Origin of the sequence: Calidifontimicrobium sp. SYSU G02091, from assembly GCF_022631395.1 — a bacterium.
In the GTDB taxonomy this organism is placed as follows: domain Bacteria; phylum Pseudomonadota; class Gammaproteobacteria; order Burkholderiales; family Burkholderiaceae_C; genus Calidifontimicrobium; species Calidifontimicrobium sediminis.
Genome location: NZ_JALBGB010000006.1, coordinates 1 through 109109, shown reverse-complemented (window position 1 = coordinate 109109; position 109109 = coordinate 1). Strand labels below are relative to the sequence as shown.

The 109109-nt window shown below is 71.5% G+C and carries 108 protein-coding genes and 2 tRNA genes (1 of these 110 running past the window's edge); 59 read left to right on the top strand and 51 right to left on the bottom strand.

Annotated elements, in window-relative coordinates; genetic code table 11:
• The 4 genes from MOJ79_RS06100 to MOJ79_RS06085 form a co-directional block, all read left to right on the top strand.
• A protein-coding gene (locus MOJ79_RS06100; RefSeq protein WP_241923330.1) for a propionate--CoA ligase crosses the window boundary here: on the top strand, positions 1–1202 show its 3' portion. The gene continues 694 nt to the left of window position 1, outside the view; 1202 of the gene's 1896 nt are visible here — the last part of the coding sequence; the start codon falls outside the window, past its left edge; it ends in the stop codon at positions 1200–1202.
• 94 nt (positions 1203–1296) lie between these two features.
• Positions 1297–1779 (top strand): hypothetical protein, encoded by a 483-nt coding sequence (locus MOJ79_RS06095; RefSeq protein ID WP_241923329.1) that lies wholly within the window; start codon positions 1297–1299, stop codon positions 1777–1779.
• A 74-nt stretch (positions 1780–1853) separates the two neighbouring features.
• The gene (locus MOJ79_RS19085) at positions 1854–3065 is read left to right on the top strand and encodes a glycosyltransferase (protein ID WP_241923328.1); all 1212 of its coding nucleotides are present in this window, start codon (positions 1854–1856) and stop codon (positions 3063–3065) included.
• Positions 3065–4216, top strand: a complete 1152-nt coding sequence (locus tag MOJ79_RS06085; RefSeq protein WP_241923327.1) for a hypothetical protein — start codon at positions 3065–3067, stop codon at positions 4214–4216. Before MOJ79_RS19085 ends, MOJ79_RS06085 begins: the two co-directional genes overlap by 1 nt.
• Positions 4217–4241: 25 nt before the next feature.
• Here MOJ79_RS06085 and MOJ79_RS06080 read toward each other — a convergent pair whose 3' ends face one another.
• The 3 genes from MOJ79_RS06080 to MOJ79_RS06070 all read right to left on the bottom strand — a co-directional run bounded on the left by MOJ79_RS06080 (position 4242) and on the right by MOJ79_RS06070 (position 7062).
• On the bottom strand, positions 4242–5882 hold the full coding sequence (locus MOJ79_RS06080) for a PhoH family protein (RefSeq protein ID WP_241923326.1): 1641 nt from the start codon (positions 5880–5882) through the stop codon (positions 4242–4244).
• 185 nt (positions 5883–6067) lie between these two features.
• Positions 6068–6544, bottom strand: a complete 477-nt coding sequence (locus MOJ79_RS06075; protein ID WP_119292016.1) for a peroxiredoxin — start codon at positions 6542–6544, stop codon at positions 6068–6070.
• 137 nt (positions 6545–6681) lie between these two features.
• Positions 6682–7062 (bottom strand): Mth938-like domain-containing protein, encoded by a 381-nt coding sequence (locus MOJ79_RS06070; protein ID WP_241923325.1) that lies wholly within the window; start codon positions 7060–7062, stop codon positions 6682–6684.
• A 22-nt stretch (positions 7063–7084) separates the two neighbouring features.
• Here MOJ79_RS06070 and MOJ79_RS06065 point away from each other — a divergent pair, with 22 nt between their 5' ends.
• Genes MOJ79_RS06065 through MOJ79_RS06035 form a run of 7 tightly spaced genes read left to right on the top strand, consistent with a single transcriptional unit; the run spans position 7085 to position 13764 of the window.
• Positions 7085–8350, top strand: coding sequence for a pyridoxal phosphate-dependent aminotransferase (locus MOJ79_RS06065; protein ID WP_259374346.1), 1266 nt, complete (start codon positions 7085–7087; stop codon positions 8348–8350).
• Between the two features lie 8 nt (positions 8351–8358).
• Positions 8359–9738: a homoserine dehydrogenase gene (locus MOJ79_RS06060; RefSeq protein WP_241923323.1), complete on the top strand. Its 1380-nt coding sequence runs from the start codon at positions 8359–8361 to the stop codon at positions 9736–9738.
• The gene (locus tag MOJ79_RS06055; RefSeq protein ID WP_241923322.1) at positions 9735–11222 is read left to right on the top strand and encodes a threonine synthase; all 1488 of its coding nucleotides are present in this window, start codon (positions 9735–9737) and stop codon (positions 11220–11222) included. Before MOJ79_RS06060 ends, MOJ79_RS06055 begins: the two co-directional genes overlap by 4 nt.
• A 13-nt stretch (positions 11223–11235) precedes the next feature.
• A complete protein-coding gene (mobB, locus tag MOJ79_RS06050; protein WP_241923321.1) occupies positions 11236–11778 on the top strand; it encodes a molybdopterin-guanine dinucleotide biosynthesis protein B in 543 nt (180 codons plus the stop codon).
• Positions 11779–11782: 4 nt separating this feature from the next.
• Complete coding sequence (locus MOJ79_RS06045) at positions 11783–13039, top strand: molybdopterin molybdotransferase MoeA (RefSeq protein WP_241923320.1); 1257 nt, start codon at positions 11783–11785, stop codon at positions 13037–13039.
• The gene (moaD, locus tag MOJ79_RS06040; RefSeq protein WP_241923319.1) at positions 13036–13287 is read left to right on the top strand and encodes a molybdopterin converting factor subunit 1; all 252 of its coding nucleotides are present in this window, start codon (positions 13036–13038) and stop codon (positions 13285–13287) included. Before MOJ79_RS06045 ends, moaD begins: the two co-directional genes overlap by 4 nt.
• A 15-nt stretch (positions 13288–13302) precedes the next feature.
• Complete coding sequence (locus tag MOJ79_RS06035) at positions 13303–13764, top strand: molybdenum cofactor biosynthesis protein MoaE (RefSeq protein WP_241923318.1); 462 nt, start codon at positions 13303–13305, stop codon at positions 13762–13764.
• Between the two features lie 18 nt (positions 13765–13782).
• Here MOJ79_RS06035 and MOJ79_RS06030 read toward each other — a convergent pair whose 3' ends face one another.
• Positions 13783–14226: a MarR family winged helix-turn-helix transcriptional regulator gene (locus MOJ79_RS06030; protein WP_241923317.1), complete on the bottom strand. Its 444-nt coding sequence runs from the start codon at positions 14224–14226 to the stop codon at positions 13783–13785.
• Between the two features lie 101 nt (positions 14227–14327).
• On the opposite strand from MOJ79_RS06030, the gene MOJ79_RS06025 reads away from it, so the two are divergent.
• From MOJ79_RS06025 to clpB, 6 genes are all read left to right on the top strand, one after another.
• On the top strand, positions 14328–14810 hold the full coding sequence (locus MOJ79_RS06025) for a flavin reductase family protein (RefSeq protein WP_210760646.1): 483 nt from the start codon (positions 14328–14330) through the stop codon (positions 14808–14810).
• Positions 14807–15856, top strand: a complete 1050-nt coding sequence (locus MOJ79_RS06020) for a peptidase M29 (RefSeq protein WP_241923316.1) — start codon at positions 14807–14809, stop codon at positions 15854–15856. The genes MOJ79_RS06025 and MOJ79_RS06020 overlap by 4 nt, the downstream gene beginning before the upstream one ends.
• Positions 15853–16683, top strand: coding sequence for an alpha/beta fold hydrolase (locus MOJ79_RS06015; RefSeq protein WP_336606313.1), 831 nt, complete (start codon positions 15853–15855; stop codon positions 16681–16683). The genes MOJ79_RS06020 and MOJ79_RS06015 overlap by 4 nt, the downstream gene beginning before the upstream one ends.
• 16 nt (positions 16684–16699) lie before the next feature.
• The gene (locus MOJ79_RS06010; protein ID WP_241923315.1) at positions 16700–17983 is read left to right on the top strand and encodes an acyl-CoA dehydrogenase family protein; all 1284 of its coding nucleotides are present in this window, start codon (positions 16700–16702) and stop codon (positions 17981–17983) included.
• On the top strand, positions 17980–19422 hold the full coding sequence (locus MOJ79_RS06005; protein ID WP_241923314.1) for an AMP-binding protein: 1443 nt from the start codon (positions 17980–17982) through the stop codon (positions 19420–19422). Before MOJ79_RS06010 ends, MOJ79_RS06005 begins: the two co-directional genes overlap by 4 nt.
• Positions 19423–19504: 82 nt before the next feature.
• Positions 19505–22099 carry an ATP-dependent chaperone ClpB gene (clpB, locus tag MOJ79_RS06000; protein WP_241923313.1) on the top strand — a complete coding sequence of 865 codons (2595 nt, stop codon included), beginning with the start codon at positions 19505–19507 and terminating at the stop codon, positions 22097–22099.
• Between the two features lie 234 nt (positions 22100–22333).
• Here clpB and MOJ79_RS05995 read toward each other — a convergent pair whose 3' ends face one another.
• Positions 22334–23596, bottom strand: coding sequence for a hypothetical protein (locus MOJ79_RS05995; protein WP_241923312.1), 1263 nt, complete (start codon positions 23594–23596; stop codon positions 22334–22336).
• 215 nt (positions 23597–23811) lie between these two features.
• On the opposite strand from MOJ79_RS05995, the gene nadB reads away from it, so the two are divergent.
• The gene (nadB, locus tag MOJ79_RS05990; protein ID WP_241923311.1) at positions 23812–25452 is read left to right on the top strand and encodes an L-aspartate oxidase; all 1641 of its coding nucleotides are present in this window, start codon (positions 23812–23814) and stop codon (positions 25450–25452) included.
• 19 nt (positions 25453–25471) lie between these two features.
• Here nadB and MOJ79_RS05985 read toward each other — a convergent pair whose 3' ends face one another.
• Together MOJ79_RS05985 and nadA are read right to left on the bottom strand one after the other, a co-directional pair.
• Complete coding sequence (locus MOJ79_RS05985; RefSeq protein ID WP_241923310.1) at positions 25472–25762, bottom strand: late competence development ComFB family protein; 291 nt, start codon at positions 25760–25762, stop codon at positions 25472–25474.
• A gap of 124 nt (positions 25763–25886) precedes the next feature.
• Positions 25887–27002 carry a quinolinate synthase NadA gene (nadA, locus tag MOJ79_RS05980; RefSeq protein ID WP_241923309.1) on the bottom strand — a complete coding sequence of 372 codons (1116 nt, stop codon included), beginning with the start codon at positions 27000–27002 and terminating at the stop codon, positions 25887–25889.
• A gap of 119 nt (positions 27003–27121) precedes the next feature.
• Between nadA and MOJ79_RS05975 the strand changes: the two genes are divergently transcribed.
• Positions 27122–28384: an MFS transporter gene (locus MOJ79_RS05975; protein WP_241923308.1), complete on the top strand. Its 1263-nt coding sequence runs from the start codon at positions 27122–27124 to the stop codon at positions 28382–28384.
• Positions 28381–30081, top strand: coding sequence for a thiamine pyrophosphate-binding protein (locus MOJ79_RS05970; protein WP_241923307.1), 1701 nt, complete (start codon positions 28381–28383; stop codon positions 30079–30081). Before MOJ79_RS05975 ends, MOJ79_RS05970 begins: the two co-directional genes overlap by 4 nt.
• 95 nt (positions 30082–30176) lie before the next feature.
• Here MOJ79_RS05970 and MOJ79_RS05965 read toward each other — a convergent pair whose 3' ends face one another.
• Positions 30177–31124: an EamA family transporter gene (locus MOJ79_RS05965; protein WP_241923306.1), complete on the bottom strand. Its 948-nt coding sequence runs from the start codon at positions 31122–31124 to the stop codon at positions 30177–30179.
• Between the two features lie 62 nt (positions 31125–31186).
• Here MOJ79_RS05965 and rraA point away from each other — a divergent pair, with 62 nt between their 5' ends.
• The 13 genes from rraA to MOJ79_RS05900 all read left to right on the top strand — a co-directional run bounded on the left by rraA (position 31187) and on the right by MOJ79_RS05900 (position 40473).
• Positions 31187–31681 (top strand): ribonuclease E activity regulator RraA, encoded by a 495-nt coding sequence (gene rraA / locus MOJ79_RS05960; RefSeq protein WP_241923305.1) that lies wholly within the window; start codon positions 31187–31189, stop codon positions 31679–31681.
• Positions 31682–31691: 10 nt separating this feature from the next.
• The gene (locus MOJ79_RS05955) at positions 31692–32210 is read left to right on the top strand and encodes a hypothetical protein (RefSeq protein ID WP_241923304.1); all 519 of its coding nucleotides are present in this window, start codon (positions 31692–31694) and stop codon (positions 32208–32210) included.
• A 25-nt stretch (positions 32211–32235) separates the two neighbouring features.
• Positions 32236–32312: transfer RNA gene (locus tag MOJ79_RS05950), tRNA-Pro, on the top strand.
• 70 nt (positions 32313–32382) lie between these two features.
• A complete protein-coding gene (locus MOJ79_RS05945) occupies positions 32383–32727 on the top strand; it encodes an ArsR/SmtB family transcription factor (protein WP_241923303.1) in 345 nt (114 codons plus the stop codon).
• A gap of 99 nt (positions 32728–32826) precedes the next feature.
• On the top strand, positions 32827–34176 hold the full coding sequence (gene soxC / locus MOJ79_RS05940) for a sulfite dehydrogenase (RefSeq protein ID WP_241923302.1): 1350 nt from the start codon (positions 32827–32829) through the stop codon (positions 34174–34176).
• Positions 34160–35218, top strand: a complete 1059-nt coding sequence (locus MOJ79_RS05935; RefSeq protein ID WP_241923301.1) for a c-type cytochrome — start codon at positions 34160–34162, stop codon at positions 35216–35218. Before soxC ends, MOJ79_RS05935 begins: the two co-directional genes overlap by 17 nt.
• 68 nt (positions 35219–35286) lie before the next feature.
• On the top strand, positions 35287–35634 hold the full coding sequence (locus MOJ79_RS05930; RefSeq protein ID WP_241923300.1) for a c-type cytochrome: 348 nt from the start codon (positions 35287–35289) through the stop codon (positions 35632–35634).
• A 25-nt stretch (positions 35635–35659) separates the two neighbouring features.
• Complete coding sequence (gene soxY, locus MOJ79_RS05925) at positions 35660–36136, top strand: thiosulfate oxidation carrier protein SoxY (RefSeq protein ID WP_241923299.1); 477 nt, start codon at positions 35660–35662, stop codon at positions 36134–36136.
• A 27-nt stretch (positions 36137–36163) separates the two neighbouring features.
• On the top strand, positions 36164–36475 hold the full coding sequence (gene soxZ / locus MOJ79_RS05920; protein WP_241923298.1) for a thiosulfate oxidation carrier complex protein SoxZ: 312 nt from the start codon (positions 36164–36166) through the stop codon (positions 36473–36475).
• A gap of 167 nt (positions 36476–36642) precedes the next feature.
• On the top strand, positions 36643–37434 hold the full coding sequence (gene soxA, locus MOJ79_RS05915) for a sulfur oxidation c-type cytochrome SoxA (protein ID WP_241923297.1): 792 nt from the start codon (positions 36643–36645) through the stop codon (positions 37432–37434).
• Positions 37435–37453: 19 nt separating this feature from the next.
• Positions 37454–38101 carry a sulfur oxidation c-type cytochrome SoxX gene (gene soxX, locus MOJ79_RS05910; protein ID WP_241923296.1) on the top strand — a complete coding sequence of 216 codons (648 nt, stop codon included), beginning with the start codon at positions 37454–37456 and terminating at the stop codon, positions 38099–38101.
• A 112-nt stretch (positions 38102–38213) separates the two neighbouring features.
• Positions 38214–39950 (top strand): thiosulfohydrolase SoxB, encoded by a 1737-nt coding sequence (soxB, locus tag MOJ79_RS05905; protein ID WP_241923295.1) that lies wholly within the window; start codon positions 38214–38216, stop codon positions 39948–39950.
• A 49-nt stretch (positions 39951–39999) separates the two neighbouring features.
• Entirely contained in the window at positions 40000–40473 is a 474-nt protein-coding gene (locus MOJ79_RS05900) for a thioredoxin family protein (RefSeq protein ID WP_241923294.1), read from the top strand.
• Positions 40474–40491: 18 nt separating this feature from the next.
• On the opposite strand, the gene MOJ79_RS05895 is transcribed toward MOJ79_RS05900, so the two are convergent.
• Positions 40492–40923, bottom strand: coding sequence for a DsrE family protein (locus tag MOJ79_RS05895; RefSeq protein ID WP_241923293.1), 432 nt, complete (start codon positions 40921–40923; stop codon positions 40492–40494).
• A gap of 189 nt (positions 40924–41112) precedes the next feature.
• Between MOJ79_RS05895 and MOJ79_RS05890 the strand changes: the two genes are divergently transcribed.
• A complete protein-coding gene (locus MOJ79_RS05890; RefSeq protein ID WP_241923292.1) occupies positions 41113–42081 on the top strand; it encodes an MBL fold metallo-hydrolase in 969 nt (322 codons plus the stop codon).
• A 6-nt stretch (positions 42082–42087) separates the two neighbouring features.
• Here the strand turns inward: MOJ79_RS05890 and MOJ79_RS05885 are convergent, their stop codons facing one another.
• The 12 genes from MOJ79_RS05885 to MOJ79_RS05830 all read right to left on the bottom strand — a co-directional run bounded on the left by MOJ79_RS05885 (position 42088) and on the right by MOJ79_RS05830 (position 53552).
• Positions 42088–42411 (bottom strand): hypothetical protein, encoded by a 324-nt coding sequence (locus tag MOJ79_RS05885; protein ID WP_241923291.1) that lies wholly within the window; start codon positions 42409–42411, stop codon positions 42088–42090.
• A 54-nt stretch (positions 42412–42465) separates the two neighbouring features.
• Positions 42466–43251, bottom strand: coding sequence for an HAD-IA family hydrolase (locus tag MOJ79_RS05880; protein WP_241923290.1), 786 nt, complete (start codon positions 43249–43251; stop codon positions 42466–42468).
• The gene (locus MOJ79_RS05875; protein WP_241923289.1) at positions 43244–43795 is read right to left on the bottom strand and encodes a thioredoxin family protein; all 552 of its coding nucleotides are present in this window, start codon (positions 43793–43795) and stop codon (positions 43244–43246) included. The genes MOJ79_RS05880 and MOJ79_RS05875 overlap by 8 nt, the downstream gene beginning before the upstream one ends.
• A 13-nt stretch (positions 43796–43808) precedes the next feature.
• The gene (gene fba, locus MOJ79_RS05870; RefSeq protein ID WP_241923288.1) at positions 43809–44846 is read right to left on the bottom strand and encodes a class II fructose-bisphosphate aldolase; all 1038 of its coding nucleotides are present in this window, start codon (positions 44844–44846) and stop codon (positions 43809–43811) included.
• A gap of 34 nt (positions 44847–44880) precedes the next feature.
• Positions 44881–45627, bottom strand: coding sequence for a phosphoglycolate phosphatase (gph, locus tag MOJ79_RS05865; RefSeq protein WP_241923287.1), 747 nt, complete (start codon positions 45625–45627; stop codon positions 44881–44883).
• Entirely contained in the window at positions 45624–47642 is a 2019-nt protein-coding gene (gene tkt / locus MOJ79_RS05860) for a transketolase (protein WP_241923286.1), read from the bottom strand. The genes gph and tkt overlap by 4 nt, the downstream gene beginning before the upstream one ends.
• A gap of 162 nt (positions 47643–47804) precedes the next feature.
• Entirely contained in the window at positions 47805–48677 is an 873-nt protein-coding gene (locus tag MOJ79_RS05855) for a phosphoribulokinase (RefSeq protein WP_119292010.1), read from the bottom strand.
• A 23-nt stretch (positions 48678–48700) separates the two neighbouring features.
• Complete coding sequence (locus MOJ79_RS05850) at positions 48701–49792, bottom strand: class 1 fructose-bisphosphatase (protein ID WP_119292012.1); 1092 nt, start codon at positions 49790–49792, stop codon at positions 48701–48703.
• Positions 49793–49902: 110 nt separating this feature from the next.
• The gene (cbbX, locus tag MOJ79_RS05845; protein ID WP_241923285.1) at positions 49903–50871 is read right to left on the bottom strand and encodes a CbbX protein; all 969 of its coding nucleotides are present in this window, start codon (positions 50869–50871) and stop codon (positions 49903–49905) included.
• A gap of 35 nt (positions 50872–50906) precedes the next feature.
• Positions 50907–51599, bottom strand: coding sequence for a ribulose-phosphate 3-epimerase (rpe, locus tag MOJ79_RS05840; protein WP_241923284.1), 693 nt, complete (start codon positions 51597–51599; stop codon positions 50907–50909).
• A 22-nt stretch (positions 51600–51621) separates the two neighbouring features.
• Positions 51622–52065 (bottom strand): ribulose bisphosphate carboxylase small subunit, encoded by a 444-nt coding sequence (locus tag MOJ79_RS05835; protein ID WP_241923283.1) that lies wholly within the window; start codon positions 52063–52065, stop codon positions 51622–51624.
• A 20-nt stretch (positions 52066–52085) separates the two neighbouring features.
• Positions 52086–53552, bottom strand: coding sequence for a ribulose-bisphosphate carboxylase large subunit (locus MOJ79_RS05830; RefSeq protein WP_119353994.1), 1467 nt, complete (start codon positions 53550–53552; stop codon positions 52086–52088).
• Between the two features lie 131 nt (positions 53553–53683).
• Here MOJ79_RS05830 and MOJ79_RS05825 point away from each other — a divergent pair, with 131 nt between their 5' ends.
• A complete protein-coding gene (locus MOJ79_RS05825; protein ID WP_241923282.1) occupies positions 53684–54646 on the top strand; it encodes a LysR family transcriptional regulator in 963 nt (320 codons plus the stop codon).
• 46 nt (positions 54647–54692) lie between these two features.
• Here MOJ79_RS05825 and MOJ79_RS05820 read toward each other — a convergent pair whose 3' ends face one another.
• The 5 genes from MOJ79_RS05820 to MOJ79_RS05800 form a co-directional block, all read right to left on the bottom strand.
• Positions 54693–55976, bottom strand: coding sequence for an NAD(P)/FAD-dependent oxidoreductase (locus MOJ79_RS05820; RefSeq protein ID WP_241923281.1), 1284 nt, complete (start codon positions 55974–55976; stop codon positions 54693–54695).
• 11 nt (positions 55977–55987) lie between these two features.
• Positions 55988–56326 (bottom strand): c-type cytochrome, encoded by a 339-nt coding sequence (locus tag MOJ79_RS05815; RefSeq protein WP_241923280.1) that lies wholly within the window; start codon positions 56324–56326, stop codon positions 55988–55990.
• Positions 56327–56496: 170 nt separating this feature from the next.
• Positions 56497–57402: a DMT family transporter gene (locus tag MOJ79_RS05810; RefSeq protein WP_241923279.1), complete on the bottom strand. Its 906-nt coding sequence runs from the start codon at positions 57400–57402 to the stop codon at positions 56497–56499.
• Positions 57399–57908: a methylated-DNA--[protein]-cysteine S-methyltransferase gene (locus MOJ79_RS05805; RefSeq protein ID WP_241923278.1), complete on the bottom strand. Its 510-nt coding sequence runs from the start codon at positions 57906–57908 to the stop codon at positions 57399–57401. The genes MOJ79_RS05810 and MOJ79_RS05805 overlap by 4 nt, the downstream gene beginning before the upstream one ends.
• A complete protein-coding gene (locus MOJ79_RS05800; RefSeq protein ID WP_241923277.1) occupies positions 57905–59356 on the bottom strand; it encodes a DNA-3-methyladenine glycosylase 2 family protein in 1452 nt (483 codons plus the stop codon). Before MOJ79_RS05800 ends, MOJ79_RS05805 begins: the two co-directional genes overlap by 4 nt.
• Positions 59357–59490: 134 nt before the next feature.
• Here MOJ79_RS05800 and MOJ79_RS05795 point away from each other — a divergent pair, with 134 nt between their 5' ends.
• The 3 genes from MOJ79_RS05795 to MOJ79_RS05785 all read left to right on the top strand — a co-directional run bounded on the left by MOJ79_RS05795 (position 59491) and on the right by MOJ79_RS05785 (position 63229).
• A complete protein-coding gene (locus MOJ79_RS05795) occupies positions 59491–60879 on the top strand; it encodes a phosphomannomutase/phosphoglucomutase (protein ID WP_241923276.1) in 1389 nt (462 codons plus the stop codon).
• Positions 60880–60924: 45 nt separating this feature from the next.
• Positions 60925–62196 carry a 3-deoxy-D-manno-octulosonic acid transferase gene (locus MOJ79_RS05790; protein WP_241923275.1) on the top strand — a complete coding sequence of 424 codons (1272 nt, stop codon included), beginning with the start codon at positions 60925–60927 and terminating at the stop codon, positions 62194–62196.
• Positions 62197–62308: 112 nt separating this feature from the next.
• Complete coding sequence (locus MOJ79_RS05785; RefSeq protein ID WP_241923274.1) at positions 62309–63229, top strand: glycosyltransferase family 2 protein; 921 nt, start codon at positions 62309–62311, stop codon at positions 63227–63229.
• A gap of 12 nt (positions 63230–63241) precedes the next feature.
• On the opposite strand, the gene MOJ79_RS05780 is transcribed toward MOJ79_RS05785, so the two are convergent.
• Both MOJ79_RS05780 and MOJ79_RS05775 read right to left on the bottom strand, forming a co-directional pair.
• On the bottom strand, positions 63242–63931 hold the full coding sequence (locus MOJ79_RS05780) for a sulfotransferase (protein ID WP_241923273.1): 690 nt from the start codon (positions 63929–63931) through the stop codon (positions 63242–63244).
• A 7-nt stretch (positions 63932–63938) separates the two neighbouring features.
• Positions 63939–65027, bottom strand: coding sequence for a hypothetical protein (locus MOJ79_RS05775; RefSeq protein ID WP_241923272.1), 1089 nt, complete (start codon positions 65025–65027; stop codon positions 63939–63941).
• Positions 65028–65233: 206 nt separating this feature from the next.
• On the opposite strand from MOJ79_RS05775, the gene MOJ79_RS05770 reads away from it, so the two are divergent.
• Both MOJ79_RS05770 and MOJ79_RS05765 read left to right on the top strand, forming a co-directional pair.
• Positions 65234–65905, top strand: a complete 672-nt coding sequence (locus MOJ79_RS05770; RefSeq protein WP_241923271.1) for a glycosyltransferase — start codon at positions 65234–65236, stop codon at positions 65903–65905.
• Between the two features lie 73 nt (positions 65906–65978).
• Entirely contained in the window at positions 65979–66593 is a 615-nt protein-coding gene (locus MOJ79_RS05765; protein ID WP_241923270.1) for a hypothetical protein, read from the top strand.
• Positions 66594–66686: 93 nt separating this feature from the next.
• Here the strand turns inward: MOJ79_RS05765 and MOJ79_RS05760 are convergent, their stop codons facing one another.
• From MOJ79_RS05760 to MOJ79_RS05740, 5 genes are all read right to left on the bottom strand, one after another.
• Positions 66687–68054 (bottom strand): TolC family outer membrane protein, encoded by a 1368-nt coding sequence (locus tag MOJ79_RS05760; RefSeq protein WP_241923269.1) that lies wholly within the window; start codon positions 68052–68054, stop codon positions 66687–66689.
• An 82-nt stretch (positions 68055–68136) separates the two neighbouring features.
• Positions 68137–68802 carry a protein-L-isoaspartate O-methyltransferase family protein gene (locus MOJ79_RS05755; RefSeq protein WP_241923268.1) on the bottom strand — a complete coding sequence of 222 codons (666 nt, stop codon included), beginning with the start codon at positions 68800–68802 and terminating at the stop codon, positions 68137–68139.
• A gap of 42 nt (positions 68803–68844) precedes the next feature.
• On the bottom strand, positions 68845–71988 hold the full coding sequence (locus MOJ79_RS05750) for an efflux RND transporter permease subunit (RefSeq protein WP_241923267.1): 3144 nt from the start codon (positions 71986–71988) through the stop codon (positions 68845–68847).
• 15 nt (positions 71989–72003) lie between these two features.
• Positions 72004–73203, bottom strand: coding sequence for an efflux RND transporter periplasmic adaptor subunit (locus MOJ79_RS05745; RefSeq protein WP_241923266.1), 1200 nt, complete (start codon positions 73201–73203; stop codon positions 72004–72006).
• Complete coding sequence (locus tag MOJ79_RS05740; protein WP_241923265.1) at positions 73200–73883, bottom strand: TetR/AcrR family transcriptional regulator; 684 nt, start codon at positions 73881–73883, stop codon at positions 73200–73202. Before MOJ79_RS05740 ends, MOJ79_RS05745 begins: the two co-directional genes overlap by 4 nt.
• A gap of 126 nt (positions 73884–74009) precedes the next feature.
• Between MOJ79_RS05740 and MOJ79_RS05735 the strand changes: the two genes are divergently transcribed.
• A complete protein-coding gene (locus MOJ79_RS05735) occupies positions 74010–74867 on the top strand; it encodes an undecaprenyl-diphosphate phosphatase (RefSeq protein ID WP_241923264.1) in 858 nt (285 codons plus the stop codon).
• A gap of 97 nt (positions 74868–74964) precedes the next feature.
• Here the strand turns inward: MOJ79_RS05735 and trmB are convergent, their stop codons facing one another.
• Together trmB and MOJ79_RS05725 are read right to left on the bottom strand one after the other, a co-directional pair.
• Complete coding sequence (trmB, locus tag MOJ79_RS05730) at positions 74965–75675, bottom strand: tRNA (guanosine(46)-N7)-methyltransferase TrmB (protein WP_241923263.1); 711 nt, start codon at positions 75673–75675, stop codon at positions 74965–74967.
• A gap of 74 nt (positions 75676–75749) precedes the next feature.
• A complete protein-coding gene (locus MOJ79_RS05725) occupies positions 75750–76235 on the bottom strand; it encodes an LEA type 2 family protein (protein ID WP_241923262.1) in 486 nt (161 codons plus the stop codon).
• Positions 76236–76300: 65 nt separating this feature from the next.
• Here MOJ79_RS05725 and MOJ79_RS05720 point away from each other — a divergent pair.
• Together MOJ79_RS05720 and MOJ79_RS05715 are read left to right on the top strand one after the other, a co-directional pair.
• Positions 76301–76374 (top strand) — tRNA-Gly (locus MOJ79_RS05720).
• 71 nt (positions 76375–76445) lie between these two features.
• Positions 76446–77375: a GGDEF domain-containing protein gene (locus tag MOJ79_RS05715; protein ID WP_241923261.1), complete on the top strand. Its 930-nt coding sequence runs from the start codon at positions 76446–76448 to the stop codon at positions 77373–77375.
• Between the two features lie 19 nt (positions 77376–77394).
• Here the strand turns inward: MOJ79_RS05715 and MOJ79_RS05710 are convergent, their stop codons facing one another.
• From MOJ79_RS05710 to MOJ79_RS05700, 3 genes are read right to left on the bottom strand one after another with little or no spacing between them, the layout of a single operon-like run.
• Positions 77395–78468: an FkbM family methyltransferase gene (locus MOJ79_RS05710; RefSeq protein ID WP_241923260.1), complete on the bottom strand. Its 1074-nt coding sequence runs from the start codon at positions 78466–78468 to the stop codon at positions 77395–77397.
• The gene (locus MOJ79_RS05705) at positions 78465–79943 is read right to left on the bottom strand and encodes an NAD-dependent succinate-semialdehyde dehydrogenase (protein WP_241923259.1); all 1479 of its coding nucleotides are present in this window, start codon (positions 79941–79943) and stop codon (positions 78465–78467) included. The genes MOJ79_RS05710 and MOJ79_RS05705 overlap by 4 nt, the downstream gene beginning before the upstream one ends.
• A 34-nt stretch (positions 79944–79977) precedes the next feature.
• A complete protein-coding gene (locus MOJ79_RS05700; RefSeq protein WP_241923258.1) occupies positions 79978–80712 on the bottom strand; it encodes an SIMPL domain-containing protein in 735 nt (244 codons plus the stop codon).
• Positions 80713–80837: 125 nt separating this feature from the next.
• On the opposite strand from MOJ79_RS05700, the gene MOJ79_RS05695 reads away from it, so the two are divergent.
• The 4 genes from MOJ79_RS05695 to MOJ79_RS05680 all read left to right on the top strand — a co-directional run bounded on the left by MOJ79_RS05695 (position 80838) and on the right by MOJ79_RS05680 (position 85435).
• The gene (locus MOJ79_RS05695; RefSeq protein WP_119291016.1) at positions 80838–81080 is read left to right on the top strand and encodes a type II toxin-antitoxin system Phd/YefM family antitoxin; all 243 of its coding nucleotides are present in this window, start codon (positions 80838–80840) and stop codon (positions 81078–81080) included.
• A 2-nt stretch (positions 81081–81082) separates the two neighbouring features.
• A complete protein-coding gene (locus tag MOJ79_RS05690; RefSeq protein WP_241923383.1) occupies positions 81083–81526 on the top strand; it encodes a type II toxin-antitoxin system VapC family toxin in 444 nt (147 codons plus the stop codon).
• Between the two features lie 6 nt (positions 81527–81532).
• Positions 81533–84163 (top strand): alanine--tRNA ligase, encoded by a 2631-nt coding sequence (alaS, locus tag MOJ79_RS05685; RefSeq protein ID WP_241923257.1) that lies wholly within the window; start codon positions 81533–81535, stop codon positions 84161–84163.
• Between the two features lie 96 nt (positions 84164–84259).
• On the top strand, positions 84260–85435 hold the full coding sequence (locus tag MOJ79_RS05680) for a galactosyldiacylglycerol synthase (protein ID WP_241923256.1): 1176 nt from the start codon (positions 84260–84262) through the stop codon (positions 85433–85435).
• Positions 85436–85441: 6 nt separating this feature from the next.
• Here the strand turns inward: MOJ79_RS05680 and MOJ79_RS05675 are convergent, their stop codons facing one another.
• Positions 85442–86242, bottom strand: coding sequence for a ChaN family lipoprotein (locus MOJ79_RS05675; RefSeq protein ID WP_241923255.1), 801 nt, complete (start codon positions 86240–86242; stop codon positions 85442–85444).
• A gap of 30 nt (positions 86243–86272) precedes the next feature.
• Between MOJ79_RS05675 and MOJ79_RS05670 the strand changes: the two genes are divergently transcribed.
• Positions 86273–87055, top strand: a complete 783-nt coding sequence (locus MOJ79_RS05670; protein WP_241923254.1) for a UPF0149 family protein — start codon at positions 86273–86275, stop codon at positions 87053–87055.
• A 27-nt stretch (positions 87056–87082) separates the two neighbouring features.
• Here MOJ79_RS05670 and MOJ79_RS05665 read toward each other — a convergent pair whose 3' ends face one another.
• The 3 genes from MOJ79_RS05665 to MOJ79_RS05655 are packed head-to-tail and all read right to left on the bottom strand — an operon-like array spanning position 87083 to position 89953.
• Complete coding sequence (locus MOJ79_RS05665) at positions 87083–88078, bottom strand: cytochrome d ubiquinol oxidase subunit II (protein ID WP_241923253.1); 996 nt, start codon at positions 88076–88078, stop codon at positions 87083–87085.
• Entirely contained in the window at positions 88075–89430 is a 1356-nt protein-coding gene (locus MOJ79_RS05660; protein WP_241923252.1) for a cytochrome ubiquinol oxidase subunit I, read from the bottom strand. The genes MOJ79_RS05665 and MOJ79_RS05660 overlap by 4 nt, the downstream gene beginning before the upstream one ends.
• Positions 89431–89443: 13 nt before the next feature.
• Positions 89444–89953 carry a GbsR/MarR family transcriptional regulator gene (locus MOJ79_RS05655; RefSeq protein ID WP_210757029.1) on the bottom strand — a complete coding sequence of 170 codons (510 nt, stop codon included), beginning with the start codon at positions 89951–89953 and terminating at the stop codon, positions 89444–89446.
• Between the two features lie 214 nt (positions 89954–90167).
• Here MOJ79_RS05655 and coaBC point away from each other — a divergent pair, with 214 nt between their 5' ends.
• Both coaBC and dut read left to right on the top strand, forming a co-directional pair.
• Positions 90168–91418, top strand: a complete 1251-nt coding sequence (coaBC, locus tag MOJ79_RS05650) for a bifunctional phosphopantothenoylcysteine decarboxylase/phosphopantothenate--cysteine ligase CoaBC (RefSeq protein WP_241923251.1) — start codon at positions 90168–90170, stop codon at positions 91416–91418.
• Positions 91415–91864: a dUTP diphosphatase gene (dut, locus tag MOJ79_RS05645; protein ID WP_241923250.1), complete on the top strand. Its 450-nt coding sequence runs from the start codon at positions 91415–91417 to the stop codon at positions 91862–91864. The genes coaBC and dut overlap by 4 nt, the downstream gene beginning before the upstream one ends.
• A 6-nt stretch (positions 91865–91870) precedes the next feature.
• Here the strand turns inward: dut and MOJ79_RS05640 are convergent, their stop codons facing one another.
• Together MOJ79_RS05640 and MOJ79_RS05635 are read right to left on the bottom strand one after the other, a co-directional pair.
• Positions 91871–92497, bottom strand: a complete 627-nt coding sequence (locus MOJ79_RS05640; RefSeq protein ID WP_241923249.1) for a LysE family translocator — start codon at positions 92495–92497, stop codon at positions 91871–91873.
• 15 nt (positions 92498–92512) lie between these two features.
• Positions 92513–93034 carry an FKBP-type peptidyl-prolyl cis-trans isomerase gene (locus tag MOJ79_RS05635; RefSeq protein WP_241923248.1) on the bottom strand — a complete coding sequence of 174 codons (522 nt, stop codon included), beginning with the start codon at positions 93032–93034 and terminating at the stop codon, positions 92513–92515.
• A gap of 104 nt (positions 93035–93138) precedes the next feature.
• Between MOJ79_RS05635 and MOJ79_RS05630 the strand changes: the two genes are divergently transcribed.
• The 3 genes from MOJ79_RS05630 to MOJ79_RS05620 all read left to right on the top strand — a co-directional run bounded on the left by MOJ79_RS05630 (position 93139) and on the right by MOJ79_RS05620 (position 95086).
• Positions 93139–94224 (top strand): JmjC domain-containing protein, encoded by a 1086-nt coding sequence (locus tag MOJ79_RS05630; protein WP_241923382.1) that lies wholly within the window; start codon positions 93139–93141, stop codon positions 94222–94224.
• Positions 94221–94712, top strand: coding sequence for a hypothetical protein (locus MOJ79_RS05625; RefSeq protein ID WP_241923247.1), 492 nt, complete (start codon positions 94221–94223; stop codon positions 94710–94712). The genes MOJ79_RS05630 and MOJ79_RS05625 overlap by 4 nt, the downstream gene beginning before the upstream one ends.
• 116 nt (positions 94713–94828) lie before the next feature.
• A complete protein-coding gene (locus MOJ79_RS05620; protein ID WP_119291087.1) occupies positions 94829–95086 on the top strand; it encodes a hypothetical protein in 258 nt (85 codons plus the stop codon).
• 92 nt (positions 95087–95178) lie between these two features.
• On the opposite strand, the gene MOJ79_RS05615 is transcribed toward MOJ79_RS05620, so the two are convergent.
• The 6 genes from MOJ79_RS05615 to MOJ79_RS05595 all read right to left on the bottom strand — a co-directional run bounded on the left by MOJ79_RS05615 (position 95179) and on the right by MOJ79_RS05595 (position 100074).
• On the bottom strand, positions 95179–95958 hold the full coding sequence (locus MOJ79_RS05615) for an MBL fold metallo-hydrolase (RefSeq protein ID WP_241923246.1): 780 nt from the start codon (positions 95956–95958) through the stop codon (positions 95179–95181).
• A gap of 16 nt (positions 95959–95974) precedes the next feature.
• Positions 95975–97135, bottom strand: coding sequence for an outer membrane protein assembly factor BamC (gene bamC / locus MOJ79_RS05610; RefSeq protein WP_241923245.1), 1161 nt, complete (start codon positions 97133–97135; stop codon positions 95975–95977).
• Positions 97136–97224: 89 nt separating this feature from the next.
• Positions 97225–98106: a 4-hydroxy-tetrahydrodipicolinate synthase gene (gene dapA, locus MOJ79_RS05605; RefSeq protein ID WP_241923244.1), complete on the bottom strand. Its 882-nt coding sequence runs from the start codon at positions 98104–98106 to the stop codon at positions 97225–97227.
• A gap of 73 nt (positions 98107–98179) precedes the next feature.
• The gene (locus MOJ79_RS05600; RefSeq protein WP_241923243.1) at positions 98180–98731 is read right to left on the bottom strand and encodes a class I SAM-dependent methyltransferase; all 552 of its coding nucleotides are present in this window, start codon (positions 98729–98731) and stop codon (positions 98180–98182) included.
• Positions 98731–98853 (bottom strand): hypothetical protein, encoded by a 123-nt coding sequence (locus MOJ79_RS18950; RefSeq protein ID WP_259374343.1) that lies wholly within the window; start codon positions 98851–98853, stop codon positions 98731–98733. The genes MOJ79_RS05600 and MOJ79_RS18950 overlap by 1 nt, the downstream gene beginning before the upstream one ends.
• Positions 98854–98856: 3 nt before the next feature.
• Positions 98857–100074, bottom strand: coding sequence for an MFS transporter (locus MOJ79_RS05595; RefSeq protein ID WP_241923242.1), 1218 nt, complete (start codon positions 100072–100074; stop codon positions 98857–98859).
• 83 nt (positions 100075–100157) lie between these two features.
• Here MOJ79_RS05595 and MOJ79_RS05590 point away from each other — a divergent pair, with 83 nt between their 5' ends.
• The 4 genes from MOJ79_RS05590 (at position 100158) to MOJ79_RS05575 (ending at position 105486) form a co-directional block, all read left to right on the top strand.
• Complete coding sequence (locus MOJ79_RS05590; protein ID WP_241923241.1) at positions 100158–101132, top strand: YncE family protein; 975 nt, start codon at positions 100158–100160, stop codon at positions 101130–101132.
• Positions 101133–101163: 31 nt separating this feature from the next.
• Entirely contained in the window at positions 101164–101709 is a 546-nt protein-coding gene (locus tag MOJ79_RS05585) for an SRPBCC family protein (RefSeq protein WP_241923240.1), read from the top strand.
• A 161-nt stretch (positions 101710–101870) separates the two neighbouring features.
• Positions 101871–103739, top strand: coding sequence for a DNA topoisomerase IV subunit B (locus MOJ79_RS05580; protein WP_442863099.1), 1869 nt, complete (start codon positions 101871–101873; stop codon positions 103737–103739).
• Between the two features lie 103 nt (positions 103740–103842).
• On the top strand, positions 103843–105486 hold the full coding sequence (locus tag MOJ79_RS05575) for a long-chain fatty acid--CoA ligase (protein WP_241923238.1): 1644 nt from the start codon (positions 103843–103845) through the stop codon (positions 105484–105486).
• Here MOJ79_RS05575 and MOJ79_RS05570 read toward each other — a convergent pair.
• Positions 105469–106440, bottom strand: a complete 972-nt coding sequence (locus MOJ79_RS05570) for a sodium-dependent bicarbonate transport family permease (protein WP_241923237.1) — start codon at positions 106438–106440, stop codon at positions 105469–105471. The two genes, MOJ79_RS05575 and MOJ79_RS05570, sit on opposite strands and share 18 nt — an antisense overlap.
• A 103-nt stretch (positions 106441–106543) precedes the next feature.
• Between MOJ79_RS05570 and MOJ79_RS05565 the strand changes: the two genes are divergently transcribed.
• Both MOJ79_RS05565 and parC read left to right on the top strand, forming a co-directional pair.
• Positions 106544–107425 (top strand): LysR family transcriptional regulator, encoded by an 882-nt coding sequence (locus tag MOJ79_RS05565; protein WP_241923236.1) that lies wholly within the window; start codon positions 106544–106546, stop codon positions 107423–107425.
• 36 nt (positions 107426–107461) lie between these two features.
• Positions 107462–109109: DNA topoisomerase IV subunit A (parC, locus tag MOJ79_RS05560; RefSeq protein ID WP_241923235.1), on the top strand; the 1648-nt coding region annotated here is incomplete at its 3' end.

Below are 109109 nucleotides of genomic sequence, written 5' to 3'. Positions count from 1 at the left end.
CGCACCCGAGCTACACGCTGTACACGAGCGGCACCACCGGCAAGCCCAAGGGCGTGCAGCGCGACACCGGCGGCTACGCGGTGGCGCTGGCGGCGAGCATGAAGCACATCTTCCTCGGCGCGCCGGGCGAGACCTACTTCTCCACCAGCGACATCGGCTGGGTCGTCGGCCACAGCTACATCGTCTACGGGCCGCTGATCGCCGGCATGGCGACGATCCTCTACGAGGGCCTGCCGATCCGCCCCGACGCCGGCATCTGGTGGAGCCTGGTCGAGAAGTACAAGGTCACGTCGATGTTCAGCGCGCCCACCGCGGTGCGCGTGCTGAAGAAGCAGGATCCGGCGTACCTGAAGAAGTACGACCTGTCGAGCCTGAAGGCGCTGTTCCTCGCCGGCGAGCCGCTCGACGAGCCGACCGCGAAGTGGATCGCCGAGGCGATCGGACGGCCGATCGTCGACAACTACTGGCAGACCGAGACCGGCTGGCCGATCCTGACGATCTGCAACGGCGTCGAGCCCGCGCCGAGCAAGCCCGGCTCGCCGGGCAAGCCGGTGTACGGCTACGACGTCAAGCTGATCGACGAGAACACCGGGCAGGAGCTGACCGGCGCGAACCAGAAGGGCGTCGTCGCGATCGAGGGACCGCTGCCGCCGGGCTGCATGCAGACCGTCTGGCGCGACGACGCGCGCTTCGTCAACACGTACTGGAAGAGCATCCCGGGCCGGCTCGTCTACAGCACGTTCGACTGGGGCATCCGCGACGAGGACGGCTACTTCTTCATCCTCGGCCGCACCGACGACGTGATCAACGTCGCCGGCCACCGGCTCGGCACGCGCGAGATCGAGGAGAGCATCTCGAGCCACCCGGCGGTGGCCGAGGTGGCGGTGGTCGGCGTGGCCGACCCGCTCAAGGGCCAGGTCGCGATGGCGTTCGCGGTGCTGAAGGATCCATCGAAGGCCGCGACGCCGGCCGACGCGCTGAAGCTCGAGGGCGAGATCATGAAGACCGTCGACGAGCAGCTCGGCGCCGTCGCCCGCCCGGCGCGCGTGCGCTTCGTCACCGTGCTGCCGAAGACGCGCTCGGGCAAGCTGCTGCGCCGCGCGATCCAGGCGGTATGCGAGGGGCGCGACCCCGGCGACCTGACGACGATCGAGGATCCGAGCGCGCTGCAGCAGGTGAAGGACTTGGTCGCGCAGCGGTGAGCTTGGGGTTTTCGCCGAGGTCCCCGAGGCAGGCGTTGACAGGCCGTCGAGGCGTGGCTAGCCTGCCGCCGCCATCGACAAGGAGGAGGTGCCAATGCACAACACGAAACGTCTGCCACGTCCCCACCTGTTGGCCATCGCCGTCGCCACGGCTTTGGGCAGCGCAGGGCCTGTTGCCGCCAAGGACGACAGCCAGTGGTATGCCGGCGTCCTGCTGCAGTTCGACACCGTCATCAAGCCGGCCGCCGTGATCGGCTGGCGCAAGGCCAATGTCGACAGCGACGGCAAGCCGAGCGGGGTCGACATCGGTGTCCAGTTCTGGACCGACGGCCTGCACGCGACGCGGCTGCAGGGCTTCAGGGGAGACCGCTGCCTGCAGGGGCAGTTGGGCGTCGGCTACAACTTCAAGAAGACCACGCCGCTGCTGACCGGCGGTGTGCACGGCAACCACTGGTTCGCCGGCGTGGACTTCACGCTCAACGACCGCGCCCTGAGTCCCTACGTGGGACTCGACACGATTGGCTGCTACGACAGCGACAAGCCGGTCGCACCGCCGGACGGATACGGCGAGTTTTGACAGGGGGAAGGATGGAGGTCGTCTTGGGCGATCCGAGCCGACCGTCCTGACCGTTTCCCGCGGCTGGCGCTTCCGTGGCACGGGTGCTCTTCGCCTGGGAACTCGGCAGCGGGTTGGGTCACCTGCAGCGTATCACCGCCGTCGCACGGGCGCTGCAGGAGCGCGGCCACCCCGTGAGCATCGCGGCGCGTGACCTGTCCGCAGTCTCTCGTGTCAGTCGGCGTGGTGATCGATTCCTCTGGATTCAGGCGCCGATCTGGCTCGCGCCGCTGCGCGAGCGCTTCGTCCCGCGCGGCCACTGCGACCTGCTGGCGCACCACGGCTTTCTGGACGCCGCAGGGCTGATCGGGCTGGTCGGCGGCTGGCGTTCTATTTTCGCGGCGACACAGCCCGACCTGCTGGTTGCCGATCACGCCCCCGTGAGCTTGCTGGCCTGTCGTGGCGGTGACCTGCGGGTGGCCACGCTGGGCACCGGTCACGCGCATCCGCCTGCGATGTCACCAATGCCGTGGTTCGAGGAAGTGTCCGCGTCGGACCGGCAGGCGGCAGCCGCTCGTGAAGCCCAGGTGCTGGCGACGGCCAATCGCGTGCTGCAGGCCGTCGGCCAGCCGGCGATGGCTCAGATGCACGAGCTCTACGCCACCGACGCGTGCTGGCTTGCCTGCTGGCCATCGCTGGACCATTACCCCGAGCGACCCGCGTACGCCGGACGACCTGCGCCGGTGTACGTGGGCCCGATCGTCGAGGAGGAAGGGGGCGAGGTCGTGGCGTGGCCACCGGGCGACGGCCCGCGGGTGTTTGCCTATCTGCGCACGGACCATCCGACCGCAACGACGGTGCTGCACGCGCTGGCGGGTCTGCGTTGTCGCGCCGTCGTCGTGCTGAGCGGTGGGTCTCCTGATGCACAGCCGGTCACCACGGCCCGCCACGTCGCGGTGCGCACGGTGCCGCTGGCCACCGGGCCGATGCTGGACACCTGCGACGTCGTCGTCGGCCATGGCGGGATGGGACTGACATCGTCGGCGCTGCAGGCCGGCCGCCCGCTCCTGCTGTGTCCGACCCAGGGGGAGCAGCGTGCCACCGCGCGGCGCTTGGCCGCTCAAGGTGCCGCCATTGCGGTCGAGCCGAACGCCGACGCGGCGACCGTGGTCGCCGCCCTCGAGACGCTCTGCGGCGAGGCGGCGCGCTCGTCGGCACGCGCATTCGCAGCATCGGTCGGCGCGCTGCCGGCGGCGGGTTCAGTGGCACGTGCCGTCGACGCGATCGAGCGCCTGCTCGCGGCCTGATGGCGGTCGAGCTGCACTTCGTCGGCCATCTCGGGAACAACCTGTTCCAGTACGCGCTGGCGCGCGTGTTGGCCGAGGAACTCGGCCTCGCGCTGCAGTGTCGGCCAGCGCGCGAGCGGCCGGGATTCGACGCGGTAGAACGCGCATCGGGCATCGTCGATCGGCTCGACCAGTGGCATCACCGCTTCGCCGATGTGCCGCTGCAGCGACCGGGGCGTGAGATCGACCACCCGCAGTGGCGCCAGGTCATGGGCGAACAAGATGGCTGGCATGGCCATGGCGTCGACCTGCCGTTCCTGTTGCGCTCGGGGCGCGAGCGGCGCATCGTGCTGCGCGGCTACTTTCAGCGCACCGAGTATGTCCATCCATGGCGCGACCGGGTGCGACGCTGGTACCGACTGCCGCCACCCGCGCCTGCATTCGCCGCGGGGCCCCAAGACGTCGTGATCCACGTGCGGCAGTCGCTGGACATGAAGCTGCTCGGGCGGGCGCTCGAGCCGTCCTTCTATGTGCGCGCTCTGGAGTCGATGACGCCGGCGCCTCGCACCGTTCACGTCTGTGGCCTGGGCCTCGACGATCCTGCCTTGACAGCCGCACTGGCGCCGTGGCGCCCACGGCGCCTGGATCTCGATGCCGTCGGTACGCTCGCAGTGCTGGCGCACGCGCGCCGCATCGTGCTGGCCAACAGCACGTTCAGCTGGTGGGGGGCCTACCTGGCGACCGAGGCGCAGGTGGTCTACCCGCGTCCGGTGCGCGGGTACTGGAGCCCGGATCGCCCCGAGGTGGCGCTCGAAGTGCCCGAAGACCGGTACACCGTCGTCGAGGGCGTGCCGGTGCGTCGCTGGCAACCCCTGCGCTGGGCAAGCGCGGCAGCGTGGCGTCTGGATCGACCCGGGCACGACCTCGCTCTGCGCGGTCCAGGCGGCCGCGGGTGGCGGCTGCCGGCCACGCTCGAGTCGCCGCTGCGCTGGTTGCTCGCGAATCCCGGCGTGCCGTTCGGCCTCGACGATCTGTATGAGCACGGTCTGGATGTCGCCGCACGCAGGCCGCTGATCGAGGTGCTGCTCGCGCTGCAGAAAGCCGGAGAACTCACCGCCGACGACGACGCATTGACCTGGCTGGCCCGGCATTACGGCATCGACGCGAAGTGACACGCCGACCCGGCCTCGGCGCGCGCTACAGCACATCGCTCGCGTAGTCCGCCAGCCGCGAGCGCTCGCCGCGCGCGAGCATCAGGTGGCCGCTGTGCGGCCAGCCCTTGAAGCGGTCGACGACGTAGGTCAGGCCCGAGCTGCCTTCGGTCAGGTACGGCGTGTCGATCTGCGCCAGGTTGCCCAGGCAGACGATCTTCGTGCCCGGGCCGGCGCGCGTGACGAGCGTCTTCATCTGCTTGGGCGTCAGGTTCTGCGCCTCGTCGATGATGACAAACTTGCTCAGGAACGTGCGCCCGCGCATGAAGTTCAGGCTCTTGATCTTGATCTTCGCGCGCACCAGGTCGTTGGTCGCGGCGCGGCCCCACTCGCCGGCGCCGCTGTCGCTGCGCGCGAGCACCTCGAGGTTGTCGTCGAGCGCGCCCATCCACGGGCCCATCTTCTCTTCCTCGGTGCCGGGCAGGAAACCGATGTCCTCGCCGAGCGGCACCGTCACGCGCGTGACGATGATCTCGCTGTAGCGCCGCTCGTCGAGCACCTGGCTCAGCCCCGCGGCCAGCGTCATCAGCGTCTTGCCGGTGCCCGCCGTGCCGGTCAGCGTGATGAAGTCGACCTCGGGGTCCATCAGCAGGTTCAGCGCGAAGTTCTGCTCGCGGTTGCGCGCCGTGATGCCCCACACGGCGTTCTTCTGGTGCGTGTAGTCCTTCAGCGTCTTGAGCACCGCGGTCTTGCCGGTGATCTCGGTCACGCGCGCGTACAGCGGCGCCGCGCCGGGCGTCTCGAGGTAGACGAACTGGTTGACGAGCAGCGCGGGCACCAGCGGCCCGGCGATGCGGTAGAAGGTGTGGCCGCCCTGCTGCCAGCTCTCCATCGTCTTGCCGTGGCGTTCCCAGAAGTCGGAGGGCAGCGGCAGCACGCCGGTGTAGAGCAGGTCGCCGTCTTCGAGCGTCTTGTCGTTGAAGTAGTCCTCGGCGGCCAGGCCGAGCGCGCGCGCCTTGACGCGCATGTTGATGTCCTTCGACACCAGCACGACGTCGCGGCCCGGGTGCGCCTCGCGCAGCGCCGCGACGACGGCCAGGATCTGGTTGTCAGCCTTGCCCTGCGGCAGTGCCGCGGGCAGCTTGCTGTCGAGCAGCGTGGTCTGGAAGAACAGCCGGCCGCCGGCCTCGCGGTGCCCCGTCTTGGCCAGCGGGATGCCATCGGCCGGCGCCAGCGCGCCGTCGGCGGCGAGCGCGTCGAGCTCGCGGCTGACCTGGCGCACGTTGCGCGCGACCTCGCTCATGCCCTTCTTGTGGCCGTCGAGTTCCTCGAGCGTGATCAGCGGCAGGTAGATGTCGTGTTCCTCGAAGCGGAACAGGCTCATCGGGTCGTGCATCAGCACGTTGGTGTCGAGGACGAACAGCTTCGGCGGCCCTTCGGTGCGCGGCTTGCGTGCACGCGCTGCCGGCCGCGTCGGCGGCTGCGTGGCGGGGGCGGGGCGGGCCGCCTCGGGGCGGGCCGCGGGGGCCGTGGCGGCGGCGTCGAGCAGGTCGAGCACCGTGGTGTCGGCGTCGGTGCGCGGCGTGCCACCGAGGGTGCGCTTGGCCGTCTTCGGCGCGGCCTGGGATTCGAAGTCAGCGGGCGAGAGCAGGGCGGCTTTGCGGGCGGGTGGCTTCGGCAGAGGCATGGAGGGGCGTCGACTCGGTGCAGAAAACGAAAAAGCCGCCCAGTCGGCTGGGCGGCTTCGGCGGACGGCGCGCAAATTCGCGACTCACGCAGCCATTATGCACACCGCCTGCGGGCGTGCAGCACGGCCCGCACCAACGCGAAGGGGCCCCGCAGGGCCCGTCGTCATGGCCAGCGCGTGCGCCGTCAGGCCGGCTGCTTCAGGCTCTTGACGGCCTTGAGCACTTCGTCGACGTGGCCGGCGACCTTGATGCCGCGCCACTCGGCACGCAGCACGCCGTCGGGGCCGATCAGGAAGGTGCTGCGCTCGATGCCCTTGACCTTCTTGCCGTACATGATCTTGTTCTTGACGACGCCGAACATGTGGCACAGCTTCTCTTCGGTGTCGGCGATCAGCTCGAACGGCAGCTCGAGGTTGGCCTTGAAGCGCTCGTGCGAGGCCATGTTGTCGCGCGAGACGCCGAACACGACCGCGCCGGCCTTCACGAACTCCTTGTGACGGTCGCGGAACTGCATCGCCTCCGTCGTGCAGCCGGGTGTGTTGTCCTTCGGGTAGAAGTACAGCACGATGGCCTTGCCCGCGAACGCCTGTGGCGAGAACTTGACGCCGCCGGTGGCGGACGCTTCGAATTCGGGGAGGGGCTTGTTCAGGGCGGGCGTCATGGGCGGGCGGGTCTCGGCTTCGTGGCGGGCGCTGAGCAGTGCACGCGGCAGGCGCAACCGCGAACACGATCGCAAATTATAGGGGCTGGCCCTTCGCGCCCCGGCCGCAGCCCCTGCGGCACGGCACGGCACGGCGCTCAGCCGGCGGGTTCGATCAGCAGCGCCGCCGCGACCATGCGCCCCTCGCTGGCCAGCACGTTGTAGGTGCGGCAGGCGGCGCCGGTGTCCATCGTCTCGACGCCGATGCGCCGCTCGATCAACGCGCGCTGCAGTGCGGGCGCGACGAAGCGCAGGCGCGTTCCCGAGCCGAAGATGACGACCTCGGGCTGCAGCGCAATCAGCTGCTCGAAATGCGCGGCGGTCAGGTCGGCCAGTCGCTGCACCGGCCAGGCGATGGCGTCACCGCGCCAAGGCACCAGCACGCTCGAACGCCACTCGGTGGCGTTGACCCACACCCGCCCGGCGTCGTGGCGCGAAATGACGTTGACGCCGTCGAGCCGGTCGGGCTGGAACTTCATACGGGATAATTCTAGGTCTGCCATGCCGCGGCGTGCCCGCACCCGACCGGAGCCCCTTTCCGTGAAACCGATCGCCAAGTCCAGCAAGCTGGCCGACGTCTGCTACGACATCCGCGGACCCGTGCTCGACAAGGCGCGGCAGATGGAGGAAGAGGGGCACAAGATCATCAAGCTCAACATCGGCAACCTCGCCGTGTTCGGCTTCGACCCGCCCGACGAGATCGTGCAGGACATGATCCGCAACCTGCCGAGCGCCGCGGGCTACACCGACAGCAAGGGGCTGTTCGCGCCGCGCAAGGCGGTCGTGCACTACACGCAGGAAAAGGGCATCCACGGCGTCACCGTCGACGACGTCTACCTCGGCAACGGCGCGTCGGAGCTGATCGTGATGGCGCTCAACGCGCTGCTCGACAACGGTGACGAGATCCTCGTGCCGGCGCCCGACTACCCGCTGTGGACCGCGGCGGTGTCGCTGTCGGGCGGGCGTCCCGTGCACTACCTGTGCGACGAGGGCGCCGGCTGGCTGCCCGACCTCGACGACATCCGGCGCAAGATCACGCCGAACACGCGCGGCATCGTCGTCATCAACCCGAACAACCCCACCGGCGCGCTGTACCCACCCGAGCTGCTGAAGGAGATCGTCGAGATCGCGCGCCAGCACGAGCTGATCGTGTTCGCCGACGAGATCTACGACAAGACGCTGTACGACGGCAACACGCACACGAGCATCGCGTCGCTCGCCGACGACGTGCTGTTCGTGACGTTTAACGGCCTGAGCAAGAACTACCGCAGCTGCGGCTACCGCGCGGGCTGGATGGTCGTCAGCGGCGACAAGCGCGATGCGAAGGACTACATCGAGGGCCTGAACATGCTCGCGTCGATGCGGCTGTGCGCGAACACGCCGGGCCAGCTCGCGATCCAGACCGCGCTCGGCGGCTACCAGAGCATCAAGGACCTCGTCGCACCGGGCGGCCGGCTCACGCGCCAGCGCGACCTCGCGTGCGAGCTGCTCGGCCAGATCCCGGGCGTCAGCGTCGTCAAGCCGAAGGCGGCGCTGTACATGTTCCCGCGCCTGGATCCCAAGATCTACCCGATCACCGACGACCAGCAGTTCGCCTACGACCTGCTCGCCGACGAGAAGGTGCTGATCGTGCAGGGCACCGGCTTCAACTGGCCCCAGCCCGACCACTTCCGCCTCGTGTTCCTGCCCAACTCCGACGACCTGGCCGAGGCCATCGGACGCATCGCCCGCTTCCTCGACCACTACCGCAAGCGCCACACGGCCTGAGTCTGCCCATGACCCTCCGCCCCCCAGCGGCCACCAGCCCCGCCGCCGATCGACGCGACGCCGACGCCAAACCCATCCAAGTCGGCCTGCTCGGCATCGGCACCGTCGGCAGCGGCACGTTCAACGTGCTCGTGCGCAACCAGGCCGAGATCCGCCGCCGCGCCGGGCGCGGCATCGAGATCGCGATGGTCGCCGACCTCGACACCGCGCGCGCCGAAGCCATCGTCGGCGAGCGCGCGCACGTCGTCGGCGACGCGCGCAAGGTCATCGCGAACCCCGACATCGACATCGTCGTCGAGCTGATCGGCGGCTACGGCATCGCGCGCACGCTGGTGCTCGAAGCGATCGCCGCCGGCAAGCACGTCGTCACCGCCAACAAGGCGCTGCTCGCGGTGCACGGCAACGAGATCTTCGCCGCCGCGCGCGACAAGGGCGTGATGGTCGCGTTCGAGGCCGCGGTGGCCGGCGGCATCCCGATCATCAAGGCGCTGCGCGAGGGGCTGACGGCCAACCGCATCGAGTGGATCGCCGGCATCATCAACGGCACGACGAACTTCATCCTCAGCGAGATGCGCGACAAGGGGCTCGACTTCGACGTCGTGCTGAAGGAGGCGCAGCGGCTCGGCTACGCCGAGGCCGACCCGACGTTCGACATCGAGGGCATCGACGCCGCGCACAAGGCGACGATCATGAGTGCGATCGCGTTCGGCATTCCGGTGCAGTTCGACAAGGCACACGTCGAGGGCATCACGAAGCTGCAGGCCGCCGACATCCGCTACGCCGAGCAGCTGGGCTACCGCATCAAGCTGCTGGGCATCACCAAGCGCCGCGACAACGGCATCGAGCTGCGCGTGCACCCGACGCTGGTGCCGGCGCGGCGGCTGATCGCCAACGTCGAGGGCGCGATGAACGCCGTCGTCGTACAGGGCGACGCGGTGGGTACGACGCTGTACTACGGCAAGGGCGCGGGCAGCGAGCCGACCGCGTCGGCCGTGATCGCCGACCTCGTCGACGTCACGCGGCTGCACACCGCCGACCCCGACCACCGTGTGCCACATCTGGCGTTCCAGCCCGAGTCGCTGGCCGACACGCCGATCCTGCCGATCGACGACGTCGTGACCTCGTTCTACCTGCGGCTGCAGGTGGCCGACCAGGCCGGCGTGCTGGCCAAGATCACCGGCATCCTCGCCGAGCACGTGATCTCGATCGACGCGCTGCTGCAGCGGCCGAGCCAGGACGTCGGGGCCGAAGGCGGGAGCAAGACCGACGTCATCATCCTGACGCACGACACCGTCGAAGGCCAGATGCGCCGCGCGATCGCGCAGATGCAGGCGCTGCCGACCGTGCTGGCGCCGATCGTCAGCCTGCGCAAGGAAGAGCTGGCGTGAAGTACTTGAGCACCCGCGGCGACACGACGCCGCGCGGCTTCTGCGACATCCTGCTCGAGGGCCTGGCGCCCGACGGCGGCCTGTACCTGCCGGCGCACTATCCGCGCGTCGACGCTGCGACGCTGGCGCGCTGGCGTGGCCTGCCGTACGCCGAGCTGGCTTACGAGGTGCTGTCGCTGTACGTCGACGACATCCCGCCCGACGACTTGCGCGCACTCGTACGCAAGACCTACACGCGCGAGGTGTTCGGCACCGACGCGATCGTGCCGCTGAAGCCGCTGGGCGACGGGCTGTATCTGGAGGCGCTGTCCAACGGCCCGACGCTGGCGTTCAAGGACATGGCGATGCAGCTGCTCGGGAACCTCTTCGAGTACGAGCTCGCGCGCCGCGGCCAGCAGCTCAACATCCTCGGCGCGACGTCGGGCGACACCGGCAGCGCCGCCGAGTACGCGATGCGCGGCAAGAAGGGCATCCGCGTGTTCATGCTCAGCCCGCACGGGCGCATGAGCCCGTTCCAGCAGGCGCAGATGTTCAGCCTGCAGGACCCGAACATCCACAACCTCGCGATCGAGGGCGTGTTCGACGACTGCCAGGACATCGTCAAGGCCGTCAGCAGCGACCTCGAGTTCAAGCGCCGCTGGTCGATCGGCACCGTCAACTCGATCAACTGGGCGCGGCTGCTCGCGCAGGTCGTCTACTACTTCGCCGGCTACTTCCAGGCGACGTCACGGGCCCCCGACCTCGGCTTCGCCTCGGTACCCCCCGAGGGGGCCGCGCCGCCTTGGGGCGGCCCGACGGCGGCGGCCAACGACTTGCCGCGCGTCAGCTTCGCGGTGCCGTCGGGCAACTTCGGCAACATCTGCGCCGGCCACGTCGCGCGCATGATGGGGCTGCCGATCCACCGCCTCGTGTGCGCGACGAACGAGAACGACGTGCTCGACGAGTTCTTCCGCACCGGCACGTACCGGGTGCGCGCGAGCGCCGAGACGTTCGAGACCTCGAGCCCGTCGATGGACATCAGCAAGGCGAGCAACTTCGAGCGCTTCGTTTTCGACCTGCTCGGCCGCGATGCGGCGCGCACCGCCGAACTGTTCGGCGTGCAGGTGCCCCAGCGCGGCGGCTTCACGCTCGCGCCCGGCGAGTTCGCGCGCGTGCCGGCGTTCGGCTTCGTCTCGGGCCGCAGCACGCACGCCGACCGGCTCGCGACGATCCGCGACACCTGGCAGCGCCATGGCGTGATGATCGACACGCACACCGCCGACGGCCTGAAGGTCGCGCGCGAGCACCTCGACCCCGGCGTGCCGATGGTCGTGCTCGAGACGGCGCTGCCGGCCAAGTTCGCGGCGACGATCCGCGAGGCGCTCGGCCGCGAGCCCGAGCGGCCGCCCGGCTTCGAGGGCATCGAGGCGCGGCCCAAGCGCTTCACGGTGCTGCCGGCGCAGGTCGACGCGGTCAAGCGCTACATCGAGACGCACTGCGCGTGAGGCCGGTCGCCGCATGAAGGTGGTGGGCTTTTGCGGTCCGTCCAGCGTCGGCAAGACGACGCTGATCGAGGGCGTCGTCGCCGAGCTGAAGCGCGGCGGCCAGCGCGTGTCGGTGGTCAAGCACGCGCACGTCGGCTTCGACCTCGACCGGCCGGGCAAGGACAGCCACCGCTTCCGCGAGGCCGGCGCGTTCGAGGTGCTCGTCGCGTCGCCGCGGCGCATGGCGCTGCTGCGCGAGTACGGCACCGAGCTCGCACTGCCCGTGCACGACCTGCTCGCCGAGCTGACCGAGGTCGACTGGGTGCTCGTCGAGGGCTTCAAGCACGCCGGCATCCCGAAGGTCGAGGTCTGGCGCGCCGAGGTCGCGGCGCGGCGCGGCGACGCGCCGATCTACCCGGACGACCCGTTCGTCGTCGCCATCGCGACCGACCGTCCCGACGCGCTGCCGGTACCGACGCTGCGTCCCGTCGTGCCGCTGGGCGACGCGGCGGCGCTCGTCGCCGTCTTGCACGCCGCCGGCGACCGTCTCGACCACGACCGATCCCGCTTCGCCTGACGCCATGGCCGACACTGCCCGCCCCCCGCTGCTCAGCCTCGACGAGGCGCTCGCGCGCCTGGCCGCCGGCGCCGCTGCCGTGCGCATCGCCGAGACCGAGACCGTCTCGACCTTCGACGCCCTCGGGCGTGTGCTCGCCGCCGACGTCGTCTCGGCGATCGACGTGCCGCCGGCCGACAACACGTCGATGGACGGCTATGCGCTGCGCGCGGGCGACGCGCCGTCGGCCGACGCGGTGCTGCCGGTCGCGCAGCGCATCGCCGCCGGCCACGTCGGCCAGCCGCTCGAGCCGGGCACCGCAGCGCGCATCTTCACCGGCGCGCAGATTCCGCCGGGCGCCGACGCCGTCGTGATGCAGGAACTCGTCGACGTCGTCGACGGTGGCATCCGCGTGCGCGAGGCGCCCAAGCCCGGACAGTGGATCCGCCGCCGCGGCGAGGACGTGCAGGCAGGGCGCACCGTGCTCGCCGCCGGCACGCGCCTGACGCCGCAGGCGCTCGGGCTCGCGGCCACGGTCGGTGCGGCGACGCTCACCGTCGTGCGCCGGCCGCGCGTGGCGCTGTTTTCCACCGGCGACGAGCTGATCATGCCCGGCGCGGTGGCGCCGCAAGACCTGCCGCCCGGCGCGATCTACAACAGCAACCGCTTCACGCTGCGCGGCCTGCTGCAGGCCGCGGGCTGCGACGTGACCGACCTCGGCATCGTGCCCGACCGGCTCGACGCGACGCGCGCCGCGCTGCGCGAGGCCGCCGCCGGCCACGACCTGATCCTGACCTCGGGTGGCGTCTCGGTCGGCGAGGAAGACCACATCCGCCCGGCGCTGAACGCCGAAGGGCGGGTCGAGCTGTGGCAAGTCGCGATCAAGCCGGGCAAGCCGCTCGCCTTCGGCGCGGTCCGCCGTCCGGCCGGGGCGGGCGAGGCGCTGTTCGTCGGCCTGCCGGGCAACCCGGTGTCGAGCTTCGTCACGTTCGTGCTCGCGGTGCGCGCGGTGCTGAACGTGCTGCAGGGCGCCGAAGCGGCGCTGCCGCGCGCACTGCCGCTGACGGCCGGCTTCGACTGGCCGAAGCCCGACAAGCGGCGCGAGTTCCTGCGCGTGCGCGTCGGCGCCGACGGCGCGCTCGAGCTGTTTGCGAACCAGAGCTCGGGCGTGCTGACCTCGGTCGTGTGGGCCGACGGCCTCGTGGACAACCCGCCGGGGCAGGCGATCCGCGCCGGCGATCGGGTACGCTACCTGCCGTTGTCGACGCTGATCGCCGGATGAAGCTCACCGTGCGTTACTTCGCTTCGCTGCGCGAGGCACTCGGCCCCGCCGAGGCGGTCGAACTGGCCGCGCCGGCCACTGTCGGCACGCTGCGCGATGCGCTGATCGCGCGCGGTGGCCGCCACGCCGAGGCACTCGCGCGCACGCGCGCGGTGCGCTGTGCGCTGAACCACGCAATGGTCGACGAAGCCGCCGCGCTCGACGACGGCGCCGAAGTCGCGTTCTTCCCGCCGGTGACCGGGGGCTGAGCGGTGGCGGCGCGCGTGTCGATCCAGACCGAGGACTTCGACCTCTCGGCCGAAGTCGCCGCGCTGCGCGCGCACGACGCCGGCGTCGGCGCGGTCGCGGTGTTCGTCGGCACCGTGCGCGACCGCAACGACGGCGCGGGCGTCAGCCGCATGGAGCTCGAGCACTACCCGGGCATGACGGAGAAGGCGATCGAGGCGATGATCGACGAGGCGATGCGCCGCTTCGACATCCGCGCCGCGCGCGTCGTGCACCGCGTCGGGCCGCTCGCGCCGACCGACCAGATCGTGCTCGTGGCCGTCACGTCGGCGCACCGCGGCCAGGCGTTCCAGGCCTGCGAGTTCCTGATGGACTACCTGAAGACGCAGGCGCCGTTCTGGAAGAAGGAGCACACGCCCGACGGCGCGCGCTGGGTCGACGCGCGCATCGCCGACGACGCGGCGCTCGCGCGCTGGGGCATCGCGGCGAAGAACGCGTGAGCGCGGCGCGAGCCGCGCTCACGACGGCGGTTCGTCGGCGTCGAAGCGGTCGATGATCGCACGCAGCTGCCGCTGCAGCCGCTTGCGTTCGGCCGCCGGCACGCCGGCGAGCTGGCGCGCCTCGTGCGCCGCGGCGGCGGCCAGCAGCGGCGCCACGCGCTCGCGCCCGGCGCGCGTCAGCGCCACGCGGGCGCGGCGCGCGTCGTCGGGGTCGGTGCGCCGCTCGATCCAGCCCTGCTGCGCCATGCGGTCGAGCGCCTTGGTCAGCGTCGGCTGCTTGGCCAGCACCTCGCGCGCGAGCGTACCCACCGGCAGCGGCTCGCGGTCGGCGAGCACCGCCATCACGCGCCACTCGAGCGAGCTCAGCCCCGCGTCGCGCACGCGCGGCTCGAAGCCGCGCCACAGCGCGTGGCTGGCGCGCGCGAGCAGGTACACGAGGTGGTCGTCGAGGAACGGTCGCATCGCGGCGTGCGGGTTGGCGGCACTTGCGCGAGATCAATGAATTTTCATATATTAGCCGCACGATGGCCGCGCCGACCAGCTCCCCGATCCCTCCCGTGGCCATGCCGCCGGGCAAGAGCGAGCTGCGCGTCGCGCTCGGCCGCTTCGCCACCGGCGTGACGATCGTCACCTGCCGCGACGCCGCGGGCAGCGCGGTGGGGCTGACGTGCAACTCGTTCAACGCGCTGTCGCTCGAGCCGCCGCTGGTGCTGTGGTCGCTGCGCCGCGCGAGCCCGAGCCTGGCCGCGTTCACCGGCGCAGGCCACTTCGCGGTCAACGTGCTCGCCGAGGACCAGATCGAGCTGTCGCGCCGATTCGCGAGCCCTGCGGCCGACAAGTTCGCCGACGGCGTCTGGCACGACGGCGCTGGCGGCGCGCCGCTGCTCGTCGGCGCCGCTGCGGTGTTCGAGTGCGCGCGCGAGGCGCACCAGGACGCCGGTGACCACGTGCTGTTCATCGGCCGCGTGCTGCGCCTGGCCGACGCGGCGCTGCCGCCGCTGGTGTTCCACGGCGGGCGCTACCACCTGCTGGGAGAGATCCTGTGACTGCCGATCTGCGTCTCGAGCCCCGCTGGATCGACGGCTTCGCACACGTCTTCGGGCTGTGCGCGGTGCAGCGCGGCGACGTGTGCGCCGTGCTGTCGGAGTCGGCGAGCCGGCGCGACCTCGTGCAGCTCGCCGAACTCGGCCTCGCGCGGCTGGGCGCGCGCGTGTTCCACGTCGTGCTGCCGCAGCGGCCGGTGACGACGCCGGTGCCGGTGCGCTCGACCGGCGCGTCGGACGCGATCGGCGGCATCGACGCGGTGGTCGCCGCGCTGGCCAGGTGCAGCTTCGTCGCCGACTGCACCGTCGAGGGCCTGATGCATGCGCCCGAGCTGCCGGCGATCCTCGCCGGCGGTGCGCGCGTGCTCTACGTTAGCCACGAGCACCCCGAGATCCTCGAGCGCTGCCTGCCGCAGCCCGGCGACGACGCGCCGGTGCGCGACGCGATGCGCCGCCTGAAGAGCGCCCGGCGCATGACGGTGACCTCGGCCGCCGGCACCGAGCTCGAGATCGGGCTCGAAGGCGCACGCGTCGGCGGCGTGTGGGGCTTCACGAGCAAACCGGGCACGCTCGGCCACTGGCCCGGCGGGCTGGTGCTGGCGTTCCCGGCCGCGGGGCGCGTGCGCGGCACGCTGGTGCTCGACCGCGGCGACGTCAACCTGACGTTCAAGCGCTACCTCGCCGATCCGGTGCGCCTCGTGATCGACGACGACCACGTCGTCGACGTCGTCGGCGACTCGCCCGACGCGCAGATGATGCGCGGCCACTACGCCGCGTGGGCCGAGCACGAGGGCCACCGCGGCGCCTACGCGGTCAGCCACGTCGGCTGGGGGCTGAACCGCCGCGCACGCTGGGACGCGATGCTGTTCTACGACAAGGCCGACTTCAACGGCACCGAGCTGCGCGCGTTCGGCGGCAACTTCCTGTACTCGACCGGCGCCAACGAGGTCGCCGGCCGCCACACGCTCGGCCACTTCGACTTGCCGCTGCGCGGCTGCACCGTCGCGCTCGACGGCGAGGTCGTCGTCGACGCCGGGAGGCTGGTGTGACGCCTGCGCTCGTCACCGCGGCGCCGCTGGCGCACTGGCGCTGGGGCGCGGGCGACACCGCCGTCGTGATGCTGCACGGCGTGGGCGGCGGGCGCGACGCGTGGAGCGACGCCACCGGCGGCACCGGGGGCGTGCTCGCCGACGCCGGCTACCTCGCGGTCGCGCCCGATTTGCCGGGCTACGGCGACTCGCCGACGGTCACCCCGTACACGATGGCCGCACTCGCCGAGGCCGTCGTCGCGCTCGTCGAGTCGGTCGGCGCCACGCGCACGGTGCTGGTGGGCCACAGCATGGGGGGCATGGTCGCGCAGGAAGTGCTCGCGACGCGCCCCGGCCTCGTGCACGCGCTTGTGCTCAGCGGCACGTCGCCCGCGTTCGGCAAACCCGACGGCGACTGGCAGCGGCGCTTCCTCGCCGAGCGGCTCGCGCCGCTCGACGCCGGGCAGGGCATGGCCGCGCTCGCGCCCGGCCTGGCGCGCGGCATGGCCGCGCCCGACGCCGACCCGCAGCGCATCGCGCGCTGCGCCGCCGTGATGGCGCGCGTGCCCGAAGCCACCTACCGCGCCGCGCTGCACGCGATCGTCGGCTTCGACCGCCGCGCCGACCTGCCGCGCATCGCGGTGCCGACGCTGTGCCTGGCCGGCGAGTGCGACCGCAACGCGTCGCCCGCGGTGATGCAGCGCATGGCGCAGGCGATTCCCGGTGCCGAGTACCGCTGCCTGCCGGGCGTCGGCCACCTCGCGAACATGGAGGCGCCGGCGCCGTTCCACGCCGCGCTGCTCGACTTCCTGCGCCGCCACGTGCCGGTGGCGGCGGTGCACCCCTGACCGAAGGACCCTGACGATGGCTGCCGTGCTCTCCGAACCCGCCGTCTCGCGCTACGTGCCGTCGCACATCGCCGGCGACGCGAGCAAGCTCACCGCGCAGCAGCGCGAGCTGATCGAGCGCGCGTCGCGCCTCGGGCGCGAGAAGTTCGCGCCGCGCGCCGCGCGCCACGACCGCGAGGCGAGCTTCCCGATCGAGAACTTCCGCGACCTGGCCGACGCCGGGCTGCTCGCGATCTGCGTGCCGAAGGCGCACGGCGGTGAAGGCGCCGACTTCACGACCTACGTGATGGTCGCCGCCGAGATCGGGCGCTGGTGCGGCTCGACGGCGCTGTCGTACAACATGCACGTGTGCTCGTGCATGTGGAGCGGCTTCATCGCCGACGCGCTCGACATGACGCCCGAGCAGCGCGCCGACCACGAGCGCATCCGCGCGATCCACTACGCGCGCATCGTGCAGGGCGGCAAGATCTACGCGCAGCCGTTCTCCGAAGGCGGCGCGGCGGCGGCCGGCAAGGCGCCGTGGGGCACGCTGGCGGCCAAGGTCGACGGCGGCTACGTCGTCAATGGCCGCAAGATCTTCGCGTCGCTGTCGGGCGCGGCCGACTACTACGGCGTGCTGTGCACCCTCGACCGGCCCGGTGCGACGCTGAAGGACTCGATGTACCTCGCGGTGCCGGCCGACGCGCCCGGCGTCACGGTCTCGGGCGAGTGGGATCCGCTGGGCATGCGCGGTACCGTCAGCCGCACGCTGACGTTCAAGGACGTGTTCGTGCCCGACGAGGCGCGGCTGATGCCCGAGGGCCTGTACGCGCAGGCCGCGGCGCGCTTCCCGCACATGTTCGCGACGCTGTCGCCGACCTACATGGGCATCGCGCAGGCGGCCTACGACTTCACGGTGCAGTACCTGCGCGGCGAGGTGCCGGGCATGCCGCCGGTCAAGCGGCGCATGTACCCGACCAAGCAGGTCGCGGTCGCCGAGATGCGCATCAAGCTCGAGCAGACGCGGGCCCTGTTCCTGCAGAACGCGCGCGACGCGCGCGTCGACCCCGACAAGGACACGCGCATGCGGCTGCTCGCGGCGCACTACACGATCATGGAGAACGCCAACGACATCTGCCGGCTGGCGATCCGCACCTGCGGCGGGCAGAGCATGCTCAAGTCGCTGCCGCTCGAGCGCCTGTACCGCGACAGCCGCTGCGGCTCGCTGATGCTGCCGTGGACGGCCGAGCTGTGCATCGACCGGCTCGGGCGCGAGTGCCTCTACGAGGCCGGCGAGCGCGACGAGGCGATCGAAGCGTGACCGTCGCTGACGGGCCGTGGGCGCGCGTCGGCGCGCAGGCCGCGCGCCGCGGCGATGCACCGGCGCTGGTGTGCGGCCCGCGCACCTGGACCTACGCCGACCTCGCGCGTGAGGTGGCCGCCGCCGCCGACGCGCTGCGCGCGCAGGGGCTGGGTGCCGGTGCCTCGCTCGGCTGGCTCGGGCTGAACAGTGCGGCAATGCTCGCCGCGCTGTTCGCGTGCGAGGCGATCGGCGCGCGCTTCGTGCCGCTGAACTGGCGCCTCGCGCCGGCCGAACTGGCCGCGATCGTCGAGCACGCCGGCCTGCAGCAGCTGCACGTCGATGCGGCGCTCGAGGACCTGGGCCGCGCGGTGCGCGCGCTCGCGGCGCTGCCGCAGCCGCGTGCGCCGGGGCACCAGCCGGGCGACCTGATGCTCGTCTACACGTCGGGCACGACGGGGCGGCCGAAGGGCGCGATCCACACCGCCGCAGGCATGGCCGCCAACATCGACGCCGCGATCGACGCGCAGGGCTTCGACGCGTGCACGCGCGCACTGGCCGTGCTGCCGCTGTTCCACGTCGGCGGCCTGTGCATCCAGACCCTGCCGGTGCTCGCCGCCGGCGGCTGTGTCGTGCTGCACGAGCGCTTCGACCCCGGCGCGTGGCTCGTGGCCGTCGCGCACGAGCGGCCGACGACGAGCCTGCTCGTGCCGGCCGTGATGCGCGCGCTGCTCGAGCACCCGGCGTGGCCGACGACGGACCTCGGCAGCCTCGCGTTCGTCAACAGCGGCTCGCAGGTCGTGCCGGTGCCGCTGATCGAGGCCTTCCACGCGCGCGACGTGCCGGTGTGCCAGGTGTGGGGCAGCACCGAGACGGGGCCGGTGTCGATCGTGCTGCGCCCGCACGAGGCGCTCGCGCACGTCGGCAGCGCCGGGCGGCCGGCGCGCGGCGTGCAGATGCGCCTCGTCGGCGCCGACGGCCGCGACGTGGCGCCGGGTGAGGTCGGCGAGATCTGGGTGCGCGCGCCGAACCTGATGCGCGGCTACCACCGCGACGAGCACCCCGCGAGCTTCGCCGACGGGTGGTTCCGCAGCGGCGACCTCGCGCGCGCCGACGCGCAAGGCTTCGTCACCGTCGTCGGCCGCAGCAAGGACATGATCATCTCGGGCGGCGAGAACGTCTACCCGGCCGAGATCGAGAACCTGCTCGCGCACCACCCCGACATTGCCGAATGCGCCGTCGTCGGCGTGCCCGACGCGCGCTGGGGGGAAGTCCCGGTGCTCGCCGTCGTACCGCGCCCGGGCCGTGGCGTCGACGAGGCCGCGCTGCGCGCGCTGTTCGACGCGCGGCTGGCGCGCTACAAGCACCCGCGGCGCATCGTCGCCGTCGACACGCTGCCGAAGACGGCGCTCGGCAAGGTGCAGAAGGCCGCGCTCGCGCGCTCGCTCGCCGGTTCTTGACCGAAGTCAATACGATCCGGCGTCGGGGTTGAAAACTCCGGGCCGTCGCCTCACCTGCGCGGCAACCGGAGGACCCCATCCCATGCGTTTCGACAAACTCACGACTGCTTTCCAGCAGGCGCTGGGCGACGCCCAGAGCCTGGCGGTGGCGCGCGACAACCCCTACATCGAGCCGCAGCACGTGCTCGCGGCGATGCTGCAGCAGCCCGACGGGCCGAAATCGCTGCTCGAGCGCGCCGGCGCCAACACCGCGGCGCTCGCCACCGCGATGGACACCGCGATCCGCAACCTGCCGCAAGTCAGCGGCGGCGGCCAGCCGGTGCAGCCGGGGCGCGACCTGATCAGCCTGCTGCAGGCGGCCGACAAGGAGGCCACCCAGCGCGGCGACCAGTACATCGCCAGCGAGATGTTCCTGCTCGCGCTGGCGGATTCGAAGACCGACATCGGCGGCGTCGTGCGCGGCCACGGGCTGACGCGCAAGGCGCTCGAGGCCGCGATCGAGGCGGTGCGTGGAGGACAGAAAGTGGACAACCCCGAAGCCGAAGGCCAGCGCGAGGCGCTGAAGAAGTACACGCTCGACCTGACCGAGCGCGCCCGCCAGGGCAAGCTCGACCCGGTGATCGGCCGCGACGACGAGATCCGCCGCACGATCCAGGTGCTGCAGCGGCGCAGCAAGAACAACCCGGTGCTGATCGGCGAGCCCGGCGTGGGCAAGACGGCGATCGTCGAGGGCCTCGCGCAGCGCATCGTCAACGGCGAGGTGCCCGACACGCTGAAGGACAAGCGCGTGCTCGTGCTCGACATGGCGGGGTTGCTCGCCGGCGCCAAGTACCGCGGCGAGTTCGAGGAGCGGCTCAAGGCCGTGCTGAAGGAAGTCGCCGCCGAGGAAGGGCGCATCATCCTCTTCATCGACGAGATCCACACGATGGTCGGCGCCGGCAAGGCCGAAGGCGCGATCGACGCCGGCAACATGCTCAAGCCGGCGCTGGCGCGCGGCGAGCTGCACTGCATCGGCGCGACGACGCTCGACGAGTACCGCAAGTACATCGAGAAGGACGCCGCGCTCGAGCGCCGCTTCCAGAAGGTGATGGTCGACGAGCCGAGCGTCGAGCAGACGATCGCGATCCTGCGCGGGCTGCAGGAGAAGTACGAGGTGCACCACGGCGTCGAGATCACCGACCCGGCGATCGTCGCTGCGGCCGAACTCAGCCACCGCTACATCACCGACCGCTTCCTGCCCGACAAGGCGATCGACCTGATCGACGAGGCGGCGGCCAAGATTAAGATGGAGATCGACTCGAAGCCGGAGGCGATGGACAAGCTCGATCGGCGCCTGATCCAGCTGAAGATCGAGCGCGAGGCCGTGCGCAAGGAGAAGGACGAGGCGTCGATCAAGCGCCTGGGCCTGATCGAGGACGAGATCGCGCGCCTCGAGCGCGAGTACGCCGACCTCGAGGAGATCTGGAAGGCCGAGAAGGCGCAGGCGCAGGGCAGCGCGCAGGTCAAGGAAGAGATCGACCGCATCAAGTTCCAGATCGAGGAGCTCAAGCGCAAGGGCGACTTCAACAAGGTCGCCGAGCTGCAGTACGGCAAGCTGCCCGAGCTCGAGAAACGGCTGAAGGAAGCGCAGGCCAAGGAGGCCGGCAAGGCCAAGGGCGAGGGCCGCCCGCAGCTGCTGCGCACGATGGTCGGCGCCGAAGAGATCGCCGAGGTCGTGTCACGCGCGACCGGCATCCCGGTGTCCAAGCTGATGCAGGGCGAGCGCGACAAGCTGCTGAAGATGGAAGAGAAGCTGCACGAGCGCGTCGTCGGCCAGGACGAGGCGATCCGCGCCGTCTCCGACGCGATCCGCCGCAGCCGCGCGGGCCTGTCGGACCCGAACCGCCCGCTCGGCTCGTTCCTGTTCCTCGGCCCCACCGGCGTGGGCAAGACCGAGCTGTGCAAGGCGCTCGCCGGGTTCCTGTTCGACAGCGACGACCACATGGTGCGCATCGACATGAGCGAGTTCATGGAGAAGCACTCGGTCGCCCGGCTGATCGGCGCGCCGCCGGGCTACGTCGGCTACGAGGAAGGCGGCTACCTGACCGAAGCGGTGCGGCGCAAGCCGTACAGCGTGATCCTGCTCGACGAGGTCGAGAAGGCGCACCCCGACGTGTTCAACGTGCTGCTGCAGGTACTCGACGACGGGCGCCTGACCGACGGCCAGGGCCGCACGGTCGACTTCAAGAACACCGTGATCGTGATGACGAGCAACATCGGCTCGCACCTGATCATGCAGATGGCCGGGCAGGACCCGGAGCTGATCCGCGACGCGGTGTGGGCCGAGGTCAAGCAGCACTTCCGTCCCGAGTTCCTGAACCGCATCGACGAGACGGTGGTGTTCCACGCGCTCGACCAGAAGCACATCGAGAACATCGCGCGCATCCAGCTCAAGGCGCTCGAGCAGCGGCTGGCGAAGATGGAGATGAAGCTCGACGTGTCGCCGGCGGCGCTGGCCGAGATCGCCAAGGTCGGCTTCGACCCGGTGTTCGGTGCCCGCCCGCTCAAGCGCGCGATCCAGCACCGCATCGAGAACCCGGTCGCGAAGCTGATCCTCGAGGGCAAGTTCGGCCCGAAGGACACGATACCGGTCGACGTCGAGAACGGCGAGTTCGTCTTCGGCCGCGTCGTGCACTGAGGGCCGCGGCTCCAAGGCCGCCTGCGCGGCCTTGGACGGCCCGAAGGCCGCGAGCTCTGCGAGCGGCATGAGCGCCGCGGCTCCAAGGCCGCCTGCGCGGCCTTGGACGGCCCGAAGGCCGCGAGCTCTGCGAGCGGCATGAGCGCCGCGGCTCCAAGCCCCCGCCCGCCGCGGGGACGCGGTGGGCCCTCGGTCGGTCCAGGCCCGCGAAGGCGTGGCGTGCGGCGGCCGGCCTCAGCTTTCGGCGAGCACCTCGTCGAGCCGCTCGAGGTGGCGCAGCGCCAGCACGAGCGGCGTGCTGCTGCGGTCGATCACCGCGTGCAGGACCAGGCCCGGATGCTGCGGTACCGGGCGCAGCACGAGGAAGTGTCCGGCCAGCGTGACCGCCGCCTCGGGGGCGGCTGCACCCAGGCCGAGGCCGCGCGAGGCGGTGCCGAGGGTGGCGCACAGCGCCGAGCCGTGTGACGCCAGTGCGGCGGGGCCGGGTCGCGCGCCGGCGAAGGCGAGCGTGCGCTGTGTGTCGGGCTCGAAGACGCAGCAGCTGACCATGCCCTTGACTTCGAGGCAGCGCTGCACGTAGCGCTGCAGCGGCGACGCGGGCTCGCTGCCGGCGGTGCGGGCGGAAGCCTTGGGGTCGGGCATCGGCTGCATCGGCAGCACGCCCACGCGCGCGGCGGGCGGTGCCGGCGGCGTGCCGGCGCTGGGGGCAGTGTGCGTGCGGGTCACCGACAGCGTGATCGTCGGCCCGACGCCACCGTGGCTGCCCAGCGGCTGGTGCAGCTGGTTCCAGACCGCGACGACCTGGCCCAGCGCTTCCTCGCCACGGCTGACGGTCGGTGCGACGCGGGTGTGCACCATCGTGCCGGCACCGAGCCGGTCGGCCTGCTGCGCGAGCACGCCCGAGCCGCTCAGCGGAAGCAGCAGCAGTTCGCGGTTGCGCCACGGACCCGCGACGACGGCGTCGTGCAGCGGCCGCAGCGCGGCCGCGAGCGCGTGCGCCGGCAGGTCGCCGACGAGCACGGCACCGAGCCGGCTCGCCCCGAGCAGCACGCGCGCGATCTGCTGGCGCTGGCGCGAGTCGGCGTCGGCGTCGGTCGAGTACAGGCGCAGCGGCACCGCGCCGTCGACCGGCAGCTCGACGAATTCGATCGTCGCCAGCGCGACGCCGTAGCCCTGGCTGCGGATCACCAGCTTCTGCACCGGCAGCAGGTGCGCCGAGGCGATCTCGGCCAGCCAGCGCCGCGACACGGCCGTGCCGACGTCGTGCAGCGCGATGAAGGGCTCGGCACGCACGTCGAACTGCTGCTGCAGCGCCTGCGCCGGGTCGAAGACGACGAACATCTCCCACAGGTTCTCGCCGACGCGCCGTCCGATGCCGGCGTCGGCGCTCGCGCGCTCGCGGTCGGTGAGGATCTGCGTCGCCGGGCCGGCCTGCTGTGTCTGCTGCCAGGGTTCGATCGCGGAACCGGCGGTGGGCGACAGGTCGGGGTGGGTCATGGCGGGGGCGTCAGAGGCTTTTCGGGATGTCGGCGCCGCGGGGGCCGCGCTTGAGCCGGTCGCGGGGTCCGGCCGTGCGGGAGCGTGACGCAGCGCGCAAGTCCGTGCATTCGCACCGCGCGCGCCGCGCATCGGCATGCGCCCCGACGGTGCCGCAGCGGCTGCGCGCGGCCCATCCCCCCGACGGCGGATGGTGCCTCCGTAGAATCGCCCGCATGGACGCCCGTTCGAGCCCGCCTGAGGGCGCCCCGGTCGTGATCGTCGGCGCCGGCCTGGCCGGGCTGACGGTGGCGCTGCAGCTGGCCGAGCACCGCCGCGTCGTCGTGCTGGCCAAGCGCAGTGCCGCCGAGGGGGCGACGCCGTGGGCGCAAGGCGGCATCGTCGGCGTGCTCGGCGCCGACGACAGCGTCGACGCGCACGTGCGCGACACGCAGGACGCCGGTGCCGGCCTCGTCGACGAGCACACGGCGCGCTTCGTCGCGGCGCACAGCGCGCAGGCCATCGAGTGGCTGGTCGCGCAGGGCGTGCCGTTCACGCCCGACGCGCAGGGGCCGCTGGGGCTGCACCTGACGCGCGAGGGCGGCCACACGGTGCGGCGCATCGCCCACGCCGCCGATGCCACCGGGCGCGCGATCCACGAGACGCTGCTCGCGCGCGTGCGCGCGCACCCGCACATCGAGCTGCGCGAGCGCTGGATGGCCGTCGACCTGATCACGTCGCGGCTGCTGCGCCGGCGCGAGACGCCGCGCTGCTACGGCGTCTATGCGCTCGACATCGACCGCGGGCGCGTGCAGACGCTGGCGGCGGCGGCCGTCGTGCTCGCCACCGGCGGCGTCGGCAAGGTCTACCGCTACACGAGCAATCCCGACACCGCCACCGGCGACGGCATCGCGATGGCGTGGCGTGCCGGCTGCCGCGTCGCGAACATGGAGTTCGTGCAGTTCCACCCGACCTGCCTGTACCACCCGCAGGAGCGCAGCTTCCTGATCACCGAGGCGATGCGCGGCGAGGGCGCGAAGTTGCGCCTGCCGCTGGGCACGCCGGGCGACGACGGCTCGCCGTGGGGGCCGCGCTTCATGCCCGCGCACGACACGCGCGCCGAGCTCGCGCCGCGCGACATCGTCGCGCGCGCGATCGACTTCGAGATGAAGAGGCACGGCCTCGACCACGTGTGGCTCGACGCGACGCACCTCGGCGAGGCCTTCCTAAAGGCACACTTCCCGACGATCCACGCGCGCTGCGCGGCGCTGGGCATCGACATCGCGCGGCAGCCGATCCCGGTCGTGCCGGCGGCGCACTACACCTGCGGCGGCGTTGTCACCGACCTCGACGGACGCACCGACCTCGTCGGGCTGTACGCGGTCGGCGAGACGACGTACACCGGGCTGCACGGTGCCAACCGGCTGGCGAGCAACTCGCTGCTCGAGTGCGTCGTGCTCGGCCATACCTGTGCGCGCCACGTCGCCGCGCACGCGCCGGCGGCGGCCGAGGCGCTGCCGGCGTGGGACGAGAGCCGCGTCGAGGATGCCGACGAGCAGGTCGTCATCGCGCACAACTGGGACGAGCTGCGGCTGCTGATGTGGAACTACGTCGGCATCGTGCGCACGACGAAGCGCCTCGAGCGCGCGCTGCACCGCATCGAGCTGCTCGACGGCGAGATCGGCGAGTACTACGCGCACTTCCGCGTCACGCGCGACCTGCTCGAGCTGCGCAACCTCGTCGACTGCGCGCGGCTGATCGTGCGCTCGGCGCTGCAGCGCCACGAGAGCCGCGGCCTGCACTACAGCCGCGACCACCCGTACACGCTGCCGGCGAGCCTGCCGACGGTGCTGGTGCGCGAGTCGCGGCGCGACTGACGCGCACCGCCGCCGCGGCTCAACTGCGCGCGCCCATCAGCGCGCGCGCCTGCACGAACTCGAACGCGTGGCGCACCGCGGCGCGCACTTCGCGCGCCTGCTCGACGCGCTCGCGGTCCGACTGGTAGAAGCTGAAGTCCACCGTGTGGCGGATGTAGCGCGGCGGCAGCCGGTTCAGCGCGACGCAGGCCACGTCGGCGAGCAGGCCCGGGTCCTGGCCGATCGCCGGGTAGCGCGGCGCCAGCTCGCCGATCGCTTCGAAGACGGCGGTTTCGTTGCGGTTGTGCAGCGAGCTGAAGTCGGGCGTCATGGCGCGCAGCGGTAAGGGGTCGCGCCAGCATAGCGAGCGCCGGCCGCGGCTGCACGGGGACGGCCGGCGCGGCCGTGAAATCGTGCCGTGCGCCGTCGGGGCGCGGCCGCGGCGGGCCGCCGCGTCAGGCCGCGCCCAGGTGGCGCACGAAGCCGCCCTGCGGCGCTGCGAGCACCTGCGGGTGGCGGGCGACGAAGTCGAGCATGCGCTCGATGCAGCCCAGCGCCTGCGTGCGCGTCGGCTCGGGCACGACGATTTCGCCGCTGCCGCGCTCGAGGCAGTCGACGACGCCTTGCAAGGAGTTCATCGCCATCCACGGGCAGTGCGCGCAGCTCTTGCAGGTCGCGCTCTTGCCGGCGGTGGGCGCCTCGATCAGCGTCTTGCCCGGCGCGAGCTGGCGCATGCGGTGGAACAGGCCGTTGTCGGTGGCGACGATGTACTCCTTCGCCTGGCCCTCGACGACGGCTTTGAGCAGCTGCGACGTCGAGCCGACGACGTGCGCCTGCGCGACGACGCTGTCGGGCGCCTCGGGATGCACGAGGATCATCGCGTCGGGGTGCTGCTTCTTCAGCAGGTCGAGCTCGATGCCCTTGAACTCCTCGTGCACGATGCACGCGCCGTTCCACATCAGCATGTCGGCGCCGGTGCGGTGCTGCACGTAGCGGCCGAGGTGGCGGTCGGGCGCCCACAGGATCTTCTGGCCCTGGCTCTTCAGGTGCTCGACGATGCCCAGCGCGCACGAACTCGTGACCATCCAGTCCGCGCGCGCCTTCACCGCGGCGCTGGTGTTGGCATAGACGACGACGGTGCGGTCGGGGTGCGCGTCGCAGAAGGCGGCGAAGTCGTCGATCGGGCAGCCGAGGTCGAGCGAGCAGGTCGCGTCGAGGTCGGGCATCAGCACGCGCTTGCCCGGCGACAGGATCTTCGCGGTCTCGCCCATGAAGCGCACGCCGGCGACGACCAGCGTCTGGGCCGGGTGGTCGCGGCCGAAGCGCGCCATCTCGAGCGAGTCGGCCACGCAGCCGCCGGTTTCGAGCGCGAGGTCCTGCAGGTCGCCGTCGACGTAGAAGTGCGCCACGAGCACCGCGTCGTGCGCCTTCAGCAGCGCGGCGGCACGCGCCTTGACCTCGGCGCGCTCGGCCGGTGTCAGCGCCGGCGGCACCTTGGCCCAGGCATGGGCGGTGCAGCTGTGGCCTTGGGCGTCGGGCTTGGTGAAGTCGTAGAGGACGGTTTGGCTCATCGTCTCGGCCGGGACGACCGGCTGTGGCCGGTGTGTCGGTCTCGGGAACCCGGATGGTACGGCAGCGCGCGTGCGCGCACGGCCGCGCGCACGATGGCCACAGTGCGTAACATGCCGCCATGGTTGCCTCCACGCTGTCACCACCGCTGGCGTCGAACCCCGTGCCGTGGCGCGACGACGCGCGCACGATCGCGCTGGTCGGCGTCGCGCACGGCACCTCGCACTTCTTCCACCTGATGCTGCCGCCGCTTTTTCCGGCGCTGATCGCCGAGTTCGGCGTCTCGTACTCGCAGCTCGGCCTGCTGGTGACGCTGTTCTTCGTCATCTCGGGCGTCGGTCAGGCGCTGGCCGGTTTCGTCGTCGACCGCGTCGGCGCGCGGCCGGTGCTGTTCGCCGCACTGGGCTGCTTCGTGCTCGCGGCGCTGGCCGCTGCGTCGGCGCAGGGCTTCGGCGGGTTGATGCTCGCGGCGGCGCTGGCCGGCCTGGGCAACGCGCCGTTCCACCCGGTCGACTTCACGATCCTCAACAAGCGCGTGTCGATGCCGCGGCTGGGGCACGCGTTCTCGGTGCACGGCATCACCGGCAGCCTCGGCTGGGCCGCGGCGCCGGTGTTCCTGATCGGCGTCTCGACGCTGACCGGCTCGTGGCGCTGGGCGCTCGTCGCGGCGGCGGGGTGGGCGCTGGCGGTGCTGCTGCTGCTCGTGTGGCAGCGCGACGCGCTCGACGACCGCCTCGGTCAGGGCGGGCACGCGAAGCGGGGTGCCGATGCGACGGCCGCCGAGCACGTGCTGGCGTTCCTGCGGCTGCCGTCGGTGTGGCTGTGCTTTTCGTTCTTCTTCTGGTCGACCGTCGCGCTCGCGGCGATCCAGAGCTTTGCCGGGCCGGCGCTCGGGCGGCTGTACGGGCTGCCGCTGGAGGTCACCGCCTTCGTCGTCACCGGCTACATGCTCGCCAGTGCCGCGGGCATGCTGCTCGGCGGCTTCGTCGCCGTGCGCGCCCGCCGGCTCGAGTCGGCGATCGCCGCGGCGATGCTGGCCAGCGCGATGGCGCTTCTGCTGGCCGGCAGCGGCTGGCTGCCGGGGGCAGTGGCGGCCGCGCTGGCGGCGCTGTCGGGGCTGGGCACCGGGCTCGCCGGCCCGTCGCGCGACATGCTGATCAAGCGCGCGACGCCGCCCGGGGCCACCGGTCGGGTCTACGGGACGGTGTACTCGGGGCTGGACGCGGGTTTCGCGGTCGGTGCGCCGGTGTTCGGCGCGCTGCTCGACCGGGGGCTGGCCGGCGGCGTGTTCGCCGGTGCGGCGCTCGCGCTGGTGCTGGGCGTGGCGTCGGCTGCCGTCGTCGGCCTGCACCTGCGCCGCCGGGCTGTCCTGGGGGTGGCGTGAGCGTGCCGCGGCTGGCGGGGCACGCGCTCGTCGAGGCGCTCGTCGCGCAGGGCGTCGACACCGCGTTCGGCGTGCCCGGCGAGAGTTATCTCGCCGTGCTCGACGGGTTTCACGAACACCGCGAGCGCATCCGTTTCGTCGCCTGCCGCCACGAGGGCGGTGCGGCGTTCATGGCCGAGGCACAGGGCAAGCTCACCGGACGCCCGGGCGTGTGCTTCGTCACGCGCGGGCCCGGCGCGACGAACGCGGCGATCGGTGTGCACACCGCGTTCCAGGACTCGACGCCGATGGTGCTGTTCGTCGGCCAGGTCGCGTCGGACCAGCGCGACCGCGAGGCGTTCCAGGAGGTCGACTACCGCCAGATGTTCGGCCCCGGCACGCTCGGGCTGGCCAAGTGGGCGGCCGAAGTGCACAGCGCCGAGCGGCTGCCCGAGTACGTCGCGCGCGCGTTCCACACCGCGCTGCAGGGGCGCCCCGGGCCGGTGGTGCTCGCGCTGCCCGAGGACATGCTGACCGCCACCACCGCGGCCGCGGTGCTGCCGCGCGTCGAGCCGGCACAGGCGTGGCCGGCACCGGGCGCGCTGCGCGCGCTGCGCGAGCGGCTGCTCGCCGCGCAGCGGCCGTTCATGATCGTCGGCGGCAGCGGCTGGACCGCCGACAGCGCACAGGCGCTGCAGCGCTTCGCCGAGAACTGGCAGCTGCCGGTGGGCTGCGCGTTCCGCTTCCAGGACACGTTCGACAACCGCCACCCGCAGTACGCCGGCGACGTCGGCATCGGCATCGGCCCGGCGCTCGCGCAGCGCATCCGCGACGCCGATCTCGTGCTCGCCGTCGGCGCGCGGCTCGGCGAGATGACGACCGGCGGCTATGCGCTGCTCGAGGCGCCGCGCCCGGCGCAGACGCTGGTGCACCTGCACCCCGGCGCCGAGGAGCTCGGCCGCGTCTATGCCGCCGACTTGCTGCTGCAGTGCTCGCTGGCGCAGGCGGGCAAGGCGCTCGAAACGCTCGCCGCGCCGCCCGCGCTGCCGTGGCGCGCGTGGACCGAGGCCGCCGCGGCCGACGCGGCGCGCAACCGCGAGCACACGCCGGTCGAGCCGCTCGATCTGGCCGTCGTCGTCAAGACGATCGAGCGCCTCGCGCCGGACGACACCGTCTACACCAACGGCGCCGGCAACTACAGCGGCTGGCTGCACCGCTTCCTGCGCTACCGCGGGCTGCAGCACCACGGCCGCACGCAGCTGGCGCCGACTTCGGGCGCGATGGGCTACGGGCTGCCGGCCGCCGTCGCGGCGAGCCTGCTGCAGTCGCAGCGCACGGTCGTCAACCTCGCCGGCGACGGCGACTTCCTGATGACGGGGCAGGAGCTGGCCACGGCGGTGGCGCATGGCGCGACGAAACTCGTGAGCATCGTCGTCGACAACGGCTCGTACGGCACGATCCGCATGCACCAGGAGCGCGAGTACCCCGGCCGCGTCAGCGGCAGTGCGCTCGTCAACCCCGACTTCGTCGCGCTCGCGCGCGCCTACGGCTGGCACGCGGCGCGCGTCGAGCGCACCGCCGAGTTCGAGCCGGCGTTCGCGCAGGCGCTGGCCGCCGGGCGGCCGACACTGCTGCACCTGAAGCTCGATGCCGAGGTCATCACGTCGCGCACGACGCTCTCGGCGATCCGCGACGCGGCGCTGCGCCGGCAGGGCTGAGGCTGCGCGACCGCGCGACGCCGGCACACCTTCGTCGCGCCGACGCGGCTGTTCTCGTCCGCGCCGCTGCGGAGCCCCGGCGCGGTCGCACCCGTCTACGGGCGTGACCGCCGCCGCGCCGCCGGTGCGCCGGCCACCAGCAGCACGACGCCGGCCAGCACGACGGCGGCCGCGGCCCACTCGCCGGCGCTGACCACCTCGCCATCGACGGCCACGCCCAGCGCCAGTGCGATCACCGGGTTGACGTAGCTGTAGCTCGACGCGAGCGCGGCCGAGCTGCGCTCGAGCAGCACCATGTAGGCCGTGAACGCGAGCAGCGTCGACGCGACGACGAGGTAGGCCCAACTCGCCACCGAGCGCGCGTCGGGCGGCCACTGCACACGCTCGCCGACCGCCCACGACATCGCCAGCAGCAGCACGCCGCCGGCCAGCATCTGGCTCGCGTAGCCGGCTGCGCCCGGCGCGAGCGCGGCGGCGCGCAGCGCCCGCGGCGGTCCCTGGCGGGCCCACACCGAGCCGAGCGACCAGGCCGCGCAGGCGACGACGATCGCCGCGAGCCCCGACGGCGACGCGCCGAAGCCCTGGCCAGAGGCCAGCAGCAGCACGCCGCCCAGGCCGAGCGCGATGCCGAGCGTCTCGGCGCGGCCCGGACGCTCGCCGTAGGGCCACTGGCCGAGCGCGACCAGCGCCGGCACGACGGCGATGAACGCGACGACCAGCCCGGACGCGACCTCGGTCTGCGCGAGCGCCGTGAACCCGTAGCCGCCGCCGATCATCAGCGCACCGAGCACCGCGGCGGCGCGCCACTGCGCCGCGTCGGGCCAGCGCGCCCCGCGCCACGCGGCCCACGCGCCGAGCAGCAGCGCTGCCGCGACAAAGCGCGTGCCCATCTGGAAGAACGGTGGCAGGCTCACCAGCGCCCACTTGATCGCGAGGTATGACGTGCCCCAGATGACCCACGTGGCGGCCAGGCACGCCACGACGAGCGGGGACAACGAGGCAGTCACCGGCGGCGCCGCCGGGTTCGAACTCGATGCGGCCATTGCGGCATCGTAGCGTGCGGCATTGCATACTCGGCCCCGACCTGGCTGACCCTTTCGTTGCGATGACTGCCGACGTTCCACCCACCTGCGACCTGTGCGACGCCCACAAGGGCGACACCAGCGGCGCGTTGCGCGTGCTGCCGCCCGTCTTCCGCGACTTCGGCGGCGTCAGCGCGTTCGCCGGACCGGTGTCGACGGTGCGCTGCTTCGAGGACAACTCGCTCGTCAAGGCCGCGCTCGACGAGCCGGGCGAGGGGCGCGTGCTCGTCGTCGCCGGCGGCGGCTCGCTGCGCCGTGCGCTGGTGGGCGGCAACCTCGCGTCGGCGGCGGCGCGCAACGGCTGGGCCGGTGTCGTTGTCGACGGCTGCGTGCGTGACGTCGCGGAGCTCGCGCAGTGCACGGTGGGCATCCGCGCGCTGGCGCCGATGCCGCTGCCCACCGACAAGCGCGGCGAGGGTCAGCGCGACGTGCCGGTGCAGGTGCAGGGGGTGTGGATCCGCCCCGGCGAGCGTCTCGTGGCCGACGCCGACGGCATCGTCGTGCTGCCCGCGGGCTGAGGGACGGCGCATGGCGGGCGCGGACTGGACCGTGGTGCCGTCGACGCGAGAGGAGATCGAGGCCGTCGCGCGGCACTGCCGCAGGCTCGTCACGAAGCGCGCGCTGCTGGCGGCCGGCGTCGCGGCGGTGCCAATCCCCGGCCTCGACTGGGTGACCGACGTCGGCGTGCTCGTCAAGGTGATCCCGCAGATCAACGAGGCCTTCGGCCTGACGCCCGAGCAGATCGAGCGGCTGGCGCCCGACCGCCGCGTCGTCGTCTACAAAGCGATCTCGGCCGGCGGCGGCCTGCTCGTCGGGCGCCTGGTCACGCGCGAGCTGGTGATGCAGCTGCTGCGGCTGGTCGGGGTGCGACTGACGGCGCAGCAGGCGGCGAAGGTCGTGCCGCTGGCCGGGCAGGCGGTGTCGGCGGCGCTGACGTTCTCGGCGCTGAAGTTCGTCTGCGAACAGCACATCCGCCAGTGCATGGCGGTCGCACGGCAGTTGCAGCTGCCCGCGCCCGCCGGGCAGGCCGAGCGTGTCGATGCATGACCTCGTCGCTACAATGTTTTGATATCGGGGTGTAGCGCAGCCTGGTAGCGCAACTGCTTTGGGAGCAGTGGGTCGGATGTTCGAATCATCTCACCCCGACCATGAGCGAGCGACGAGGGACGGGCCGCAGGGCGCCGAGGGGCACGATGCGATGAACGACGCTGCTGCCGAGTTGAACGAGCTGGAGGGGCTGTTCGAGAAGGTCTCGGGCTACTTCTCGCTGCTGTCCGAGCCGATGCGGCTGAAGATCCTGCACGTGCTGTGCAATACGGAGCTCAGCGTCGGCGAGATCGTCGACGCGCTCGGTGCGACGCAGGCCAACGTCTCGCGCCACCTGAACCTGATGCACCGCGCCGGCGTGCTGTCGCGGCGCAAGGACGGCAATATGGTGTACTACACGGTGTGCGACGACGAGGCGGTGCAGCTGTGCCGCACCGTGTCGGTGAACATGGCCAGCGCGCCGGAGCCGCCGGTCAAGCGCGCCAGCGTGCGGCGTTTCATGCAGAAGGCGACGTGAGCGCGGGGCGCTGACGTCCGACACCCGGGTTTGTCCCGGGTGTTTTCTGGCAAACTGTATGCGTCAATACGCATATACGGAAAGAGCGGAAGGGCAACCATGACGGGCATTCCTTCGTTCCCCGGGCGCTTGCGCAAGGCGCCGGAGAACTTCGTCAGCCGCGAGCTCAAGCTGGCCGTCGACAAGCACGGCCTCGACAGCGAGCGCCGCGGCTTCCTGCGCAAGAGCTTTGCCGCTGCCGCGGCGTCGATGGCCGCTGGCGGCGCGCTGGCGCAACCCAAGGGCGAGGACGCGATCCTCAAGCTGCCCGAGCACACGACCGGGCTGGGTCAGCCGGTGGCCGCGCGCGGCTACGGCGTGCCGTCGAAGTACGAGGCGGGCCTGCAGCGCCGCGAGAGCCCGGGGCTGACGCGCGTGAGCCAGGCCAGCGTGTCGTTCTGCCCGCTGCAGGGCCTGTTCGGCATCATCACGCCCAGCGGGCTGCACTTCGAGCGTCACCACCAGGGCTGGTGGGACATCGACCCGACCAAGCACCGGCTGATGATCAACGGGCTCGTGAAGACGCCGCTCGTGTTCACGGTCGACGAGATCATGCGCCTGACCCCGGTCAGCCGCATCCACTTCATCGAGTGCGGCGCGAACACGGCGATGGAGTGGGGCAACGTCGCGGTGCCGACGGTGCAGTACACGCACGGCATGCTCAGCTGCAGCGAGTTCACCGGCGTGCCGCTGCGCGACCTGCTCGACATGGCCGGTGCCGACTACAAGAAGGGCCGCTACGTGCTCGCCGAGGGCGCCGACGGCTCGTCGATGACGCGCACGATCCCGATGGAACTCGTCGAGTCGGGCGAGGTGCTCGTGGCCTACGGCCAGAACGGCGAGATGCTGCGCCCCGAGAACGGCTATCCGCTGCGGCTGGTCGTGCCGGGCGTGCAGGGCGTGAGCTGGGTCAAGTACCTGCGCCGCATCGAGGTCGGCGACGAGAAGTACGCGACCAAGGACGAGGCGGTCCACTACATCGACCTGATGCCCGACGGCCTGCACCGCCAGTACAGCGGCATCCAGGAGTGCAAGTCGGTGATCACGACGCCCTCGGGCGGGCAGATCCTGCTCGACAAGGGCTTCCACAACATCACCGGCCTCGCGTGGTCGGGCCGCGGCAAGATCAAGCGCGTCGACGTCTCGGTCGACGGCGGGCGCAACTGGCGCACCGCGCGGCTCGAGGGGCCGGTGCACAGCAAGGCGCTGACGCGCTTCAACATCGACTGGGTGTGGGACGGCAAGCCGGCGATCCTGCAGTCGCGCGCGATCGACGAGACGAACTACGTGCAGCCGACCTACAAGCAGCTGCGCGCGGTGCGCGGCACGCGGTCGATCTACCACAACAACGCGATCCAGTCGTGGCTGGTGTCCGAGTCGGGCGAGGTGAGCAATGTCCAGGTTTCGTAAGGCCGTCCTGATCGGGGCGCTCGCCGCCGCGTGCGGCACGCTGTGGGCGCAGAAGCTGCCGCCCGGGATCGGGCGCGTCGCGACGCCCGACGAGGTGAAGGCGTGGGACATCGACGTGCGCCCCGACTTCAAGGGGCTGCCGCCGGGCTCGGGGTCGGTCGCCAAGGGCATGGAGGTATGGGAAGGCAAGTGCGCCTCGTGCCACGGCGTGTTCGGCGAGTCCAACGAGGTGTTCACGCCGATCGTCGGCGGGACCACTGCCGAGGACATCAAGACCGGGCGGGTGAAAGGCCTCGTCCACGGCGAAGGCCGCACAACGCTGATGAAGGTCGCCACGCTGTCGACGCTGTGGGACTACATCAACCGCGCGATGCCGTGGAACGCGCCGAAGAGCCTGACCACCGAAGAGGTCTACGCGGTGGTGGCGTACATCCTGCACCTCGGCGACATCGTGCCCGACAACTTCGTGCTGTCGGACCAGAACATCCGCGACGTGCAGAACCGCATGCCCAACCGCAACGGCATGACGACGAACCACGGCATGTGGCTGCCCAATGGCAAGCCCGACGTGCGCAACACGGCGTGCATGAAGAACTGCGAGGTCGATGCTGCGAAGGTGGCTTCGTACTTGCCCGACTTCGCGCGCGACGCGCACGGCAACCTGATCGAGCAGAACCGCCCGGTCGGCCCGGTGCGCGGCGTCGACGTGACGAAGCCACCCGGCACGCGGCCATCGTCGGCAGCGCCGGCACCGACCCTCGTCGCCGCCGCGCCGGCGGCCGCCACGGCCTCGGCGCTCGAGCTCGCCAAGGCGCAGGGCTGCACGGCGTGCCATGGCGTCAACAACAAGATCGTCGGACCGGGCTTCAGCGAGATCGCGGCCAAGTACCGCGGGCGCGCCGACGCCGAGGCCTACCTCGCCGGCAAGGTGCGTGCCGGTGGCAGCGGTGTGTGGGGTGCGGTGCCGATGCCCCCGCAGGCGCAGCTGAAGGACGACGAAGTGAGCGCACTGGCGAAGTGGATCGCCGGCGGCGCGAAGTGACATTGCCCCGCCGTCGGATACCACTTGCCGTACGATTCGGCCCCCTTCATACTTGCCCAGGAGATCCAATGTTCCCAACCCTGCGACTGTGCGCGCCGGCCTTCGTGGGCCTGGTGGCTCTGATGGCCCTGCCGACCGCACATGCCGTGGACGCCGCCAAGGCGACCGAGCTGGCCAAGGCGAAGGCCTGCATGAGCTGCCACGCCGTCGACCGCAAGCTGGTCGGGCCCGCCTACAAGGACGTGGCGGAGAAATACAAAGCCGACAAGGAAGCCCCCGCCAAGTTGGCGCAGAAGATCCTGAAGGGTGGCAGTGGCGTGTGGGGGCCGGTGCCGATGCCGGCCACTGCCGGACTGGCCGAGAGCGACGCTCTGCTGCTCGCGCAGTGGGTGCTGGCTGGCGCGCCGTCCAAGTGACGAACGGAAATTGAAGGAGATCGACATGAGCATGAATCGACGCAAGGCGCTCCAGGCCACCGGTGGTCTTGGCGTGCTCGGCATGTTCGTCGCGGCCGGCGTGCTGACGCCGGAAGAGGCGCGTGCACAGCAGGCCGAGTGGAACAAGGCGGCCTTCGAGACCAAGGACGTCAACTCGACCGCGAAGGCGCTCGGCGGCGATGCGCCGACGGCGTCGGACAAGATCACCGTCACCGGCCCGGACATCGCCGAGAACGGCGCCGTGGTGCCGGTCGGCGCGACGTCGACGCTGCCCAACGTGCAGATGATCGCGCTGCTCGTCGAGAAGAACCCCAACGCGCTGGCCGCGGCGTTCAACCTGACCCCCGAGTGCGAGCCGTTCGTCACGACCCGCGTCAAGATGGGCCAGAGCTCGGACGTCTACGCCCTCGTGAAGTCCGACGGCAAGTTCTACGTGGCCAAGAAAGAGATCAAGGTCACGCTCGGCGGCTGCGGCGGCTGATCCGCATCACGATTCAAGGAGATTGACATGGGTAGCCCGATGCGCATTCGTGCCACCGAGAGCGGTGGCGTGGTCGACGTCAAGGTGCTGATGAGCCACATCATGGAGACCGGTCAGCGCAAGGACGCGTCCGGCAACGTGATCCCGGCGCACTTCATCTCGAACGTGACCGCCAAGCACGGCGACAAGGTCGTGATGACGGCCCAGTGGGGGCCGGCGATCTCGAAGGATCCGTTCCTGAACTTCAAGTTCAAGGGTGGCAAGAAGGGTGACAAGGTCACCGTTACCTGGAACGACAACAAGGGCGATTCGCGCACCGACGAAGCCACGGTGTCGTGAGCGCGTACCCGCCGCGAGGCGGGCCGCTGTCGAGAGCCTCGGCCCCGTCCGAGGCTTTCTCGTTTCGGTGCCTGAATGGGTTGTTGCCCTATGCGGGCCGCCCCGGATTGGCGCCGTCCGAATGTGAGTGTTCAATTGAGCGCTTATCCATTTATCCGGAGCGAGGCATGAAGAAGCTGCTTGCGGCCGTCGCACTCGGGGTCGCCGGCGCCGCCTGGGCCCAGGGCTCGGCCGTCGACGAGATCGAGCGCTATCGGCAGATGATCGCCGACGGGAACCCTGCCGAGCTGTACGAGGCAGAAGGCGAGGAACTGTGGAAGAAGAAGGCGGGGCCGAAGAACGCCTCGCTCGAGAAGTGCGACCTCGGCCTCGGCCCGGGCGTCACGAAGGGCGCCTACGCCCAGCTGCCCCGCTACTTCGCCGACACCGACAGGGTGCAGGATGCCGAGTCGCGCATCCTGACCTGCATGCAACAGCTGCAGGGCATCGACCCGCAAGAGATCATCAAGGGGTCATTCGGCCGAGGCAAGCGCGCCGAAGTGGTGGCCATCGTCACCTGGCTGTCGGGACAGTCGAAGGGCATGAAGGTCAATGTCGTGCCGAAGCACCCGAAGGAGAAGGAAGCCTACGCGCTCGGGCGCAAGGCGTTCTATTACCAGGCTGGGCCGCACGACTTCTCGTGCGCGTCGTGCCACGGTGAGGATGGCAAGCGCATCCGGCTGCAGGACCTGCCCAACATCACGACGCCAGAAGGCGCCGCGAAGGGTTGGACGACGTGGCCCGCCTACCGCGTCAGCAACGGCCAGATGTGGTCGATGCAGCACCGCCTCGAGGACTGCTATCGGCAGCAGCGCTTCCCGCAGCCCGTCTACACGTCGGAGCTGACGATCGCGCTGTCGTACTTCATGGCCGCCAACTCGAACGGGGCGACGATGGCGACCCCGGGCATCAAGCGCTGACAGACGAGGGAGAGACCGCATGACCCGCATCACCCTTACCGCCGCGGCCGTGGCCGTCGTGCTGGCCGGCTGTGCTTCGGGCGGCCCCGACCCGAAGGCGCTCGACGAGAAGTTCGCCCGGCTGAAGCAGACGGACTTCCAGCCGCGTGGCATCGCGACGATGGACCGCCTGAACCAGGACGAGGCGCAGAAGCTCTGCTCGGACCCTGCGGCCTGGGGCGGCAAGGAGTTCGAGGCCGCGCGCAAGAAGGTCGAGGAGATCAACCTCGCGTCGATCAAGTGGCCCAGCGACGGCAAGTTCCTCGGCGACTGGAAGCAGGGCGAAGCGATCGCGCAGAGCGGCCGTGGCCTGACCTGGACCGACGACGCCAAGACCGTCAACGGTGGCAACTGCTACAACTGCCACCAGATCGACAAGAAGGAGATCTCGCACGGCACGATCGGCCCGAGCCTGTGGAACTACGGCAAGCTGCGTGGCGTGACCGACCCGAATTCGCCCGCCAGCCAGGAGATCGTCAAGTACACCTGGGGCAAGATCTGGAACGCGAAGGCCTACAACGCGTGCTCGAACATGCCGCGCGCGGGTCACATGGGCATCCTCAACGAGCAGCAGATCAAGCACGTGATGGCGCTGCTGCTCGATCCGAAGTCGCCTGTGAACCAGTGACGCCGCGGGCGGCGACGCCGTGTGGCGATCGCGCCGTCAGCAGGGGCCGCGGGACGCGGCCCCTTTTTGCGCGAGAATATCCATCCTTGATTGAATAGTGAAGGAAACCGACATGTCCCTGTCGCGCCGCGAGTTCCTCAACGTCCTGGCCGTCGCGTCGGCCGCCGGCATGGCGCTCGATGCGCCCGACGCGCTGGCCGCCAGTCCGCGCGCCACGAGCAGGATGTACGACGTGCCGCGCTACGGCAACGTGCACTTCCTGCACTTCACCGACTGCCACGCGCAGCTGCTGCCGGTGTACTTCCGCGAACCGAACGTCAACCTGGGCATCGGCGAGGCCAACGGCCGCCTGCCGCACCTGGTCGGCGACAGGCTGCTGAAGGCGGTGGGCATCAAGCCCGGCACGATCGAGGCGCACGCCTTCACGTACCTCGACTTCGAGAAGGCCGCGCGGACCTACGGCAAGGTCGGCGGCTTCGCGCACATGGCCACGCTCGTCAAGCGCCTGCGCGCGTCGCGCCCCGGTGCGATCCTGTGCGACGGCGGCGACACGTGGCAAGGGTCGGGCACGGCGCTGTGGACCAACGGCCAGGACATGGTCGACGCATGCCTGGCGCTGGGTGTCGACGTGATGACGCCGCACTGGGAGATGACGCTCGGCGCCGACCGCGTCAAGGAGATCGTCGAGAAGGACTTCAAGGGCAAGGTCGACTTCGTCGCGCAGAACATCAAGACGACCGACTTCGGCGACCAGGTGTTCGCGCCGTACACGCTGCGCGAGATGAACGGCGTCAAGGTCGCCGTGATCGGCCAGGCGTTCCCGTACACGCCGATCGCGAACCCGCGCTACATGGTGCCCGACTGGACCTTCGGCATCCAGGACGAGCACATGCAGCAGATGGTCGACGAGGTGCGCGGCAAGGGCGCGCAGGTCGTCGTCGTGCTCAGCCACAACGGCATGGACGTCGACATCAAGATGGCGTCGCGCGTGCGCGGCATCGACGCGATCCTCGGCGGCCACACGCACGACGGCATGCCGGTGCCGGTGATCGTCAGCAACGCCGGCGGCAAGACGCTCGTCACCAACGCGGGCTCGAACACCAAGTTCCTCGGCGTGCTCGACTTTGACGTGCGCGGCGGCAAAGTGCAGGGCTACCAGTACAAGCTGCTGCCGGTGTTCGCGAACCTGCTGCCGGCCGACGCCGAGATGGCCGCGCTGGTCCAGAAGATCCGTGCACCGTACGAGGCCAAGCTCGGCGAGAAGCTCGCGCGCACCGAGGGCCTGCTGTACCGCCGCGGCAACTTCAACGGCACCTTCGACCAGCTGATCGTCGACGCGCTGATGGAGGTGCGCGGCGCCGACCTCGCGTTCTCGCCCGGGTTCCGCTGGGGCACGTCGCTGCTGCCGAACAGCGACATCCTGATGGAGCACGTGCTCGACCAGACCGCCACCACGTACTCGTACTCGACGCTCACCGAGATGAGCGGCGAGATGATCAAGACGGTGATGGAAGACGTCGCCGACAACCTGTTCAACCCCGACCCGTACTACCAGCAGGGCGGCGACATGGTGCGCGTCGGCGGCATGACGTACGCGATCGACCCGATGAAGCCCGCAGGCCAGCGCATCACCGACATGCGCCTGAAGGGCCAGCCGATCGAGGCGGGCAAGACGTACAAGGTGGCCGGTTGGGCCCCCGTCTCCGAGGAGGCCAAGGCCGCTTCGGGTGGACGCATGGTGTGGGACGACGTTGCCGCGTGGCTGCGCGACAAGAAGGTCGTCACGCCGCGCAAGCTGAACACGCCGCGCATCATCGGGATGGACGGCAACCCCGGCATCGCGCTGTGACGCGGCCACGGGCGGAGCTGTGAGGGTCAGGCTGGACCGAAGGCGGCTGATGGTGGCGCTGGTCGCCGCCACCGCAGGGATGCGGGCCGTGCAGGCGCAGCCGCAAGGCCGTTCGCATGGCGATTCGCTGCCCGCGGCGAAGGACCTCGCTCGCGAGACCGCGGCCGCGGCGGCGCGCGGCGAGCCGCTGGTCGTGATGGTCACGCTCGCCGGTTGCGCCTACTGCGAACTCGTTCGCCGCCACTACCTGCTGCCACTGCTGGCCGAAGGGCGCGTGCCGGTGGTTCAAATCGACATGCGCTCGCAAGGCGAACTGCGTTCGGCGGCGGGGCAAGCCGTGCGCGAAGCTGCGCTCGCGCGCCAGTGGAAAGTGACGATGGTCCCGACGGTGCTGTTCCTCGGTCCCGGCGGCACCGAGCTGGCGCCGCGCCTGCGCGGCTACAGCGAGGACTTCTACGGCGGCTACCTCGACAGCGCGCTCGAGCAGGCGCGGGCGCGGCTCGCCGCGACGCGCCGCGGCTGAGGCGTTCGACGCCGGCGCTCAGGGGCGCAGGTAGACATATCCCTCTTTGGCTTGCAGCCTGGCGACTTCGGCCACGCCCGACGGGACGATCTTGGCCTCCATCACGACCTTGCCCGGATCGATGTTGCGGCTGACGAGCGTGTTGTTGCACACGCGGAACTGCACGCCGCGGCTCGCGAGCTCGCCGATCGCGCCGGCGAACGGCTGCTCCTGCATGTTCTTGGCCCCTTCGAGCAGGAAGTCGATGCCGGGCCCGTGCGTGACGACGACGATCTTCGCGCTCGGGTCGGCGTTCAGGTGGTTGCGGATGTTGCCGATCGCGCGGCTGGCCTGCTGGACGCCTTCGTTGAGGTGGTAGACGACCTTGATCGCATCCTGCGCCCACGCCGACGTGGCGGTGGCGGCAGCGAGCAGCAGGGGCAACAGCAGGCGGGCGTGACGGGTCTTCATGGCGACATCTCCAAGGGCGGGGTCGTGGCGGGCAGGTGACCGGGGCGTCGATACCCGGCACTGCATCGGGTCGGTGCATCGTGCATCATTTGCGTCGATGATCACACAGTGTTTTTACTGTTCTCTGCGGGGGTGACGATGGCGTGTTCTCGACGGCAGAGGGGTGCAGTGCCGCGGGTCGCCCCGGCCGTGCGCAAGCTGGGGTGGGCGTGGTGGGCGCTCGTCGCGTGGTGCTGGGCGATCGTGGCGTCGCCGGCGCACGCGCAAGAGTTCGTGCTGCAGCCGCGCCAGGTCGGTGCGCACAGCTGGGCCGTGTTCGGCGAGTCGGGGATGGCCACGGCGGCGAACCGCGGCTTCAACTCGAACGCCGGCTTCGTCGTGACGCCGGGTGGCGTCGTCGTCTTCGACACGCTCGGCACGCCGGCGCTCGCCGAGGCGATGATCGCAGCGATCCGCCGCGTGACGCCACAGCCGGTCCGCCGCGTGATCGTCAGCCACTACCACGCCGACCACTACTATGGGGCGCAGGCGTTCAAGGCGATCGGCGCCGAGATCTGGGCGCACGACGCCGGGCGCGGTGTCGTCGGCAGTGACGACGCGAAGGCGCGGCTCGAGCAGCGCCGCCAGGACCTGTTCCCGTGGGTCGACGAGAAGACGCAGCCCGTCGAGGCCGACCGCTGGCTCGCGTTCGGCGAGCGCGGTTCGATCGACTTCGAGTTCGGCGGCATGAAGTTCCGCCTGATCGACGTCAGCGGCGCGCACTCGCCGCAGGACGTGATGATGTATGTCGAAGGCGACGGCGTGCTGTTCGCCGGCGACCTGTACTTCACTGGGCGCATCCCGTTCGTCGTCGGCGCGAACACGAAGCGCTGGCTGCAGGCGATGGACCGCATCGCCGAGGTGAATCCGCGCGTCGCGGTGCCGGGTCACGGCGAGGCCTCGGACCGGGTGATGGCAGACCTGACCCTCACGCGCGACTACCTGCGCTACCTGCGCGAGACGATGGGCAAGGCGGCCGAGGCGATGGACGACTTCGAGACGGCCTACGACCGCGTCGACTGGTCGCGCTGGGAGAAACTGCCGGCGTTCCTGCCAGCCAACCGGCTCAACGCGCGCTCGGTGTACCTCGAGATGGAGCGCGAGAGCCTGCGCCGCTGAGCGCGGCTACTGCGTGAACTTGTACCACTGCTGGTTGACGAACGCGGCGACGTCGCGCTCGTCCTCCGGGAACAGGCCGAGCCGCAGTTCGCTGTTGCATAGGCTGACGTAGCGCCTGAGGTCGAAGATCGACTTGACCTTGCGTTCGTCGCGCAGGTAGATGAAGCCCGCGTCGCGGCCCGTCTTCTCCTCGTGGCACGCGGCGCACTTGCTCTCGAAGTGGATCTTGCGCCCGTTGGCGAGGTCGGCGTCGGGGAAGGGGTTGGCCGCGGCACTCGAGCCGACGCCGGCGGCGAGCAGGCCGGTGGCGAGATGGAGCAAAAGGCGCATGGGGCTCGGCAGGCGGGGACGACGCCGCAAGCGTGCGACGGCGCGCGCGCGCTGTCAAGCCGAGCCGGGGGGTGCGACTCGGGCAAGCGGGCAAGGCGCTGCGGCGTGCCAGCGGCGCAGGTCGTCGAGCGTGACCGTGCGTGCGGGGTCGTCGGGGTGGTGGTCGAGGTCGGCGAGCCGCACGGCGGCCGCGCCGAGGTCGTCGCCGGCGCTGTACGCGGTGGGGGTCACGACGCAGCGCACGCCGGCGCAAGTCGCCGCCGTGACGCCGTGGCCCGAGTCCTCGAATGCCAGCGCGGCGTCGGCGGGCAGCCGCAGCCGCTCGAGCACCCAGCGGTACACCGCCGGGTCGGGCTTCTTCACCGTCACTTCCTGTGCGGTGCCCATCACGTCGAACCAGCCGGGCGCGTCGGTGCCGAGCGTGGCCTGCAGCAGCGCGATCACGTTGTCGCGCGTCGTCGTCGTCGCGATCGCCAGGCGCAGGCCCTCGCGGCGCGCTTCGCGGATCAGCCGCTCGACGCCGGGGCGCAGGCGCACCGCGCCGGCGGCGACGCGCTGCACGTAGTGGCGCGTCTTGCTCGCGTGCAGGCGCTTGAGCAGTGCGGCAAGGTCGTCGTCGGCGAGCCCGAGGCCGCGATGGCGCTGCGCGTAGTGCGCCATCCGCTCGACGCCCCCGGCGACCTGCAGCAGTTCGCCGTACAGCGCCTCGTCCCAGTGCCAGTCCAGGCCGTGCTCGGCGAACGCGGCGTTGAACGCGACGCGATGGCCGTCGCGCTCGGTGTCGGCGAGCGTGCCGTCGACGTCGAAGATCAGCGCCTGCAGCGGCACCGGGTCAGCCATCGTCGCGCCACTTGATCGAGCAGCCGATGCAGGGGTGCTGCTCCTCGGGTGCGCGGCCGGTCAGCGCGACGAGCTTCATCGCCTCGAACAGCTCGCGCGGCGTGCCTTCAGGCGCGGCCTCCTTGCGCGACGCATCGAGCCGGCCGCGGTAGCGCAGCTTGAGCTGCGCGTCGAAGCCGAAGAAGTCGGGTGTGCACACGGCGCCGTAGGCGCGCGCGACCTGCTGCGTCTCGTCGTGCAGGTAGGGGAAGCCGAGCGTCGGTGCGATCTCGACCATGCGCTCGAAGCTGTCCTCGGGGTACGCGGCGGCGTCGTTCGCGTTGATGCCGATCACGTGCACGCCGAAGGCGCGCAGCTCGCGCGCGTCGCGCACGAGCCGCGGCAGGATCGCCTTGACGTACGGGCAGTGGTTGCAGATGAACGCGACGACGGTGCCGCGTGGCCCGGCGAGCTCGGCCAGCGTGTGCGTCGCGCCGTCGGTGCCGCGCAGCGCGAACGGTGGCGCGGCCCAGCCGATCTCGGCGTGCGGTGCTTCGGCGGCCATCGTCGACTCCCCGTCAGCGGTAGCGGCGCACCATGTCGTCGAGCGGGACCGGCTTGATCTTCGCCGCCATGCCGGCGCAGCCGAAGGCCTCGAAGCGCGCCTTGCAGATGCCGCGCGCGGCCTTGGTCGCGGCGGCGAGCGCCTTGCGCGGGTCGAACTCGCCCGGCTGCTCGGCGAACACCTGCCGCATCGCGCCGGTCATCGCGAGGCGGATGTCGGTGTCGATGTTGACCTTGCGCACGCCGGACTTGATGCCGCGCACGATCTCCTCGACCGGCACGCCGTAGGTCTCCTTGATGTCGCCGCCGTACTTGCGGATGATCTCGAGCCACTCCTGCGGCACGCTCGACGAGCCGTGCATCACGAGGTGCGTGTCGGGCACCGCGGCGTGGATCGCCTGGATGCGGTCGATCGCGAGGATGTCGCCGGTGGGCGGGCGGGTGAACTTGTAGGCGCCGTGGCTGGTGCCGATCGCGATCGCGAGCGCGTCGACGCCGGTGGCGGCGACGAAGTCCTTCGCCTGCGTCGGGTCGGTCAGCAGCATGTCGTGGCTGAGCTTGCCCTCGGCACCGACGCCGTCCTCCTCGCCGGCCTCGCCGGTCTCGAGCGAGCCGAGGCAGCCGAGCTCGCCCTCGACCGAGACGCCCACCGCGTGCGCGATCTCGCAGACCTTGCGCGTGACCTCGACGTTGTACTCGTAGCTCGCCGGCGTCTTCGCGTCTTCCTTCAGCGAGCCGTCCATCATCACGCTCGTGAAGCCCGAGCGGATCGACTGGATGCACACCGCCGGCGACGCGCCGTGGTCCTGGTGCAGCACGACGGGGATGTCGGGGTGCGCCTCGACGGCAGCGAGCACCATGTGGCGCAGGTAGGGTTCGCCGGCGTACTTGCGCGCGCCGGCCGAGGCCTGCAGGATCACCGGCGACATCGTCTCCTGCGCCGCCTGCATGATCGCGTGGATCTGTTCGAGGTTGTTGATGTTGAACGCCGGCACGCCGTAGCCGTGTTCGGCGGCGTGGTCGAGCAGCTGTCGCAGCGAGATCAGGGCCATGGGTCGTCCTCGAAAGGTGGGGTGTGGAAGCGGATCAGGCCGGCTGCGCCTCGCGCAGCAGCAGCGCGGGCAGGTCGGCCAGCGTGTCGACGAAGGCGTCGCACGGCAGCGAGCGCGGGTCGCGGCCCTCGTTGTAGCCGTAGGGCACGCACACCACCGGGATGCCGGCGGCGCGCGCCGCCTGCACGTCGTTGATCGAGTCGCCGACCATCAGCGCCTGCGTGGGCGGCACGTGCAGCGACTCGCACGCGTACAGCAGCGGCTGCGGGTCGGGCTTGCGGCGCTCGCAGCTGTCGCCGCCGACGACGAGGTCGACCCAGCCCGACAGCCCCAGCCGCTGCAGCAGGCCGGTCGCGAAGCGCTGCTGCTTGTTCGTGACGACGGCGATGTGCAGCCCGGCGTCGTGCAGCTGCTGCAGCGCCTCGGTGACGCCGCCGTACGGCTCGGCGGCGCACTCGTCGAAGTCCTGCAGCGCGCCGTAGTGGTGGAAGAAGCGCTCGAGCACGGCGGCGTGCGTCGCATCGTCGAGCGTGCGGCCCTGTGCCGCCGCGGCGCGGTGCACCAGCATTGGTGCGCCGCGGCCGATCATGCGCCGCACGTCGGCCTCGGCCACGGGCCCCCAGCCGTGCTCGGCCACCGCGCGGTTGAGCGCGAGCGCGATGTCGGCAGCGGTGTCGAGCAGCGTGCCGTCGAGGTCGAACAGCACCGCGCCCAGCGGCTGCCCGAGCCAGTACGCCTGCCGCTGCAGCAGACGCCCGCCGAGGTCGAGGCGGCGGCTCATCGCGCGCCCTTCGCGGCGAGCGCCTTCGCACGCTCGACGACGCGCGCCGTCGTGACGCCCAGCGCCTCGTAGACCTGCGGGCCCGGCGCCGACTCGCCGAAGCGGTCGATGCCGATCACGTCGCCGTCGAAGCCGGTGTAGGCGCGCCAGTAGTTCGTCACGCCGGCCTCGATCGCGAGCACCGGCACGTCGCGCGGCAGCACCTGCGCGCGGTACGCGGCGTCCTGCGCGTCGAAGACTTCGCAGCACGGCATCGAGACCACGCGCGCGGCGATGCCCTCCTGCGCGAGCCGTTCGCGCGCGGCCATTGCGAGCGCCACTTCGGAGCCGGTGGCCAGCAGCGTGACCTGCGCCGGCGTATCGTCGCCGGCGAGCACGTAGCCGCCGCGGCGGATCGCGTCGAGCTGCGCGTCGCTGCGCATCTGCGCCGGCAGGTTCTGCCGCGACAGGATCAGGCACGTCGGCCCATCGCGGCGCTCGACGGCGGCCTGCCACGCGACGAAGGTCTCGACGGCGTCGCACGGGCGCCAGACGCGGTTGTTCGGGATCAGCCGCAGGCTCGCAATGTGCTCGATCGGCTGGTGCGTCGGACCGTCCTCGCCGAGCCCGATGCTGTCGTGCGTGTAGACGTAGACGACGCCCTGGTGCATCAGCGCCGACATGCGCACCGCGTTGCGCGCGTAGTCGGAGAAGGTCAGGAACGTGCCGCCGTACGGGATGAAGCCGCCGTGCAGCGCGATGCCGTTCATCATCGCGCTCATGCCGAACTCGCGCACGCCGTAGTTGACGTGGTTGCCCGCCAGGCCCTCGGGGCCGCGGCGCACCGGCACGCTCGTCTTGCCGTCGGTGAGGTTCGAGCCGGTGAGGTCGGCGCTGCCGCCGAGCAGTTCGGGCAGCAGCGGCAGCAGCGCGGTGATCGCGTTCTGCGACGCCTTGCGGCTGGCGATCGTCGCGGCCTCGGCGACGACCTTGGCCAGCGCCTCGGCGCTGCGGCGCGGGTAGTCGGCAGGCAGCGCGCGCCGCATCACGCGGCGCTCGAACTCGGCGGCGAGTTCGGGGTGGGCGGCGCGGTAGGCGGCGAAGCGCTGCGTCCACACGGCGTGCCGCGCGGCGCCGGCCTCGCGCTGGTCCCACGCGGCTCGGATCTCGGGCGGGATCTCGAACGGCGGGTACGGCCAGCCGAGCGCGGCGCGCGTGGCCGCCACCTCGGCGGCGCCGAGCGCGGCGCCGTGCACCTCGTGCGTGCCGGCCTTGTTCGGGCTGCCGTGGCCGATGACGGTCTTGCAGCACACGAGCGTGGGCTTGCCGACGTCGTCCATCGCGGTGCGCAGCGCCGCGTCGACGGCGGCCGGGTCGTGGCCGTCGACGTCGCGGATCACGCGCCAGCCGTAGGCCTCGAAGCGCTTCGGCGTGTCGTCGCTGAACCACGGCTCGACGTGGCCGTCGATGCTGATGCCGTTGTCGTCCCACACCGCGATCAGCTTGCCCAGGCCCAGCGTGCCGGCCAGCGAGCAGGCCTCGTGGCTGATGCCCTCCATCAGGCAGCCGTCGCCGAGGAAGACCCAGGTGCGGTGGTCGACGATGGTGTGGCCGGGGCGGTTGAACGTGCTCGCGAGCAGCGCTTCGGCGAGCGCCATGCCCACCGCGTTGGTGATGCCCTGGCCGAGCGGGCCAGTGGTGGTCTCGACGCCCGGCGTGATACCGACCTCGGGGTGGCCCGGCGTCTTGCTGTGCAGCTGGCGGAAGCGCTTGAGTTCGTCGATTGGCAGGTCGTAGCCGGTCAGGTGCAGCAGCGCGTACAGCAGCATCGATCCGTGGCCGTTGCTGAGCACGAAGCGGTCGCGGTCGGGCCAGGCGGGGTCGGCCGGGTCGTGCTTCAGGTGCTGTCGCCACAGCACGGTGGCAATGTCGGCCATGCCCATCGGCGCGCCGGGGTGGCCCGAGTTGGCCTGCTGCACGGCGTCGACCGCGAGCATGCGGATCGCGTCGGCGAGGGTCTTGAGGCTGGGAGTCATGGCGTCGTCGTGTCGGGGTGTCGTTTCAGGCGCGGCGGGTGGGATCGATGGCGAACCGCGCAGCGGGAGCCCTTGCCGGCGCACGCCACCGATGCGGCTTCGCCGCTCCGTCGGCGTGGCCCCCGCGAGGGGAGGCGGCCGCAGGCCGCTTCGGCGGTGGGCCTAGCCTCGCTTCTTCATTTCCATCATGCGCAGGATCATCGGCGTGAAGATCAGCTGCATCGCCAGCCCCATCTTGCCGCCCGGGATCGCGATCGTGTTCGGCCGCGTCATCATCGAGTCGTGCAGCATCGACAGCAGATACGGGAAGTCGATGCCCTTCGGGTTCGCGAAGCGGATCACGACCATGCTCTCGTCGGCGGTCGGGATGTCGCGCGCGATGAACGGGTTGCTGGTGTCGACCAGCGGCACGCGCTGGAAGTTGACGTGCGTCTGCGTGAACTGCGGGCAGATGTAGTTCACGTAGTCGGGCATGCGGCGCAGGATCGTGTCGACGACCGCCTCGTGGCTGTAGCCGCGCTTGGTCTTGTCGCGGATCAGCTTCTGGATCCACTCGAGGTTGATCGACGGCACGACGCCGATCAGCAGGTCGGCGTGGCGCGCGACGTTGACCTTGTCGGTCACGACGGCACCGTGCAGGCCCTCGTAGAACAGCAAGTCGGTGTCGGGCGGGATGTCTTCCCACGGCGTGAAGGTGCCGGGCGACTGCTTGTACGGCTCGGCTTCCTCCTCGTTGTGCAGGTACTTGCGGATGCGTCCGGTGCCGTTCTCGCCGTACTGGCGGAACAGCTGCTCAAGCTCCTCGAACAGGTTCGCCTCGGGGCCGAAGTGGCTGAAGTGGCGGTTGCCGGCGGCCTCGGCCTCCTTCATCTTCGCGCGCATCTCGGCGCGGTCGTAGCGGTGGAACGAGTCGCCCTCGACGATGGCGGCGTTGATCTTCTCGCGCCGGAAGATGTGCTGGAAGGTCTGCGTGACCGTGGTCGTACCGGCGCCCGAGGAGCCGGTGATCGCGATGACGGGATGGCGGCGTGACATGGCGTGACTCTCGAGGATGGAATTCAGTTGGCGCCGCCGGGGGCGAACGACGAGAACAGCGAGCGCGTGTTGAACAGCGGCGAGCGGAATGGCTTGTCCTGCCCGGTGTCGTACTCGTGGTGGTAGCGGTCGAGGCGGTCGACCTCGTCGCGCGAGCCGAGGATCACCGGGATGCGCTGGTGGATCGCGGTGGGCTGCACGTCGAGCATGCGTTCGCGTCCGGTCGAGCAGCGCCCGCCGGCCTGCTCGATCAGCATCGCCATCGGGTTGGCCTCGTACATCAGGCGCAGCCGGCCGGGCTTGGACGGGTCCTTGGTGTCCTTCGGGTACATGAACAGACCCCCGCGCATCAGGATGCGATGCACCTCGGCGACCATCGAGGCGACCCAGCGCATGTTGAAGTCCTTCTCGCGCGGGCCGGTCTTGCCCTGGATGCACTCCTCGACGTAGCGCGCCACCGGCGGCTCCCAGAAGCGCTCGTTGCTGGTGTTGATCGCGAACTCCTGCGTCGCGGCCGGCACCTTCAGGTGCGGGTGCGTCAGGATGAAGGCGCCGATCTCGCGGTCGAGCGTGAAGCCGTGCGTGCCGTCGCCGAGCGTGAGCACCATCATCGTCGACGGCCCGTACAGCGCGTAGCCGGCGGCGACCTGCTTGGTGCCGGGCTGCAGGAAGTCGGCCTCCACCGGCGGGCGGCTGATGTCGGGGGCGCGCAGCACCGAGAAGATCGAGCCGACCGACATGTTGATGTCGAGGTTGCTCGAGCCGTCGAGCGGGTCGAACACGAGCAGGTACGGCCCGCGTGGGATGCCCTCGCTGATCGGCAGCGGCTCGTCCATCTCCTCGCTGGCCATGCCGGCGAGATGCCCGCCCGACTCGAGGTGGTAGATGAACAGCTCGTTGCTCAGCACGTCGAGCTTCTTCTGCTCCTCGCCCTGGATGTTCATGTTGCCGGCATCGCCGTGGTGGCCGGCGAGCACGCCGCGGCCCACCGCCGACGCGACGTACTTGCACGCGGTCTGCACGTCGTTGAGCAGCGCGGTCAGGTCGGTGTCCAGGCCCAGCCGGCGGGCCTCCTGCATCAGGAACTTGCTGAGGGTCGTGCGGCCGATTTCCATCGCGGTCTCGATACGGAATGTGGTGTCGACACCGACTGTACGGATCTGGCGCCGCAGCGCCACTCAGAACTGTTTAGGCGCAGCCTCAGCGATCGGTGAGTCGAGCGCCGTCAGGCGGCGCGTGCATCGTCGGCAGCGGTGCCGAACACGCGGCTGGCGCGGATGTCGCTCTCGGCGATCGTCGTCAGGTCGTCGCGCGTGAGCTCGCGGTCGCGCTCGGCGAACAGCCGCGAGGCCTGGCGCAGCCGCGCGCGGTCGAGCGCATTGCGCACGCTGCGCGCATTGGCGAAGTGCGGCTGGCGGATGCGGTGGTGGATGTACTCGTCGAACGCCTCGCGCGCACCGGGGCCGAAGTGGTAGTTCTGCGCCGCGAGCATCTTGTCGGCGATCTGCAGCAGTTCGCCCGGCGAGTAGTCCGGGAAGTCGAGGTGGTGCGCGATGCGCGAGCTCATGCCGGGGTTGGACTGGAAGAAGGTGTCCATGCGGTCCTTGTAGCCGGCGAGGATCACGACGAGGTCGTCGCGCTGGTTCTCCATCACCTGCAGCAGGATCTCGATCGCCTCCTGGCCGTAGTCGCGCTCGTTCTCGGGCCGGTACAGGTAGTACGCCTCGTCGATGAACAGCACGCCGCCCATCGCCTTCTTCAGCACCTCCTTCGTTTTCGGCGCCGTGTGGCCGATGTACTGGCCCACGAGGTCGTCGCGCGTGACGGCCACCAGGTGGCCTTTGCGCACGTAGCCCAGCCGGTGCAGGATCTCGGCCATGCGCATCGCCACCGTCGTCTTGCCGGTGCCGGGGTTGCCGGTGAAGCACATGTGCAGGCTCGGCGTCTGCGCGGTCAGCCCGAGGTTCATGCGCAGCTTGTCGATCACGAGCAGCGCGGCGATGTCGCGGATGCGCTGCTTGACCGGGGCGAGCCCGATCAGGTCGCGGTCGAGCTCGTCCATCACGGCTTCGACCTGACTTTGCGCAAGGACGTCGCCGACGGTGCGCGCGGCCGCGACGCCGTGGGCCGCTTCGGTCGCTGGCGCGGGCGCCGCGGGCGCGGTGCCGGGGATCGAGTACAGCGGTGCGTTCATCGTCGTCTTCCGGATGGGGCGGGCCGTGCGCCGACTCAGGCCGACAGCGCCCGCGGGGCCGCCAGCGCGGTGCGCATCGCGTCGATGACGGCGCGGTAGTCCTTCTGGCCGAAGATCGCGCTGCCGGCGACGAAGGTGTCGGCGCCGGCGTCGGCGACGCGGCGGACGTTGTCGGCCTTGATGCCGCCGTCGACCTCGAGCCGGATGTCGCGCCCGCTCGCGTCGATGAGCCGGCGCGCGCGCTCGGTCTTGCGCAGCGCGCTGTCGATGAACGACTGCCCGCCGAAGCCCGGGTTGACGCTCATGATCAGCACGAGGTCGACCTTGTCGATCACCCACTCGAGCACGTCCAGCGGCGTGGCCGGGTTGAACACGAGACCGGCCGCGCAGCCCTTGGCGCGGATCAGCTGCAGCGTGCGGTCGACGTGCGTGCTCGCGTCGGGGTGGAAGCTAATCAGGTCGGCGCCGGCGTCGGCGAACGCGGTGGCCAGCGCGTCGACGGGCTGCACCATCAGGTGCACGTCCAGCGGCACCTTGGTGCCGTCGGCCTTGACGCAGTGCGGCTTGAGCGCGGCGGCCACCATCGGGCCGATCGTCAGGTTCGGCACGTAATGGTTGTCCATCACGTCGAAGTGGATCCAGTCGGCACCGGCGGCGATCACCGCGCGCACCTCGTCGCCGAGGCGCGCGAAGTCGGCCGACAGGATCGACGGGGCGATGCGGTACATCGTCGTCGTCCTGCCGCGCCGCTCAGGCCGCGCCGTAGCGCTCGCCCTCGGGCTTCTCGGCGGCGTAGCCGCGGATCGTGTAGCGCATCTGGCGGCCGTCGACTTCCTGCCGCTCGAGCATGAAGCCGGGCTCGTTCTTCGGCCGGTTGACGATGAAGCTCATCGCGATCGACTCGACGCCGCGCGTGCTGTCGAACGCCATCAGGCGGATGTAGTGGTTCGGGAACGTCTTGCGGCAGTTGTTCAGTTCCATCATCACGCCGGCGGCGTCCTTCAGGTCGAACATCGGCATCCCGAACATCTCCCAGTAGGTGTTGCGCGGGTGCGGGTCGTCGGTGTACTCGACGCTCCAGGCGTAGCCCTTCTTCAGGCCGTACTCGATCTGCAGCGCGATCTCGGCGTCGGTGAGGTCGGGCAGGAAGCTGAACTGGCCCTGGGTCAGGCGGCCGGTGGGGTTGGTCATCATGGTGCGGTCTCCTTGGGGGCTCAGGCCACGGCCGGCGTGACGGCGTAGTCGCTGGTGTCGGTCGAGGCGTAGTTGAAGGTCACGTCCTTCCACGTGTCGAGCGCCTGCTTCAGCGGCGTGCAGAACTGCGCCGCCTTCTGCAGGATCTCGGGGCCTTCGTTGCGGATGTCGCGGCCTTCGTTGCGCGCCTTGACCATCGCCTCGAGCGCGACGCGGTTGGCGACCGCGCCGGCCTGGATGCCCGCCGGGTGGCCGATCGTGCCGCCGCCGAACTGCAGCACGACGTCGTCGCCGAAGAGATCCAGCAGCAGGTGCATCTGGCCGGCGTGGATGCCGCCGGAAGCCACCGGCATGACCTTCTTCAGGTCGCACCAGTCCTGGTCGAAGAACAGCCCGCGCGGCAGGTCCTGCTTCGTGTAGCTGTCGCGGCAGACGTTGTAGTAGCCCTGCACGGTCAGCGGGTCGCCCTCGAGCTTGCCGACCGCGGTGCCGGTGTGCATGTGGTCGACGCCGGCCAGCCGCAGCCACTTGGCGATCACGCGGAAGCTCACACCGTGGTTTTTCTGCCGCGTGTACGTGCCGTGGCCGGCGCGGTGCAGGTGCAGGATCATGTCGTTGCGGCGGCACCACTCGCTCAGGCTCTGGATGCACGGCCAGCCGACGATCAGGTCGATCATGATGATCACGCTGCCCAGGCTCTTCGCGAACTCGGCGCGCTCGTAGATCGCCTCCATCGTGCCGGCGGTGACGTTCAGGTACGAACCCTTGACCTCGCCGGTGGCGGCACTCGCCTTGTTGACGCCGTCCATCACGTAGAGGAAGCGGTCGCGCCAGTGCATGAAGGGCTGCGAGTTGATGTTCTCGTCGTCTTTCATGAAGTCGAGCCCGCCCTTGAGACCCTCGTAGATCACGCGGCCGTAGTTGCGGCCCGACAGACCCAGCTTGGGCTTTGTCGTCGCGCCGAGCAGCGGGCGGCCGAACTTGTCGAGGCGCTCGCGCTCGACGACGAGGCCGGTCGGCGGCCCCTTGAACGTCTTGACGTAGGCGACCGGGATGCGGATGTCTTCGAGCCGCGCGGCCTTCAGCGGCTTGAAGCTGAACACGTTGCCGATCAGGCTCGCCGTCATGTTGGCGATCGAACCCTCCTCGAACAGGATGATGTCGTACGCGACCCAGGCGAAGTACTCGCCCGGGCGGCCGGGCACCGGCTCGACCTTGTAGCACTTGGCGCGGTAGTTCTCGCACGCGGTCAGGCGGTCGGTCCACACCACCGTCCACGTCGCCGTGCTCGACTCGCCGGCCACGGCGGCACCGGCCTCGACGGGGTCGACGCCGTCCTGCGGCGTGATGCGGAACAGGCAGATGGTGTCGGTGTCCTTCGGCACGTAGTCGGGCTGCCAGTAGCCCATCTGGCGGTACTTGAGGACGCCCGCGCTGTAGCGCTTCTTGGCGTCGGTGATCTGGGTCGGTTCGTTCATCTGGCCCACGGCGGTCTCCTGGTGGCTCGCCATCGCCCGTCGATGGCATGCGACGCACTGTAGGCAGTGCGTGGCCTAAAGAGAACTCAGATTGAATAAGGCGAGGAATAAGCGGATACTGAGTGCATGAGTCGACGCTCATGAAGACCCCCGACAACCGCATCCGCAACGTCACGCTGCGCCAGCTGCAGATCTTCTCGGTCGCCGCACGGCACCTGAACTTCGCGCGCGCGTCGGAGGAGCTGCACCTGACGCAGCCGGCGGTGTGGATGCAGGTCAAGCAGCTCGAGGACCTCGTCGGATTGCCGCTGTTCGAGAAGATCGGCCGCAAGCTGTACCTGACCGCTGCCGGCGACGAGATGCGGCACACGGCTGCGACGGTGCTGGCCGAGATCCGCCGCACCGAGGAGCGCATCGCGCTGCTCGCCGGCGGGCGCGGCGGCACGATCGCGCTGGCGGTCGTGAGCACCGGCAAGTACTTCGTGCCGCGGCTGCTGGCGCTGTTTCGCGAGCAGCAACCCGAGGTGCAGGTCAACCTGACGGTGGCCAACCGCGACCAGCTCGTGCAGATGCTCGCGCGCAACGAGGTCGACCTGTGCGTGATGGGGCGCCCGCCGGCCGAGCTCGAGACGGTCGCGCAGCCAATCGCGCCGCACCCGCACGTCGTCATCGCGTCGCCCGCGCACCCGCTGGCGCGCGAGCGTGGCGTGACCGCGCAGCAGCTCGCGCGCGAGACGCTGCTGCTGCGCGAGCCGGGCTCGGGCTCGCGCGCCGTGATGGAGGGCTACTTCGCCGCCCACCGCATCGAGCCGCGGCACACCGTGATGCTCGGCAGCAGCGAGACGATCAAGCAGGCCGTGATGGCCAACATGGGCATCGCGTTCATCAGCCTGCACACGCTCGACCTCGAGCTGCGCACCGGCGAGCTCGTGCTGCTCGACGTGCCCGGCACGCCGCTGATGCGCGAGTGGCATGTCGTGCGACTGGCGAGCAAGCAGCTCGCACCGTCGGCGCAGGCGCTGTGGGACTTCGTCGCGACGCGCGCGGCGTCGTGGCTCGACGCCACGTTCCGCCGTCACACCGCGGCGCTGGCGCCGCCATGAACAACGGGGCCCGCAGGCCCCGTTGCGTTCGCCGTCGTCGGGCGCTTCAGGTCAGCACGTCGGCCCAGATGTTCTTGGCCCAGGCCTGCGCGTAGACGCCCTCGAGCTCGTTGCGCGCGTCGGAGACACCGCCCGAGCCGCCGATCGTGCGGAACGTCTTCTCGGTGGTCACGTACTCGTGCACGCTGGCGACGTGGATCACGTGCGTCTCATCGACGAAGCTCATGCACACGTTGGTGATCATCGGGTGCGGGTTGACCTCCCAGCCGTTGATCTGCGCGACGATCGCCGCGGCGCACACCTTGGCGTGCGAGTTGGCCATGTGCCCCGACTTCGGCATGCCCGGCGCGACCTGGATCGCGTCGCCGATGACGTGGATGTCCTTCGCCGCGGTCGACTCGAAGGTCAGGAAGTGCGTGTGGCACCAGCGGTTGTTGGCGTTGGCCAGCCCGGTGTCGACGGCGATCTTGCCGGCGCGCATCACCGGCAGCACGTTGAGCACGTCGGCCTTGACGTCTTCCTGCACCTCGAACTTGACGGTGCGCGTGCGGCCGTCGACGGCCACCGCCTTGTGCAGCGGGCGGTACTCGACCATGCTGCCGTAGATGTCCTTCCACGCCGCCTTGAACAGCGGGCCCTTCGACGTGACGTCGTTGTTCGCGTCGAGGATCAGCACCTTGGACTTCGGCTTGGCGCGCTTGAAGTACGCGGCGACGACGCTGGCGCGCTCGTAAGGGCCCGGCGGGCAGCGGTACGGTGCCTCGGGGATCACGATCGCGTAGACGCCGCCGTCGCGCATCGACTCGAGCTGCTGGCGCAGCGCGACCGTCTCCGGGCCCGCCTTCCACGAGTGCAGCACCTGACCCGCGGCGTTGGCCGCCTGCAGACCCTCGATGCGCTCCCACATGAAGTCGATGCCCGGCGCGATGACGAGCTTGTCGTACTTCAGCGTCTGCCCGCCCGCGAGCCGCACCTCCTTCTTCGCCGGATCGACCGCGGTGGCGGTGTCGCGCACGATCTTGACGCCGTGGTTCTTCACCAGCCCGTCGTACGGGTTCGTGATGTCGGCCATCGTGCGCGTGCCGCCGATCACGAGGTTGCTGATCGGGCACGAGACGAACATCGGGTTCGGCTCGACGAGCGTGACGTCGATCGTGTAGTCGGAGAACTTGCGGATGTACTTCGACGCCGTCGCGCCGCCGTAGCCGCCGCCGACGACGACGACGCGGCCCTTGGACGCGCTGCCCGTCGTCGCGCAGCCGCCGAGCGTGGCCACCGCGCCGAGCGCGGCCAGCGAGCCGAGGCCCTGGACGATCTGTCTGCGTTTCATCGTGGCCTCCGTCACTTGACCTTGGAGAAGTACTCGGCGATCGCCTCGAGCTGCTCGGGGGAGTAGCCCTTGGTGATCTGGTGCATGATCGTCGCCGGCCGCTGGCCGCTGCGGAACGCCATCAGCTGCGTCAGCAGGTAGTTCTGGTCGCGTCCGGCCAGGCGGATCATCGCCTCGCCTTCGACCGCGCGGCCGTCGGGGCCGTGGCATTGGGCGCAGGTGGCGGCGAGCGCGCGGGTGCGCAGCCGCTGCTCCTCGGGCGTCGCGGCCGTGGCCGCCTGTGCCAGCAGCCCCAGCGCGATGGCGACGGCCGCGCCAGCGGCGGGCAGCGTCGAGGGGGGTCGGGTCATTGCTTCTCCTCAGTGGCCGCCCGTGCCGTGCCGGGCGTACCGTTGACTTGCCATCGGGTCACCCGGTGCGCATGCGCCGGGCCATCTACAACACTACTTGAGCAAGCGCGCATATACAACCAGACTTACCCGTACGTCGCGCCGGGTTATCCGATCACGCCGCGCGGATGTCAGTCGCGAGTCAGCACGCGCGCGGCTTGTCGTGGGCCGACGACGCCCGTGGCCAGCGCGGTGCCGAGCAGGATCACGGCCCCGCCGACGGCCATCGCCGGCGTGACGGTCTCGTCGAGCACGAGCCAGCCCCAGAACACGGCGAACAGCGGGATCAGGTACGTCACCGTCATCGCCTGCGCGGCGCCGACCTGCGCGATCAGGCGGAAGTACAGGATGTAGGCCAGCCCGGTGCACAGCACGCCCAGTGCGACGGCGGCACCCCAGGCCACGAGCGACGGCGGCGCGGCGGGCCACGCCCACGGCAGCGGCAGTGCGAGCAGCGCCGCCGCAGTGATCTGGCTGCCGGCGGCCACCGTCAGCGGTGCGACGCCGGCCAGCCGCCGGCGCGTGTAGTTGGCGCCGAAGCCATACATCGCGGTGGCCGCGAGGCAGGCCAGGATCGCCGCGCCGCTGCTGACGCCGCCGCCCGCGGCGGTGAAGCTCGCCTTGCCCGCACCGAGCCCGAGCACGCCGGCGAAGCCGATCGCCAGCCCGAGGGCGCGAAGCGCGCTCGGCCGCTCGCCGAGCCAGGCCCAGGCCACCAGCGCACCCCACAGCGGCGTCGTCGCGTTGAAGATCGACGACAGGCCGGCCGTGATCGCCAGCGCCGCGTAGCCGAAGGCGATGAACGGCAGCGCCGAGCTGACCAGCCCGACCACCGTGAGCGCGATCCAGTGGCGGCGCAGCTCGCCGAGCAGGCCGTGCCACGCCAGCAGCGACGCAAGCACCAGCGCGCCGATGGCCACGCGCACGGCCGTCAGCGCGACGGGGCCGAATTCGCCGGCGGCCAGCCGCATGAACAGGAACGACGCGCCCCACAGCGCGCTGAGCAGCAGCAGTTCGGCACTGTGGCGCGGCGTCATGCGGCCTCGGCCGCCGCTTCGAGCGCGAGCAGCGCGCGCTTGCGCGCGAGTCCGCCGGCGTAGCCGGTCAGCGCGCCGTCGCGGCCGACGACGCGGTGGCAGGGCACGACGATGGCCAGCGGGTTGCGCCCGACCGCCGCCGCGACGGCGCGCACCGCGCTCGGGCGGCCGAGCGCCGCGGCCAGCGTGCCGTAGGTCGTCGTGCGACCCGGCGCGATGCCGCGCAGCGCGTGCCACACGCGCTGCTGGAACGGCGTGCCGTGCGCGTCGATCGGCGTGCGAAAGCGCGTGCTGCCGTCGCGCCAGTACGCGTCGAGTTCGGCCAGCGCCTGCGCGATGAACGGCTGCGTCGCGTCTTCGGGCGCGGGCAGCGGCCCGGGGTGGTGCGCCTGGCCGTCGAACCACAGCCCGGCCAGCCCCCGGGCCGTCGCGGCGAGCACGATCGGGCCCAGCGGCGTGTCGGCGTGGGCCTGGGCCACGAGGGTGGGCAGCCGAGGTGCGGTCATCGTGCGTTCTCCAGTGGCTGCCACAGGCGCACCGCGGCGTAGGCCCGCCACGGCTGCCACGGCCGGGCGAGCGCGTCGGCGTGCGCGGCGTCGCGCGTGCCCAGCGCCTTCATCAGCGCGGCGTCGCCGGCCGGCCAGGCATCGGGCCAGCCGAGCACGCGCATCGCGATCGTCTGCACGGTCCATTCGTCGATGCCGGGCAGGGCGCGCAGCGCGGCCAGCGTGGGCGCCAGCGGCGCCGCGCGATCGAGGCCGAGGCCGCCGTCGGCCACGGCCGCGGCCAACGCCTGCAGCGCGCGCACGCGCGTGTCGACGAGGCCGAGCCGCGCGAGCGCGCCGGCATCCGCGGCGGCCAACGTGTCGGCGGTCGGGAACAGGTGCGTCAGCCCGCTGAACGGCGTCTCCACCGGCACACCGAAGCGGGCGACGAGGCGCTGCACGAGTGTGCGCGCGGCCGCGACACTCACCTGCTGGCCGATCACGCAGCGCACCGCGCCCTCGAAGGCGTCGAACGCGCCGGGCACGCGCACGCCGTGGCCGCGCGGCAGTCCCGATGCGGACAGCGCCGCATCGATCGCGGCCGGGTCGGCGTCGAGGTCGAAGCCCTGCCGCACGCGTGCAATCACGTCGCCGAGCACGGGCGCGAGCGTCGGTGCGACGCGCAGCTGCAGCTCGCAGCGCTCGGGCACGAAGCGCGCCGCGAGCCAGCCGGCATGCCGCCGGTTGCCGCGGCTGACGGCGAGCGTGCGCCGCCACTCGAGCCCGTCGGCCTGCTCGAGCCCCGGCACCGCGCGGTGCGCGAGGAACGCGAGCATCCCATCGACGTCGTACGGCGGACGCCACGCCAGGCGCACGACGGGCCCGTGCGAGGCCGTCGCGGCCGTGCCGTCGCGCCGCAGCCGCGACGGCGGCATGCGGTAGCGCTGCGCGAACGCGGCGTTGAAGCGGCGCAGGCTCGCAAAGCCGCTGGCCAGCGCGACCTGCGCGACGGGCTCGGCGGTGTCGGTCAGCAGCCGCTTGGCCAGCAGCAGGCGCTGCGTCGTCAGGTAGTCGTGCGGCGCGACGCCGTGCGCGGCGTGAAAGATGCGGCGCAGGTGTCGGTCGCTCACGCCCAGCCGTGCGGCGAGCTGCGCGAGCGAGACCTCGGCGCCGGCGGCCACCGCGTGCTCGAGCGCACGGGCGGCTGCCATCGCGAGCGCGTGCGACGAGTCCATCGCCGACAGGCCGGGCGCGATCTCGGGCCGGCACTTCAGGCACGGGCGGAACGCCGCGGCCTCGGCCTGCGCGGCGCTGGCGAAGAAGCGGCAGTGGGGCCGCCGGGGCGTGCGCACGCGGCACACCGGCCGGCAGTAGATGCCGGTCGTCGTGACGCCGACGAACAGCCGCCCGTCGAAGCGCGCGTCGCGCGTCTTCAGCGCGAGGTAGGCGGCGTCGGCGTCGAGGACCATGCGGGCATCATAGGCGTGCGCCCGGTTGCGGCTCGCCGTTTTCGGACCTGTCGTCGCGACGGCCTTGCGGGCGGCGACGGTTCCTACAATGCCGCGCATCGGTCCCCGGTATCGCGGGGCAGGAGGGGGTTCGCGTGCAGGTCAGTGCATCGGCTTTCAAGGCCTACGACATCCGCGGCATCGTCGGCCAGACGATCGACGAGACGTTCGCCGAGCACCTCGGTCGCGCGTTCGGTACCGAGGCCGTCGCGGCGGGCGAGAAGGCCGTCGCGGTCGGGCGCGATGGGCGCCTGTCGGGGCCGGGGCTGGTGGGCGCGCTCGCGCGCGGGCTCGCGTCGACCGGCCTCGACGTCGTCGACCTCGGCGCCGTGACGACGCCGATGCTGTACTACGTCGCGGCCACGCGCGGCCGCTACGGCTGCCATTCGGGCATCCAGGTCACCGGCAGCCACAACCCGAAGGACTACAACGGCTTCAAGATGGTGCTCGCCGGCCGCGCGATCTACGGCGACGAGATCCAGGGGCTGCGCCGGCGCATCGAGGCCGAGGATTACGTGAGCGGGCGAGGGCGCATCGGCACGATGGACGTCGGCGCCGAGTACCGCCACCGCATCGCGAGCGACTGCCGGCTCGCGCGGCCGATGAAGATCGTCGTCGACTCGGGCAACGGCATCTGCGGCGCCTCGGCGCCGGCGATCCTGCGCGCGCTCGGCTGCGAGGTGATCGACCTGTACAGCAAGGTCGACGGCGACTTCCCGAACCACCACCCCGACCCGAGCAAGCCCGAGAACCTCGCCGACCTGATCAAGGTCGTGCACGCGACCGACGCCGAGCTCGGCCTGGCCTTCGACGGCGACGGCGACCGCCTCGGCGTCGTGACGCGCGACGGGCACAACATCTTCCCCGACCGCCAGCTGATGCTGTTCGCGCGCGACATCCTGCAGCGCCATCCCGGCGCGCCGATCATCTTCGACGTCAAGTGCAGCCAGCGGCTGCCGGTGGCGATCCGCGAGGCCGGCGGCGTGCCGCTGATGTGGAAGACGGGCCACTCGCTGATCAAGGCCAAGCTGAAGGAGACCGGCGCGCCGATCGCCGGCGAGATGAGCGGGCACATCTTCTTCCAGGAGCGCTGGTACGGCTTCGACGACGCGACCTACACCGCGGCGCGTCTGCTCGAGATCCTCAGCCGCCACGACGACCCGAGCGCCGTGCTCGACGCGCTGCCGACGAGCCACAGCACGCCGGAACTGAACGTCGCCTGCGCCGAGGGCGAGCCGCACGCGCTGGTGGCGCGGCTGCAGGCCGAGGCGAAGTTCCCCGGTGCCGAGATCACGACGATCGACGGCCTGCGCGCCGATTACCCCGACGGCTTCGGCCTGATCCGCGCGTCGAACACGACGCCGGTGCTCGTGATGCGCTTCGAGGGGCACACGCCCGAGGCGCTGCACCGCATCGAGGCCGACTTCATGGCCGCGCTGCGCGCCATCAAGCCCGACGCGAAGATCTCGGCGGCGGCGCACTGAGGGGCCACGGCAGTCGAGACGCGATGCCGATGGTCCGCCGCGACGATGCCTGAAGCGCTGGCGCGCGCGCTGTATTCGCTCGCGCTGAGGCTGCTGACACCCGTCTACCTGCTGCGGCTGGTTTGGCGCGGCCGGCGCGAGCCCCGCTACCGCGAGCGCATCGGCGAGCGACTCGGCGTCTACCGCGACGCGGTAACGCCGGCACCGACGCTGTGGCTGCACGCCGTGTCGCTGGGCGAGACGCGCGCGGCGGCGCCGCTGCTGGCGGCGTGGCGGCGGCAGTGGCCCGGCGTGCGGGTGCTGCTGACCTGCAGCACCGCGACGGGCTGGGACGCGGGTGTCGAACTGCTCGCGCCGGGCGACCTGCACGCCTGGCTACCGTACGACACGCCGGGGGCGGTACGGCGCTTTCTGCGGCATCACCGGCCGCGGCTTGGCGTGCTGATGGAAACCGAGGTCTGGCCCAACCTGCTGCACGCGGCCGAGGCGGCCGGCGTGCCGGTCGTGCTCGCCAATGCCCGGCTGTCGGCGCGCAGCCTCGCGCGCGGGCAGCGCTTCGCGTCGCTGCTGCGGCCTGCCGTCGCGCGGCTGGCTGCTGCCTTGGCGCAGACCGACGACGACGCGCAGCGCCTGCGCGCAGCCGGCGCGCGCACGGTGCGCGTGTGCGGCAACCTCAAGTTCGACGTCACGCCCGCGCAAGACCTGGTGGAGCGCGGCCGCGCGTGGCGCGCCGGCCTCGCGCGGCCGGTGGTGCTCGCGGCGAGCACGCGCGAGGGCGAGGAGGCCGCGCTGCTGGCCGCGTGGCAGCGCGTGCCGGCACCACGTCCGCTGCTGCTGATCGTGCCGCGGCATCCGCAGCGCTTCGACGAGGTCGCGCAACTCGTGCAGCGCCGCGGGCTGACGCTGCGGCGACGCTCGCCATGGGGCCGGCAGCCGCCGCCCGAGGCGGCCGCGGCCGACGTGTGGCTCGGCGACACGGTCGGCGAGATGGCGCTGTACTACGGCTGCGCCGACGTCGCGCTGCTCGGCGGCAGCTTCGCCCCCCTGGGCGGGCAGAACCTGATCGAGGCGGCCGCGTGCGGCTGTCCGGTCGTGATGGGGCCGCACACGTTCAACTTCGCCGAGGCGGCGCAACGCAGCGTCGACGCTGGCGCCGCGATGCGCGCCGACGACATCGACGACGGCGTCCGCCGCGCCGCCGCACTGGCCGTCGATGCCGCTCGCCCCGCGTGGGCCGGGCGGGCGCTGGCCTTCGCCGCGCAACGCCGGGGGGCGGCAGCGTGCACCGTGCGGCACCTGGGCGCGTGGTGGCGGTGAGCTACAGTGCCGCGCCGATGAGTGTGCCCATGAACGTGCCCGTGAACGCGCCGAGGGGGGAGGGTCGCGCGCGGACTGGCGCGCAGGCCGTCCGCGCCGCCGGAGTCCCCCGATGACTGCCGTACGGGCGCCCTGGCGCCGTGCGTGGGACGCGGTGCAACTCGCGTTCTGGCGCGCCGCCGCAAGCGGCTGGGTGCCGGCGCGCTGGTTCAACGCCGGCCTGCCGCCGCCCGAAGCCCGCCAGGCGCGCACCGGGGTGCTCGACATCGAGATCGTCAGCCACTGCTGGCGCTACGCGCACCTGCTCGCGTTCCAGCTCAACTCGCTGGTTCGTCACCCACCACGGCGAGCGCGCGTGACGATGACGGTGTTCTACGCGCCCGACGATGACGCCACGGTGAAGCTGCTGGCGCACTTCGGTGCGATCACGGTGCCCCACGTGCGCTGGAACTGGCAGCCGCGTCCGAAGGAGCGCCTGTTCCGGCGCGCCATCGGGCGCCACGAAGCCGCGGTGGCCACGCGTGCCGACTGGGTGTGGTTCACCGACTGCGACGTCGTCTTCGGCCCCGGCTGCCTCGACGCGCTGGCCGATGCGCTGCAGGGCCGCCGCGACGCGCTCGTCTACCCGCGCGTCGAGGCCTGCAGCGAACTGCTCGCCGACGACGACCCACGGCTGCACCCGGCCGACCCCGCGGCGGCCGACATCGGCGCAATGCAGTTCGTGCCGCTCGCCGTCACGCGGGCCACAGGTCCGCTGCAGATCACGCACGGCGACGTCGCGCGCGCGCTGGGCTACTGCGGTCCGATCGGCTTCTACCACCGCCCCGCCGAGCGTTGGCAGAAGGCGCACGAAGACCGCGCGCACCGCTGGCTGCTGCAGACCCAGGGGGTGCCGATCGACGTGCCGCAGGTCCACCGCATCCGTCACGCGAGCAAGGGCCGCTACGCCGACGGTGGCGTCATGGCCCGCCTGCGCCGCTGGTGGCGGCAGCGGCTGACCGCAGCCCGCGACGCGCGCGAACGCGCTCGCTGAGCGCGCGCCGTCTCAGGTGGTGCGCCGAGGGCGCAGGTGCGCCCAGGTGCGCTTGAGCCAGGCCACCAGCGGGTGTCGTTTGACACCGCGGGTGCGCCCGATGTCGCCCCAGTCCTCGGCCTTCAGGCCATAGGCGGCGAAGCGCGCGACGAGCTCCTGCGCCGAGCCGCGGTCGATGTCGAACTCGACCAGCTGGGCGGGCCGTTCCGCCATGAACGCGCGCACGTCGGCCAGGTGCCGGTCCCAGTCCTGGCGCCACTGCTCCGCCAGGGCGTCGAGGCTGGTCAGACCCTTCTGCCGCATCACGCGCTGCGCGAACTCGCCGTGGCCGTGCCGTAGCCGCGAGCGGATCCAGTCTTCGCGGTCGCGCACGTTGAGCAGCAGGATCGTGTCCGGGTAGTCGCGCAGCATCTCGCGGAAGTGAAAGATCGGCTCGAAGCTGTCGGTCTCGGTGTGGTAATTGATGTCGGCGTAGAAGGTGTAGTCCTCGATGCCGGCGAAGATCTTGCGCCCGGCGCGCAGGTTGTCGCGCATCAGCCGCGCGGCGTTGCGGCGCTGCCCGAACGGGCCGCGCACCTTGTGCTTGAGCACCCGGTGGCCGGCACGCTCGAACAGCTGCTCGAAGCTGCGCGAGCCGCACTTGTGGAAGCCGATCTGCACGACGCGCGGCAGCCGGGCGGGAGAGGCGGGAAGCGGGTTCATCGCGATGTCAGGGGGTCGGCGTCTGAAGGATCCGGCCGATCAGTGCGCCGATGCCTGCGACTTCCGTGACCGGGATGCGCAGCTTGTCGTACAGCGCCTTGCGGTTGGCGGCCATGCCGGCGCCGGGCTGCATCGCGATCACCGGCAGGTCGGGGCGGATCCAGCGGCTCGTGAGCACCGTCGACGAGATGTCGCCGATGACGATGCAGCCGTCGGGCAGCATCGTCAGCAGGAACTCCATTCCAATGCCGGCGTCGACCTTCGACGAGCCCGGGAACAGCTGCTCTAGCGCGTCGAGACGGGTCGATTTGGGGTGCGCCTTGATGCCGATCTGTGCCGCGTCGAAGTGCATGCGCAGCTGCTCCCACAGCCGCTGGTAGGTCAGCGGGTCGTCGTCGATGTAATTACGCTCCTTCGGCAGCGTGACGACCACGCGCAGGCTGGCCAGCACGCGGCGCAGCTGCGCGGCGTCGTGCGTCAGCCCCTCGACGACGGCCTGGAAGCGCTCGCTGCGCAGCGGGCTGACGTCGACTTCGATCAGCTCCTTGCCACGAAGCAGCGGGTGGACCTCCGAGGGGAACGCGACGTACGCGGCCGTGGTCCACGCCGAACTGCCCTGTGTGACGGCGTGCTTGTGCCAGAAGCCGTGCTCGAGCTTGCGCAGCAGTGGCTTGAGGTAGCGGTTGTGGAACCGGTGCATCGTGCGCTGCCCCATGTAGGTCGAGGCACCGTCGTCGATGTAGATGCCCTGTACGCGGGCGCCAGCCTTGGTCGCCACGTGCATCGCGTACTGGAAGTCGAACCGGCGGTCGTTGCCGGTGAACACGCGCATTTCGGTGGGTCGAGCGAACAGCGCCTCGAGCTGCCGGTAGACGACACGCTGGCGCGCCCAGCGGCCTCGCGCATTCTCGTCGCCGAGGATCACGATGCGCGAGAACACGTCGGGGCAGCGTTCGAGCGCGCGCGCATACAGCGCCGACGTCTTCGGGTCCTTGTACGTGAAGACGGCGGTGCGCTCGTGGTCGGGATGCTTCAGCGCGATGCTGGCTGCCAGGCACAAGTGCAGCGGCGACGAGATGAGAAAGTAGTCTTGCATTGACGCATGTCGGGTTCGAAGCGCATCTCCACGGTGCCCGCCAGATGACAGCCGCCGGCAGGTCACCCGCTGCGGCGCCGGCAGGGCGGTGGAGAGCTAAACTTCAGTCATCAAGTTCATAGGGTACGCCGAAGTTGGCATTGCCGTTTCGAGCGTGTCCGCGGCGTGATCTGGCCTGTGCCGCACGGCGTCGACGGGAGAGCGTGTTGATTCGGCTGTTCATCGGTTTCGACCAGCGGGAGGCCGTGGCCTTCCACACCTTCTGCCAGAGTGTGCTGGAGCAGACCAGCCAGCCAGTGAGCTTCACGCCGCTGGTGCTCAAGTCGCTGCCCGGCTACACCGAGACGCACACCGACGGCAGCAATGCATTCATCTACTCGCGGTTCCTGACGCCGTACCTGTGCGGCTTCGAGGGCTGGGCCATCTTCGCCGACGGCGACATGATCTGCCGCGCCGACATCGCCGAACTGTGGGCGTTGCGCGACGCGTCGAAGGCCGTGCAGGTCGTCAAGCACGACTACCAGACCAAGGCGACGATGAAGTACCTGGGCAACAAGAACCAAAACTACCCGCGCAAGAACTGGTCGAGCCTGGTGCTTTGGAACTGTGGCCACCCGAAGCACCGCATCCTGACGCCCGAGTTCCTGATGGGGCAGACCGGTGCTTTCCTGCACCGCTTCACGTGGCTCGACGACAGCGAGATCGGCAGCCTGCCCAAGGAATGGAACTGGCTGACGACGGAATACGAGGACAACTACGACGCCAAACTGCTGCACTACACGCTGGGTACGCCGTGCTTCAAGGACTACCACGATGCCGACATGGCCGACGTGTGGCATGCGTGTCACCAGCGGGCCGAGCAGGGCATGGGAGTGTGAGGCGGGCTCGCGGTTCGCCGGTGGGTCTCAGCGGCGCGTGCAACGATGCCACGCTCGCGCCTATGGAGCTTCGATGACGACGATTTCCGCAGCGTACCGCAAGCAGCAGGAGCTGCTGCACCGCAATCCGAAGTACGGCTCGGCGTCGCTCGAGTATGCACCTCTGGTGCGCGACATCCTGCGTGCCACGGGCTATCGCTCGCTGTGCGACTACGGGGCCGGCAAATGCCGTCTCGGCGGTGAACTGCGCGGCTGGATCAAGGACCTGGACTATCACCCCTACGATCCGGCGTTTCCGGATTACGGGCCTGCCGTTCCCGCACAGGTCGTCACGTGCATCGACGTTCTCGAGCACATCGAGCCCGAGCTGCTGGACAACGTCATCGCCGAGCTCGTCGCGTTGACCCAGTCCGTGGGCTTTTTCACCGTTCACTGCGGGCCGGCGAAGAAGGTCCTCGCCGACGGTCGCAATGCCCATCTGATCCAGCAGCCGGTGTCGTGGTGGCTCGACAGGCTGTTGCCCCACTTCGATCTCATCCAGCTGACGCCCGTCAAGAACGGCTTTTGGGTCTTGGTGCAGAAAAAGGGCGGGCCTGACCATTCGCATCACTTCGTGCGCAAGCGCTACCGCGACACGCTCATCGGGCGCGTGCGTCGTATCGTGCGTCGAATGACGGGCAGGTACTGAGCAAATACTGGCAGCGGGTCGGCTTGACCGACAGGCTGCTTGACCGTGCGCCAGCAGCGGTATGAATCAACGGGGCAGCGTTTTGCCCGCAGATCACGGCTGCAGCAACCGACTCACCGCCTCCAAGTCCGCCGCACTCAGCGTCCCGGCCGCCTGCCGCAGCCGCAGCGTGCCGAGCAGCACGTTGTAGCGCGCCGCCGCCAGGTCGCGCTGGGTCGCGAAGAGCTGGCTCTGCGCGTTGAGCACGTCGAGGTTGACGCGCACGCCGACGCGGTAGCCGGTCTGTGTCGCTTCGAGCGCGAGCTTGCTCGACGCCTCGGCGGCTTCGAGTGCGCCCACCGCGGCCTCGCCCGACTTCAGGCCGGTGAAGGCCTGGCGCGTGGCCTGTGCGACGCCGCGGCGTGCGGCCTCGAGGTCGTTGCGCGCCTTGTCCTGCAGCGACAGCGTCTCGCGGATGCGGTTGTCGACGGCACCGCCGGTGTACAGCGGCCAGTTCAGCTGCACGCCGATCTGGCCGTTGTTGAAGCTGCCGCTGTAGGGGCCGAGCGAGGTGCCCAGCCCCGAGGTGCCGCTGTTGTACGAGGTCTGCCATGAAGCCACGACGTCGACGGTGGGCAGCCGTCCGGCGCGGGCCTTGTCGATCTCGAGCGTCGCGACGTCGAGCGCGAGCTGGGCGCGCCTGACCTGTGGGTGAGCGCTCTCGGCCAGGCCCACCCAGTCGTCGATGCCGGCCGGCACGGTGGGCGGCAGCGCAACCGGCAGCGCCAGCGGCCGCGGCTGCACGCCGGTGCGGCCGACGAGCTGGTCGAGCGCGATGCGCTTGACGAGCAGGTCGTTCTCGGCCGAGATCTCCTGCGCGCGCGCGAGGTCGAAACGCGCCTGCGCCTCGCGCGTGTCAGTGATCGTCGCGGTGCCGACCTCGAAGTTGCGCCGCGCCGCGGCCAGCTGCTCGGCGATTGCCGCCTTCGACGCCTTCGCGGTGGCCACTGTCTCGATGGCCACCAGCACATCGAAGTAGGCCTGCGACAGGCGCACGATCAGGTCCTGCTCGGCCAGCGTCAGCTCGGCCTGCGCGACGGCGAGCGCGCGCTCGGCCTGCGCGATGCTCGCGTCGTTGGCACGGTTGAACAGCGGGTAGCGGCCGCTGAGCGCGGCCGAGGTCACGTTGCCGCTGCCGTCGTTGCCCGCCGCCGACGGGATCGACGACGGCTGGTCGCGATAGGTCTGCGCCGTCTGCGCCTGCAGGCCCAGCGTCGGGCGCGCCAGCGCGTCGGCCTGCGCCTTGCGGTACTGCGCGGCGTCGGCCTGCGCGCGCGCGGCGAGGTAGGTCGCGTCGTAGGTGCGCGCGGCCTCGAACAGCTCGGCCAGGGTCTGCGCGTGCAGCGGGGCCGTCAGGCCGAAGCCCAGGCCGGCGGCCAACAGCAGCGCGGTGAGTCGGCGGGGGGTGGGGCGGCGGGGCATGAGCGGTTCCTCGTGGGTCCGGTGCGGGCAGGGGACGGACGCGCGGCGGCGGGTCGGTAGGCGCAACGCCAGTGCGCAGGGGTCAGAAGCGGAAGCGCGGCGGCTCGTCGAAACCGAGCAGCCGCGGCGCGACGGTGTCGAACACCTCGACGTGGCCGAACTCGCGCTCGCCGGTGCGGGTATAGACGCTGGCGCGCATCACGGGCTCGTCGCCGACGATGGCAGCCAGGCGGCCGCCGACCTTGAGCTGGTCGAGCAGCGCCTGCGGCACCGCGGCGACCGAGCCCGACAGCACGATGACGTCGAACGGCGCCTGCCCCGGCAGGCCGCGCGCGCCGTCGCCGTCGTGCACGGTGACGTTGCGCACCGCGGCGCGCCTGAGGTTCTCGCGCGCCATCGCGGCCAGCTCGGGCACGATCTCGATGCTGTGCACCTGCTGCGCCTGGTGCGCCAGCAGCGCCGCCATGTAGCCCGAGCCGGTGCCCACCTCGAGCACCTTCTCGTGCTTGCGCACCTGCAGCTCCTGCAGCAGCCGCGCCTCGACCTTGGGCTCGAGCATGCACTGGCCGTTGCGTCCCTGCTCGCGCAGCGGCACCTGCATGTCGACGAAGGCCAGCGCGCGGTACGCCGGCGGCACGAAGTCCTCGCGGTGCACGACCGCGAGCAGGTCGAGCACGCCCTGATCCAGCACCTCCCATGGGCGGATCTGCTGCTCGATCATGTTGAAGCGGGCCTGTTCGACGTTCATCTGTATACCTAGCTGGGTATAAGTTTAGGGCAACTCCGGATTCTAGGCAGCGCGGGCTGACGCCGACCTGCCGGCAAGGCGGGTCTTGACCCAGGTCGCGAGGTCGTCGAGGTAGCCGTAGACCACGGGCACGACGACCAGCGTCAGCAGGCTCGACGTGATCACGCCGCCGATCACGGCCTGGCCCATCGGCGCGCGCTGCTCGCTGCCCTCGGTGAGCGCGAACGCCAGCGGCACCATGCCGAACACCATCGCCAGCGTCGTCATCAGGATCGGGCGCAGCCGCACGCGCGCGGCGTGCAGCAGCGCGTCGGCGCGCGCCATGCCGGCCTCGCGCGAGCGGATCGCGAAGTCCACCAGCAGGATCGCGTTCTTCGTCACCAGCCCCATCAGCATCACGATGCCGATGATCGAGAAGATGTTCAGCGTCGAGCCCCAGATCCACAGCGCGCCGACGACGCCGATCAGCGTCAGTGGCAGCGACGTCATCAGCGCCAGCGGCTGCACGAAGCTGCGGAACTGCGACGCGAGGATCATGTAGATGAAGACGATCGCCATCGCCAGCGCCTGCACCGCGTAGGCGAACGACTCCTTCATGTCGCGCGTCGAGCCGCCAAAGCGGTACGTGTAGCCCGGCGGCAGCGGCGTGGCGTCGAGTACGCGCTGGATGTCGGCCGAGACCTCGCCGAGCGTGCGACCGCTGGTGTTGGCCGTGAGCTCGACCTCGCGGTTCAGATCGCGGCGGTTGATCTGGTTCGCGCCGCTGGCCGGCTGCACGTCGGCCACCTGCGACAGCCGCACGATGCGCGCGCTGCCGTCGCTGTTCGTGCCCGCGACCAGCCCCAGCCGCGCGAGGTCGACCGCCGACTGGCGCTCGTGCGGGTGCAGCTGCAGCCGCACGTCGTAGCTGTGGTCGTCGGGCGCGCGCCAGGTCGTCACCGCGTCGCCGGCCACGAGCAGCCGCAGCGTCTGCGTGATCGCACCGACGCTCAAGCCGGCGTCGGAGGCCGCCTCGCGGCGCACCTGCACCGCCACCGTCGGGCGGTCGGCCTTCAGGCTGCTGTCGAGGTCCACCAGCCCCGGCACCGCGGCCAGCCGCTCGCGCAGCTGCGCGTTGATGCGGCGCAGCTCGGCCAGGTCCGGCCCCTGCACCGACAGCGAGATCGGCTTGCTGCCGGCCACCGGGTCGAGCAGGCCGACGTGCGTCACGGTGATGCCCGGCACGCGCGCCAGGCGCTCGCGCAGCGGCACCGACATCTGGTCGACGTTGCGGCTGCGCTCGTGGCGGTCGACCAGGCGCACGTACGTCGTCGCGTAGATGCGCCCCTGCGCCTGGCCGGTGTTGATCGTCGTCAGCGTGTACTTGACCTCGGGCATCTCGCGCACGATCGCGTCGACCTGACGTGCGCGTGCCTCCGTGAGCTCGATCGACGAGCCCACCGGCGTGTGGAAGGTGACGAAGGTCTCCGAGTAGTCGGCCTTGGGCACGAACTCGGTGCCCAGGTGCGGCAACGCGGCCACGGCGCCGACCATCGTCGCGAGCGCGACGGCCAGCGTCTTCACGCGGTGCTTCAGCGACCAGCCCAGCAGCGCGACGTAACCGTCGCCGAGCCTGTGCTGCGCGCGGTCGAACCAGTGCGTGAGGCGCCCGAGCGTATGGTCGTACAGGCCCTTGGGTACGAAGGGCTTGCCTTCGCGGTCGATGGCCGGGTCGTGCCACACCGACGACAGCATCGGGTCGAGCGTGAAGCTGACGAACATCGAGATCAGCACCGCGGCGACGATCGTGATGCCGAACTCGTGGAAGAACTTGCCGATGATGCCGCCCATGAAGCCGATCGGCAGGAACACGGCGACGATCGACAGCGTCGTGGCCAGCACCGCCAGCCCGATCTCGTTGGTGCCGTCCAGCGCCGCGTCGTGCGGCGTCTTGCCCATCTGCACGTGGCGCACGATGTTCTCGCGCACGACGATCGCGTCGTCGATCAGCAGGCCCACGCACAGCGACAGCGCCATCAGCGTGACCATGTTGATCGAGAAGCCGAACAGCTGCATGAAGGCGAACGTGCCGACGAGTGCGATCGGCAGCGTCAGCCCGGTGATGACGGTCGAGCGCCACGAGTTCAGGAACAGGAACACGATGCCCACCGTCAGCAGCGCGCCCTCGATCAGCGTGCGCTGCACGTTGGCCACCGAGACGCGGATCGGGCGCGAGTTGTCGCGCACGACGTCCAGCGCGATGCCCGGCGGCAGCTCGGCGCGCAGCGCCGCCACCGCGGCGTTCAGGCCGTCGACGACCTCGATCGTGTTCTCGCCCTGGCTCTTCTGCACGTCGAGCGCCAGCGTGCGCCGGCCGTCGAGCAGCGCCAGGCTCTCGACCTCCTGCGGCCCGTCGACGACGTCGGCCACCTGCGCCAGCCGCACCGGCTGGCCGCCGCGGCGCGCGACGATGATCTGCTCGAAGTCGGCCACGCGCTTGAGCCGCGCGTCGACCTGCACCGCGCGCTCGGCCTCGCGCGTGCGCAACGCGCCGGCGGGCAGCTCCTGCGTCTCGGTGCGCAGCGCGGCCACCACCTGGTCGACGCCGACGCCCAAGGCCTCCATCGCCGCCGGGCGCATGTAGACGTGCACCTCGCGCTTGAGGCCGCCGACCAGCGTCACGGCGCCGACGCCGCGCACGTTCTCGAGCCGCTTCTTCAGCACCTGGTCGGCCCAGGTCGTCAGCGACTGCACGTCGACGCTGCCGTCGGGCGAGGTCAGCGCCACGGTCCACACCGGCCGGCTCGCCGGGTCGAAGCGCGAGACCTTGGGCTCCTCGACCTCGGCGGGCAGCAGCGGGCGCACCTGCGACAGCTTCTCGCGCACGTCGTCGGCGGCGCGGCGGCCGTCGACGTCGAGGTTGAACTGCACGACGACGACCGACGCACTCTCGTAGCTGCGCGAGAACAGCTGGTTGATGCCGGCGATCGTGTTGACGGCCTCCTCGACGCGGCGCGTGACCTCGTTCTCGACGATCTCGGGCGCCGCGCCGGGGTAGGTGATCTGCACGACGACGGTCGGGAACTCGATGTTCGGGAACTGGTCGACCTTCAGCCGCTGGATGCTGACCAGCCCGAACACGACGAAGGCCAGCATGACCATCGTCGCCAGCACCGGGTTGGCGATCGAGACGCGCGTGAACCACATGGCGGGGCCGCCCGGTCAGCGCTGGCGCGTGGCCGCCACCGGCGCGGCGGCGGGGCGCGTGAGCTTCAGCGGCGTGCCGTCGCGCACGAGGCCGACGGTGCCGGCCAGCAGCAGCGTGCCTTCGGCCGGGCCGTCGACGAGTTCGACCCAGTCGTCGCCGCCCTGGGCCTCCTCCCCGCGCGTGGCCACGCGCCCGTGCGCGCCAGGCGTCACCGTGCGGTGCACCGCGCGTGCGGCGTCGGGTGGCCCCTCGACGACGACGACGTACGGGCGCGCCTGGTCGATGCGCAGCGCCGACGCGGGCACCGCGGGCACTTCGCGGCGGTCGAGCTCGACGCTGCCGCGCGCGAAGAGGCCCGGGCGCAGGCCGGGCTGTGCCGGCAGCGCGAGATAGGCCAGCACCGCGCGCGAGCCGGCCTGCGCGGCCGGATTGATGCGCGCGACGCGCGCGGCCACCGGCTCGGCGAGGCCGTCGACGCGCAGCCGCGCCGGCGCGCCGACGCGCAGCGCCGCCGCGTCGGCCGGCGGGATCGCCGCCTCGAGCTCGATGCGCGTCGGGTCGACGATCTCGAGCAGCCGCGCGTCGACCGGCACGCGCTCGCCCGGCTGCACGAGGCGCTGCGAGACGACGCCGTCGATCGGCGCGACCAGCGTCGCGTCGGCGCGCGCCTTGCGCGCGATCTCGACGGCCGCCAGCGCCGCGTTCAGGTTGGCCTGTGCGGCGGCGTGGTTGGCCAGCGACGTGTCGAGCGCGGTCGGCGAGATGAAGCCCTGCGTGACGAGCGCGCGGTTGTTGTCGAGCGTGCGGCGCGCGATGTCGAGCTGCGCGCGCGCGGCGTCGGCCGTCTGCTCGGCCTGCCGCACGCGCCAGTCGTACTCGGTGGGGTCGATGCGCACCAGCACCTGGCCCTTGCGCACCGGCTCGCCTTCGCGCACCGTGACGGCGACGACCTCGCCCGCGACGCGCGCCTTGACCAGCGCGGTGTCGACGGCGCGCAGCCCGCCGGCGACGTCGACGCTGCGCGCGAGCTCGACGCGCGCGACGCGCACGACGTCGGGCTCGCCGAGCTCGAGCGCGGGCACCACCGCCGGCGCAGCGACCACGGCCGCTGCCGCGCGCCGCGCGTCGATGCGCGTCTTGACCCACAGCGCGGCGCCGACGGCGACGGCGCCGACCACGGCGACCACCGCGCCGCGACGAAGCCACGCGTTCATCGCCGGCGCTCCGCGGCCGGCGGCGGCTGCACCAGCAGCCCCTGCAGCATCAGCTCGACGTGGTCGCGGATGAAGCGCGCCGGCTCGATGCCGCGCGGCGCGCAGCCGCAGGCGCTCAACGTGTGCTTGTGCAGGCACAGCATGATCATCGGCAGCACCAGCGAGTGCACCGCGGTGGGCACGTCGACGGCGCGGAACTCGCCGCGCGCGATGCCGCGCTCGAGGATGCGCGCGATCAGCCGCGTGCCCGGCTCGATGACCTCGCGCGCGTAGAACTCGGCGATGTCGGGGAAGTTGCGCACCTCGGTGATCACGAGCTTGAACACGCCCGACGTCGGGCTGTCGAGCAGCCGCTGCCACCACGGGATCAGGACCTGGCGCATCAGCTCGGCGGTGGGGCCGGCGTAGCGCTCGAGCTGCTCGGCGCCGGCCTCGATCTCGGCCGACAGCCGCTCGCGGATCACTGCCTTGAGCAGCTCTTCCTTGCTCGCGTAGTACAGGTACAGCGTGCCCTTGGAGACGCCGGCGCGCGCGGCGACCTCCTCGGCGCGCGTCAGCGCGAAGCCTTTCTCGACGAACAGCGCGAGCGCGGCGTCGAGCAGCTCGGCCGGGCGGGCGTCCTTGCGGCGCTGGCGCGCCGGCGCGTGGGCGGCGGGGACGAGGGTTTCGCTGGAAGGCATGGATTTACTGACCGACTGGTCAGTAATGTACCCGCGCGAGGCGGGCCGGGTCAATGCGCGTGCCGCGCGCCGGCGCGGGCGCGCCGCTGGCTATCATCGCCCGCTTTGCCGAACTCGGGAGCGCACGTGGACTGGATGCTGTTGGCCAAGGCCGCCGTGATGGGGCTGGTCGAGGGGCTGACCGAGTTCCTGCCGATCTCGTCGACCGGCCACCTGATCCTGACCGCGTCGCTGATCGGCTTCCACGGCGAGTCGGCCAAGACGTTCGACATCGCGATCCAGACCGGCGCGATGCTGTCGGTCGTGTGGGAGTACCGGCGCCGCCTGATGGCGACGGTCACCGGGCTGACCCACGACCCGGTCGCGCAGCGCTTCGCGCTGAACGTGCTGGTCGCTTTCCTGCCCGCGGTCGTGTTCGGGCTCGCGTTCGGCGGCTGGATCAAGCAGCACCTGTTCCACCCGGTGCCGGTGGCGGTGGCGCTGGTCGCCGGTGGCTTCGTGATCCTGTGGGTCGAGGCGCGCCACAAACGGCTGTACGGTGCGCGCGACCTCGAAGGCGGGCGCCGCGCGCGCGTCGAGACCGTCGACGACATGACGCCGCTGGACGCGCTGAAGGTGGGGCTGCTGCAGTGCCTGGCGCTGATCCCGGGCACCAGCCGCTCGGGGGCGACGATCATCGGCGCGCTGGTGCTCGGCTTCTCGCGCAAGGCGGCCACCGAGTTCAGCTTCTACCTCGGCATCCCGACGCTGATGGGCGCGGGCGCGTACTCGGTGTGGAAGCAGCGCGATCTGCTGCGCTGGGACGACCTGCCGATGTTCGCTGTCGGCACCGTGGTGTCGTTCGTCGCCGCGCTCGTGTGCATCCGCTGGCTGATCCGCTACGTGTCGACGCACGACTTCGTGCCGTTCGCGTGGTACCGCATCGTGTTCGGTGGCATCGTGCTGCTGACGGCGTGGACCGGCTGGGTCGAGTGGACGGGGTGATCGCGCGGGAGGGGATCGATGCGTCCCGCGCCGATCGTGGCGCGGCAGGATGTGCTGCGCCAGCCCGGTGGCGCGGCGATCGGGGTGGGTCGGCGCGTCAGTCCGCCCGCCGCCGGAACACCAGGTCCCACACGCCGTGGCCGAGCTTGAGGCCGCGCGCCTCGAACTTGGTCAGCGGGCGCCAGGCGGGGCGCGGCGCGTAGCCGTCGGCGGTGTTGACGAGCCGCGGCTCGGCCGCGAGGACCTCGAGCATCTGCTCGGCGTAGGGCTGCCAGTCGGTCGCGCAGTGCAGGTAGCCGCCGGGTGCGAGCCGCTCGGCGAGCAGCGCGACGAACGGTGGCTGGATCAGCCGCCGCTTGTGGTGGCGCTTCTTCGGCCACGGGTCGGGGAAGAACACGTGCACGCCGGCCAGCGTGCCCGGCGCGATCATCGTGCGCAGCACCTCGACGGCGTCGTGCTGCACGATGCGCACGTTGGTCAGGCCCCGTTCGCCGATGCGCTTGAGCAGCGCACCGACGCCGGCCACGTGCACCTCGATGCCGAGGAAGTCGTGGTCGGGCATCGCGGCGGCAATCTGCGCCGTCGCGTCGCCCATGCCGAAGCCGATCTCGACGACCAGCGGCGCGCGGCGGCCGAACACGGCGGCGGCATCGAGCGGCGCGGCCGTGTACGGCAGCACGAAGCGCGGCCCCAGCTCGGCCAGCGCGCGCTGCTGGCCGCTGCCGATGCGCCCGCCGCGCAGCACGAAGCTGCGCACCGCGCGCGGCGGGCCGTTGCGGGGCGGGGGGGCGTCGTCGGGCGTCGTCATCGGGGCGGGCTGCTGCGGTCGCGCGTGGGGAGCGCGCGGGGCGCGCATTGTCGCCGCGCCGGCGAAGCGGCGCGTCAGCGCCCGAGCAGCGAGGCCGGCAGTTCGATCTCGGCGGTCGACTCGAACGGCGCGCCGCCGATTCCCGGGCCGTGCATGCGCCCGCGCAGGCGCACGTCGAAGCGCCGCCGCTCGCCGCTGGCCAGGCCGATGACCTGGCGCACCACGGCCCAGGCCGACACCGAGGCCGGCACCGTCAGCACTGTCTCGCCGAAGGCGGGCACCTGACCGCGCTCGGGGCTCACGCCGAACGCGAACGACTGGCCGCCGACGTCGAGGTCGAGCGACACCCCCTGGAACTCGAGCGGCACCTCGTTCGGGTTCTGCACGCGCAGCTTGACCGCAAGGCGCATCTCCAGCCCCTCGCCGGGCAGCGGCTCGACGCCGACCAGGTTCACGCGCAGCGGCTCGCGGCCGAGCACACCGGCACAGCCGCCGAGGCCGGCCAGCGCGAACGCGGCCACGGCGGCCATGCTGCGGCGACACCAGCTGCGCCTGTCCATCGACGGTCTCCGGGGGTGATCCATGCGGCAGTCTAGCGCCCGGCCGCGCTACACTTGCATGGCTTGCGGGTGTAGTTCAATGGCAGAACGGAAGCTTCCCAAGCTTCATACGAGGGTTCGATTCCCTTCACCCGCTCCAGATGTCGAGGGCCGCCGCGTGCGGCCCTCATCGTTGCGGTGCCACCGTGGCGCCGGCCGCGGGGAGCGCGCATGAACACCACACCGTACCAACTGCTGCGCGTCGGCCACACGGCCGACCTGTCGTCGTCGCCGTGGGGGCCGTTCGAAGTGCACGCCTGCGCCGACCTCGACGCGGCCGCGGCCGCGCTGCGCGAGCGCCACGTCGACGCGCTGTGCCTGGCGCCGGCCACCGACGGCGACGCGCAGCGGCTGCTGCACTGGAGCGCGCTGTCGCACGCGACGCTCGACGCCGCCGTCGTCGTCGCGGTGCCCGTCGTGACGCCGTCGCTGGCGGTGCCGCTGCTCGAGCGCGGCGTGCAGGACGTGCTGGCCCACGCCGAGGCCAGCGCGCTGACGCTGGCGCGCTCGCTGCGGCTGGGCATCGAGCGCAAGGCGATCGAGCGTGCGGCGCGCAAGGCCTACGCGACCGACCTCGCCAGCGGCCTGCCGAACCACGCGCAGCTGCTCGAGCACATGACGCACCTGCTCGCGCTGCGCGAGCGCGAACCGGCGCCGATGGCGCTGCTGGTGCTGCGCATCGAGGGGCTGGCCACCGTGGCGGGCAACCTCGGCGTCGAGGCGGCCAACGTGCTGCGGCGCAAGGCCGCGGTGCGGCTGCGTGCGGGCCTGCGCGCGAGCGACGTCGTCGCGGCGCTGGGCAGCGACACGTTTGCGGTGCTGCTGGCGTGGATCGACGAGCACGCGTCGAGCCGGCTGGTGGCCGACAAGCTCGTCACCGCGCTGCAGCAGCCGTTCACGGTGGCCGGCACGACGGCGACGCTGGCCGTCAGCGTCGGCATCGGCGACTACCCCGAGCACGGGCGCGACGCCGACTCGCTGCTGCGCCGCGCGATCGGCCAGGCCACCGCGGCGGCGAGCGTCGGGCGCGCCGGTTTCGCGAACCGCGTCGAGCGCGGTGCCGCGACGGCGGCCAACGACGAGCTGCCGCCGGCCTTCTGAGTGGCGGGCGGCCGCGCGATCAGCGCAGGTCGAACGCGACGAAGCGCCCGTCGTCGTGCACCGCGCGCGGCCCGGCGGCGCGCAGCCGCTGCGCGAAGCGCGGGTACAGCTGCAGCCACCAGTCGCACGCGGCGGCGACGACGACGAACTGCAGCCCCTGCGCACGCTGGCGCTCGAGCTCGGCCAGCGCCGCGGCGTCGTCGGCCGGCGCGCCGCCGTATTCGCCGTCGTGTTCGACGAAGGGCACGCGCGTGCGCCGCGGCAGCACCTGCAGACTGCCCCACGCGTCGTCGTCGATCAGCGCGTAGCGGCTGCCGGGCGGCACGACGGCCATCAGCTCGTCGAAGCATTCGGCGGCCCAGTGGTCGCCGAGCCGCCACGCGCTGTCGAACACCTCGTCGAGCGCGACGTGGCGCGCGGGGTCCTCGTCGCCGGTGCGCTCGAGGCAGACGACCTCCCACGCCGACAGGTCGCGCCGGATGCGAAAGCCCGCGGCGTACAGCCGCTCGATCATCGCGCGCGTGCGCTCGCGGCCGAGCTGGCGCTCGTGCAGCTCGGTGACGATGCGCGTGAACGGCCGCAGGTCCATGATCGGCAGCAGCGCGTGCTCGCCGCCCTCGATGTCCATCACGAGCAGGGTCGGGCGCAGGCGCTCGATCACGGCGTTGAGCGGACGCACCGGCACCTCGACGACGCGCGTCGCGCCGGCACCGGGCTCGGCCGACGAGGCCCAGAACGCGTCGTGCAGGTAGAACGGACGCACGCCCTCGCGCTCACCGAGCATGCACATCTGCAGCTGCGGCGCGACGCCGTTGAGCCGGTACGTCGTGCGGATGCGCGGCTCGAGCTCGGGGTTGGCCTCGAACGTGTGCACGCGGTCGCTGCCGATGCGCTGCGCGCAGAACGTCGACAGCAGCCCGACGCCGGTGCCCAGCTCGAGCACGACGTCGTCGGGCTGCAAGGTGGCCGCCAGCGCGCGCAGCTCGGGCGCCTCGTAGGTGCCGGTGCGCATCGCCTCGCGCACCGCGGGGTCGAGGTCGTCGCCGACCTCGAGCTTGACACCGGCGATCTCGACGATGTCGGGCGCGTTCAACGGTTCAGGTCGCCGAGGCAGAGGTACTTGATCTCGACGTAGTCGTCGATGCCGTGGTGCGAGCCCTCGCGCCCGAGGCCCGACTGCTTGACGCCGCCGAACGGCACCTCGGCGGTCGAGATCAGCCCGGTGTTGATGCCGACCATGCCGTACTCGAGCGCCTCGGCGACGCGGAAGATGCGCCCGATGTCGCGGCTGTAGAAGTAGCTCGCCAGCCCGAACTCGGTCGCGTTCGCGAGCGCGATCGCCTCGGCCTCGGTCTCGAAGCGGAACACCGGCGCCACGGGGCCGAAGGTCTCCTCCTTCGCGCACAGCATCTCGCTGGTGACGTCGGCGAGCACGGTGGGGGTGTAGAAGCGCTCGCCGATGCGCGTGCCGCCGACGACGACCTTCGCGCCCTTCGCGACGGCGTCGGCCACGTGGGCTTCGACCTTCGCGATCGCGTGGTCGTCGATCAGCGGGCCCTGCGTGACGCCGGCCTCGAAGCCGCTGCCGACCTTGATCGACTTCGAGCGCTCGGCGAGCTTGGCGACGAAGGCGTCGTAGACGCCGGCTTGCACGTACAGCCGGTTCGCGCACACGCAGGTCTGGCCGGCGTTGCGGTACTTGCTGATCATCGCGCCTTCGACGGCGCTGTCGAGGTCGGCGTCGTCGAACACGATGAACGGCGCGTTGCCGCCGAGCTCGAGGCTGATCTTCTTGATCGTCGGCGCGCACTGTGCGGCGAGGATGCGGCCGACCTCGGTCGAGCCGGTGAAGCTCAGGTGCCGAACGACGTCGCTCGCGCACAGCACCTTGCCGATCGCGATCGAGTTCGCGCTGTCGGCGCTGAGCACGTTGAGCACGCCGGCGGGCATGCCGGCGCGCTGCGCGAGCTCGGCCGCCGCGAGCGCCGACAGCGGCGTCTGCTCGGCCGGCTTGATGACGACGGGGCAGCCGGCAGCCAGCGCCGGCGCGACCTTGCGCGTGATCATCGCGATCGGGAAGTTCCACGGCGTGATCGCGGCGCACACGCCGATCGGCTGCTTGATCACGAGGTAGCGCTTGGCGGGGTCGGTGGTCGGGATCGTCTCGCCGTAGATGCGCTTGGCTTCTTCGGCGAACCACTCGACGAAGCTCGCGCCGTAGACGACTTCGCCCCTGGCCTCGGCCAGCGGCTTGCCCTGCTCGGCGGTCATGATGCGTGCGAGGTCGTCGGCGTGCTGGTGCAGCAGGCGGAACCACTGCATCAGGATCGCCGCGCGCTCCTTGGCCGTCTTCGCGCGCCACGCCGGCCAGGCGCGGTTGGCGGCGGCGATCGCCGCCTCGGCGTCGGCCGGCCCGCAGTTGGCGACATCGGCGAGCTTCAGCCCGGTGGCCGGGTCGGTGACGGCAAAGCGCGCACCGCCGCCGACCCACGCGCCGTCGATCAGCGCGTCGGTCTTCAGCAGCGTCGCGTCGGCGAGCGTCGACAGCGGGGAAGTCTTCATGTCCATCGGAGTCTCCTGGATTCCGTTCAGCGCAGTTTGGTCAGCGCAGCTCGTACTCGAAGGTGCTGACCACGCGCAGCCGCTTCGTGCGCGAGCTGCCGTCGTCGAAGCCCTGGCCGTCGCTGCCGCTGATCGTGATCACGCCTTGGTTGGCGTTCTTCAGCTTGCCGAGCTGTGCACCGGCCTCGCCGGCGAACTTGAGCGCCTGCTCGCGCGCGTTGCGCGTGGCCTCGGCGAGCAGCGGCGCCTTGACGTCGTTGAAGCCGCGCAGCTGGTAGCGTGGGCCGGGGCCGCCGGGGCCGTCGTCGTTGCCGGTCAGCTGCACGCCGGCCTGGATCAGAGGGTCGACGGCGAGCGCCGCGGCCTCGACGGCGGCCACGCGCGCCGTCTTGACGACGACGCGGCCGACGCCGTTGAAGCGCAGCGGCTGGTTGCCCTGCGCGTACTCGCGCGCGAACAGGTCCTGCACCTGCAGCGGGCGCACCTCGATCTCGGTGTCGGCGAAGCCCTGCGCGCGCAGGAACTCGACGACGCGGTCGCGGTCGTCGGCGAGCGCCTTCTGCACCGCGCCGAACTCGTTGCCGCCGCGGCGGAACGCCAGCGTCCAGGTCGCGAAGTCGCTCTCGACGTCCTTCTCGGCCAGCCCCTTGACGGTGACGGAGCGGTCGGCCATGCGAAAACGCTCGAGCCCGGTGCCGACGAGGAAGCCGGCCAACATCAGCCCCGCCGCCAGCAGCAGCGCGGCGACCATGCGGGCGAGCGGCGCGTCGTTCATCGGGTGGGACACGGGTCGTCGAAACGGAACCCGATTACACCGCAGCCACCTGACTCGCCGATGGCGGGCTAGAATTTGGTTGATTCAACCAACAGCGTGACATGCAATCGGCTGGAAGGCGAGCGATGGAAACGGTGGGGCTGTTCGAGGCCAAGACGCACCTGTCGGAACTGATCGCGCGCGCCGAGCGCGGCGAGGAGGTCGTGATCACGCGTCACAACAAGCCTGTGGCCAAGCTGGTGCCGGTCGGCAGCACGGAGCCCGACGCGGCCGCGCGGCGCGCCGCGGTCGACGCGCTGCTGCGCTCGGCGCGCGGCCGTCGGCTCGGCCTCGACTGGAAGGCGCTGCGCGACGAGGGCCGCCGGTGAGCATGCCGGCGGGCGGGTTCGTGCTCGACAGTTCGGTCGCGCTCGGCGCCTTCTTCGAGGACGAGCAGGACGCGTACTCGATCGCCGTATGGCAGTCGCTCGACGAGGCACAGGCCTTCGTGCCGGCACTGTGGCACCTCGAGATGGGCAACATTCTGTCGCGCGCGCTGCGTGCAGGGCGGATCACGCCCGATGCGATCGACGACAGCTGGGACCGCATCCGCGTCGTCGGTCTGCGGGTGCTGCCGCTTGCCGCCGACGCGCGCCACTGGGCGCAGCGCGCGGCCGACTGGGGCCTTTGCGCCTACGATGCCTGCTACCTCGACGCGGCGCTGCAGCAGCGCCTGCCGCTGGCGACCAGGGACCGCCAGCTCGCCGACACCGCGCGCCGCATCGGCGTGCCGATCTACCTCGCCCACCTTCAATTCGAACCTTCGACCCGCTGACCGACGATGAAAGCCGCCGAGATCCGCTCCACGTTCCTCAAGTTCTTCGAGTCCAAGGGTCACACCATCGTGCCTTCGAGCCCGGTGGTGCCCGGCGACGACCCGACGCTGCTGTTCACCAACGCCGGGATGAACCAGTTCAAGGACGTGTTCCTCGGCTTCGACAAGCGGCCGTACACGCGCGCCGCGACCGCGCAGAAGTGCATCCGCGCCGGCGGCAAGCACAACGACCTCGAAAACGTCGGCTACACGGCGCGCCACCACACGTTCTTCGAGATGCTGGGCAACTTCAGCTTCGGCGACTACTTCAAGCGCGATGCGCTCGTCTACGCGTGGGAGCTGCTGACCGAGCACTTCAAGCTGCCGGCCGACCGCCTGTGGGCGACCGTCTACGCCGAGGACGACGAGGCGTACGACATCTGGGTCAAGGTCATCGGCCTGCCCGCCGAACGCGTCGTGCGCATCGGCGACAACAAGGGCGGCCGCTACCAGAGCGACAACTTCTGGATGATGGGCGACACCGGCCCGTGCGGGCCGTGCAGCGAGATCTTCTACGACCACGGTCCCGAGGTCGCCGGCGGCCCGCCGGGGTCGCCCGACGCCGACGGCGACCGCTACATCGAGATCTGGAACAACGTCTTCATGCAGTTCAACCGCACCGAAGACGGCCAGATGCACCGCCTGCCCAAGCCGAGCGTGGACACCGGCATGGGTCTCGAGCGGCTGGCCGCGGTGCTGCAGCACGTGCACAGCAACTACGAGATCGACCTGTTCGCGAACCTGCTCGCGGCCACGCGCGACGCCGTGCAGGCCGCCGGCGGCCCGAGGGTGGCCGACCTGCAGACGCCGAGCCTGAAGGTCATCGCCGACCACATCCGCGCGTGCAGCTTCACGGTCGCCGACGGCGTGATCCCCGGCAACGAGGGCCGCGGCTACGTGCTGCGCCGCATTGCGCGGCGCGCGATCCGCCACGGCTACAAGCTCGGCGCGCGCAGGCCCTTCTTCCACACGCTGGTGGCGCCGCTCGCCGCCGAGATGGGCGACGCCTACCCCGAGCTGCGGCGCGACCTTGTGCGCATCACCGACGTGCTCAAGCAGGAGGAGGAGCGCTTCTTCCAGACCATCGCCAACGGGATGGAGATCCTCGAGGGCGAGCTCTCGCGCGGCACGAAGCAGCTCGACGGCGAGCTCGCATTCAAGCTGCACGACACCTACGGCTTCCCGCTCGACCTGACGGCCGACGTGTGCCGCGAGCGCGGCGTGACGGTCGACGAGGCGGGCTTCCACGCCGCGATGAACCGCCAGCGCGAGCAGGCGAGGGCGGCGGCCAAGTTCAAGATGGCGCAGGGGCTCGAATACACCGGCGACGCGACCGCGTTCCACGGCTACGAGCACCTGGTGTGCGAACACAGCAAGGTCGTCGCGCTGTACGTCGATGGCACGCCGGTCGTGAAGGCGCGCGCGGGCGACGACGTCGTCGTCGTACTCGACCACACGCCGTTCTACGCCGAGAGCGGCGGCCAGGTCGGCGACCGCGGCGAGCTGCGCAACGCGCGCTCGCGCGTCGTCGTCGACGACACCGTCAAGGTGCAGGCCAGCGTGCACGGCCACCAGGGCCGCATCGTCGAGGGCGAGGTCGAGCTCGGCGACGTGTTCGTCGCGCGCGTGGACGCCGAGCGGCGCGCGCGCACCATGCGCCACCACAGCGTCACGCACCTGATGCACAAGGCGCTGCGCGAGGTGCTCGGCGGCCACGTGCAGCAGAAGGGCTCGCTCGTCAACGACGAGCACACGCGCTTCGACTTCAGCCACCCGGCGCCGATGACGCCGCAGCAGATCGCGCAGGTCGAGGCGCTGGTCAACGCCGAGATCCTCGCCAACGCGGCGACGCAGGCGCGCGTCGTGCCGCTGGACGAGGCGCAGAAGATGGGCGCGGTGATGCTGTTCGGCGAGAAGTACGGCGAGACGGTGCGCGTGCTCGACATCGGCTCGAGCCGCGAGCTGTGCGGCGGCACGCACGTCGCGCGCACCGGCGACATCGGCCTGTTCAAGATCGTGATGGAAACCGGCGTCGCCGCCGGCGTGCGCCGCGTCGAGGCCGTCGCGGGCGACCGCGCGCTCGCGTACCTGCAGCGGCTCGAGGCGACGCTCGACGGCGTGGCCGCCGCGCTGAAGGTCGCGCCGGCCGAGGCGCCGCAGCGCGTCGCGGCCGTGCTCGAGCACGTGCGTGCGCTCGAGAAGGAGGTCGCGGCGCTCAAGGGCCGGCTTGCCAGCGCGCAGGGCGACGAACTCGTCGCGCAGGCCGTCGACGTCAAGGGCGTCAAGGTGCTCGCCGCGACGCTCGACGGCGCCGATGCGAAGACGCTGCGCGAGACGCTCGACAAGCTCAAGGACAAGCTCAAGACCGCCGCGATCGTGCTGGCCACGGTCGACGGCGGCAAGGTGCAGCTCGCCGCCGGCGTGACGGCCGACCGCACGGGCAAGGTCAAGGCCGGCGAGCTCGTCAATTTCGTCGCGCAGCAAGTCGGCGGCAAGGGCGGCGGCAAGCCCGACCTGGCGATGGCCGGCGGAACGGATGCCGCCGCGCTGCCGCGCGCGCTGGCGTCCGTCGCCGGCTGGGTCGGCGAGCGCGTGTAGGGCGACCGGCCACGCCGTCACGCGGCCGACGCGGCGCGGTCATCGCGCCGTCATCGGCCGTGCCGAGCATCGCCGCCATCTCGACGGACGGCGGCGATGGCGAAGAAGGCGACGGTCGATCTGGTGTACTTCAACGCCGGCGGCGGCCACCGCGCCGCCGCGCAGGCGCTCGAGGCCGTGATCCGCGCGCAGCGCCGGCCGTGGACGGTGCGGCTGGTCAACCTGACGCAGGTGCTCGACCCGCAGGGGCTGTTTCGCAAGCTCACCGGCTTCGACCCCGAGGACCTGTACAACAAGCGCCTGCAGCGCGGCTGGACGCTCGGGCTCGCACACGAGCTCAAGCTGCTGCAGGCCGGAATCCGCCTCGCGCACCCGACGCTGGTGCGCACGCTGCAGCAGCACTGGCTGCGCACCGAGCCCGACCTCGTCGTCTCGCTGGTGCCTAACTTCAATCGGGCACTGTACGACAGCGTCGCCGGCGCCTTGCCCGGCGTGCCGTTCGTGACCGTGATGACCGACCTCGCCGACCACCCGCCGCGGTTCTGGATCGAGGCCGGGCAGCGCCAGCACCTGGTGTGCGGCACGCCGCAGGCGCTGGCGCAGGCGCGCGCTGCCGGCTACGCGCCGCCGCAGCTGCACCTGACGTCGGGGATGATTCTGCGCCCCGACTTCTACGCGCCACCCGCGGTCGACCGCGACGCCGAGCGCCGCCGCCTGGGCCTGGCCGGCCACGGGCCGGTGGGCGTCGTGCTGTTCGGCGGCCACGGCTCGCGCGCGATGCTCGGCATCGCGCGGCGGCTCGCCGACCGGCCGCTGATCCTGATGTGCGGCCACAACCGCGAGCTCGCACAGCGGCTGCGCGAGCTGCCGGCCACCTCACCGCGCGTCGTCGTCGAGTTCACGCCCGACGTCGCGTACTGGATGCGGCTGGGCGACTACTTCGTCGGCAAGCCGGGGCCGGGCAGCCTCAGCGAGGCGGTGCACTGCGGGCTGCCCGTCGTCGTCACGCTCAACCGCTGGACTATGCCGCAGGAGCGCTACAACGCGCAGTGGGTGCGCGAGCAGGGTGTCGGCGTCGTGCACCGCAGCTTCGCGACGGTGCGCGAGGCGGTCGACGACGTCGTCGCGCGCCTGCCCGAACTTCAGGCAGCGGTGCGCCGCATCGACAACCGCGCCGTGTTCGAGGTGCCCGAGATCCTGCACGACGTGATGGTCATGGCCGAGCGCCCTGCCGCGGCGCTGCCCGCGCCGGCGCTGGCCGGCGGCGCGTGAGGCGCGTCAGCGGCCGCCTTCGCGCCGCCGCAGCTGCTCGCGCATCTGCTCGCACGCGTCGGGCCGCGGCGTGACGGCGGCCGCGCGCCATTCGTCGGCGACGAGGCCCGCGACCGGCTCGCCGAACATCACGACGCGCAGCGGCAGCGCCGGCGGCAGGTGCAGCGGTACGCCGCGGTCGCGCGACGCGTGCTGCGCGCCGGTGAGCAGCAGCACGTCGCGGCCGCCGGCGTCGGCGGCCAGCGCGGCGACGGTGTCTGCCATCGCGCGGTCGCGCGCGATCTGGATGCGCACCATGCCCGGTTCCTGGCTCGCCGGCAGCATCCCGCAGTGGCCGTCGCGCACCTCGCGCGCGAGCAGCGCGCGCACGCCGTCGGCGACCTGCGCGTCGAGCGTCTCGTCGCGCATCGCGTCGCGCATCGCGCCGCGCGGCAGGTTGCCGCCGTGCACCGGCACGCGCGCGCGCACGGCGTTCATCACGACCGCGGAATAGGCCTCCCACGGCCAGCCGTTCCACGCGAGCGCCTCGCGCACCTGCGCCTCGCCCGCGTCGGGCGGCAGGCCGCGCGTGTCGCGGCCGCGGTCAGCCATTTCGAGCACGACGGCGGCCAGCGTGCCGGCCGCGGCGCGGTCGCGCACCTCGTCGGCGACCTGGCGCTGCTGGTCGGGCTGGTCGTGCTGTTCGCCGAAGATCAGCACGGCGGCCGGGGCCACAGGCGAGGCCGCGGCGAGGATCCCCGCGAGCGCGGTGGCGATCGCAAGATGCGTCGGACGCAGCGGTGGACGGCGTGGGGTCGGGCGGTGCATGCAGCCAGCATACCTGCGACACTGTCGACCATGACGACGCCCCCGCCACCGACCAGTTCCGAAGCCGAGATCGACGCGCTCGAGACCGTGTGCGAGCGGCTCGCGGGCTTCAACCTCGACGTCTCGCTCGAGTGGGTCGACGGCTTCATGACGGCGCTGCTCGCCGGCCCGCGCACCGTGATGCCCAGCGAGTGGCTGCCGGCGATGTTCGGCGACGCGTTCGAGCGCACCTTCGCCGATCCCGACGACGTGCGCCAGGCGATGGCTGCGCTGATGGGCCGCTGGAACGTGGTCGCGCGCCAGCTCGACCCCGAGGCGCTGCTCGACGAGCCCGACCGCTTGCGGCTCGCGCCGCTGATGTCCGACCTCGGCGACGAGTCGCGCGCGCGCCTGCTCGCCGAATGCGCGTTGAGGGAGGCCGACATCGCGCGGCTGCCGCCCACTGGCGCCATCTGGGCCGAGGGCTTCCTCGATGCGACACAGGCTTTCGCGCAGGACTGGCCCGAGCCCGACGTATCGACCGACGACGGCCGCTTCTACGGCGACGCGCTGATGGGCGTCGTCGCGCTGACGCTCGGCGAGGCCGAACTCGCGCAGTATCTCGCCGAGCACTACCCCGGCCAGACGCTCGACCGCGACGACCTGATCGACGAGGCCTGCTACGCGGTGCAGGACCTGCGCGTGTACTGGCTGGACCACGCACCGCGGCCCGAGACGGTGCGCGTTGCGCCGAAGCCGGGCCGCAACGACCCGTGCCCCTGCGGCAGCGGCAAGAAGTACAAGAAGTGCTGCGGCGCCGCGACGCTGCACTGAGCGCCCGGCCACGGTATCGCGCCGGCGTCAGCCGTACGACAGCGGCTGCGCCTTGCCCCAGAACACGCGGTACGAGAACACGGTGTAGCCGACGATCGCCGGCACCGTGACGGCGCAGCCGATCAGGATCACGGCGAGCGACTCGGGCGCGCTGGCGGCCTGCCAGATCGTCAGCCGGTCCATCACGACGTACGGGAACAGGCTGTAGGCGAGCCCGACGGCGCCGAGTACGAACACCGCGACGGTGCCGGCGAACGGTGCCCAGCACCAGCGGCCGAGCACGCGCGGCGAGTCGAGCACCCAGCGCACGCCGGCCAGCGCGACGAGCGTGGCCAGCGGGATCGGCATCAGTGCGATGAAGGCCGGCAGCGCGAACCACTTCGCGCGCACCGTCTCGCTGACCCACGGCGTCGCGACCGAGATCAGGCCCATGCCCAGCACCAGCGGCGGCCACGCCAGCTTGGCCCAGCGCACCGCGCGCTTCTGCAGCGCGCCGTCGGTCTTCATGATCAGCCAGCCGGCACCGAGCAGCACGTAGGCCGCCGGCAGCAGCAGCGCGATGACGGCGGCGAACAGCGTGTATTCCCAGCCCGGTGCGAAGCCGGTGATGTAGCGCCCGAGCATCCAGCCCTGCGACGCTGCGGCGAGTCCCGAGCCGGCGAAGAACGCGAAGTTCCACAGCGGCTTGTGCTCGTCGTGCGCCTTGGCGCGGAAGTCGAACGCGACGCCGCGCAGGATCAGGCCGACGAGCATCAGCGCCACCGGCAGGTACAGCGCGGTCAGCACCATGCCGTGTGCCTTCGGGAACGCGATCAGCAGGATGCCGACGCCGAGCACGAGCCAGGTCTCGTTGGCGTCCCAGAACGGGCCGATGCTGGCGATCATCGTGTCCTTCTCGGCGTCGGTCGCGCGGTGCAGCAGCAGGCCCACGCCGAGGTCGTAGCCGTCGAGCACGACGTAGGCCAGCATCGCGACCCCCATCAGGCCGAGGAAGACGATCGGCAGCGACTCGGCCCAGCTCATGCGGCGCTCCCGGCGGGCACGGCCTTCGGCGCCGGCGGCGCCGGCAGGTCCAGCGGCTTGGCCGCCATGTGCCGGATCACGGCGACGTAGGCGACGACGAGCGCCAGGTAGACCGTGACGTACAGCGCCAGCGTCAGCGCGATCATCGGCGCCGGCACGCGCGAGGCGACCTCGTCGATGCGCAGCAGCCCGTAGACCATGTACGGCTGGCGGCCGATCTCGGTGACGTACCAGCCGGCGACGGTGGCCACCCAGCCCGAGAAGCTCATCAACGCCAGCGCGCCCAGCAGCGGCCGCGGCAGCCGCTCGGCGACCCAGCCGCGGCGGCGGTACCACCACAGCCCGGCCCAGCTCGCCGCGAGCATCAAGAGCCCGGTGCCGACCATGATGCGAAAGCCGAAGAACACCGGCGCCACCGGCGGGTGCGAGCCGACGAACTCGTCGAGCCCGCGGATCTCGCCGTCGGGCTCGTGCGTGAGGATCAGGCTCGCGCCCTTCGGGATGCCGATCTCGAAGCGGTTTTCGCGCGCGGCCTCGTCGGGCCACGCGAACAGCAGCAGCGGCGCGCCGCGCTCGGTCTGCCAGACGCCTTCCATCGCCGCGACCTTCTGCGGCTGATGCTCGAACGTGTTCAGGCCGTGCAGGTCGCCGACGAGGATCTGCACCGGGATCAGCACCGCGCCGAGCGTCAGGCCGGCGCGCAGCACCTTCGGCGTCGCGACGTTGGCCTTGCCCTTGAGCACCTGCCACGCGCTGACGCCGGCGAGCAGGAACGCCACCGTCAGCCCCGAGGCGAGCAGCATGTGCGCGAGCCGGTACGGGAACGACGGGTTGAACACGACCTCGAGCCATGAAAGCACGAAGAACTCGCCGTCGCGGATCTCGAAGCCGGCCGGGGTGTGCATCCACGAGTTGAGGCTCAGGATCCAGAACGCGCTCAGCGTGGTGCCGAGGGCGACGAGGAACGTGGCCAGCAGGTGCACGCGTTCGCTGACGCGGCCGTGGCCGAACAGCATCACGCCGAGGAACGTCGCCTCGAGGAAGAACGCGGTCAGCACCTCGTAGCCGAGCAGCGGGCCGGCGATGTTGCCCACGCGCTCCATGAAGCCCGGCCAGTTGGTGCCGAACTGGAAGCTCATCACGATGCCGCTGACGACGCCGAGCGCGAAGCTGAGCGCAAACACCTTGGTCCAGAAGCGGTAGGCGCCGAGCCACGCGTCGTCGCGCGTCGCGATCCAGCGCCAGCGGAAGAACAGCAGCGTCCAGCCCAGCGCGATCGTGATCGTCGGGAACAGGATGTGGAACGTGATGTTGGCGGCGAACTGCATGCGCGCCAGGATCAGGGCGTCCATCGTCGTCGTCCTCTCAGGGTTTGAGCGCGACCGCGCCCTTGACCTTGCCGCTGAACTCGAGCAGGCGCTGCACCTTGGCGCCCATCGCCATCAGCTGCTCGAGCGTGCGGCGGTCGAGTCGCTGCACGTCGTCGAACCAAGTCATCATCAGCTCGATCAGCTCGTGCATACCGCGCATGCGCTCCTGCGCGATGCGGTCGGCCTCGTCGGTGGGCTCCTCGAGCAGCGCGTTGCGCAGCATCGACAGCGTCGGCTCGATCTCGCGCCGGCGGCGCTCCTCGGCGAGCGTGCGGAAGACCTCCCACGCGTCGTGCGGGGCCTCGAAGTATTCGCGGCGGTCGCCGGGCAGGTGGCGCAGCGTCACGAGCCGCCACGCCTGCAGTTCCTTGAGCCCCATGCTGACGTTGCTGCGGCTGAACTCCAGCTTCGTCGCGATGTCGTCGGCGTTCAGCGGCGTCGGCGACACGAAGATCAGCGCGTAGATCTGGCCCACGGTGCGGTTGATGCCCCAGCGACTGCCCATCTCGCCGAAGTGGGCGACGAAGCTGCGCACGAGTGGGGTCAGGTGGGTCACGGCGGGTTCCGGGGCAGGTGTCGAGCGACGACTCGGCGATTGTTGCGAGTTTCAGAAATTGCTGAAAATTGTGGTCTTTGTAGCGTCGTTGGCGGCGGGCCGCCGGCGGCATGGCGGCGCCGGGCCGGCCGCCGTGGCGGCCTGGGGTACATTGCGCGCCACCATGAGCGACTCGCCGGGCGCCACCCCTGCCGACGCCGCCGGCGACCTCGCCGGCCGCCACCTCGTCCTCGGCCTGACCGGCGGTGTGGCCTGCTACAAGGCCGCCGAGCTCACGCGCGAGCTCGTGAAGGCCGGCGCGACGGTGCAGGTCGTGATGACCGAGGCCGCCGAGCAGTTCATCACCGCGGTGACGATGCAGGCGCTGAGCAACCGCGCCGTCTACACGAGCCCCTGGGACGCGCGCGCGCCGAACAACATGGCGCACATCAACCTGACGCGCGAGGCCGACGCGGTGCTCGTCGCGCCGGCCAGCGCCGACTTCATCGCGAAGCTCGCGCAGGGCCGCGCCGACGACCTGCTCAGCCTCGCCTGCCTCGCGCGGCCGATCGGGCGTTGCGCGCTGCTGGTGGCGCCGGCGATGAACCGCGAGATGTGGGCGCACCCGGCGACGCAGCGCAACGTCGCGCAGATCGCCGCCGACGGCGCCGTCGTGCTCGGCCCCGCGAGCGGCGACCAGGCCTGCGGCGAAGTCGGCGACGGGCGCATGCTCGAGCCCGACGAGATCCGCGACGACGTGATCGCGTTCTTTCAGCCGAAGGTGCTCGCCGGGCGCAAGGTGCTCGTGACCGCCGGGCCCACCTACGAACCGATCGACCCGGTGCGCGGCATCACCAACCTGTCGAGCGGCAAGATGGGCTTCGCCATCGCGCGCGCGGCGGCCGAGGCGGGCGCCGAGGTGACGCTGGTGGTCGGGCCGGTCGCGTTGCCCACGCCACGCGGCGTGCGGCGCCTCGACGTGCGTACTGCGCAGCAGATGCACGACGCGGTGCTGCCGCTCGCGCCGGGCCACGACGTATTCGTCGCCACCGCGGCGGTGGCCGACTGGCGCCCGGCGCAGGCCGCCGAGCGCAAGCTGAAGAAGTCCGACGGCCACGACGCGCCGACGGTCGCGATGGCCGCCAACCCCGACATCCTCGCCGCCGTCGCGCGGCTGCCGAACGCGCCGTACTGCGTCGGCTTCGCCGCCGAGAGCCACGACCTCGCGCAGCACGCGCGCGACAAGCGCGTGCGCAAGGGCGTGCCGCTCGTCGTCGGCAACCTGGGCCCGGCAACGTTCGGCCGCGACGACAACGCGCTGCTGCTCGTCGACGCGCACGGCGAGCGCGAGATGGGCCCCGGCACCAAGCTCGCGCTGGCGCGCGCACTCGTGCGCGAGATCGCGCAACGCCTGCCAGCGAAGGACGCCGCATGACGACGATCGACCTGAAAGTGCTCGACGAGCGCGTCGCCGACGCGCTGCCCGCCTACGCGACGCCCGGCAGCGCCGGGCTGGACCTGCGCGCGTGCCTCGACGCGCCGCTGAAGCTCGACCCCGGGCAGACGGCGCTGATCCCCACCGGCATCGCGATCCACATCGGCGACGCGGGACTGGCCGCACTGATCCTGCCGCGCTCGGGGCTGGGCCACAAGCACGGCATCGTGCTCGGCAACCTCGTCGGCCTGATCGACAGCGACTACCAGGGCCCGCTGATGGTCAGCTGCTGGAACCGCGGCCACGCGCCGTTCGTCGTCGAGCCGCTCGAGCGCATCGCGCAGCTCGTGATCGTGCCGGTGGTGCAGGCGCGGTTCCGCCGCGTCGAGTCGTTCGAGGCGTCGCACCGCGGCGAGGGCGGGTTCGGCTCGACCGGCAAGGCCTGAGCGCCGCTACTTCGGCGCGAGCAGCAGCCGCGCGCCGAGCACGACCATCAGCGTGCCGCTGGTGCGAAACAGCGCGCGCACCGCGCGGTCGCTGCGGCGCAGCGCGTCGCTGAGGTGGCCGGCGGCGAGGCCCGCGAGCGCCTGCACGCCGATGCCGAGCACCGAGAACGCGAGGCCGAGCGCGACCGCGTCGGCCACCGGCGTCGTGCTGGCGGCCGGCACGAACTGCGGCAGGAACGCGAGGAAGAACAGCGCGAGCTTCGGGTTCAGCAGCGCCGACAGCGAGCCCTGCCAGAACAGCCGCCCCGCGTCGAGCCGGTCGCGCGCGGCGTGCACGTCCAGGTGCGGCGCGGCGCGCCACATCTGCACGCCGATCCACAGCAGGTACAGCGCGCCGGCCACCTTCAGCGCGACGAACGCCGTCTCGGACGCGCGCAGCAGCACCGACACGCCGAACGCGGCCAGCAGCGTGTGCGCCGCCAGCCCGACCGACAGTCCCGCGGCCGACACCAGGCCGGCACGCGGCCCCTGCGCGAGCGCGCGCGAGACGACGTAGACCATGTCGGGGCCGGGCGTCATCGCCAGCGCGAGCGACGCAGCGAGGAACAGCCCCCAGGCGATGTCGGGCGACATTGGCGGCCGCGCGCGTCAGTGCCGCGTCGCGCTCGACGGCGCCACCGGCAGCACGCTGACGTCGGGCGTGCCGACGCTGCGCGCCTCGATCTCGGCGGCGGTGGCCTCGCGCACGTCGCGCACCTTGATGTGCAGCCGCAGCGCCATGCCGGCCAGCGGGTGGTTGCCGTCGAGCACGACGTGCTCGGGGTAGACCTCGGTGACGGTGTAGACGCGGTCGCGCGGCATGCCCGGCGTCGTCGCGCCCTCGGGAAGGCCCTCGAAGGACATGCCGGGCGCGACGTTGTCCGGGAACAGCGCGCGGGCCTCGAAGCACACCAGCGCGGGGTCGTAGTCGCCGAACGCGTGCTGGGGTTCGAGCTGCAGGCGGACCTCGTCGCCGACGGCGTGGCCGGCCAGCGCTTCTTCGACTTGGGGCAGCAGGTCGTCGCCGCCGAAGAAGAACTCGACCGGGGCGGTCAGTTCGTCGATGGGCTGGTTCTGTGCGTTCGACAGCGTCCACGTGAGGCTGACGACGCAAGGAGCGGTGATGCGCATGAAGGCATGATGGCACAAGCCGCGCGAGCGCCGACAATGCTCGCGTGAGCCTACCGATCGACGCCCCGACCCCGCTGCTCGGCGGGCTGAGCCCGGCCGCCTTCATGCGCCGCCACTGGCAGAAGAAACCGCTGCTGGTGCGCCAGGCGCTGCCCGGCGTTGCGCCGCCGTTGCCGCGCGCGGCGCTGTTCGCGCTGGCCGCGCGCGACGACGTCGAGTCGCGCCTCGTCGTGCGCGACGGCGCGCGCTGGGCGCTGCGCCACGGGCCGCTGCCGCGGCGCGCGCTGCCGCCGCTCGCGCAGCCGCGCTGGACGCTGCTCGTGCAGGGGCTGGACACGCACGTCGACGCCGCGCACGCGCTGCTCGCGCGCTTTCGCTTCGTCCCGCAGGCGCGGCTCGACGACGTGATGATCTCGTACGCGACCGACGGCGGCGGCGTCGGGCCGCACGTCGACTCGTACGACGTGTTCCTCGTGCAGGTGCACGGGCGGCGGCGCTGGCGCTGGGGGCCGGTGGCCGACGCGTCGCTCGTGCCCGGCGTGCCGCTGAAGATCCTGCGCCGCTTCACGCCCGAACACGACGAGGTTCTCGAGCCCGGCGACCTGCTGTACCTGCCGCCGGGCTGGGGCCACGACGGCGTCGCGGTGGGCGAGTGCATGACGTGCTCGGTCGGCTTTCGTGCGCCGCGGCACGACGAGCTGCTGCGCGAGCTGCTGCAGCGGCTGGCCGACGGCGTCGACGACGACGCGCGCCTGTATCGCGACCCCGGGCAGCGCGCGACGCCGACGCCCGGCGAGGTGCCCGCCGCGCTGTCGGCGCACGCGCGCGCGCAGCTGCAGGCGCTGCTGCGCGAGACGCAGCGGCTCGACGCCGCGCTGGGCGAGTGGCTCAGCGAGCCGAAGCCGCAGGTGTGGTTCGCACCGGGCGGCGCCTGGCGGCCGGGGCAAGCCCTGCGGCTGGACCGCCGCACGCGCATGCTGTACGACGCGCGGCACCTGTTCGTCAACGGCGAGTCGTTCCGCGCCGGCGGCCGCGACGCAAGGCTGCTGCGCCGGCTCGCCGACGCCGGGCGTCTCGACGCCGCGCAGACGGCACGCCTGTCGCCCGAGGCTGCCGCGCTCGTCGCCGACTGGGTCGCGGCCGGCTGGCTGCATCCCGACGACGCACAAGCTGCAGGAGGGGCACGATGACCGAGACCCCGCGCGCACCGATCGACAGCCGGCAGGCGTTTCGCGCCGCCGTGATCGCGCTCGCGTCGGCCGCCGACGGCGAGCGCGCGCCGGTCGAGTGGTGGTGGTGCGACGCCGACTTCGCCGACTGGCCGCTCGACGCCCCGGCGCTGATCGCCGCGCTCGGCGCATGGCTCGCGCGCCCGGGTCGGCAGCTCACGCTGCTGGCCTGCGGCTTCGACGAACTCGTGCGCCGGCACCCGCGTTTCGTCGCATGGCGGCGCCACCAGGCGCATCGCGTGCTCGGGCGCGAGGTCGCTGTCGACGCGTCGCAGATGCCGACGCTGTTCGTCGCGCGCGCGCCGCAGGGCTTCGAAGTGCTCGAACGCGTGCGCTGGCGCGGCGTGTGGTTCGATGGGGCCGAAGACTGGCGGCAGCGGCGCGAAATCGTCGATGCGCTGCAGCAGCAGTCGGTGCCTTCGTTCGCGGCGACGACGCTGGGGCTGTAGGAAGTTTCTAAGGAATTTCCCGAATCTGGATAGAATCGCAGGTTGACCACGTTGGTGCACGTCTGCCGTGCCCCGCCGCGGCTATCCCCAACCTGCCACAACACTCGAGGATGAAGATGAACAAGTCGCTCCTGCTGGCCTCGCTGTTCGCGGCCGTCGCGCTGACCGCGTGCGGCAAGAAGGAAGAAGCCCCCGCGCCGGCTCCGGCGCCGGTGGCCGCTCCGGCTCCGGCCCCGGCGCCGGTGGCTGAAGCGGCGTCGGAAGCCGCTTCGGCGGTGGGTGCCGCCGCCGACGCCGCCGCGTCGGCCGTCGGCGCGGCTGCCGACGCCGCGGCCTCGGCCGTCGGCGCGGCGGCTTCGGCCGTCGGCAAGTAAGCGGCGCGCGGTGCCGGCGCCCGCGCCGGCACGGTGCACGACGGGCCGCCCTGCGGGGCGGCTTTTTCATGCCCGGGTGTCGCGCGGCGCGGTCACGCCAAGCCCAGCCAGTCGCAACCGTCGTCGGCATCGGCGACGGTGACGTCCGCCGCATCGGCACCGAGCGCGTCGGCCAAGGCCTGGGCGGCCAGTTCCGGGCGGTTGTTGTGCACGCTCAGGTGCGCGGCGACGACGTGCCGCAGCGCGCCGTGCGCGCAGCGCCGCAGCAGCGCCGCGGCCTGGTCGTTGGCGAGGTGACCGCGGTCGCCGCCGATGCGCCGCTTCAGGAACGCCGGGTACGGGCCGTCGGCGAGCAGGCCGCGGTCGTGGTTGCATTCGAGCAGGAGGGCGTCGCAGCCTGCGACCTGCGCCTCGATCCCGTCGTCGAACGAACCGAGGTCGGTCAGCAGTGCGAGGCGGCGTGCGCCGTCGCCGACCGTCAGCTGCAGCGGCTCGCGCGCGTCGTGGGGCACCGCGAACGGGCGCAGTTCCAGCGCGCCGACGGCGATCGCGTCGCCGTGACGCGCCACGCGCAGAGACGGCGGCACGTCGGCGTCGCCGAGAGCAGCGGCGATCGCGTCGCGCGTGCCCGCACTCATCCACAGCGGCGTGCCGTGGCGGCGCGCCAGCGCGAGCGCGCAGCCCACGTGGTCGCCATGCTCGTGCGTGACGAACACCGCGTCGATCGTCGCCACTTCGACGCCGCGGCGCGCCGCGCGGCGGCCGAGCTCGCGCAGCGACAGGCCGCAGTCGACGAGCACGCGCGTGCCGTCGCGGGCCTCGATCAGCGTCGCGTTGCCGCGGCTGCCGCTGCCGAGGCTGCAGAAGCGCATCGCGGCGCAGCGCCGCTTACTTGAGGTCCTGCACGAGCGCGGCGACGATGCGCCGACCGACGTCGTCGGCCACCGGCGCACCTTGCGCATCGAGCACCGCGACCGTCGTGCGCGTGTCACCGTCGGCGCGCACCGCGATGCGGTAGCGCACCGGCGCGGCCGCCGCTTCGCGGCGGCCGGTCAGCGGCGACAGCAGACGGCCGAAGAAGCCCGGCTGCGACGACTCGCGCGCCTCGACGCCAGGGTCGACGTAGCGCACGAAGTACAGCCCGCCGGCGCGGTCGCGGTCCTCGACGGTGAACCCGGCACGGTCGAGCGCGAGGCCCACGCGCCGCCACGCGCGGTCGAACGGCTCGTCGACCTGCAGCGCCGCGCCGGGCCCGCCGGTGAGTGCGCGTGCGCGCTCGGGGCGCTGCGGCGCCTCGGCCACCGCGGCGCGCGCCTGCGCCTCGGGGGCGCCGAGCGAAGTCATCAGCCGCGTCAGGAACTCGGCCTCGAGCTGCGGATCGCTCGGGCGCGTCGTCCACTTCGTCTCGGCCTGCTGCGGCGCGACGTAGACCTCGACCAGGCCGCGGTGGCTGATGTAGATCTCGCTGCCGCCGTCGGCGGTGCGCTCGATGCGCGTGCGGAACTTGTCGCGCTCGCCCGTCGACCACAGGCCGTCGAGTACACGCCCGATCGTGTTGCGGATGAAGTCCTGCGGGATCTTGGCGCGGTTCTCGGCCCAGTCGGTCTCCATCACGCCGGCGTCGGCGTTCTCGTAGACGATCGTGAAGCCGCGCTCCTGCCAGAAGCCCTTGATCCGTGCCCACAGCGCCTCGGGCGGCAGCGACGTGACGAGCCAGCGTTCGTTGCCGCTGCGCTCGACGCGGAACTCGCCGCGTGCGTCGACGGCCACCGTCGGCGCGCCGGCGGCGGCCGGGGCGGTTGGTGCGGCAGCCGCCTGATAGGTCGTCGCCGAGACGCTGCCGGCCTGCGGCACGTAGCGGGCTTCGCGCGACAGCTGCGACAGGTCGGGCGGCACTTCGAGCGGCGAGGTCTTCGCGGCCCTGCTGCGGTAGTCGATCTTGTCGCCGCTGAAGAAGTCCGTCGACGAACAGGCCGTCAGCGCCGCAGCGGCGGCGACGAGGCCGGTGAGCTGCAAGGCGCGGGCGAGGCGGGAAGGGGTGGCGGGCATCGGGTCGGGGCGGCCGTGCGTGCGGCCTGCAGGGCAGGGGGCGGAAAGCGCCGTCGTGGCGCGCGAGGCCAGCGGGCGGCGGTGGCGGCTCACAGCACGCCGCTGTCGCGCAGCGCGCGCTCGACCACCGGCTGCGCGGCGTCGCTGAGCGGCACCAGCGGCAGGCGCAGCGCGCCGCCGCAGCGGCCCAGCCGTGCCAGCGCCCACTTGACGGGTACCGGGTTCGGCTCGACGAACAGCTGCTTGTGCAGCGGCAGCAGGCACAGGTGGATCTCGGTGGCGCGCTTCGCGTCGCCGGCCATCGCCGCGACGCACAGCTCGTGCATCGCGCGCGGCGCGACGTTGGCGGTGACGCTGACGTTGCCGTGGCCGCCGAGCAGCATCAGCGCGACCGCGGTCGGGTCGTCGCCGGAGTAGACGGCGAAGCCGGCGGGCGCCTCGCGGATCAGCCACGCCGCGCGCGCGATGTCGCCGGTGGCTTCCTTGATGCCGACGATGCCCGGCACCTGCGCGAGGCGCAGCACCGTGTCGTGCTGCAGGTCGGCCACCGTGCGGCCGGGCACGTTGTAGAGCACCAGCGGCAGGTCGACCGCCTCGGCCACCGCGCGGAAGTGGCGGTAGATGCCTTCCTGCGTCGGCTTGTTGTAGTACGGCACGACCTGCAGCGTGCAGTCGGCGCCGACCTTCTTCGCGAAGCGCGTCAGCTCGATCGCCTCGGCGGTCGAATTGGCGCCAGCGCCAGCCATCACCGGCACCCGCTTGGCGGCATGCTCGACGGCGACGCGGATCACCTCGCAGTGCTCCTCGACGCTGAGCGTCGGCGACTCGCCCGTGGTGCCGACGACGCCGATGCAGTCGGTGCCTTCGGCGACGTGCCAGTCGATCAGGCGACGCAGCGCGTCGTAGTCGACGCGGCCGTCGTCGTGCATCGGCGTGACGAGCGCGACGATGCTTCCGGTGATCGGTCTCATGGTGGATCCTCGCAGTGCGACGATTCTACCGGGCGGGGTCGAGGCCGACCGGCGTGCCGCGGCGCGCCGGTCGCTACAGCGGATAGCGCACCGGCACGGCCGCCGCCGCAACGGCACGCACCGCGCACAGGCGCTGCACGAAGCGCGGCGGCGGCTCGACGAAGCCGTCCTCGTAGGCCACGACGCGCAGACCCTGTGCCGCGGTGAGCAGCTCGCCCGGGCGCAGCAGGAAGTCGGGGTTCGACGGCCGGCCGACCGTTTCGTTGCCGACCGCGAAGGTCTCGTAGAGCAGCACGCCGCCCGCCGCGACGCTGGCCACGATCGTCGGCAGCAGCGGGCGCCACAGGTAGTTCGTGACGACGACGGCGTCGAAGGTCTCGCCGGGCAGCGGCCACGCGCCGGCCTCGAGGTCGGCGACGACGACGCGGGCGATCGCGCGCAGCGGCTCGACCGCCGCCGCGTCGCGGTCGACGGCGGTCACGGCGCAGCCGCGCTCGGCGAACCAGCGCACGTGGCGCCCGCCGCCGCAGGCCACGTCGAGCACGCGCGCGCCTGCGGGCACGAGGGGGCTCCAGCGCCGCACCCACGGCGACACGGCGTCATGCGGGCCCGAACCGGCGTGCATCAGAAGCACGACCAGAGGAAGTCGGCCATGTCGCGCATCAGCTGCGGGCGCAGGTACGCGGCGAACACCGTCGCGAGCACCGCGAGCGCCGTGGCCCACAGCAGCACGCGTCGCAGCGACATCGCTCAGGCCCCCGCCGGCGCCGGCCGCGCAATCGGGTGCTCGCGGATCGGCAGGTTGACCGCCGCGGCCGCGACGCCGAGCGCGATCGCGATCCACCACACGACGTCGTAGCTGCCGGTGCGGTCGTACAGCAGCCCGCCGAGCCACACGCCGAGGAACGAGCCGACCTGGTGGCTGAGGAACACGAAGCCGCCGAGCATCGACAGGTACTGCACGCCGAAGATCTGCGCAACCACCGCATTCGTCGGCGGTACCGTCGACAGCCACAGCAGCCCCATCACGGCCGAGAAGACGTAGACGCTCCACGGCGAGACCGGCACCGCGAGGAAGGCGACGATCGCCACCGAACGCAGGAAGTAGATCGCCGCCAGGATGTGCCGCTTGGCCAGGCGCTGGCCCAGCGCGCCGGCGGCGTAGGTGCCGAACACGTTGAACAGCCCGATCAGCGCGAGCGCGACGGTGGCCACTTGCGGCGTCATGCCCTGGTCCTTCAGGTAGCTCGGCAGGTGCACGCCGATGAACACGACCTGGAAACCGCAGACGAAGTAGCCCGCCATCAGCAGCCGGAAGCTCGGGTACGCGAAGGCCTCGCGCACCGCGGCGCCGACCGTCTGCGTCGGCCCGGTGTGCGCGGCGGCCTTCGGCTCGCGCAGGCCCAGTGCCAGTGGCGCGATCGCCAGTGCCGTGCAGCCGAGGATGAACAGCGCCGACTGCCAGCCGAAGCTGGCGATCAGCCAGTTCTCGACCGGCACCATCAGGAACTGGCCGAACGAGCCGGCCGCAGCGGCCACGCCCATCGCCCACGAGCGCCTGACCGGGTCGACCTGGCGTCCGATCACGCCGTAGATCACCGCGTACGTCGTGCCGGCCTGCGCCATGCCGAGCAGCACGCCGGCGCTGCCGGTGAACGCGAGCCCCGACGTGGCCAGCGCCATCAGCACGAGGCCGACCGCGTACAGCACGCCGCCGGCGATCAGCACGCGGAAGGCGCCGAAGCGGTCGGCGAGCATGCCGGCGAACGGTCCGGCCAGCCCCCACGCAAGGTTCTGCACCGCGAGCGCGAACGCAAACGTCTCGCGCGTCCAGCCACGCTCCATCGTGATCGGCTGCAGCCACAGCCCGAAGCCGTGGCGGATGCCCATGCTCAGCGTGACGATGGCGGCGCCGCACAGCAGCACCTGCGTCATCGACAGCCTCGGTGACGAGGTCGAAGGGGTCATCGGCGCGATTCTGGCCGAGACCGCGGCGGGCCGTGTGGCGCGGGCGGCGGCGGCCCCGCGGCGCAGGCTGCTATCGTCGTGCGATGAACCTGCGTCACCGCCTGTCGACCGCGATGAGGGTCGCTCTGCTCGCGGCCCTGCCGGCCGGATTCGCGTCCGGCGCGCCGTTCGCGTACGTCACGAACCAGGGCAGCCACGACGTCACCGTCGTCGACCTCGCGACGCGCGAGGCGGTGGCCACCGTACCGGTGCGGCGCGCGCCGGCGGGCGTCGTCGCCGTCGGCGCGACGGGCCGGGTCTACGTCGGCCACCCCGACGCGCAGGCGATCAGCGTCATCGACATGCGCAGCCAGCGCGTCGTCGAGACGATCGAGCCCGGTTTCGGCCCGATGGGGCTCGACGCGACGCGCGACGGGCGCCTCGTCGTCGGCACCGACTGGGCCGGCCACCGCGTCGTCGTGATCGACGTCGCCGATCCGGCGCGGCCCGTCTCGGCGATCGCGGTGGGGCGCTACCCGGCCGGTGTCGCCGTCCATCCGGACGGCCGCACCGCGTTCGTCGCCGAGCGCGACGACGACCACGTCGCCGTCGTCGACCTCGACGCGCGCCGCGTGCGTGCGCGCGTGCGCGTCGGTGCGCACCCGTTCGCCGTCACGTTCGACGCCGCGCGTGAGCGCCTGTACGTGCTCAACGTCTACAGCGACGACGTCAGCGTCATCGACACGCGCACGCTGCAGCCGGTGGCGCGCGTGGCGGTCGGCAAGGCGCCGTATGGCGCGGCGCTCACCGCCGACGGCGCGCTGCTGTACGTGACGAACCAGCGCGACGACACCGTCAGCGTGATAGCCGCGGACACGCTGCAGGTCGTGCGCACGCTCGACGGCTTCGGCTACCCCGAGGGCGTGGCCGCGCACGGCCGCGAGGTGTTCGTCGTCAACTGGATGGACGACAGCCTCAGCGTGCTCGACGCCGCCAGCGGCCGGCTGCTGAAGACGGTGCGCACCGGGCAGAATAGCCGCGGCTTCGGTGCGTTCATCGGCGCACCCGCCGGCCGCTGACCCCCGACGGACTCATCAGGAGACGATGCGAATGCAGATGCACCCCCGCCCACGCCGTGCGGTGCTGGTCGTGGCGCTGGCCGCCGCGGTCGGCGCCATCGTGCCCGCAGCCGCGCACGGACCGACTCGGCAGAAGGTGACCGAGAAGGTCGTGATCGACGCCCCGGCCGCGGCCGTGTGGGCGCGGATCAAGAACTTCGACGCGCTGAAGGACTGGCACCCCGACGTCGCCGAGAGTCCCGCCGACAAGGGCAACGAGGTCGGCTCGGTGCGCACGCTGAAGCTGAAGAACGGCGGCACGCTGATCGAGACGCTCGAGCGCTACGACGACGCGCAGATGCGCTACGCGTACCGCGCGAAGGACGGCGGTGCGCTGCCGGTGACCAACTACACCTCGACGCTGCAGGTCGGCGACGAGGGCGGCAAGGCCGTGGTCGAGTGGCGCGGTGCGTTCTACCGCGGCCATCCGAACAACGACCCGCCGCCCGACAAGAACGACGAGGCGGCGGTGCGGGCCGTGACGCAGGTCTACCAGACGGGCCTGGCGAACCTGAAGCGGCTCGTCGAAGCGAAGTAGGCGCCGCGTCGGGCGGGCAGGTGGCGTCCCTAGAATCCGCCGCCATGCCCAGCAGCAAGACCAGCCGTTACGAAGAAGCCTCGATCCGGGTGCTCAAGGGCCTCGAGCCCGTCAAGCAGCGCCCGGGCATGTACACGCGCACCGACAACCCGCTGCACATCGTGCAGGAGGTCGTCGACAACGCCGCCGACGAGGCGCTCGCCGGCTTCGGCAAGCGCATCGGCGTGACGCTGCACGCCGACGGCTCGGTCAGCGTCGACGACGACGGGCGCGGCATCCCGTTCGGGCTGCACCCCGACGAAGGCGTGCCGGTCGTCGAGATCGTGTTCACGCGGCTGCACGCCGGCGGCAAGTTCGACAAGGGCGCGGGCGGCGCCTACAGCTTCTCGGGCGGCCTGCACGGCGTCGGCGTCAGCGTGACCAATGGGCTGGCGAAGAAGCTGCAGGTCACCGTGTGGCGCGACGGCGAAGTGGCGACGATCGGCTTCGCCGGCGGCGACGTCGCGCAGCCGCTGGCGGTGCGCAAGGCGCAGCCGGGCGAGCGCCGCCACGGCACGCAGGTGCGCGTGTGGCCGGATGCGAAGTACTTCGACAGCGTCGAGCTGCCGCGCCACGAACTCGTGCACCTGCTGCGCAGCAAGGCCGTGCTGATGCCTGGCGTGACCGTCACGCTGACGGTCGAGAAGCCGGGCCAGAAGGAGCCCGAGACGCAGACCTGGCTCTACAAGGGCGGCCTGCGCGACTACCTGCTGCAGTCGCTGCCCGCCGAGCCGCTGATCCCGCTGTTCGAGGGCGAGCACTACGCCGAGGAGGGCGAGACCGAGAACTTCGCCGAAGGCGAGGGCGCCGCGTGGTGCGTCGCGTTCACCGACGAGGGCGCGGTGCTGCGCGAGAGCTACGTCAACCTGATCCCGACGGTCGCCGGCGGCACGCACGAGGCCGGGTTGAAGGACGGTCTGTTCGCCGCCGTCAAGGGTTTCATCGAGATGCACGCGCTGCTGCCGAAGGGCGTCAAGCTGATGAGCGACGACGTGTTCTCGCGCGCGAGCTTCGTGCTCTCGGCCAAGGTGCTCGACCCGCAGTTCCAGGGCCAGATCAAGGAGCGGCTCAACAGCCGCGATGCGCTGCGGCTGGTGTCGGGCTACGTGCGCCCTGCGCTGGAACTGTGGCTGAACCAGCACGTCGACGTCGGCAAGAAGCTCGCCGAGCTCGTGATCCGCCAGGCGCAGGTGCGCCAGCGCGCGGCGCAGAAGGTCGAGAAGAAGAAGGGCTCGGGCGTCGCGGTGCTGCCGGGCAAGCTCACCGACTGCGAGAGCCGCGACCTGAGCGTCAACGAGGTGTTCCTCGTCGAGGGCGACAGCGCCGGCGGCAGCGCCAAGATGGGCCGCGACAAGGAGACGCAGGCGGTGCTTCCGCTGCGCGGCAAGGGGCTCAACGCGTGGGAGGTCGAGCGCGACCTGCTGTTCAGGAACAACGAGATCCACGACATTGCGGTCGCGATCGGTGTCGACCCGCACGGCCCGCACGACGACCCCGACCTGTCGGGCCTGCGCTACGGCAAGATCTGCATCCTGTCCGATGCCGACGTCGACGGCGCGCACATCCAGGTGCTGCTGCTGACGCTGTTCTTCCGCCACTTCCCGAAGCTGATCGAGCGCGGTCACGTCTACGTCGCGCGCCCGCCGCTGTACCGCATCGACGCGCCGGCGCGCGGCAAGAAGCCGGCGGCCAAGCTCTACGCGCTCGACGATGGCGAACTCGAAGCCACGCTCGACAAGCTGCGCAAGGAAGGCGCGCGCGAAGGCAGCTGGACGATCAGCCGCTTCAAGGGGCTGGGCGAGATGAACGCCGAGCAGCTGTGGGAGACGACGCTGAACCCCGACACGCGCCGGCTGCTGCCGGTCAGCGTCGGGGCGTTCGGCTTCGACGCGACGGTGGCGACGCTGAACAAGCTGATGGGCAAGGGCGAGGCCGCGGCACGGCGCGAGCTGATGGAGCTGCGCGCCGACGCGGTCGAGGTCGACGTGTAGCCGGCCTGCGCAGCGCGGCGCAGCGGCGCTGGGTTGTCCCGGTGGCGCATCCGGCACCGCGGGCGAAGAATCGGGTGCGGGACACCACCCGAGGAGACGCCCGATGCAAGCGACGATGATGCAGGTGCCGCTGTCGCTGAACCACCTGCTCGAGCGCGCCGGCACGCTGTTTCGCGACAACACGCTCGTCAGCCGCCGGCCCGACAAGAGCCTCGTCACGCACACCTACGGCCAGTGGTACCGTCGCACGCGCGCGCTGGCCAGCGCGCTGCAGCGGCTGGGGCTGAAGAAGGGCGACCGCGTCGCCACGCTGTGCTGGAACCACCACGCGCACCTGGAGTGCTACTTCGGCATCCCGGCCGCCGGCGGCGTGATGCACACGCTGAATCTGCGCCTGTCGCCCGACGAGATCGGCTTCATCGCCAGCGACGCGGCCGACCGTTTCCTGATCGTCGACGACGTGCTGCTGCCGCTGTACCGGCAGTTCGCCGACGCGCACCGCTTCGAGCGCGTGATCGTGTTCCCGTTCTCGGGGGCGCCGGTGCCCGAAGGCTTCGACGACTACGAGGCGCTGCTCGCCGCCGCCGACCCCGACGGCTTCGTCTACGCGCCGCACGCCGAGGACGACCCGGTGGCGATGTGCTACACGTCGGGCACGACGGGACGCAGCAAGGGCGTCGTCTACTCGCATCGCTCGACGGTGCTGCACACACTCGTCGCGAGCCTCGCGGACTACTGGGGCCTCAAGGGTACCGACGTCGTGCTGCCGGTGACGCCGATGTTCCACGCCAACAGCTGGGGCATCCCGTACGGCTGCGTGATGATGGGCGTGAAGATGGTGTTCCCGGGGCCGCACCTGCACCCCGACGACCTGCTCGACCTGATGCAGCTCGAGCCGCCGACGCTGGCGCTCGGCGTGCCGACGATCTGGCTGACGCTGATCCAGACCTACGAGCGCGCGCTCACCGAACAGCCCGGGCGCTGGAAACTGCCGGCCGGCATGCGCTCGCTGGTGGGCGGCGCCGCGGTGCCCGAGAGCCTGATCCGCGCGTTCGCGCGCCACGGCATCTGGATCCTGCAGGGCTGGGGCATGACCGAGACGTCGCCGGTGTGCACGATCTCGTACCCGACGGCGTCGCTGAAAGACGCGAGCGAAGACGAGCGCTTTCGCCGCGCCGCGATGGCGGGCGTGCCGGTGCCGCTGGTCGAACTGCGCCTGCGCACCGACGACGGCACCGACGCGCCGCACGACGGCCAGACGATGGGCGAGATCCAGGTGCGCGGGCCGTTCATCACCGGCAGCTACCACGGCGCGGGCTCGCCGCCGGACAAGTTCACCGCCGACGGCTGGCTGCGCACCGGCGACGTCGCGACGATGGACGTACTGGGCTTCGTGCGCATCACCGACCGCACGAAGGACCTGATCAAGAGCGGCGGCGAGTGGATCAGCAGCGTCGACCTCGAGAACGCGCTGATGGCGCACCCGGCGGTGGCCGAAGCGGCCGTGATCGCCGTGCCCGACGAGAAATGGGGTGAGCGGCCGCTGGCGTGCGTCGTCTTCAAGCCGGGGCAGTCGGCCGACGCGCGGGCGCTCGGCGAGCACCTGCTCGCGCACGGCTTCGCGAAGTGGCAGCTGCCCGACCGCATCGAGGTCATCGATGCGATCCCGCGCACGTCGACCGGCAAGTTCTACAAGCTCGAGCTGCGCCGACGGTACGCGGCCACGCCGTCAGCGCGCCAGCCATGACGCGTACTGGTAGTACAGCGGCAGGCCGACGAGCAGGTTGAACGGCAAGGTCACGCCGAGCGATGCCGTCAGGTAGATGCCGGGGTTGGCCTCGGGCAGCGACGCACGGCACGCGGCCGGCGCGTCGATGAACGAGGCGCTGGCGCAGATCGCGCCGAACACGAACGCTGCGCCGGTGCCCAGCCCCACCGCGTGCGCGAGCGTGACCCCGGCCAGCCCGTGGACGACGGGCATCACGACGCCGAACGCGGCCATGAACGCGCCGACCTCGCGAAACGCCCGGATCTGCCGCGCCGCGGTGATGCCCATCTCGAGCAGGAACAGCATCAGCATCCCGCGGAAGAGGTCGCCGTAGAACGGCTCGATCTGCTGCCACTGGCGGTCACTGGCGAGCGCGCCGATCGCCATGCCGCCGGCCAGCAGCAGGATGCCGCGCCCGCGCACCACGCTGAGCACGAGCGCGCCGGGCTGCACGCCACCGCTGGCGCGGCCCATCGCGAAGCGCGCCAGCGCCAGCGAATAGACGACGCCGAACTCCATCAGCGCGACCATCGCCGCCATGTAGCCTTCGGCCGGCGTGCCCATCGCCGCGGCGAACGCAATGGCGGAGAAGAACGTCGCCGTCGACACCGACCCGTAGTGCGCCGCGATCGCCGCCGCGTTCGACACGTCGAAGCGGCCGAGCCGGCGCGCGACGACGTAGGCCGCGGTCGGGATCGCGAACGTCATCAGCAGCGTGATCGCCAGCAGCGGCAGCACGGCGCCGATCTCGGCCTGCGCGAGCTCGCGCCCGCCGGTCAGGCCGAGCGAGAACAGCAGGTAGATCGACAGCAGCTTGATCACCGCGTCGGGCAGCTCGAGCTCGCTCTTGACGAAGCCGGCCACGGCGCCGAGCACGAAGGCGAGCACGATCGGTTGCAGCAGGTTTGCGAGCAGCAGGTCCAGGCCGGGCATGCGGGGCTCCAGGTCGACACTGGGTCGCGATGCTAGGAACCGGCCCACGGCTCGTCCAGTTCAACGTTTGGCACAAGTCGTTCGACTGCATCAAACTGAGCGGATGGCCGAACTGAACTTCCACCACCTGCGCTACTTCTGGGTCATCGCGCACCGGCGCAGCCTGACGCGCGCGGCCGAGGAGCTGCACGTCTCGCCGTCGGCGCTGTCGATCCAGCTGCGCCAGCTCGAGGAGCGGCTCGGGCAGCCGCTGTTCGAGCGGCGGCAGCGCCGCCTCGTGCTGACGGAGGCCGGGCGCATCGCACTCGACCACGCCGACACGATCTTCAAGGCCGGCGACGAGCTGGTCGGCACGCTCAAGGGCCGCCCGCGCGCGGCCGTGCCGGTGCTGCACGTGGGGGCGGTGGCGACGCTGTCGCGCAACTTCCAGCTCGCGTGGCTGCGCCCGCTGCTCGGGCGCGACGACGTGCGCGTGCACCTGCACGCCGGGCGGCTGCGCGAGCTGCTGGTGCAGCTGGGTGCGCACGCGCTCGACGTCGTGCTGACCAACGAGCCGGTTCCCGGCGACCGCGCGAGCGGCTGGCGCAGCCGGCTGATCGCGCGCCAGCCGGTGAGCCTCGTGTCGCGCAAGCCGCGCGGGCGCACCGAGGTCGCGCTGCGCTTCCCGCACGACCTGCACGACCAGCCGCTCGTCCTGCCCGGCGAGTCGAGCGGCTACCGCTCGGCGTTCGATCTGGCGCTCGAGGCAGCGGGCGTGCGCCCGCGCGTGCTGGCCGAGGTCGACGACATGGCGATGCTGCGCCTGCTCGCACGCGAGACCGGCGTGCTCGCGCTCGTGCCGCCGGTCGTCGTGCACGACGAGCTGGCGCAAGGCGTTCTCGTCGAGCGCTGTTCGATTCCGTCGATCGAGGAAACGTTCTACGCCATCACCGTGCAGCGCCGTTATCCGCACCCGCTGCTGCGCGAGCTGCTCGCCGCGGGCTGAGTCAGAATCGCGCGCTTCGCGAATCGCCCCGCTGCCATGCCCGACCTGTTGTCCCCGCCGCCGGCCGAGCCGGCGGAATCGCTCGCGCTGGCCGAGTACGCCGAGCGCGCCTACCTCGAATACGCGCTGTCGGTCGTCAAGGGCCGCGCGCTGCCCGACGTGTGCGACGGCCAGAAGCCGGTGCAGCGCCGCATCCTGTACGCAATGCAGCGCATGGGCCTGGCCGCGGGCGCCAAGCCGGTCAAGAGCGCGCGCGTCGTCGGCGACGTGCTCGGCAAGTTCCACCCGCACGGTGACACCGCCGCGTACGACGCGCTCGTGCGCATGGCGCAGGGCTTCAGCCAGCGCTACCCGCTGATCGACGGCCAGGGCAATTTCGGCAGCCGCGACGGCGACGGCGCGGCGGCGATGCGCTACACCGAGGCGCGGCTGGCGCCCATCGCGCGGCTGCTGCTCGACGAACTCGACGAAGGCACCGTCGACTTCGTGCCGAACTACGACGGCTCGACCGACGAGCCGCGCCTGCTGCCGGCGAGGCTGCCTTTCGTGCTGCTCAATGGCGCGAGCGGCATCGCCGTGGGGCTGGCCACCGAGGTGCCGAGCCACAACCTGCGCGAAGTGGCCGCCGCCGCGGTGGCGCTGATCCGCGACGAGAAGCTGCCCGACGACGAGCTGTTCGCGCTGCTGCCCGGCCCCGACTTCCCCGGTGGCGGGCAGGTCATCAGCACGCCGGCCGAGATCCGCGACGCGTACGCGAGCGGGCGCGGCAGCCTGAAGGTGCGCGCGCGCTGGACGACGGAGGACCTCGCGCGCGGCCAGTGGCAGCTCGTCGTCACCGAACTGCCGCCGGGCACGAGCGCGGCGAAGGTGCTCGAGGAAATCGAGGAGCTGACCAACCCCAAGGTCAAGGCGGGCAAGAAGGCGCTGACGCAGGAGCAGGTGCAGCTCAAGCAGACCGTGCTCGCGGTGCTCGACGCGGTGCGCGACGAGAGCAGCAAGGACGCGCCGGTGCGCCTCGTGTTCGAGCCGAAGAGCCGCAGCGTCGACCCGCACGAGCTCGTCAACACGCTGCTCGCGCACACCAGCCTCGAGACCAGCGTGCCGGTGAACCTGACGATGGTCGGCGCCGACGGGCGGCCGACGCAGAAGGGCCTGCGCCAGGTGTTCACGGAGTGGATCGGCTTTCGCCGCGCCACCGTCGAGCGGCGCACCCGCCACCGCCTGGCCAAGGTGCTCGACCGCATCCACGTCCTCGAAGGCCGGCAGCTCGTGCTGCTGAACATCGACGAGGTGATCCGCATCATCCGCAACGCCGACGAGCCGAAGCCGGCGCTGATCGAGCGCTTCAAGCTGACCGACCGCCAGGCCGAGGACATCCTCGAGATCCGGCTGCGCCAGCTCGCGCGGCTCGAGGCGATCCGCATCGAGCAGGAGCTCAAGGACCTGCGCGACGAGCAGAAGAAGCTCGACGAGATCCTCGGCAGCCCGGCGGCGCTCAAGCGCACGCTGATCAAGGAGATCGAGGCCGACGCGAAGCAGTACGGCGACGCGCGTCGCACGCTGATCCAGGCCGACCGGCGCGCAGTGGCCGAAGTGAAGGTGATCGACGAGCCGGTGACGGTCGTCGCGAGCCGCAAAGGCTGGGTGAGGGCGCTCAAGGGCCACGAGGTCGACACCGCGACGC

What these genes read in the sequence shown, in the direction of transcription:
- MOJ79_RS06095 (WP_241923329.1), top strand. Translation starts at nt 1,297, where the DNA reads ATGCACAACACGAAACGTCTGCCACGTCCCCACCTGTTGGCCATCGCC.
- MOJ79_RS06085 (WP_241923327.1), top strand. Translation starts at nt 3,065, where the DNA reads ATGGCGGTCGAGCTGCACTTCGTCGGCCATCTCGGGAACAACCTGTTC.
- MOJ79_RS06080 (WP_241923326.1), bottom strand. Translation starts at nt 5,882, where the DNA reads ATGCCTCTGCCGAAGCCACCCGCCCGCAAAGCCGCCCTGCTCTCGCCC.
- MOJ79_RS06075 (WP_119292016.1), bottom strand. Translation starts at nt 6,544, where the DNA reads ATGACGCCCGCCCTGAACAAGCCCCTCCCCGAATTCGAAGCGTCCGCC.
- MOJ79_RS06070 (WP_241923325.1), bottom strand. Translation starts at nt 7,062, where the DNA reads ATGAAGTTCCAGCCCGACCGGCTCGACGGCGTCAACGTCATTTCGCGC.
- MOJ79_RS06065 (WP_259374346.1), top strand. Translation starts at nt 7,085, where the DNA reads ATGCCGCGGCGTGCCCGCACCCGACCGGAGCCCCTTTCCGTGAAACCG.
- MOJ79_RS06060 (WP_241923323.1), top strand. Translation starts at nt 8,359, where the DNA reads ATGACCCTCCGCCCCCCAGCGGCCACCAGCCCCGCCGCCGATCGACGC.
- mobB (WP_241923321.1), top strand. Translation starts at nt 11,236, where the DNA reads ATGAAGGTGGTGGGCTTTTGCGGTCCGTCCAGCGTCGGCAAGACGACG.
- MOJ79_RS06045 (WP_241923320.1), top strand. Translation starts at nt 11,783, where the DNA reads ATGGCCGACACTGCCCGCCCCCCGCTGCTCAGCCTCGACGAGGCGCTC.
- moaD (WP_241923319.1), top strand. Translation starts at nt 13,036, where the DNA reads ATGAAGCTCACCGTGCGTTACTTCGCTTCGCTGCGCGAGGCACTCGGC.
- MOJ79_RS06030 (WP_241923317.1), bottom strand. Translation starts at nt 14,226, where the DNA reads ATGCGACCGTTCCTCGACGACCACCTCGTGTACCTGCTCGCGCGCGCC.
- MOJ79_RS06025 (WP_210760646.1), top strand. Translation starts at nt 14,328, where the DNA reads ATGCCGCCGGGCAAGAGCGAGCTGCGCGTCGCGCTCGGCCGCTTCGCC.
- MOJ79_RS06010 (WP_241923315.1), top strand. Translation starts at nt 16,700, where the DNA reads ATGGCTGCCGTGCTCTCCGAACCCGCCGTCTCGCGCTACGTGCCGTCG.
- clpB (WP_241923313.1), top strand. Translation starts at nt 19,505, where the DNA reads ATGCGTTTCGACAAACTCACGACTGCTTTCCAGCAGGCGCTGGGCGAC.
- MOJ79_RS05995 (WP_241923312.1), bottom strand. Translation starts at nt 23,596, where the DNA reads ATGACCCACCCCGACCTGTCGCCCACCGCCGGTTCCGCGATCGAACCC.
- nadB (WP_241923311.1), top strand. Translation starts at nt 23,812, where the DNA reads ATGGACGCCCGTTCGAGCCCGCCTGAGGGCGCCCCGGTCGTGATCGTC.
- MOJ79_RS05985 (WP_241923310.1), bottom strand. Translation starts at nt 25,762, where the DNA reads ATGACGCCCGACTTCAGCTCGCTGCACAACCGCAACGAAACCGCCGTC.
- nadA (WP_241923309.1), bottom strand. Translation starts at nt 27,002, where the DNA reads ATGAGCCAAACCGTCCTCTACGACTTCACCAAGCCCGACGCCCAAGGC.
- MOJ79_RS05975 (WP_241923308.1), top strand. Translation starts at nt 27,122, where the DNA reads ATGGTTGCCTCCACGCTGTCACCACCGCTGGCGTCGAACCCCGTGCCG.
- MOJ79_RS05965 (WP_241923306.1), bottom strand. Translation starts at nt 31,124, where the DNA reads ATGGCCGCATCGAGTTCGAACCCGGCGGCGCCGCCGGTGACTGCCTCG.
- rraA (WP_241923305.1), top strand. Translation starts at nt 31,187, where the DNA reads ATGACTGCCGACGTTCCACCCACCTGCGACCTGTGCGACGCCCACAAG.
- MOJ79_RS05955 (WP_241923304.1), top strand. Translation starts at nt 31,692, where the DNA reads ATGGCGGGCGCGGACTGGACCGTGGTGCCGTCGACGCGAGAGGAGATC.
- soxC (WP_241923302.1), top strand. Translation starts at nt 32,827, where the DNA reads ATGACGGGCATTCCTTCGTTCCCCGGGCGCTTGCGCAAGGCGCCGGAG.
- MOJ79_RS05935 (WP_241923301.1), top strand. Translation starts at nt 34,160, where the DNA reads ATGTCCAGGTTTCGTAAGGCCGTCCTGATCGGGGCGCTCGCCGCCGCG.
- MOJ79_RS05930 (WP_241923300.1), top strand. Translation starts at nt 35,287, where the DNA reads ATGTTCCCAACCCTGCGACTGTGCGCGCCGGCCTTCGTGGGCCTGGTG.
- soxY (WP_241923299.1), top strand. Translation starts at nt 35,660, where the DNA reads ATGAGCATGAATCGACGCAAGGCGCTCCAGGCCACCGGTGGTCTTGGC.
- soxZ (WP_241923298.1), top strand. Translation starts at nt 36,164, where the DNA reads ATGGGTAGCCCGATGCGCATTCGTGCCACCGAGAGCGGTGGCGTGGTC.
- soxA (WP_241923297.1), top strand. Translation starts at nt 36,643, where the DNA reads ATGAAGAAGCTGCTTGCGGCCGTCGCACTCGGGGTCGCCGGCGCCGCC.
- soxX (WP_241923296.1), top strand. Translation starts at nt 37,454, where the DNA reads ATGACCCGCATCACCCTTACCGCCGCGGCCGTGGCCGTCGTGCTGGCC.
- soxB (WP_241923295.1), top strand. Translation starts at nt 38,214, where the DNA reads ATGTCCCTGTCGCGCCGCGAGTTCCTCAACGTCCTGGCCGTCGCGTCG.
- MOJ79_RS05900 (WP_241923294.1), top strand. Translation starts at nt 40,000, where the DNA reads ATGGTGGCGCTGGTCGCCGCCACCGCAGGGATGCGGGCCGTGCAGGCG.
- MOJ79_RS05895 (WP_241923293.1), bottom strand. Translation starts at nt 40,923, where the DNA reads ATGAAGACCCGTCACGCCCGCCTGCTGTTGCCCCTGCTGCTCGCTGCC.
- MOJ79_RS05885 (WP_241923291.1), bottom strand. Translation starts at nt 42,411, where the DNA reads ATGCGCCTTTTGCTCCATCTCGCCACCGGCCTGCTCGCCGCCGGCGTC.
- MOJ79_RS05880 (WP_241923290.1), bottom strand. Translation starts at nt 43,251, where the DNA reads ATGGCTGACCCGGTGCCGCTGCAGGCGCTGATCTTCGACGTCGACGGC.
- MOJ79_RS05875 (WP_241923289.1), bottom strand. Translation starts at nt 43,795, where the DNA reads ATGGCCGCCGAAGCACCGCACGCCGAGATCGGCTGGGCCGCGCCACCG.
- fba (WP_241923288.1), bottom strand. Translation starts at nt 44,846, where the DNA reads ATGGCCCTGATCTCGCTGCGACAGCTGCTCGACCACGCCGCCGAACAC.
- gph (WP_241923287.1), bottom strand. Translation starts at nt 45,627, where the DNA reads ATGAGCCGCCGCCTCGACCTCGGCGGGCGTCTGCTGCAGCGGCAGGCG.
- tkt (WP_241923286.1), bottom strand. Translation starts at nt 47,642, where the DNA reads ATGACTCCCAGCCTCAAGACCCTCGCCGACGCGATCCGCATGCTCGCG.
- MOJ79_RS05855 (WP_119292010.1), bottom strand. Translation starts at nt 48,677, where the DNA reads ATGTCACGCCGCCATCCCGTCATCGCGATCACCGGCTCCTCGGGCGCC.
- MOJ79_RS05850 (WP_119292012.1), bottom strand. Translation starts at nt 49,792, where the DNA reads ATGGAAATCGGCCGCACGACCCTCAGCAAGTTCCTGATGCAGGAGGCC.
- cbbX (WP_241923285.1), bottom strand. Translation starts at nt 50,871, where the DNA reads ATGAACGCACCGCTGTACTCGATCCCCGGCACCGCGCCCGCGGCGCCC.
- rpe (WP_241923284.1), bottom strand. Translation starts at nt 51,599, where the DNA reads ATGTACCGCATCGCCCCGTCGATCCTGTCGGCCGACTTCGCGCGCCTC.
- MOJ79_RS05835 (WP_241923283.1), bottom strand. Translation starts at nt 52,065, where the DNA reads ATGATGACCAACCCCACCGGCCGCCTGACCCAGGGCCAGTTCAGCTTC.
- MOJ79_RS05825 (WP_241923282.1), top strand. Translation starts at nt 53,684, where the DNA reads ATGAAGACCCCCGACAACCGCATCCGCAACGTCACGCTGCGCCAGCTG.
- MOJ79_RS05820 (WP_241923281.1), bottom strand. Translation starts at nt 55,976, where the DNA reads ATGAAACGCAGACAGATCGTCCAGGGCCTCGGCTCGCTGGCCGCGCTC.
- MOJ79_RS05815 (WP_241923280.1), bottom strand. Translation starts at nt 56,326, where the DNA reads ATGACCCGACCCCCCTCGACGCTGCCCGCCGCTGGCGCGGCCGTCGCC.
- MOJ79_RS05810 (WP_241923279.1), bottom strand. Translation starts at nt 57,402, where the DNA reads ATGACGCCGCGCCACAGTGCCGAACTGCTGCTGCTCAGCGCGCTGTGG.
- MOJ79_RS05805 (WP_241923278.1), bottom strand. Translation starts at nt 57,908, where the DNA reads ATGACCGCACCTCGGCTGCCCACCCTCGTGGCCCAGGCCCACGCCGAC.
- MOJ79_RS05800 (WP_241923277.1), bottom strand. Translation starts at nt 59,356, where the DNA reads ATGGTCCTCGACGCCGACGCCGCCTACCTCGCGCTGAAGACGCGCGAC.
- MOJ79_RS05790 (WP_241923275.1), top strand. Translation starts at nt 60,925, where the DNA reads ATGCCTGAAGCGCTGGCGCGCGCGCTGTATTCGCTCGCGCTGAGGCTG.
- MOJ79_RS05785 (WP_241923274.1), top strand. Translation starts at nt 62,309, where the DNA reads ATGACTGCCGTACGGGCGCCCTGGCGCCGTGCGTGGGACGCGGTGCAA.
- MOJ79_RS05780 (WP_241923273.1), bottom strand. Translation starts at nt 63,931, where the DNA reads ATGAACCCGCTTCCCGCCTCTCCCGCCCGGCTGCCGCGCGTCGTGCAG.
- MOJ79_RS05775 (WP_241923272.1), bottom strand. Translation starts at nt 65,027, where the DNA reads ATGCAAGACTACTTTCTCATCTCGTCGCCGCTGCACTTGTGCCTGGCA.
- MOJ79_RS05765 (WP_241923270.1), top strand. Translation starts at nt 65,979, where the DNA reads ATGACGACGATTTCCGCAGCGTACCGCAAGCAGCAGGAGCTGCTGCAC.
- MOJ79_RS05760 (WP_241923269.1), bottom strand. Translation starts at nt 68,054, where the DNA reads ATGCCCCGCCGCCCCACCCCCCGCCGACTCACCGCGCTGCTGTTGGCC.
- MOJ79_RS05755 (WP_241923268.1), bottom strand. Translation starts at nt 68,802, where the DNA reads ATGAACGTCGAACAGGCCCGCTTCAACATGATCGAGCAGCAGATCCGC.
- MOJ79_RS05750 (WP_241923267.1), bottom strand. Translation starts at nt 71,988, where the DNA reads ATGTGGTTCACGCGCGTCTCGATCGCCAACCCGGTGCTGGCGACGATG.
- MOJ79_RS05745 (WP_241923266.1), bottom strand. Translation starts at nt 73,203, where the DNA reads ATGAACGCGTGGCTTCGTCGCGGCGCGGTGGTCGCCGTGGTCGGCGCC.
- MOJ79_RS05740 (WP_241923265.1), bottom strand. Translation starts at nt 73,883, where the DNA reads ATGCCTTCCAGCGAAACCCTCGTCCCCGCCGCCCACGCGCCGGCGCGC.
- trmB (WP_241923263.1), bottom strand. Translation starts at nt 75,675, where the DNA reads ATGACGACGCCCGACGACGCCCCCCCGCCCCGCAACGGCCCGCCGCGC.
- MOJ79_RS05725 (WP_241923262.1), bottom strand. Translation starts at nt 76,235, where the DNA reads ATGGACAGGCGCAGCTGGTGTCGCCGCAGCATGGCCGCCGTGGCCGCG.
- MOJ79_RS05715 (WP_241923261.1), top strand. Translation starts at nt 76,446, where the DNA reads ATGAACACCACACCGTACCAACTGCTGCGCGTCGGCCACACGGCCGAC.
- MOJ79_RS05705 (WP_241923259.1), bottom strand. Translation starts at nt 79,943, where the DNA reads ATGGACATGAAGACTTCCCCGCTGTCGACGCTCGCCGACGCGACGCTG.
- MOJ79_RS05700 (WP_241923258.1), bottom strand. Translation starts at nt 80,712, where the DNA reads ATGAACGACGCGCCGCTCGCCCGCATGGTCGCCGCGCTGCTGCTGGCG.
- MOJ79_RS05695 (WP_119291016.1), top strand. Translation starts at nt 80,838, where the DNA reads ATGGAAACGGTGGGGCTGTTCGAGGCCAAGACGCACCTGTCGGAACTG.
- MOJ79_RS05690 (WP_241923383.1), top strand. Translation starts at nt 81,083, where the DNA reads ATGCCGGCGGGCGGGTTCGTGCTCGACAGTTCGGTCGCGCTCGGCGCC.
- alaS (WP_241923257.1), top strand. Translation starts at nt 81,533, where the DNA reads ATGAAAGCCGCCGAGATCCGCTCCACGTTCCTCAAGTTCTTCGAGTCC.
- MOJ79_RS05680 (WP_241923256.1), top strand. Translation starts at nt 84,260, where the DNA reads ATGGCGAAGAAGGCGACGGTCGATCTGGTGTACTTCAACGCCGGCGGC.
- MOJ79_RS05675 (WP_241923255.1), bottom strand. Translation starts at nt 86,242, where the DNA reads ATGCACCGCCCGACCCCACGCCGTCCACCGCTGCGTCCGACGCATCTT.
- MOJ79_RS05670 (WP_241923254.1), top strand. Translation starts at nt 86,273, where the DNA reads ATGACGACGCCCCCGCCACCGACCAGTTCCGAAGCCGAGATCGACGCG.
- MOJ79_RS05665 (WP_241923253.1), bottom strand. Translation starts at nt 88,078, where the DNA reads ATGAGCTGGGCCGAGTCGCTGCCGATCGTCTTCCTCGGCCTGATGGGG.
- MOJ79_RS05660 (WP_241923252.1), bottom strand. Translation starts at nt 89,430, where the DNA reads ATGGACGCCCTGATCCTGGCGCGCATGCAGTTCGCCGCCAACATCACG.
- MOJ79_RS05655 (WP_210757029.1), bottom strand. Translation starts at nt 89,953, where the DNA reads ATGGGCAGTCGCTGGGGCATCAACCGCACCGTGGGCCAGATCTACGCG.
- coaBC (WP_241923251.1), top strand. Translation starts at nt 90,168, where the DNA reads ATGAGCGACTCGCCGGGCGCCACCCCTGCCGACGCCGCCGGCGACCTC.
- dut (WP_241923250.1), top strand. Translation starts at nt 91,415, where the DNA reads ATGACGACGATCGACCTGAAAGTGCTCGACGAGCGCGTCGCCGACGCG.
- MOJ79_RS05640 (WP_241923249.1), bottom strand. Translation starts at nt 92,497, where the DNA reads ATGTCGCCCGACATCGCCTGGGGGCTGTTCCTCGCTGCGTCGCTCGCG.
- MOJ79_RS05635 (WP_241923248.1), bottom strand. Translation starts at nt 93,034, where the DNA reads ATGCGCATCACCGCTCCTTGCGTCGTCAGCCTCACGTGGACGCTGTCG.
- MOJ79_RS05630 (WP_241923382.1), top strand. Translation starts at nt 93,139, where the DNA reads ATGCGCCGCCACTGGCAGAAGAAACCGCTGCTGGTGCGCCAGGCGCTG.
- MOJ79_RS05625 (WP_241923247.1), top strand. Translation starts at nt 94,221, where the DNA reads ATGACCGAGACCCCGCGCGCACCGATCGACAGCCGGCAGGCGTTTCGC.
- MOJ79_RS05620 (WP_119291087.1), top strand. Translation starts at nt 94,829, where the DNA reads ATGAACAAGTCGCTCCTGCTGGCCTCGCTGTTCGCGGCCGTCGCGCTG.
- MOJ79_RS05615 (WP_241923246.1), bottom strand. Translation starts at nt 95,958, where the DNA reads ATGCGCTTCTGCAGCCTCGGCAGCGGCAGCCGCGGCAACGCGACGCTG.
- bamC (WP_241923245.1), bottom strand. Translation starts at nt 97,135, where the DNA reads ATGCCCGCCACCCCTTCCCGCCTCGCCCGCGCCTTGCAGCTCACCGGC.
- dapA (WP_241923244.1), bottom strand. Translation starts at nt 98,106, where the DNA reads ATGAGACCGATCACCGGAAGCATCGTCGCGCTCGTCACGCCGATGCAC.
- MOJ79_RS05600 (WP_241923243.1), bottom strand. Translation starts at nt 98,731, where the DNA reads ATGCACGCCGGTTCGGGCCCGCATGACGCCGTGTCGCCGTGGGTGCGG.
- MOJ79_RS18950 (WP_259374343.1), bottom strand. Translation starts at nt 98,853, where the DNA reads ATGTCGCTGCGACGCGTGCTGCTGTGGGCCACGGCGCTCGCGGTGCTC.
- MOJ79_RS05595 (WP_241923242.1), bottom strand. Translation starts at nt 100,074, where the DNA reads ATGACCCCTTCGACCTCGTCACCGAGGCTGTCGATGACGCAGGTGCTG.
- MOJ79_RS05590 (WP_241923241.1), top strand. Translation starts at nt 100,158, where the DNA reads ATGAACCTGCGTCACCGCCTGTCGACCGCGATGAGGGTCGCTCTGCTC.
- MOJ79_RS05585 (WP_241923240.1), top strand. Translation starts at nt 101,164, where the DNA reads ATGCAGATGCACCCCCGCCCACGCCGTGCGGTGCTGGTCGTGGCGCTG.
- MOJ79_RS05575 (WP_241923238.1), top strand. Translation starts at nt 103,843, where the DNA reads ATGCAAGCGACGATGATGCAGGTGCCGCTGTCGCTGAACCACCTGCTC.
- MOJ79_RS05570 (WP_241923237.1), bottom strand. Translation starts at nt 106,440, where the DNA reads ATGCCCGGCCTGGACCTGCTGCTCGCAAACCTGCTGCAACCGATCGTG.
- MOJ79_RS05565 (WP_241923236.1), top strand. Translation starts at nt 106,544, where the DNA reads ATGGCCGAACTGAACTTCCACCACCTGCGCTACTTCTGGGTCATCGCG.